The sequence below is a fragment of the Streptomyces sp. NPDC005281 genome, from assembly GCF_040607495.1.
GTDB lineage: Bacteria > Actinomycetota > Actinomycetes > Streptomycetales > Streptomycetaceae > Streptomyces.
Map to the genome: position 1 here is coordinate 228,642 of NZ_JBEXGX010000002.1, position 114,844 is coordinate 343,485.

General features: G+C 71.8%; 95 protein-coding genes, 1 tRNA gene, 3 pseudogenes and 1 riboswitch (2 of these 100 only partly in view). Of the genes and pseudogenes, 49 read left to right on the forward strand and 50 right to left on the reverse strand.

Going from position 1 to position 114,844, the window contains the following annotated elements; translation table 11 throughout:
* The 4 genes from lanKC to ABZV42_RS03740 all read left to right on the forward strand — a co-directional run.
* Positions 1-1,622, forward strand: partial view of a class III lanthionine synthetase LanKC gene (lanKC, locus tag ABZV42_RS03725; RefSeq protein WP_356050824.1) — the 3' portion only. 1,075 nt of this gene lie to the left of the window's left edge; 1,622 of the gene's 2,697 nt are visible here — the last part of the coding sequence; the start codon falls outside the window, past its left edge; the stop codon is at positions 1,620-1,622.
* A gap of 101 nt (positions 1,623-1,723) precedes the next feature.
* Complete coding sequence (locus ABZV42_RS03730) at positions 1,724-1,861, forward strand: SapB/AmfS family lanthipeptide (protein ID WP_107065889.1); 138 nt, start codon at positions 1,724-1,726, stop codon at positions 1,859-1,861.
* Between the two features lie 184 nt (positions 1,862-2,045).
* Entirely contained in the window at positions 2,046-3,797 is a 1,752-nt protein-coding gene (locus tag ABZV42_RS03735) for an ABC transporter ATP-binding protein (protein ID WP_356050825.1), read from the forward strand.
* Positions 3,798-3,858: 61 nt separating this feature from the next.
* Positions 3,859-4,491: a glyoxalase gene (locus tag ABZV42_RS03740; RefSeq protein ID WP_356050826.1), complete on the forward strand. Its 633-nt coding sequence runs from the start codon at positions 3,859-3,861 to the stop codon at positions 4,489-4,491.
* Between the two features lie 129 nt (positions 4,492-4,620).
* On the opposite strand, the gene ABZV42_RS03745 is transcribed toward ABZV42_RS03740, so the two are convergent.
* On the reverse strand, positions 4,621-5,313 hold the full coding sequence (locus ABZV42_RS03745; protein ID WP_355979592.1) for a TetR/AcrR family transcriptional regulator C-terminal domain-containing protein: 693 nt from the start codon (positions 5,311-5,313) through the stop codon (positions 4,621-4,623).
* A gap of 104 nt (positions 5,314-5,417) precedes the next feature.
* On the opposite strand from ABZV42_RS03745, the gene ABZV42_RS03750 reads away from it, so the two are divergent.
* Positions 5,418-6,794 carry a serine hydrolase domain-containing protein gene (locus ABZV42_RS03750; protein ID WP_356050827.1) on the forward strand — a complete coding sequence of 459 codons (1,377 nt, stop codon included), beginning with the start codon at positions 5,418-5,420 and terminating at the stop codon, positions 6,792-6,794.
* Here the strand turns inward: ABZV42_RS03750 and ABZV42_RS03755 are convergent.
* Both ABZV42_RS03755 and ABZV42_RS03760 read right to left on the reverse strand, forming a co-directional pair.
* Positions 6,778-7,224, reverse strand: a complete 447-nt coding sequence (locus tag ABZV42_RS03755; RefSeq protein ID WP_356050828.1) for a GNAT family N-acetyltransferase — start codon at positions 7,222-7,224, stop codon at positions 6,778-6,780. The two genes, ABZV42_RS03750 and ABZV42_RS03755, sit on opposite strands and share 17 nt — an antisense overlap.
* A 61-nt stretch (positions 7,225-7,285) precedes the next feature.
* Positions 7,286-8,500, reverse strand: coding sequence for a transposase (locus tag ABZV42_RS03760; protein ID WP_356050829.1), 1,215 nt, complete (start codon positions 8,498-8,500; stop codon positions 7,286-7,288).
* Between the two features lie 62 nt (positions 8,501-8,562).
* Here ABZV42_RS03760 and tnpA point away from each other — a divergent pair, with 62 nt between their 5' ends.
* The 3 genes from tnpA to ABZV42_RS03775 all read left to right on the forward strand — a co-directional run bounded on the left by tnpA (position 8,563) and on the right by ABZV42_RS03775 (position 10,238).
* The gene (tnpA, locus tag ABZV42_RS03765; protein ID WP_356050911.1) at positions 8,563-8,988 is read left to right on the forward strand and encodes an IS200/IS605 family transposase; all 426 of its coding nucleotides are present in this window, start codon (positions 8,563-8,565) and stop codon (positions 8,986-8,988) included.
* Between the two features lie 237 nt (positions 8,989-9,225).
* Positions 9,226-9,597, forward strand: a complete 372-nt coding sequence (locus ABZV42_RS03770; protein ID WP_356050830.1) for a hypothetical protein — start codon at positions 9,226-9,228, stop codon at positions 9,595-9,597.
* 134 nt (positions 9,598-9,731) lie between these two features.
* On the forward strand, positions 9,732-10,238 hold the full coding sequence (locus ABZV42_RS03775; RefSeq protein WP_356050831.1) for a DUF6584 family protein: 507 nt from the start codon (positions 9,732-9,734) through the stop codon (positions 10,236-10,238).
* A gap of 144 nt (positions 10,239-10,382) precedes the next feature.
* Here ABZV42_RS03775 and ABZV42_RS03780 read toward each other — a convergent pair whose 3' ends face one another.
* Both ABZV42_RS03780 and ABZV42_RS03785 read right to left on the reverse strand, forming a co-directional pair.
* The gene (locus ABZV42_RS03780; RefSeq protein WP_356050832.1) at positions 10,383-12,785 is read right to left on the reverse strand and encodes an RICIN domain-containing protein; all 2,403 of its coding nucleotides are present in this window, start codon (positions 12,783-12,785) and stop codon (positions 10,383-10,385) included.
* Between the two features lie 330 nt (positions 12,786-13,115).
* A complete protein-coding gene (locus ABZV42_RS03785; RefSeq protein WP_356050833.1) occupies positions 13,116-13,913 on the reverse strand; it encodes an inositol monophosphatase family protein in 798 nt (265 codons plus the stop codon).
* Positions 13,914-14,192: 279 nt separating this feature from the next.
* Here ABZV42_RS03785 and ABZV42_RS03790 point away from each other — a divergent pair, with 279 nt between their 5' ends.
* From ABZV42_RS03790 to ABZV42_RS03810, 5 genes are all read left to right on the forward strand, one after another.
* Entirely contained in the window at positions 14,193-15,059 is an 867-nt protein-coding gene (locus ABZV42_RS03790; protein ID WP_356050834.1) for a DUF4132 domain-containing protein, read from the forward strand.
* A complete protein-coding gene (locus ABZV42_RS03795; protein WP_356050835.1) occupies positions 15,056-19,954 on the forward strand; it encodes a DNA-binding protein in 4,899 nt (1,632 codons plus the stop codon). Before ABZV42_RS03790 ends, ABZV42_RS03795 begins: the two co-directional genes overlap by 4 nt.
* 88 nt (positions 19,955-20,042) lie before the next feature.
* Positions 20,043-21,203 (forward strand): AAA family ATPase, encoded by a 1,161-nt coding sequence (locus tag ABZV42_RS03800; RefSeq protein ID WP_356050836.1) that lies wholly within the window; start codon positions 20,043-20,045, stop codon positions 21,201-21,203.
* The gene (locus ABZV42_RS03805) at positions 21,200-24,913 is read left to right on the forward strand and encodes a DUF5682 family protein (protein WP_356050837.1); all 3,714 of its coding nucleotides are present in this window, start codon (positions 21,200-21,202) and stop codon (positions 24,911-24,913) included. The genes ABZV42_RS03800 and ABZV42_RS03805 overlap by 4 nt, the downstream gene beginning before the upstream one ends.
* Positions 24,910-26,970 carry a hypothetical protein gene (locus ABZV42_RS03810; protein WP_356050838.1) on the forward strand — a complete coding sequence of 687 codons (2,061 nt, stop codon included), beginning with the start codon at positions 24,910-24,912 and terminating at the stop codon, positions 26,968-26,970. The genes ABZV42_RS03805 and ABZV42_RS03810 overlap by 4 nt, the downstream gene beginning before the upstream one ends.
* Here the strand turns inward: ABZV42_RS03810 and ABZV42_RS03815 are convergent, their stop codons facing one another.
* From ABZV42_RS03815 to ABZV42_RS03825, 3 genes are read right to left on the reverse strand one after another with little or no spacing between them, the layout of a single operon-like run.
* Positions 26,971-27,420: a response regulator gene (locus ABZV42_RS03815; RefSeq protein ID WP_355979622.1), complete on the reverse strand. Its 450-nt coding sequence runs from the start codon at positions 27,418-27,420 to the stop codon at positions 26,971-26,973.
* Positions 27,417-29,027, reverse strand: coding sequence for a CHASE3 domain-containing protein (locus ABZV42_RS03820; protein ID WP_355979914.1), 1,611 nt, complete (start codon positions 29,025-29,027; stop codon positions 27,417-27,419). The genes ABZV42_RS03815 and ABZV42_RS03820 overlap by 4 nt, the downstream gene beginning before the upstream one ends.
* A gap of 53 nt (positions 29,028-29,080) precedes the next feature.
* The gene (locus ABZV42_RS03825) at positions 29,081-30,271 is read right to left on the reverse strand and encodes a fused response regulator/phosphatase (RefSeq protein WP_356050839.1); all 1,191 of its coding nucleotides are present in this window, start codon (positions 30,269-30,271) and stop codon (positions 29,081-29,083) included.
* A gap of 243 nt (positions 30,272-30,514) precedes the next feature.
* On the opposite strand from ABZV42_RS03825, the gene ABZV42_RS03830 reads away from it, so the two are divergent.
* The 4 genes from ABZV42_RS03830 (at position 30,515) to ABZV42_RS03845 (ending at position 34,259) form a co-directional block, all read left to right on the forward strand.
* Positions 30,515-31,147: a TOPRIM nucleotidyl transferase/hydrolase domain-containing protein gene (locus ABZV42_RS03830; protein ID WP_356050840.1), complete on the forward strand. Its 633-nt coding sequence runs from the start codon at positions 30,515-30,517 to the stop codon at positions 31,145-31,147.
* A gap of 353 nt (positions 31,148-31,500) precedes the next feature.
* Positions 31,501-32,463, forward strand: a complete 963-nt coding sequence (locus ABZV42_RS03835) for a nitronate monooxygenase (RefSeq protein ID WP_356050841.1) — start codon at positions 31,501-31,503, stop codon at positions 32,461-32,463.
* A 491-nt stretch (positions 32,464-32,954) separates the two neighbouring features.
* Positions 32,955-33,560, forward strand: a complete 606-nt coding sequence (locus tag ABZV42_RS03840) for a hypothetical protein (RefSeq protein ID WP_356050842.1) — start codon at positions 32,955-32,957, stop codon at positions 33,558-33,560.
* Between the two features lie 162 nt (positions 33,561-33,722).
* Positions 33,723-34,259 carry a 2'-5' RNA ligase family protein gene (locus tag ABZV42_RS03845; protein WP_355979633.1) on the forward strand — a complete coding sequence of 179 codons (537 nt, stop codon included), beginning with the start codon at positions 33,723-33,725 and terminating at the stop codon, positions 34,257-34,259.
* Between the two features lie 51 nt (positions 34,260-34,310).
* On the opposite strand, the gene ABZV42_RS03850 is transcribed toward ABZV42_RS03845, so the two are convergent.
* Positions 34,311-34,811 carry a GNAT family N-acetyltransferase gene (locus ABZV42_RS03850; protein ID WP_355979636.1) on the reverse strand — a complete coding sequence of 167 codons (501 nt, stop codon included), beginning with the start codon at positions 34,809-34,811 and terminating at the stop codon, positions 34,311-34,313.
* A gap of 99 nt (positions 34,812-34,910) precedes the next feature.
* On the opposite strand from ABZV42_RS03850, the gene ABZV42_RS03855 reads away from it, so the two are divergent.
* The 3 genes from ABZV42_RS03855 (at position 34,911) to ABZV42_RS03865 (ending at position 37,821) form a co-directional block, all read left to right on the forward strand.
* On the forward strand, positions 34,911-35,384 hold the full coding sequence (locus ABZV42_RS03855) for a carboxymuconolactone decarboxylase family protein (RefSeq protein ID WP_356050843.1): 474 nt from the start codon (positions 34,911-34,913) through the stop codon (positions 35,382-35,384).
* A 55-nt stretch (positions 35,385-35,439) separates the two neighbouring features.
* Positions 35,440-36,363 carry an RNA polymerase sigma-70 factor gene (locus ABZV42_RS03860; RefSeq protein WP_356050844.1) on the forward strand — a complete coding sequence of 308 codons (924 nt, stop codon included), beginning with the start codon at positions 35,440-35,442 and terminating at the stop codon, positions 36,361-36,363.
* A 171-nt stretch (positions 36,364-36,534) separates the two neighbouring features.
* Complete coding sequence (locus ABZV42_RS03865) at positions 36,535-37,821, forward strand: MFS transporter (protein ID WP_355979642.1); 1,287 nt, start codon at positions 36,535-36,537, stop codon at positions 37,819-37,821.
* Positions 37,822-37,977: 156 nt separating this feature from the next.
* Here the strand turns inward: ABZV42_RS03865 and ABZV42_RS03870 are convergent, their stop codons facing one another.
* Entirely contained in the window at positions 37,978-38,916 is a 939-nt protein-coding gene (locus tag ABZV42_RS03870; RefSeq protein ID WP_355979645.1) for an SMP-30/gluconolactonase/LRE family protein, read from the reverse strand.
* Positions 38,917-39,228: 312 nt separating this feature from the next.
* On the opposite strand from ABZV42_RS03870, the gene ABZV42_RS03875 reads away from it, so the two are divergent.
* Positions 39,229-39,486 carry a hypothetical protein gene (locus ABZV42_RS03875; RefSeq protein ID WP_355979648.1) on the forward strand — a complete coding sequence of 86 codons (258 nt, stop codon included), beginning with the start codon at positions 39,229-39,231 and terminating at the stop codon, positions 39,484-39,486.
* 141 nt (positions 39,487-39,627) lie between these two features.
* Complete coding sequence (locus ABZV42_RS03880; RefSeq protein WP_355979651.1) at positions 39,628-40,185, forward strand: pyridoxamine 5'-phosphate oxidase family protein; 558 nt, start codon at positions 39,628-39,630, stop codon at positions 40,183-40,185.
* Between the two features lie 37 nt (positions 40,186-40,222).
* Here ABZV42_RS03880 and ABZV42_RS03885 read toward each other — a convergent pair whose 3' ends face one another.
* Positions 40,223-41,122, reverse strand: a complete 900-nt coding sequence (locus ABZV42_RS03885) for a MerR family transcriptional regulator (RefSeq protein ID WP_355979919.1) — start codon at positions 41,120-41,122, stop codon at positions 40,223-40,225.
* Between the two features lie 113 nt (positions 41,123-41,235).
* Between ABZV42_RS03885 and ABZV42_RS03890 the strand changes: the two genes are divergently transcribed.
* Entirely contained in the window at positions 41,236-42,828 is a 1,593-nt protein-coding gene (locus ABZV42_RS03890) for an alpha/beta fold hydrolase (protein ID WP_356050845.1), read from the forward strand.
* Positions 42,829-42,861: 33 nt separating this feature from the next.
* Here the strand turns inward: ABZV42_RS03890 and ABZV42_RS03895 are convergent, their stop codons facing one another.
* From ABZV42_RS03895 to ABZV42_RS03915, 5 genes are all read right to left on the reverse strand, one after another.
* Complete coding sequence (locus tag ABZV42_RS03895) at positions 42,862-43,671, reverse strand: DUF427 domain-containing protein (RefSeq protein WP_356050846.1); 810 nt, start codon at positions 43,669-43,671, stop codon at positions 42,862-42,864.
* 200 nt (positions 43,672-43,871) lie between these two features.
* Positions 43,872-45,275, reverse strand: a complete 1,404-nt coding sequence (locus ABZV42_RS03900; protein WP_356050847.1) for an FAD-dependent oxidoreductase — start codon at positions 45,273-45,275, stop codon at positions 43,872-43,874.
* A 158-nt stretch (positions 45,276-45,433) separates the two neighbouring features.
* Positions 45,434-46,729 (reverse strand): hypothetical protein, encoded by a 1,296-nt coding sequence (locus tag ABZV42_RS03905; RefSeq protein ID WP_356050848.1) that lies wholly within the window; start codon positions 46,727-46,729, stop codon positions 45,434-45,436.
* 100 nt (positions 46,730-46,829) lie between these two features.
* Positions 46,830-48,008, reverse strand: coding sequence for an MAB_1171c family putative transporter (locus ABZV42_RS03910; protein ID WP_355979665.1), 1,179 nt, complete (start codon positions 48,006-48,008; stop codon positions 46,830-46,832).
* Between the two features lie 3 nt (positions 48,009-48,011).
* Complete coding sequence (locus tag ABZV42_RS03915) at positions 48,012-48,566, reverse strand: toxin-antitoxin system, toxin component (RefSeq protein WP_355979668.1); 555 nt, start codon at positions 48,564-48,566, stop codon at positions 48,012-48,014.
* Between the two features lie 377 nt (positions 48,567-48,943).
* Here ABZV42_RS03915 and ABZV42_RS03920 point away from each other — a divergent pair, with 377 nt between their 5' ends.
* From ABZV42_RS03920 to ABZV42_RS03945, 6 genes are all read left to right on the forward strand, one after another.
* Positions 48,944-49,426, forward strand: a complete 483-nt coding sequence (locus ABZV42_RS03920) for a GNAT family N-acetyltransferase (RefSeq protein WP_356050849.1) — start codon at positions 48,944-48,946, stop codon at positions 49,424-49,426.
* Between the two features lie 48 nt (positions 49,427-49,474).
* Positions 49,475-49,888, forward strand: coding sequence for a pyridoxamine 5'-phosphate oxidase family protein (locus tag ABZV42_RS03925; RefSeq protein ID WP_356050850.1), 414 nt, complete (start codon positions 49,475-49,477; stop codon positions 49,886-49,888).
* A 363-nt stretch (positions 49,889-50,251) separates the two neighbouring features.
* Positions 50,252-51,682 (forward strand): multicopper oxidase family protein, encoded by a 1,431-nt coding sequence (locus tag ABZV42_RS03930; RefSeq protein WP_356050851.1) that lies wholly within the window; start codon positions 50,252-50,254, stop codon positions 51,680-51,682.
* An 81-nt stretch (positions 51,683-51,763) separates the two neighbouring features.
* Positions 51,764-51,838 (forward strand) — tRNA-Trp (locus ABZV42_RS03935).
* A 258-nt stretch (positions 51,839-52,096) separates the two neighbouring features.
* The gene (locus ABZV42_RS03940) at positions 52,097-52,453 is read left to right on the forward strand and encodes a PRC-barrel domain-containing protein (RefSeq protein ID WP_355979922.1); all 357 of its coding nucleotides are present in this window, start codon (positions 52,097-52,099) and stop codon (positions 52,451-52,453) included.
* Between the two features lie 52 nt (positions 52,454-52,505).
* Positions 52,506-52,679 (forward strand): hypothetical protein, encoded by a 174-nt coding sequence (locus ABZV42_RS03945; RefSeq protein WP_356050852.1) that lies wholly within the window; start codon positions 52,506-52,508, stop codon positions 52,677-52,679.
* Positions 52,680-52,725: 46 nt separating this feature from the next.
* Here the strand turns inward: ABZV42_RS03945 and ABZV42_RS03950 are convergent, their stop codons facing one another.
* Genes ABZV42_RS03950 through ABZV42_RS03960 form a run of 3 tightly spaced genes read right to left on the reverse strand, consistent with a single transcriptional unit; the run spans position 52,726 to position 56,242 of the window.
* Complete coding sequence (locus tag ABZV42_RS03950; RefSeq protein WP_356050853.1) at positions 52,726-54,228, reverse strand: aspartate aminotransferase family protein; 1,503 nt, start codon at positions 54,226-54,228, stop codon at positions 52,726-52,728.
* Entirely contained in the window at positions 54,225-55,592 is a 1,368-nt protein-coding gene (locus ABZV42_RS03955; RefSeq protein ID WP_356050854.1) for an MFS transporter, read from the reverse strand. Before ABZV42_RS03955 ends, ABZV42_RS03950 begins: the two co-directional genes overlap by 4 nt.
* Positions 55,589-56,242, reverse strand: a complete 654-nt coding sequence (locus tag ABZV42_RS03960) for a TetR family transcriptional regulator (protein ID WP_355979685.1) — start codon at positions 56,240-56,242, stop codon at positions 55,589-55,591. Before ABZV42_RS03960 ends, ABZV42_RS03955 begins: the two co-directional genes overlap by 4 nt.
* A 316-nt stretch (positions 56,243-56,558) precedes the next feature.
* Here ABZV42_RS03960 and ABZV42_RS03965 point away from each other — a divergent pair, with 316 nt between their 5' ends.
* The gene (locus ABZV42_RS03965; protein WP_355979687.1) at positions 56,559-57,299 is read left to right on the forward strand and encodes a DUF4142 domain-containing protein; all 741 of its coding nucleotides are present in this window, start codon (positions 56,559-56,561) and stop codon (positions 57,297-57,299) included.
* A 9-nt stretch (positions 57,300-57,308) separates the two neighbouring features.
* Here ABZV42_RS03965 and ABZV42_RS03970 read toward each other — a convergent pair whose 3' ends face one another.
* The 7 genes from ABZV42_RS03970 to ABZV42_RS04000 all read right to left on the reverse strand — a co-directional run bounded on the left by ABZV42_RS03970 (position 57,309) and on the right by ABZV42_RS04000 (position 66,671).
* A complete protein-coding gene (locus ABZV42_RS03970) occupies positions 57,309-57,929 on the reverse strand; it encodes a nitroreductase family protein (RefSeq protein WP_355979689.1) in 621 nt (206 codons plus the stop codon).
* A gap of 29 nt (positions 57,930-57,958) precedes the next feature.
* Positions 57,959-58,867, reverse strand: a complete 909-nt coding sequence (locus ABZV42_RS03975; protein ID WP_355979691.1) for a hypothetical protein — start codon at positions 58,865-58,867, stop codon at positions 57,959-57,961.
* Between the two features lie 137 nt (positions 58,868-59,004).
* Positions 59,005-60,009, reverse strand: a complete 1,005-nt coding sequence (locus ABZV42_RS03980; protein ID WP_356050855.1) for a ScbA/BarX family gamma-butyrolactone biosynthesis protein — start codon at positions 60,007-60,009, stop codon at positions 59,005-59,007.
* A gap of 11 nt (positions 60,010-60,020) precedes the next feature.
* A complete protein-coding gene (locus ABZV42_RS03985) occupies positions 60,021-60,965 on the reverse strand; it encodes a nucleoside-diphosphate kinase (protein ID WP_355979696.1) in 945 nt (314 codons plus the stop codon).
* Positions 60,962-62,071, reverse strand: coding sequence for an SDR family oxidoreductase (locus ABZV42_RS03990; RefSeq protein ID WP_356050856.1), 1,110 nt, complete (start codon positions 62,069-62,071; stop codon positions 60,962-60,964). Before ABZV42_RS03990 ends, ABZV42_RS03985 begins: the two co-directional genes overlap by 4 nt.
* 185 nt (positions 62,072-62,256) lie before the next feature.
* Positions 62,257-63,909 (reverse strand): hypothetical protein, encoded by a 1,653-nt coding sequence (locus ABZV42_RS03995; protein ID WP_356050857.1) that lies wholly within the window; start codon positions 63,907-63,909, stop codon positions 62,257-62,259.
* Positions 63,906-66,671: a phosphoenolpyruvate synthase gene (locus ABZV42_RS04000; RefSeq protein ID WP_356050858.1), complete on the reverse strand. Its 2,766-nt coding sequence runs from the start codon at positions 66,669-66,671 to the stop codon at positions 63,906-63,908. The genes ABZV42_RS03995 and ABZV42_RS04000 overlap by 4 nt, the downstream gene beginning before the upstream one ends.
* 440 nt (positions 66,672-67,111) lie before the next feature.
* On the opposite strand from ABZV42_RS04000, the gene ABZV42_RS04005 reads away from it, so the two are divergent.
* A complete protein-coding gene (locus ABZV42_RS04005; RefSeq protein WP_356050859.1) occupies positions 67,112-69,004 on the forward strand; it encodes an arabinofuranosidase catalytic domain-containing protein in 1,893 nt (630 codons plus the stop codon).
* Between the two features lie 170 nt (positions 69,005-69,174).
* Complete coding sequence (locus tag ABZV42_RS04010; protein ID WP_355979710.1) at positions 69,175-70,032, forward strand: ribonuclease BN; 858 nt, start codon at positions 69,175-69,177, stop codon at positions 70,030-70,032.
* A gap of 39 nt (positions 70,033-70,071) precedes the next feature.
* Here ABZV42_RS04010 and ABZV42_RS04015 read toward each other — a convergent pair whose 3' ends face one another.
* The 4 genes from ABZV42_RS04015 to ABZV42_RS04030 all read right to left on the reverse strand — a co-directional run bounded on the left by ABZV42_RS04015 (position 70,072) and on the right by ABZV42_RS04030 (position 74,368).
* Entirely contained in the window at positions 70,072-70,887 is an 816-nt protein-coding gene (locus ABZV42_RS04015) for a hypothetical protein (RefSeq protein WP_356050860.1), read from the reverse strand.
* 154 nt (positions 70,888-71,041) lie between these two features.
* Positions 71,042-71,779 carry a YoaK family protein gene (locus ABZV42_RS04020; protein WP_355979715.1) on the reverse strand — a complete coding sequence of 246 codons (738 nt, stop codon included), beginning with the start codon at positions 71,777-71,779 and terminating at the stop codon, positions 71,042-71,044.
* Positions 71,780-72,173: 394 nt separating this feature from the next.
* Positions 72,174-73,772 carry a glycerol-3-phosphate dehydrogenase/oxidase gene (locus tag ABZV42_RS04025; RefSeq protein WP_355979718.1) on the reverse strand — a complete coding sequence of 533 codons (1,599 nt, stop codon included), beginning with the start codon at positions 73,770-73,772 and terminating at the stop codon, positions 72,174-72,176.
* Entirely contained in the window at positions 73,769-74,368 is a 600-nt protein-coding gene (locus ABZV42_RS04030) for a TetR/AcrR family transcriptional regulator (protein WP_355979721.1), read from the reverse strand. The genes ABZV42_RS04025 and ABZV42_RS04030 overlap by 4 nt, the downstream gene beginning before the upstream one ends.
* 74 nt (positions 74,369-74,442) lie before the next feature.
* Here ABZV42_RS04030 and ABZV42_RS04035 point away from each other — a divergent pair, with 74 nt between their 5' ends.
* Together ABZV42_RS04035 and ABZV42_RS04040 are read left to right on the forward strand one after the other, a co-directional pair.
* Entirely contained in the window at positions 74,443-76,032 is a 1,590-nt protein-coding gene (locus ABZV42_RS04035) for an FAD-binding oxidoreductase (RefSeq protein WP_356050861.1), read from the forward strand.
* A gap of 126 nt (positions 76,033-76,158) precedes the next feature.
* Complete coding sequence (locus tag ABZV42_RS04040) at positions 76,159-77,040, forward strand: diacylglycerol kinase family protein (protein ID WP_356050862.1); 882 nt, start codon at positions 76,159-76,161, stop codon at positions 77,038-77,040.
* 28 nt (positions 77,041-77,068) lie between these two features.
* Here the strand turns inward: ABZV42_RS04040 and ABZV42_RS04045 are convergent, their stop codons facing one another.
* The 3 genes from ABZV42_RS04045 to ABZV42_RS04055 all read right to left on the reverse strand — a co-directional run bounded on the left by ABZV42_RS04045 (position 77,069) and on the right by ABZV42_RS04055 (position 80,683).
* Positions 77,069-78,022: a L,D-transpeptidase gene (locus ABZV42_RS04045; RefSeq protein WP_355979727.1), complete on the reverse strand. Its 954-nt coding sequence runs from the start codon at positions 78,020-78,022 to the stop codon at positions 77,069-77,071.
* A gap of 234 nt (positions 78,023-78,256) precedes the next feature.
* On the reverse strand, positions 78,257-79,018 hold the full coding sequence (locus ABZV42_RS04050; protein WP_356050863.1) for an alpha/beta hydrolase: 762 nt from the start codon (positions 79,016-79,018) through the stop codon (positions 78,257-78,259).
* A gap of 153 nt (positions 79,019-79,171) precedes the next feature.
* Positions 79,172-80,683, reverse strand: coding sequence for an MFS transporter (locus tag ABZV42_RS04055; protein WP_355979731.1), 1,512 nt, complete (start codon positions 80,681-80,683; stop codon positions 79,172-79,174).
* A gap of 344 nt (positions 80,684-81,027) precedes the next feature.
* On the opposite strand from ABZV42_RS04055, the gene ABZV42_RS04060 reads away from it, so the two are divergent.
* Positions 81,028-81,816: an SAM-dependent methyltransferase gene (locus ABZV42_RS04060; protein ID WP_356050864.1), complete on the forward strand. Its 789-nt coding sequence runs from the start codon at positions 81,028-81,030 to the stop codon at positions 81,814-81,816.
* Between the two features lie 358 nt (positions 81,817-82,174).
* Here the strand turns inward: ABZV42_RS04060 and ABZV42_RS04065 are convergent, their stop codons facing one another.
* The 10 genes and pseudogenes from ABZV42_RS04065 to ABZV42_RS04110 all read right to left on the reverse strand — a co-directional run bounded on the left by ABZV42_RS04065 (position 82,175) and on the right by ABZV42_RS04110 (position 88,579).
* Entirely contained in the window at positions 82,175-82,702 is a 528-nt protein-coding gene (locus ABZV42_RS04065) for a DUF6328 family protein (protein ID WP_356050865.1), read from the reverse strand.
* Positions 82,703-82,760: 58 nt separating this feature from the next.
* Positions 82,761-83,086, reverse strand: a pseudogene (locus tag ABZV42_RS04070) (plasmid stabilization protein).
* 359 nt (positions 83,087-83,445) lie between these two features.
* On the reverse strand, positions 83,446-83,949 hold the full coding sequence (locus ABZV42_RS04075) for a DUF3618 domain-containing protein (protein WP_355979739.1): 504 nt from the start codon (positions 83,947-83,949) through the stop codon (positions 83,446-83,448).
* Entirely contained in the window at positions 83,946-84,317 is a 372-nt protein-coding gene (locus ABZV42_RS04080; RefSeq protein WP_355979741.1) for a phage holin family protein, read from the reverse strand. Before ABZV42_RS04080 ends, ABZV42_RS04075 begins: the two co-directional genes overlap by 4 nt.
* Before the next feature lie 321 nt (positions 84,318-84,638).
* On the reverse strand, positions 84,639-84,983 hold the full coding sequence (locus ABZV42_RS04085; RefSeq protein ID WP_355979743.1) for a hypothetical protein: 345 nt from the start codon (positions 84,981-84,983) through the stop codon (positions 84,639-84,641).
* Between the two features lie 14 nt (positions 84,984-84,997).
* Positions 84,998-85,111, reverse strand: a pseudogene (locus ABZV42_RS04090) (polysulfide reductase); the annotation flags it as partial.
* 74 nt (positions 85,112-85,185) lie between these two features.
* Positions 85,186-85,563 carry a hypothetical protein gene (locus ABZV42_RS04095; RefSeq protein WP_356050866.1) on the reverse strand — a complete coding sequence of 126 codons (378 nt, stop codon included), beginning with the start codon at positions 85,561-85,563 and terminating at the stop codon, positions 85,186-85,188.
* A gap of 373 nt (positions 85,564-85,936) precedes the next feature.
* Positions 85,937-86,950, reverse strand: a complete 1,014-nt coding sequence (locus tag ABZV42_RS04100) for an FAD-dependent monooxygenase (RefSeq protein WP_356050867.1) — start codon at positions 86,948-86,950, stop codon at positions 85,937-85,939.
* Positions 86,947-87,480 carry an isoprenylcysteine carboxyl methyltransferase family protein gene (locus ABZV42_RS04105; RefSeq protein ID WP_356050868.1) on the reverse strand — a complete coding sequence of 178 codons (534 nt, stop codon included), beginning with the start codon at positions 87,478-87,480 and terminating at the stop codon, positions 86,947-86,949. The genes ABZV42_RS04100 and ABZV42_RS04105 overlap by 4 nt, the downstream gene beginning before the upstream one ends.
* A gap of 40 nt (positions 87,481-87,520) precedes the next feature.
* Complete coding sequence (locus ABZV42_RS04110) at positions 87,521-88,579, reverse strand: 3-oxoacyl-[acyl-carrier-protein] synthase III C-terminal domain-containing protein (protein WP_356050869.1); 1,059 nt, start codon at positions 88,577-88,579, stop codon at positions 87,521-87,523.
* A gap of 142 nt (positions 88,580-88,721) precedes the next feature.
* On the opposite strand from ABZV42_RS04110, the gene ABZV42_RS04115 reads away from it, so the two are divergent.
* Entirely contained in the window at positions 88,722-89,594 is an 873-nt protein-coding gene (locus tag ABZV42_RS04115) for a UbiA family prenyltransferase (RefSeq protein WP_356050870.1), read from the forward strand.
* Positions 89,595-89,754: 160 nt separating this feature from the next.
* On the opposite strand, the gene ABZV42_RS04120 is transcribed toward ABZV42_RS04115, so the two are convergent.
* Both ABZV42_RS04120 and ABZV42_RS04125 read right to left on the reverse strand, forming a co-directional pair.
* Entirely contained in the window at positions 89,755-90,360 is a 606-nt protein-coding gene (locus ABZV42_RS04120; protein ID WP_356050871.1) for a lamin tail domain-containing protein, read from the reverse strand.
* Between the two features lie 931 nt (positions 90,361-91,291).
* Positions 91,292-91,495 carry a cold-shock protein gene (locus ABZV42_RS04125; RefSeq protein WP_037622929.1) on the reverse strand — a complete coding sequence of 68 codons (204 nt, stop codon included), beginning with the start codon at positions 91,493-91,495 and terminating at the stop codon, positions 91,292-91,294.
* Positions 91,496-92,079: 584 nt separating this feature from the next.
* Between ABZV42_RS04125 and ABZV42_RS04130 the strand changes: the two genes are divergently transcribed.
* On the forward strand, positions 92,080-93,636 hold the full coding sequence (locus ABZV42_RS04130) for a hypothetical protein (RefSeq protein ID WP_356050912.1): 1,557 nt from the start codon (positions 92,080-92,082) through the stop codon (positions 93,634-93,636).
* 197 nt (positions 93,637-93,833) lie between these two features.
* Positions 93,834-98,138, forward strand: a complete 4,305-nt coding sequence (locus ABZV42_RS04135; RefSeq protein WP_356050872.1) for a bifunctional nitrate reductase/sulfite reductase flavoprotein subunit alpha — start codon at positions 93,834-93,836, stop codon at positions 98,136-98,138.
* Between the two features lie 24 nt (positions 98,139-98,162).
* Here the strand turns inward: ABZV42_RS04135 and ABZV42_RS04140 are convergent, their stop codons facing one another.
* Positions 98,163-98,660, reverse strand: a complete 498-nt coding sequence (locus ABZV42_RS04140; protein WP_355979766.1) for an NUDIX domain-containing protein — start codon at positions 98,658-98,660, stop codon at positions 98,163-98,165.
* Between the two features lie 102 nt (positions 98,661-98,762).
* Between ABZV42_RS04140 and ABZV42_RS04145 the strand changes: the two genes are divergently transcribed.
* From ABZV42_RS04145 to ABZV42_RS04160, 4 genes are all read left to right on the forward strand, one after another.
* Positions 98,763-100,571 carry a methylmalonyl-CoA mutase family protein gene (locus ABZV42_RS04145; protein ID WP_355979769.1) on the forward strand — a complete coding sequence of 603 codons (1,809 nt, stop codon included), beginning with the start codon at positions 98,763-98,765 and terminating at the stop codon, positions 100,569-100,571.
* The gene (gene scpA / locus ABZV42_RS04150; protein ID WP_356050873.1) at positions 100,571-102,745 is read left to right on the forward strand and encodes a methylmalonyl-CoA mutase; all 2,175 of its coding nucleotides are present in this window, start codon (positions 100,571-100,573) and stop codon (positions 102,743-102,745) included. The genes ABZV42_RS04145 and scpA overlap by 1 nt, the downstream gene beginning before the upstream one ends.
* Positions 102,742-103,725: a methylmalonyl Co-A mutase-associated GTPase MeaB gene (gene meaB, locus ABZV42_RS04155; RefSeq protein WP_356050874.1), complete on the forward strand. Its 984-nt coding sequence runs from the start codon at positions 102,742-102,744 to the stop codon at positions 103,723-103,725. Before scpA ends, meaB begins: the two co-directional genes overlap by 4 nt.
* A gap of 492 nt (positions 103,726-104,217) precedes the next feature.
* On the forward strand, positions 104,218-105,069 hold the full coding sequence (locus tag ABZV42_RS04160) for a hypothetical protein (RefSeq protein ID WP_355979778.1): 852 nt from the start codon (positions 104,218-104,220) through the stop codon (positions 105,067-105,069).
* Between the two features lie 160 nt (positions 105,070-105,229).
* On the opposite strand, the gene ABZV42_RS04165 is transcribed toward ABZV42_RS04160, so the two are convergent.
* The 4 genes from ABZV42_RS04165 to ABZV42_RS04180 form a co-directional block, all read right to left on the reverse strand.
* Positions 105,230-105,988: a CbtA family protein gene (locus ABZV42_RS04165; RefSeq protein ID WP_356050875.1), complete on the reverse strand. Its 759-nt coding sequence runs from the start codon at positions 105,986-105,988 to the stop codon at positions 105,230-105,232.
* A gap of 20 nt (positions 105,989-106,008) precedes the next feature.
* Positions 106,009-106,230: a CbtB-domain containing protein gene (locus ABZV42_RS04170; RefSeq protein WP_355979784.1), complete on the reverse strand. Its 222-nt coding sequence runs from the start codon at positions 106,228-106,230 to the stop codon at positions 106,009-106,011.
* A gap of 40 nt (positions 106,231-106,270) precedes the next feature.
* Positions 106,271-106,417, reverse strand: a riboswitch (cobalamin riboswitch).
* Positions 106,418-106,482: 65 nt separating this feature from the next.
* Positions 106,483-107,556, reverse strand: a complete 1,074-nt coding sequence (locus tag ABZV42_RS04175; protein ID WP_356050876.1) for an enoyl-CoA hydratase/isomerase family protein — start codon at positions 107,554-107,556, stop codon at positions 106,483-106,485.
* Between the two features lie 134 nt (positions 107,557-107,690).
* Positions 107,691-108,200: a cupin domain-containing protein gene (locus ABZV42_RS04180; RefSeq protein WP_355979790.1), complete on the reverse strand. Its 510-nt coding sequence runs from the start codon at positions 108,198-108,200 to the stop codon at positions 107,691-107,693.
* A gap of 139 nt (positions 108,201-108,339) precedes the next feature.
* On the opposite strand from ABZV42_RS04180, the gene ABZV42_RS04185 reads away from it, so the two are divergent.
* The 7 genes and pseudogenes from ABZV42_RS04185 to ABZV42_RS04215 all read left to right on the forward strand — a co-directional run.
* Positions 108,340-108,774 (forward strand): Rrf2 family transcriptional regulator, encoded by a 435-nt coding sequence (locus tag ABZV42_RS04185; RefSeq protein WP_355979793.1) that lies wholly within the window; start codon positions 108,340-108,342, stop codon positions 108,772-108,774.
* A gap of 68 nt (positions 108,775-108,842) precedes the next feature.
* Positions 108,843-109,748, forward strand: a complete 906-nt coding sequence (locus ABZV42_RS04190) for a DsbA family protein (protein ID WP_356050913.1) — start codon at positions 108,843-108,845, stop codon at positions 109,746-109,748.
* Positions 109,749-110,334: 586 nt separating this feature from the next.
* Complete coding sequence (locus ABZV42_RS04195) at positions 110,335-111,909, forward strand: ABC transporter substrate-binding protein (protein ID WP_355979799.1); 1,575 nt, start codon at positions 110,335-110,337, stop codon at positions 111,907-111,909.
* 31 nt (positions 111,910-111,940) lie between these two features.
* Positions 111,941-112,963: pseudogene (locus ABZV42_RS04200) on the forward strand (ABC transporter permease); the annotation flags it as partial.
* A 7-nt stretch (positions 112,964-112,970) separates the two neighbouring features.
* Positions 112,971-113,861 carry an ABC transporter permease gene (locus ABZV42_RS04205; RefSeq protein WP_355979805.1) on the forward strand — a complete coding sequence of 297 codons (891 nt, stop codon included), beginning with the start codon at positions 112,971-112,973 and terminating at the stop codon, positions 113,859-113,861.
* Positions 113,858-114,769, forward strand: a complete 912-nt coding sequence (locus tag ABZV42_RS04210; RefSeq protein ID WP_356050877.1) for an ABC transporter ATP-binding protein — start codon at positions 113,858-113,860, stop codon at positions 114,767-114,769. The genes ABZV42_RS04205 and ABZV42_RS04210 overlap by 4 nt, the downstream gene beginning before the upstream one ends.
* Positions 114,766-114,844, forward strand: partial view of an ABC transporter ATP-binding protein gene (locus tag ABZV42_RS04215; protein WP_355979810.1) — the 5' portion only. The gene runs 803 nt beyond the window's last position; only the first 79 of its 882 coding nucleotides appear in the window; its start codon is at positions 114,766-114,768; its stop codon lies off the right edge, out of view. Before ABZV42_RS04210 ends, ABZV42_RS04215 begins: the two co-directional genes overlap by 4 nt.

The following is a 114,844-nucleotide window of genomic DNA, read 5'->3' on the forward strand; positions in this document are numbered from 1 at the left end:
GGGTCGTCTTCGGAGACCTCCACCCCCGCAATCTCATCATCCGGCCGGACGGCGACATCTGTTTCATCGACTTCGAACTCGCCTCTCCCGTCGACGCGTTCGTGCGTCCGGCCCTCGGCGCCGCGGGCTTCACCGCTCCGACGGGATACACGGGTCGGGAGATCGACCTGTACGGACTGGCCGCGATCCGCCTGTGGTTGTTCCTGCCGCTGGCCCAACTTCCCACCCTGGACGCCGGCAAGAGCACCGAACTCGCCGACGTCATCGAGCGCCGGTTCCCCGTGCCACCCGGATACACCGCCGAGATCCGCCGCTTGCTGGCCCCCTCCCCCTCGGACGGCCGCACGCCGAGGCCCGAACTGGGCCTGCGCAGGGCCCAGACACAGGCTCTGCTGAGCGGGCCGCGGGCCGACTGGCCGGCGATCCGCGACTCGCTCGCGGCCGGCATCCGTGCCATGGCCACCCCTCACCGCGAGGACCGGCTGTTCCCGGGCGATATCGCCCAGTTCACCCAGGGCAGTCTGGGCCTGGCCCACGGAGCGGCCGGCGTCCTCTACGCCCTCCACTCCACGGGTGCCGGCACGGACGCCGAACACATCGAGTGGCTCGTCGACGCCGCCCGTACCCGTCCGGCCCAGCCCGGTCTCTACAACGGCGGACACGGCGTGGCCTACACGCTCGACCTCCTCGGGGAACGCGAGGCCGCGCTCGACCTGCTGCGGCGGCTCACCGACTCCGCCCCGGACGGCCCCCTGGGCCCGGACCTCTGCTCGGGCCGCGCCGGCATCGCCCTGACCCTGTCGCACTTCGCCACGGCCACCGGCGACCCTCGACTGCTGGACGCCGCCCTCACCCACGCACAGACCGCGGCCGACGAGCTGGAGAAGGAGGGCCCGTCGAGCAGGCGCCGCAAGGCAGGCCTGATGGGCGGAGCGTCCGGTGCGGCCCTGGCCCTGGTCCGCCTCTACGAACGCACCGGCGATCACGCTCTCCTCGAACGGGCCCAGACACTCCTCGAACTGGACCTCGAACGGTGCGTGACCGCCGCGGACGGGACCGTCCAAGTCCTCGACGAATACCGGGTACTCCCCTACATCGAGACCGGCAGCACCGGCATCGGACTGGCTCTGGACGCCCTGCTCAGCCATCACCCCGACAGTCCGACGGCCCGCTTCCGGACCCCGATCAGCCGCGCGGCCGAACCCGAATTCATCATCCAGCCAGGCCTGTTCAACGGCCGCGCGGGACTCCTCGGCTACCTGGCCCTCACCCGGCCGCAGCCGCACCCTCCAGGCTCCGTGTACTCCCCGCGCCCGCGCACACCGGACGAAGCGGAAGCCGCCGCCCACCGCCAGACCGCGCTTGACCGTCACCGCAGGCTCCTGGCCCTCCACCAGATCTCCTACCAGGGCCACCTCGCCTTCCCCGGCGATCAGCTCCTGCGGCTCTCCGCGGACCTGGCGACCGGTTCCGCCGGGGTGCTCCTGGCCCTGGGCACCGCCCTGGCCGGCACCCCCTTCCTCCCCTGGGCCGGCCCAGTACCGCCGAGCCCGGCCGGACCGGCTCGGGCCGCAGTCGGACACCGCGCCGCCTCCGCCGGGCACACGGTCGGACACGCCTGACCGAGGCACCACAAGTCGCAACGGCACCAGTCGAGTTGCGCACCCAGACTCCCGGCCGGCCGGCCGGGTGATCCACCCGTCAGTAACCAAGGAGAACAGACATGATGATCCTCGACCTGCAGACGATGGACCTTCCCGAGACCGAGGCCACCCCGATCGACGACACGCTCGCGAGCACCAGCTCCCTGAGCGTGCTCAACTGCGGCACCAGCACCGTCAGCACGATCCTCTGCGTCTAGCGGACACCACCCCATAGGGGCACACAGCACAGCCGGCCGGGCCGCCACCAGCGGCCCGGCCGGTCGCCCACCGGGGCCCGGCCGGACCGGGCCCCGGCCCGCCCCACCCGCCCCGCCTCAGCCCCTCCCACCGCCAGGTGCGCGCCGACACGCGACGCCCCCTCGCCCACCAGAGAGGTTCCCCGTGGCCGACGAGCCCGCTCCCCGCACATCGGGCCCCCTGCGCCTGCGCCGTGAACTGACCGCCCAACCCGGCCCGTTGACCGCAGCGCTGTTGCTCGCACTCGCCGCCACCGCCGCCACCCTCGCCCTCCCCCTCTTCCTCCAGGACGTCATCACCGACTTCTCCCGCCACCGCCCGCTCGGCGAGCACATCGCCCTGATGTGTGGGGCCGCCGCGGCGGGCGCCCTCACCCAGGCGTGCTCCGGCTTCCTTCTCGCCCGCATCGGCGAACGCATGGCGTACAGGCTCCGCATCACCTTGATGGAACACGCGCTGCGGCTGCCGCTGCCCGTCGTACGGACCCAGGGCACCGGAGAACTCGCCGCCCGGATCACCTCCGACGCTCTGTTGCTGCGTCAGATCGTCGATGTGGCGAGCCAGTTGCCCCTCGCCACCGTGACCATCGCGGCGACCCTCGGCGTGATGGTGTGGATCGACTGGGTCCTCACCGTGGTCACCCTCGTCTCCCTGACCGCCCTGACACTGATGGTCATGCTGGTCCTGCGCCGCATGCGGGCCAACGTGACCGGCCAGCAGGACGCCGTCGGCCACATCGCGCAGCGCTTCACCGCGAACCTGGAAGCACTCACCACGATCAAGGCCAACCGGGCCGAGCCTCTGGCCACCCGTGCTCTCGCCGAGGACGCCGAACGGCTGCGCTCCATCTCGCTGGAGGGCGCCCGGCTGGGAACGCTGATCCCCGCCGTGCTCACCCTCGGCAACCAGCTGGCCATGATCGCCGTCATCCTCACCGGAGGCGCCCGCCTCGCCGCGGGCGACATCACGGCGGCCGCGTTCGCCGCGTTCCTCCTCTACCTGCTCCAGGCCATCCCGTCCGTCAACACCCTGGCCACCGGCCTCGGCCGGCTCCAGTCCGGCCTCGCCGCCCGCGACCGGTGCAACGACCTGCTGCTCCTGCCGCCGGAAGCCGACCCGGCCGACGACCAACAGACCGCCCCGACCCCACTGCCCGACGCGCCCGCCGTCGCCTTCGACTCCGTCTCCTACACGCACGCCGGAGCCGGCCGGCCCACCTTGCGGGGCATCTCGTTCACCACCGCCCGTACCGGCCTCACCGCCGTGGTGGGCGCCTCGGGGGCCGGCAAGACCACGACCCTCTCCCTCATCGACCGGTTCATCCGGCCCTCCTCCGGCACCATCACGGTCCTCGGCCACGACATGCGGCACTGGCCCCTGGACGGGCTGCGCACCCGCATCACGTACGTGGACCAGGCCTTCACCCTCCTGGAGGCCACCGCCCGCGAGAACCTCCAGCTCGGCCGCGCCACCCCCGCCACCGACGCCGAGCTCACCACCGCCCTCGACGCCGTCGGACTGACCGACGACATCACCCGCCTCCCCCAGGGCCTCGACACCCACCTGGGCCGCGAGACCGACCTCTCCGGCGGTCAGCGGCAGCGCATGGCGCTCGCCCGCGCCCTGCTCTCCGACGCCGACATCGTGCTGCTCGACGAACCCACCAGCCAGCTCGACGGCCTCAACGAACAGCGCTTCCGGACCATCATCGAAGAGCTGTCGAAGACCCGAGCGGTCATCGTGGTCGCCCACCGGCTCACCACCGTGCAGCACGCCGAGCACGTGATCATGCTCGACCAGGGCACCGTCACCGACACCGGCAACCACCCCACACTCCTCGAGCGCTGCGCCCCCTACCAGCGGCTCATCGCCAGCCAGGCGATCACCGGGACCTAGGACCTGGATCGAGCAGGATCGAAGAAGCCACCGCCACCGCGCCGCGTCTAGCGTGAACGGCATGACTTCCATCGCATCCATCACCCTCGAAGTGGACGACACGACCGCCGCCGAGCGGTTCTACGCCACCGCCTTCGACCTCGGCTCCCAGCCGCGTCTGCGCACCGCCGAGACGCCCACGACGGGCTTCCGCGGATTCACGCTCGCGCTCACCGTGTCCCAGCCGGCCGACGTCGTGAGCCTCGTCGACGGCGCGCTCGCGGCCGGCGCCACGTCACTGAAGCCCGTGTCGAAGTCCTTCTGGGGCTACGGCGGCGTCGTCCGGGCCCCCGACGGGACGATCTGGAAGATCGCGACCTCGGCGAAGAAGGACACCGGCCCGGCCACCGGCACCATCGACGACAGGGTGCTCCTGCTGGGCGTCGAGGACGTGAAGGCGACCAAGCGGTTCTACGTGGAGCAGGGGCTGACCGTCGCCAAGAGCTTCGGCGGCAAGTACGCGGAGTTCAAGGCGGACGAGCCCGACCAGTTCAAGCTGGCGCTGTACAAGCGTGCCGCTCTGGCCAAGGAGGCCGGCGTCGCCGACGACGGCAGCGGCTCGCACAGGCTCGCCCTCACCAGCACCACCACGGCGTTCACCGACCCCGACGGCTTCGTCTGGGAAGCCTCCACGCTGACGCCCACACAGCCCTGAACAGCCCGTGGTCTGCCGGCGTGACCGGCCGAGGAGGAGCGCCCGCCGTGGCCGCACCCCGGGGGTTCGTCCCTTGACCCAGCACGGGGGTTCGCAGCCTCACCCACCGCCGCGACTGCCCGTGACGGCCTACGACGTCTCCGCGCGGCCTGCCGCCAGCCGCGCCTCGAATCCGTCGAGCAACGACCGCAGGCCGAACTCGAAGGAGTTGTCGGGTGCCCCGGCGTACTCCGTGGCGGCTGTGGTGTCGAGGCGTTTCCGCAGGTGCGGGAACTGCATGGCGGTCTCGGTGGCGCGCGCCATGGCCTCGGCCATCAACTGCTCAGCCCCCTCACCGCTCTTGCTCAGCCTGCGGTTCAAGGACACCTGTGCGGCGGGGCCGAGCGTGCTGCCGAGCACGAAGGCGAGTGCGGCGGCGGCCGCCCGGTCCGCGTCCGCGGCGGCGAACCCGGCCCTCTCGTAGACGCCCAGGCTGAAGTCGTTGTGCCGCGCCTGGGCGGGTCCGTACAGGAGATGGCTGCCGAACGCCTGGACCAGCCACGGGTGCCGTGTGAGCATCGCGTACACACCGGTGGCATGGGCGGCGGCGGCCGTGCGCCAGTCGGTGGCCTCCGGATCGGGCAGCTCGACCTCGTCCCAGACGGCGTCGCTGGCGAGCCGGACCAGGTCGTCCTTGTTCTTGATGTGCCAGTAGACGGCCGTGGCGGCCGAACCGAGCCGTTGCGCGAGGCTGCGCATGTTCAGGCCGTCCAGCCCCTCGTCGTCGAGCAGCTCGATGGCGGCACGAACGATCCGGTCTGCGGTCAGCGTGTCTCGCGGCATGACCACCACCCTACTTGAACTTAGTTCATGGAACGTCTTGCACTTTGTTCAAGCGGCTCGTACGCTCCTACTTGTACTTAGTTCAAGGAAACCGAGGGGGAGCCATGTCGCAGGTAAAGTTGTCGGAGTTCGTCTCGTCCCAGGCCACGGAGCTCGGCGTTCCCGGTGTCTCCGTCGGGGTGCTTCTGGACGGCCAGGAGTTCTACGCGTCGCACGGTGTCACCAGCCTCGCCAACCCGTCGCCGGTGGACCGCGACACCCTCTTCCCGCTGGCCTCGGTCTCCAAGACCTTCACCGCGACCGCGCTCATGCGCCTGGTCGCCCAGGGACTGGTGGACCTGGACGCGCCGGTGCGGCGATACGTGCCCGAACTGCGGCTCGCCGACGAGCAGGCCGCGGCCGAGGTCACCGTCCTGAACCTGCTGAACCACACCGCGGGCCTGGAATGGAACCTGATCGACGACGGCAAGGGCGACCGCTCGCTCGCCGGTCTGGTGGCGAAGCTTCCCGGACTCCCGCTGATCGCACCGCCCGGGACCCGCGCGTCGTACAGCCAGGCCGGCTACAACCTGGCCGGCAGGATCGTCGAGAAGGTCACGGGCCTGCCGTTCGAGCAGGCCATGGCCTCACTCGTACTGGAACCGGTGGGCCTGACGGACACCGTGTACGGGCTGGCCGAGGCGATGGTCCGCAAGTTCGCCGTGGGCTACAACCGCGCCGAGGACGGCGAACTGCGCGTCGCCCGGCCCTGGAACGCGTTCAAGGAGGGTGCGCGGGGCGACAACCCCGGCGGCGGCCTCGCCTCCTCGGTGAGCGACCTGCTGCGCTGGGCCCGGTTCCAGCTCGGCGACGGAGACGGCCTGCTGCCCGCCGCCCAACTGCACCGGATGCGTGAGCAGACGGTCGAACTCCGCGCCAGCACGCTCGGGGACGGCTTCGGTATCTGCTGGTTCCTCCACGACTTCGACGGCCTCCACGGGATCGGCCACGGCGGTTCGGGCAACGGCCAGTTCGCCGAACTGCTCATCGTGCCCGAGCGCGGCTTCGCGGTGGTCTCCCTGGCCAACCTCGGACCGGACGGCTACCCCTTCAACCAGTCCGTCGTGCGGTGGGCGCTGGAGCACTACCTCGGCGTCACCGAGAAGCCGGCGCAACTGCTCCCGTACGACGAGGCGAGGGCCCGTCAGGTGGTCGGCCGCTACGAGATCGACGCCATGAATCTCGACATCGCCACCGACGGTTCCCGTCTCACCCTGGGAGTCGGGATCAAGCCGGAGATCCGGGAGGCGTCCGACGAGGAGATGCCGCCGGACCACCCGGCCGCGGCCATCGGTCTGCTTCCCGGCGACGGTGACGAGTACGTCGTCACCGAGGGCGGGCTCGAGGGGCAGCGCGGCTGCTTCACCCGCGACGCCGACGGAACGGTCACTGGCGTCGACATCGCGGGCCGGCTCTTCAACCGGGTCAGGCCGGCGTTCTGAAGTGGGGAGGCGCGAACGGCAGTTCGCGCCGGAAGACGGCCATGGCGCGACCGGGGCCGTCGTAGTCCTCGGTGATCTCCACATCGAAGCCGAGGCCGCGGTGGAAGGCGATCGACCCGGTGTTCCCGACGGACGTGATCGCCTTCAGCCGCCGCGCACCCTGGCGTTCGGCCGCCTCGGCGAACGCCGCGTACAGGCGGCGGCCGAGACCGGTTCCCCGCGCGTCGTCCCGGGTGGCGATCAGATGCGCGTACCCGGAGCCGTCCGGCGTGACGAAACCGAAGACGTACCCGCGGAGCCCGTCCTCGGCGCGGGCGACGAGGCAGGTGGAGCCGAACTCCCGCACCATCGCGAGAAGATGCAGCGAGCGAAGGTCCCGTTCGCCCCAGTAGCGGGAGTGATCGGCCAGGACCTGGTGAAAGTCGGCCACACCGGCCGGTGTTATGTCGATCTCCGTGACTCCTCCCTGTCCTGAAGAACGGGGCTTCTCGCTATGCCGTGTTGGCGTGGCGATGGACCAGCCCGGCCCGTAGAACGTTGGTGGCTGCGACGGTGTCGGCGTGCGCGGTGTGGCCGCACGAGAGGCAGTGGAATGTTTCCTGGCTGGGCCGGTTCTCCTTCGCGGTGTGCCCACAGTGGGGGCAGGTGCGGGAGGTGTTGCGGGGGTCCACAGCGATCACTTCCCGTCCGGCGCTCTCAGCCTTGGCGTGCAGGATCCTCAGGAACACCCCCCAACCGGCATCGGCAATCGAACGGTTCAATCCAGCCTTCGCGGTAGCCCCGTTGGGCAGGAACGCGCCGGCCCGGTCGGGGTCGGGCTTCGGGACGGGGGCCTTGCTCATGTTGCGGATCTTGAGGTCTTCGTGCGCGATGACATCATGCCTGCGGACCAGATCCAGGGCGGCCTTGTGCGCATGGTCCAGCCGCCGGCGGCGTACCTTTCCGTGCAGCAGGGCGACCTTCTCCACGGCACGTTGGTGGTTGGCGGTGCGGTCCTTGGCCTTGCAGCGCGGGAACCGGGACAAAGCCTGCTGCGCGGCCCGGAGTTTGACGGCCGCCCGACGGCCGTGGCGCGGGTTGGGCACGAAGGCGCCGCCCGAGTCGGCGAGGAAGTTCGCGATGCCCAGGTCGATCCCGACCGTGCTGTGGGTCGTCGGCAGGGGCTGTGGCTGTTCCTGTTCGGCGGTGAGCACGACGAACCACCTGCGGCCCTCGCGCTTGACCGAGATCGTCTTGACCCTGCCGAGCACCGGCCGGTGCCGGTTGGCCTTCACATGCCCGATGCCCTGCAGGCGGACGCGGGTGACCGCCTCGTGCGGGGTGGAGTCCCACCGGCAGCCGTCCCCGTCCTTCGGGAAGTCCACCGTGTCGAACCGGTTCACCCCGCGAAAACGCGGGTAGCCCGGGGCATCGCCAGACTTGACCCGTCGGAAGAACGCGGCGAACGCCCTGTCCAGACGGCGCAAGGTGGCCTGCTGTGAACTGAACGACCAGCGGCCCTGACGCTCCGGGTCGAACGCCCGGATCTCCTTGAGCTGCGCGGACTGCATCCCGTACCCGACGCTGGTCTTCGAAACGTGCCGCCAGGCATCGCGGCGTTCCTGCAACGCCCCGTTGTAGAGGGAGCAGTGATCTCGCAGCATCTCCGACAGTGCCTGCTCCTGGCGGACGGTGGGCCTCAGGAGGAACTTGTACGCACGGATCATCCAGCCCACCCCCTCCAGCCGATTTCACTCGATCCTAACTACCCATGGTCCATGTCACCACGCTGGGAACCAGATCCGGACAACAGCCGGGGACATCATGTTGTCCACTTGTCCACCACCTCCACGCACACTTGGTGTTTGTCACGAAGTCTCGGCGTGAGATCTTCAACGGCGACATGCTGACCCGCTGCGAGGAGATCATGCGGAACGTGTGCCACTCCTTCGAGGCCCATCTGCGCGAGTTCAACGGCGAAGGCGATCACGTCCACCTGCTCGTGCACTACCCGCCGAAAATCGCCCTGTCCAAGCTCGTCAACCCCCTCACGGGCGTCAGCTCCCGCTACCTGCACGCGCAGCACACCGGCCGGATCAACCGGATCGGGACCGGCTCGGTGTTCTGGTCCCCGTCATATTTCGCGGGGTCCTGCGGCGGCGCACCACTGAGCACCGTCCAGGAGTACATCGAGAACCAGAAGCGCCCAGCCTGACCCTCACCCCGAAGACGCAGAGAACTCCGGCGCTTCGCGCCTCCAGGCCGAGGATCGCATTCCCGCCCGGCCTAAAGGCCGGGATTCCCTGCGAAGAACAAAGGATGGAAGAGCGGGAATCCGTGCCCCGATGGGCCTGCCCAAGTTCCGTTGAATCCCTGCCAAGTTGACGTGTCAATATTCACCGCGCGAAACCCAAGCTTCAAAGAACCGAGCCGAGAGCAAGGTGGCGTCACCGTGGCCGTACGCGACGTCCATGGAAACGGGAGCTTCACGCAGGACAACGGGTTCGAGGTGCAGATGCGGAACATCCGTCAAGCAAACGCCTCGGAGCGGGGTGTCGCCACCTTGGAGGGGGACGCGACGACGACGGGCCTGGACGGTGCCGTGACCGGCTTCGTCGACAACCAGAGCATCACCTTCACCATCGACTGGGACCGCAGCGGCCCGGGGAAGGGCGGGCGGTACCGCGCGAACTTCTCCGTCGTCGCCCTGGACGGATCCTCGGTGCTCTCGGGCTCGACGTTCGACCTCGACCTCGACCACGGTGGATCGGGAAGCACCGCCGCCTGGCAGAGCTTCGGTAGCACGTTCCAGACCATCCCGTGAGGCTCCCCGGGCTCCGCCCGGTGCGGGACGCGGGGTGCTGAGCGCCGGGGTGCTGAGCACCAAGGTGCCGGGCACCGGGGCGCTGTGTTCAAAAGCAGTCGACGGTGCTCGCATCGGCAGTCGATCATCGGCGTATGCCACTGAGAGACACCCTTGAGCGCGTCGACGCGGACCTGGCCGCCGGCCGGGTCCCCGTCGCACGCCAGCGCCTGCGCGGGCTCGTGTCGTCGTTTCCGGACGACCTGACACTTCGGCGCCGGCTCGCCGAGACCTACCGGCTGTACGGAGAGCCGGCGGAGGCGGGCCGCTGGATGTATCTCGAGCCGGACCGGGACGCGGCCGAGACCTCTGCCTTCGAGACGAGATACGACACCGCTCCGAAGCGCATGCGCGCACTCGCCTGGCGGGGCTCCGAGTCGCTGGCCCGAACGGCCTTCGCCAAAGGGCAGTTGGAGGCTGTGCGAGCGGCCTGCTCCGAGGCCATGGGACAGCCCGTCGACTGGGACACAGTGCCGTCCGCCCCGAAGAAGGACAGCGAAAGCGGTGCCTTCACGGACCTCCTGGCAGGGGCCGGATGTCTGCTGGCGGTCGTCGCGTTCCTCGCGATCTGGGTGAACGGTCTCGTGGCCCTCTTCGACTGACCCCGGCCGCGGCGAACCATGGGACGCGCCGTCCGCCACGGGAACGGGAACCGGGGCGGCGGCGGATCGGGACCCCCGACGCCCGCCGCCGATCCGCCGGCCCACCGCCAATGCCCCGGCCCGGCCCGTCCCGGCCTCAGGCGTTCACAGAAAGCGCCACAGGTGGTCGGCCGTGCCGTTGTCGTCGTACTGGACCACCTGCGCACTGTTGCCGGTGGACATACGGTCCACACCGAGGACCTTCCCGCTGTTCTTGTTGCGGACGCGGTACCAGCCGTCGCCGTTGTCCACCAGCGTCCACAGGTGATCGTCCGTTCCGTTGTCCTCGAACTGCACGACGATCGCGCTGTTGTCCATCGACATGTGGTCCACGCCGAGCACCTTGCCGCTGTTCCCGTTGCGGATCAGATGCCAGCCGTCGCCCCTGTCGATCAGCTGCCACGCGTGGTCGCCCGTTCCCGTGTTGTCGAACTGCACCACCCGCGCACTGTTCTCGGTCGACATTCCGTCGACGGCCAGGACCTTGCCGCTGTTCTTGTTGGCGAGTCTGCGGAACGGCGGTTCCGGCGTCCAGGGCCGGCCGTCGGGAGCCGCCGTCGGGAAGGACGTGACGCGAAGTCGCGCGGCGCCCATGGGAATGAGGGTGACCGCCTCGACCGGCGCGTCGCTGCGGGCGGGGCAGTCCTGCAAGGGCGCGACGACATGTTCGTCGTCCGCCACCCACTCCTGGATCTTCCGAGCCTGCGCCGAGAGGTGTATGGGCGTGCCGGCGGCAGTGAACGGCTGGTCCGGGACGACGGGGCTGGTCTGTACCGGAGTCAGCGAGGTCTCCGGCACGAGGCCGTAGTTCCATGCGGTGGTCGCGTGAACCTCGTACGCGGGGAACCTGTCGTCGCCCGCGTAGCGGTCGTAGCGCTCGCCGATCTGCAACGAGTAGCTGAGGGGCCCCTGTTCGACGCTGACCGCGCCGTGCCGGCCGGGCCACGAGCGCAGCCGGGCCTTCTGGGGCAAGCGCAGCCGGACCACGTCACCGTCGTGCCAGGTGCGATCGATCCGCGCCCAGGACGGACCGTCCGGGGCCGTGACCGCCGTACCGTTGACGAGCAGTTGGGGACCCGTGCACCAGCCGGGCACACGCAGCCGCAACGGGAAGGTCACGGGGCGGGGCGTGTTGACGGTGAGGGTGATCGTGTCCTGGAAGGGGTATCCGGTCTCCTCGGTGACGGTGACCCTCGTTCCGCCCGCGACCGTGGCCCGGACCTGGCTCGGCGCGTAGAGCGCGGCGACCAGACCGCCGTCGGCACCGGTGAGCCAGAGTTCCTCGGTGAAGTAGGGCCAGCCCATACCGTAGTTGTGGGGGCAGCACCGGTACTGGTCGACGCCGGCCTGGAAGGCCTGCATGGCGAAGCCGTTCTGGAACTGGCCCTCGGTCTTGGGGCGGTTGTCGAGGTCGATGCTGTTGGCGCTGGTGATGTAGTGAACGGACTTGCCGTCCGGATCGAGGGAGGCGGGAAGCATGTTGAAGGCCAGGTCCTCACAGCGGTCCGCCCACACCGGGTCCCCGGTGACGCGGGTCAACAGCTCGTGGCTGGCCATGAATTCGACGATGCCGCAGGTCTCGAAGCCCTGCCGGGGGTCCGCGAACCCGGGGCGGTAGTTCTCGTCACCGGCCAGCCCGCCGCCGGGGAAACGCCCGTAGGCGCCCATCACCGCGCCATACGCCCGGTACGTGGCCCGGGTGAGATCGGCGGAGCCGGTCAACTGCCCGTACTGGGCGGGCTCCCGGAAGCCCTGAGCGATGTTCACGTTGTGCCGGCTCGGGGTGGCTCCGGTCCAGTCGACGCCGTAGCTGTGCATCTTGGCGGCGAGATCGAGGAGGAAGGCCTCGCCGGTGCGGCGATGGAGCCATACTGCGACGTCGAGGCCGTCGCCCCAACGGTAGGACACCCAGCTGGCGTTGAACGCGCCGGGCCCCTGGGCGTTCATGTAGCTGAGGAAGCGGACGAGGAAGGGCACGATTCGCTGGTCGTGGGTGTATTCCTCGTGCGTGCGCAGCGCTTGCAGCAGCGGCAGGAAGGGCCAGAAGTCCGGTCCGCCGTTGAGTGCCGTACGCAATGAGCGCGGCCCGAAGAAACCGTCGCTCTGCTGGGTCGCGAGGATCCCGTCCACCCACGCGCGCGATCGCGTGAGCGCGTGCGCGTCGCCCGTGGCGATCGCCAGCGGGATGTAGCCGCGCAGCCAGTAGGGCACTTCCTCCCAGGCGTCGCGCTCGGGATGCACCCAGCCGGTCGCGGAGAAGTCGAGGAAGTGCGAGAAGTTCTCGTACGTGCCGCACAGACCGGCGAGTTGCAGCCGGAGCTGCCCGGCGAGCCAGCCACGGGCTACCACGCTCCCGGGCGGCAGCTTCTGGAACGCGTCGGCCGGCGTCGTCGTCTGCGCTCGCGGCTGAGGCGCGGCGGCCGCGGCCCCCGTCAGCGGGCCTCCGAGTGCCGCGGCGCCCAGTGCGCCGGAGCCCATGGCGAGGATTCTCCGTCTGCTCACCGACATTGCAGGTGACCTGCCTTCCGAAAGGGGTCTGCTTGCAGTGCGACAACGTTGTCTCGCGCCTTCCGCCACGACCGGCCCCGCAAGATCATTCGGATCCGGCCCCTCCGTTCCTCGGGAACGGAAGGCGCCGCGGACTTCTACAACGTTGGAAATGATGCCGCGGACATGACAGCACGCCGGAGTCCAGCTGTCCATAAGGCCTCGCGCCACCGGCGTTGAGGCGGGCCTGCGCCTCGTCATGGGTGTCGTAGGCCTCGATGTCGATCGGCTCGGCGGGCGTGTGGGAGTGGAGCAGGTCGTACGTGGTGCCGCGGCCGTCGCCTCCGGCTGTCAGCCGCCGCCTCCGGTCATCGACATCAGCAGCTGGTGGGTCTCCGCGTCGGCGGCCACCACCAGTCCGCGGCCCGACCGCCCGACCGGGGCGCCGTCGATCCCGGTGACGACGCAACCGGCGGCCCTGCACAGTGCGATGCCGGCGGCGAAGTGCACGCTCCCGGACAGGTCACCGCCGTCCGTGACGTACGCCGCGCGCTTGCCGGCGGCGACCCAGGCCAGAGCCAGCGTCGTCGACACGACCCGGGGCCGGAAGCGTTCCACGAAGTCGGGCCGGGCCAGCAGGTCCACGGCGCGGAAACCGGGCGCGCCCGGGAACGGCGGGTCCAGATTGACGTCCACGAGGCTGGTGGCGGACGTGGGCGCCAGTCGCGTATCGGCGCCGTCCTGCCGTACCCAGGCGTTCCGGCCGTCGGTGAGGAAGACCTCGCCGCTGAACGGGTCGGCCACCGCCGCGGCACCATCGCGCAGCGCCACGTTGACGGCCACCAGCATGTTGCCGACGGCGTAGTTCAGCGTGCCGCACAGAGGGTCCACCAGCCACTGGCGCACGCTCCCCTCCGCACCCTGGCGCCCGCTCTCCTCCCCGAGCACGGCGTCATCGGGCCGGGCCTCGTGAAGAACGGCGAGGATCGTCTTCTCGGCCTCGATGTCGGCGGCGGTGGCGAAGTCGCCGCCGCCCTTGTCGACGCGCGTGAGGCGCCGTCCGTACATGGCGCGCACCACGTCGGCTCCCGCGAGTGCCGCCGCTGCCGCGACCTCGGCGTCGTCGCGTCCCGTATACGAATCGATCATGTCCCGCACGATATCCGCGGCACCGGACAGCCCGCCCCGGTATCCGCGGGAGACGCAAGTCCGGCCGCCGAGGCCGCACTTCGAGCCCGCCGGGCACCGCGCGCACCGCCTGCCGGGAGCTGCGGCTCCGGTGCGTCGGCCGGGACCTGTGGGGACTGCCGGGCCGATTGTCAGTGGCCGGCGCTAGCGTTCGCTGCATGGTCGCACTCGGCCCGGGACGGACTGACCTGGGTGAACTGTGCTCTCATCATGTGTTCCTGACGCGGAAGGCTGTGGCTCGTGGGGTGGCTGTCGGCGGGTGACGGGTATGAAGTCGCCCTTGTGGAGGGGCGGGTGGCAGTGCGTGCCACCACGGGCCGGTCGGCGGGGCGGCGGCTGAAATCGCTTCCGCGCGCGCTCAAGGACCACCCCGAGGTGGACCGGCTGCGACGGTTCGCCGAGTGGCTCGACCGGCACGCCACGGCGTGTGAGGCGCAGGTCGACGCGTGGATGGTGTCGTCGCTGCCCGTGCCCACCGGGCTGCTGGCCCGGGTGTGGCCGGATGAGGCCTGGCAGTCAGCGCTGCGCGATCTGGTCGTGGTCGGCGACGATCCGGACGACGTGGGCTTCCTGCGCGGCGCCACCGACGCGGGCGAACTGCGGCTGGTGAACCTGGACGGCGAGACCGTCCGGATCGCCCCGCGCACGGTCACGCTGCCGCATCCGGTACTGCTCCCGGACCTCGACGATCTGCGCGACTTCGCGGCCGAACTGGGCATGGTCCAGAGCGTCGAGCAGATCCACCGGGCGATATGGCGACGGCCCGATGATCTCCGTGCCAAGGCCACCGAGGTGCGGGAGTTCGCCGGGGGCTCGTTCCGTTCCCGCTTCGCACTCGCCGCACGGGCCAGTTCGCTCGGTTACGGCGTGTCGGGGGGTTACGCCACCGCCCGCGTGCGGGACGGCGTGCGCACCGTCGAGGCCTCGGTGTGGATCGGGGAGCCGTACTGGGAGGGCGACGTCGAGACCGGGGCGCTCACCTGGCAGGACCAGGACGGCCGCGCCCTGCCGCTGGGCGAGGTGGGGGCGGTCGCGTGGTCGGAGGGGATGCGCATGGCCGCGGCGCTGTACGCCGGCCGCGTCATCGAGGAGGGCAAGAACGCATGAGCGGGGGGACGCAGGTGTCGTACGAGGAACTGCTGGCGGCGGGTGCGGTGCTGCCTCCGGACACGGAGGGGGCGGACGGGCCGGGGGTTGCGCTGACGGCGCGGACGTACCGTCATCCGGGTCTGGACGACCGGGTGGTGGTGCGGCTGGTGCCGGGTGAGCTGGGGGCCGCGGAGGACCTGGCCGCCGGATTCCTCGGCCTGGAGCAGGACGCCGAGCCCGTCATGGTCGGGTTCGGGCCCCGCCAGTCGCTCGGCTTCCCGGAATGGGTGCTGGTGCACCACCCGCAGGACGGCCACCACGCCCTGCGCGTCGTGCCCGACCTGGAGCGGGCCGCGCGGCAGGTCAAGTCCCGCCCGAAGGCCTCTCTCGAGGCCTTCGTGGAACTGGGCGAGAGGCTGGCGGCCTCGGTGCCTCACTTCCTGCCGACGTTCTACGAGCAGGCCGGGCGGGTGTTCCTGGCGGAGGAGAACGCCACTTATGCGGCCCAGTTGTTCACCCGCGCCCGCAAGGCCGAGGCCGAGCACGGTCTGACGGTGCAGGAGGAGCGGCTGGACGCCGTGTTCCTGGAGTTCGCGCTGGCCGGGGCGCTCCCGGTCAAGGTGTTGTCGGCCTATGCGAGGGAGCTGGCCGCGCGTGTGCCGGCGGAGGACGCGCTGCGCCGCTTCACCCGGCTGTGCCTGCGCCGCACGGCGGGCGGGCTGCCGCCTTCGGTGCAGATGGCGAACGACCTGCGCAAGCTGGCCCGGGCCGCCGGCCGCGACGCCGGTCTCACCGAGCAGGAGTACGTCTGCGAGCTCCTCACCCTCCCGGCGACCCTGCGCGCGGCGGCCGGCTGGTGGAAGGGGCACCGCACGGCGCTGGTCGCCCTCGCGACGCGCGAAGCGCGGGTGCGGGGCACCTTGCTCGATCTGATGCCCGCCGGTGGCGACAGTGACATGTCGACGATGTGGCTGGAGCTGCTGGAGGACTCCGGCGCCACCGCGGGGCTGTGGGACGCCACCCTGCCCGACGAGCAGCGGCCGCAGGACGGTGCCGCGGGCTGGCTGGAGCGGTTCCTGACCTTCTGGCAGCGGGCCCGGTCGTGGCGCGACCCCAGTCGCATGGCCGAGCTGTATCCGCTGGTGGAGCGGACCGCGGACCGGTTGCGGACCGAACTCGCCCCGTCCGGTGGAGCGTTGAGGGTCATCCACGATCTGGATCTGATCGACCTGCTGTTGTCGCTTGACGTTCCGGTGGCCGCACCGCGCGAGGGCGACGCGCTCCTGCTGTCGCAGTGGGCCCTGGGCGAGGGCCGCCGCGACCTGGTGTCGCTGGCCGCGGACAGCCGCTTCCACGGGGCCTTCCACCGGGGCGCGGACCGTTTCGGCAACGACGACCAGTCGCTGCGGTCGATCACGCTCCTCGCGGCGTCACCGGGCGGCCGTCCCCTGCTCGCGGACTGGGTGCTCGGGGTCGTACGGCGGTTCACCGCCGTGGGCCTGCCCCAGCTGCCCGAGGCACTGGCCCGCCTGAAGTGGCTGCCCGCCGAGGCACTGGCGCTGGCCGAGGACGAGGTCCGTGACGCCGCCGGCACGGACCTCGCACCGGTGCTGGCGCGCACGCTGCGGGCCGGGCTCTTCGACGAACTCGGCTGGCCCGCATGGGAGGACGCGGTCGCCGACCTCGTTCCCAAGGCCGACGTCGAGGACGTGGTCGTCGCCGACGCCTGGCCCCATCTCATCGTGGCCGGAGCCTCCCAGGCGCGGGTCATCGGCGCCGAGGGCACGCTCCTCACCCACGACCTGCGGATTCCGGCGAACAACGGCTGGGGCGATCCGGGCTTCCACCATGTGGACGGGGAGCTTCTCGTCTACTGGAACGACCGCACCGAGGGACTGCGCGGCTACTGGCACACCCGCCCCGACCGCCCGCAGTCCCTGGAGGGCGCCCGGAACACCAGGGGTACCCGGATGGACTGGTACCGGGGGAACGGGCCGATCACCCTGCCTCTGCCCGGCGGCGGCCGCACGACGGGCGGCGGCATCCTGCACGCCGGCGACACCACCCTGCCCGAGGAGCGTCAACTGCTCTGCGACGGCGTCTCGTACTGGGTGTGGAGCGCGGAGGACGGGGTGCACGACTGGCACGAGTACGACCCTGCGACGGGTGAGCGGGGCCGGGTGAGCAGGCCCGCCTTCCTCACCGACGCCCTGCGGGACGCCCCCGAGGGAAGTACGTTCGGCGGTGGCCGGCTGAGCCCCTCACCGACCGTCGGAACGACACCCGCCTCCGCGCCCGTGGACGGCCTGGTCGGTCTGCGCGTGGTGAAGCTGCCCGACGGCTCCGTGCGCGCCGAGGACCGGGCCGGTCACACCGTCACCCTGCCCGCGGACGTCGGCCGGCCCTCGACGCTCGTGGTCTTCCCCGGTGCCGAGGAGGCGCGGGCCGTCGTCCACCAGAGCTGGCGTCTCGCCATCGTGGACGCGGACGGCGTCACCACCTCGGTGGCCAAGACCGACCGCGCGCCCGGCGCCTTCGGCGAGGGCTCTCTGCTGCTGCCCCCGGTGCAGTACTGGGAGTGCCTGACGGCCCGCGATCCCGAGGGCTCCGAGTCGCTGCGGCGCATCGGGCGCGACACGGCCGCGGCTCTGCTGGCCGCCGCCGGTGACGAGGACAAGGAAGTCCTGCCGGAGGCCATCCGTTCGCTCCTCCAGGTCACGCACACCGCCCTGGTCGCGGGAATCGCCGGTGTCGTACGGCACGCGGCCGGTCAGCAGGCCGTCCTGGACGCGGTGGCCGTCCGGCTCACCCACGCCCTCGACGACGGCCCGCAGGAGGAGGGCCCCGCCGGACCGCCGGACACCGTCCTCATCGACGCGACGAACGGTCTCTGCGGAACCACCCGCTCCTGGTGGAACCGTGACAACGAGGCCGACACCGTCTTCCGTACCCTGCGCGAGCTGAAGCGGGCGGCCGGGCTTCCTGACGCCCCCGTGACGGAGGGAGCGACAGCGCTCCTCCACCTCGACGGACGACGGGTACCCGTGGGACAGCCGAGCCTGGAGACACTGCTCGACCGTGTGCCCGCTCTGGCCTACCGGACGGCGGCCCACACCACTCCCGACGACCACAGGGAGGCCCTGCACGCGCTGCTCGCCGAGTTCGACGCCCTGGATCTGGCGCCGGCCGCCGGACTCTCGCCCTGGCGCAAGGTGGAGCTGCACCTGGCGGTGGACACGGTGCGCACCCCGTCGGGCGAGTGGCGTGAGGGCGCGTGGAACGGGGTGCTTCCCCTGGGGGACGGTTCCTTCATCGCCGTGGTGGGGGGCGTGTCGCAGGGGGAGGACGGCTGTGTCTTCACCGGGTTCTTCCACGATCCGGCCGGGCGCTTCGACACCCCGGAGCCCTACACGCTCCGGGCGTCCGCCCCGTTGAGCGAGGACGGTCACGCGGGCCGGCTCGGCGCGTTCCTCGAGGAGTTGTCGGCACGCGGACCGGCTCCCTGGTTCCCGCAGGCCGCCGAGGAGTTCGCGCGTCTGACCGGCGTCACCGACACCATGGCCCGGCTGATCGTGGCCGGGATGCCCCAGGTCATCAATGAGCGCTCGTACCTGACCGCGCAGACATGCGCGGCCATCGGAGTGAAGCCCGGTCCCGCGGGCGTCGCCAAGGAGGAACTGCGCCAACTGGGCGAGGCGATCCGTGCCGAGGTCGTGGCAGCGCTACTGCCCGCCGACCCCGCCCGCCTGTGGACCGAGGGACCGGACTGGGCCGCCGCGGCCGAGGTCTGGAACAGCAGGCTGGGCCGACGGGCCGCCGTACCCGAGGAGTTGCTCAGCGACGCGGTGCGCGCCTTCAAGCACGGACAGTGGAATGCCCGCCAGGCGCTGCCCGCGATCCTCGACCCGGCCCAGGAGCCCCGGCTCACCCGTGACCACGAGTGGGTGGTCGACGGCGACCGGGTCAAGTCCCTCGACAAGGAGACGCCCGGATTCGCCGGACCGATCCTGATCGGCTTCGTCGGACTCGCCGCCTGGCTCGCCCACCGGCTCCCCGCCGGGGACCCGATCCGCGCCGCGCTGCCCGCCGCGCTCGACGCCGTGCGCGACCGGCTGTCCCACCCCGGGCTGATGCTCGACCTCGGGCGGTACGTCAGCATCAGCGACTTCCGGAAGACGGCGGGCGCGCCCACCGAGGTCGGCAAGGGGTTCGAGCGGTACGGCGCCGTCGTCCTCGCCACGCACGACGACCAGCCGTCCCCCGCCCTGCGGGTCTCCCTGCTCGACGAGGCGGGCCAGGACCCGTACCTGCCCGCGCTGCGTGTCGACGGCCAGCGCCCCTACCACGTGGAGGTGGCCCTGCGGCTGGCCCGCTCCGCCCGCTTCGAGGCACTGCTCGCCGATCCGGGCGACCCGCAGGCGGGCGAGCGCGGCAAGGACGGCACCTGGTGGCCGCAGGACCCGACCCGCTCGGTGCCGGATCTCGTCACGGAGGCCGCCAAGGAGTACGGCCTAGGGGAGGACGCGGCGGCGCTCTATCTGATGCTGCTCGCCATGCCCGACCCGACGGACCGGATGACGGCCCGGTGGACGGGGTGGAAGCCGGCCCGTCTCAAGGCGGCCCGTGCCGAACTGGCCGCCACCGAGCTGGTGTTGGAGGCCAACCGCACCCGGGCCGGGCGTTCGCTGTTCCTGCCCGGCGGCTGGGTGGTGCCGAAGGCCCCGCGCGTTCCGCTGGAGCAGTGGAAGCGGCCGCTGTACGACGACCTGCTGTGGCGGGATGAGGCTCTGCTCGCCGTGATCGTGCCGGCCGAACCGGTCGCGGATCTGTACCGAAGGGCCTGGCAGCTGGTCCAGGAGGGCGGCGGGCCCCGGTTCGAGGAGTTCGAGGTACGACCGGGCCGCCGCCGCTGACGCACCGCCGGGGCTCCGGTGATCTCCGGCCGGGCCCCGGCACCTTCCGCCACTGACGACACACGTACCCACCGAACAAGGAACACGCATGCCCCCGACCGACACAGCGACGGCACTTCCGGCACGGCAGACCCTGCCCGCCGAGGAACGCCACGCCACCGAACTCGCCTTCCTCGCCGCCCACGACACCGGCCCCCGCCCGCCCGGCTGGTGGCTGACCCCCCGCGCCGTCATCACCTTCGCCTGCGGCAGCGGCGGCGAGTCGCTGGCACTCCCCGAGCGCCACGACACGCTGCCGGACAAGCTTGTGATCACCCCCAAGTTCGTCGGCGAACGCGCCATGGTGGAGCGGTGTGTGGTCACGCTCGCCGGGGAGCGCGGTCTCCTGCTGGTCGGTGAGCCCGGCACGGCCAAGTCGATGCTCTCCGAGCTGCTGTCCGCCGCCGTCTGCGGCACCAGCGCGCTGACCGTGCAGGGCACCGCGGGTACCACCGAGGACGCGATGCGCTACGGGTGGAACTACGCCCTGCTGCTCGCCCAGGGCCCGACGCCGACGGCTCTGGTCGACTCCCCCGTGCTGGCCGCCATGCGCGCCGGGCGGGTGGCCCGCGTCGAGGAGATCACCCGCTGTCTGCCCGAGGTCCAGGACGCTCTGGTGTCGATCCTGTCCGACCGGCGGATGAGCGTGCCCGAACTGGCCGGCACGGACGACGCCCAGGTCGCGGCCGCCCCCGGCTTCACCGTCATCGCGACCGCCAACCTGCGCGACCGGGGTGTCTCGGAGATGTCCGCCGCGCTCAAGCGCCGCTTCAACTTCGAGACCGTGCACCCGATCGCCGACGTCGAGGCCGAGACCGCGCTCGTACGGCGCCAGGCGGTCGCGGCCGTCGAGCGGGCGGGGGCCGGCTTCGGTGTCGACGACGCGGTCCTCGACGTGCTGGTCACCGTCTTCCGTGACCTCAGGGCAGGACGGTCCGCCGAGGGCTGGGACGTGGAGCGGCCCGGCACGGTCATGTCGACGGCCGAGGCGGTGCAGGTCGCGGTCTCCCTCGGGGTGGCCGCCGCCTACCTTCCCGGGGCCGACTCCCTGGACCTGGTCCCCGGTCATCTGCTGGGCGTCGTCCGCAAGGACGACCCCGCCGACCACGCGCGTCTGCTCGGCTACTGGGACGGTCCCGTGCGACGCCGCGCCGAGGACGGTTCCGCGCTCTGGCGCAGGCTCTGGGACCTGCGGGAGAACCTCCGATGACGTACACCCAGGATCCACGGGCTGCCGTCACTGCCCTCGCCGGCTCCGTCGCCCCGTACCTGCTGGGCGTACGGCACCACAGCCCGGCGCTCGCCTCGGCGGTGCCCGCCCTGCTCGACGCCTGCGGGGCGGAGGTCGTGTGCGTGGAACTGCCGGCCGACTTCCAGGCGTGGCTGCCCCATCTGTCCGCGCCGGGCACTCTCGCGCCGGTCGCGCTCGCCGGGGCCGGTGAGAACGGCCGGCTCGGCTTCTACCCGTTCGCCGACTTCTCCCCGGAACTGGCCGCGGTCCGCTGGGCAGCGGCGCGTGGAGCCGACGTCGTGTGCTGCGATCTGCCGATGTCCGATCCGCGGTGGACCGAGGCCGGCCCCCTCCCATCGGGTGACACGCGGACGGCGGTCGCCGAGGAGACGGCCGTGTCCTTCTCCTTCGGGAACGCGCTGGCCGCGTCCGGGACCGGCCGTGACGGTGACGATCTGTGGGACCGCTGCGTGGAGGTCCTCGCCCCGGGATCGGCCCCCGAGGCGATCCGCCGCGCCGCGCTCGGTGTCGGCTGGGCATTGCGCAGCGACGCCGAGGCCGCGGGCGGCGCACCGGCGCTCGACCTCGCCCGTGAGGCCCATATGCGCGAGACGATCGCCCGTGCCGCGGACGACGGGCGCCGGGTCGCGGCCGTCATCGGCGCGTTCCACGCCCCGGCGCTGACGGCGACCGCCCTGGCATCCGACACGAGCACGGCTCCGAGTCCCGGCGGCACAGTGTCGACGGGGGTCGGCCACGGCGTCGGCGCCGAGCACCCGGAGGTCGTCACCTCCCTCGTTCCCTACGCCTTCGATCTGCTGGACTCGCGTTCCGGCTACCCCGCAGGCATCCGGGATCCGCGCTGGCAGCAGGCGGTGTTTCGCGCCGGGGGCGACCCCGAGCAGGTTCGGGACGCGGCCGCGCGGGCGGTCACCGACGTGTGCCGGGAACTCCGTGCGTCCGGGCATCCCGCCGGAACGGGCGAGGCCGCCGAGACCTTGCGGATGGCAGGCGACCTCGCACGGGTCCGCGGACTCACGGCGCCGGGGCGGGGTGAGCTCGTCGAGGCGCTCACGAGCGTGATGGGCCAGGGCGAACCGCTGGGCCGGGGCCGGGCCCTCGCCCAGGCGCTCGAAGTGGTCATGGTCGGCACCGACCGCGGCCGGATCGCGCCGGGCACACCGCGCTCCGGGCTCGGCCCGTACGTGGAGGCGGAGGTCGCCGCGCTGCGGCTGCCGGGACCCGAGGACCCCACGGCGCGCGAGGTGCGCCTCGACCCGCTCCGCTCCGCTCTCGACGGCCGCCGCGAAGTGCTGCTCCAGCGCCTCGCCGTGTGCGGCGCGGGCTACGGGGAGGCCGTGGCGGTGGCCGGTACGGGCGACGGATCCGCCCTGACCACCAGGTGGCGGGTGTCATGGACGCCGGCGGTCCCCGTACGGCTGGACCTGGCGGGTATGCGGGGTGTGACCCCGGCCCTGGCCGCCGAGGGCACCCTTCGGGAGACATTCCGCAGAGAGTCCGCCGACGGCGGGCCCACCTGCGCCCATGTCCTCGCGGCACTCGGTGCCGCCGCCCGCTGCGATCTGCCGGCGCTCGTGTCGGAGCGGCTCGCCGATGCCGCCGAGCTCTTCCCCACCGCCGCCACACTGCCCGAACTCCTCGCCGCACTCGACCTGTTGGAGGCCCTGTGCCGGGGCCATCTGCCCGGAACAGGACCGGACACCCGACAGGCCGCCGCCGAACTGGCCGCCGATCTGCTGGAGTCGGCGGTCCGCACCCTGCCCGGACTGGCGGGCAGTGACCGGCCGGAGGACACGGCCGCCCTCGTCGAACTGGCCTCACGGGCCGGTGAACACCGCCTCGGACTAAGGATGGACGACGCTCTCGCCGCCCTCGCCCGCACGGGCTCCCCCCTCGTCCAGGGCGCAGCGCTGGCCGCCCGGCTGCTGCTCGATCTCGACGACGCCACCGTCCTCGGCGCGCGCACGGCGGGTTGGATCGACACGGCCACCGGACCGGAGGCCCGGCATGCGCTGAGCCGCCGGCTCGGGGGGCTGCTCAGTGGCGCGGCCGCGTTGCTCCAGTCGGCGCCCACCGCGCTCGACCTGCTCCTCGACCGCGTCGACACGCTCACCGACCAGGGCTTCCTCGACCGGCTCCCCGCCCTGCGCGGGGGCTTCGACACACTCACTCCCGCAGGCCGTGACCGCCTCCTCCAGACCGTGACCGAGCGGCTCGGTGACCGTCCCGACCTGTCGCTCACCGCGTCGCCGCGACTCCTCGCTCTGTGGACGGCCGCGGACGCGGCGGGACTCGCCTGTCTCCAAGCGCTGGGTCTGCCCGCCGGGACGGACACCGCACCTGCGGCGGACACCGGGCTCCGCGCGAATGGCGGACGAGACGGGCACCCCGCGCCCGCGCTGCCCGCCGGGACGGACTCCACGCCGACGGCGGACACCGGGCTCCGCGCGCACACCGGGCGAGCCGGGCACGCCACGTCCGCGCCGCCCACCCCGCCGCGCTCCGCGACGACAGTCGCCGTCACGGCGGCCTCCGCCGCCCTCCGCATCACACCCACCGACCGCTGGCGGCTGCTCCTCGGCCGGGAGACCGACAAGCTCCCGCAGAGCGCCCGCCGGTACGCGCACGCGCTCGACGAGCTGTACGGCGCCGGGCGCGGCGAGGGCTCCTCCGACCTCGGCCGGGAAGGTTCCCCGGGGCGGGGCGGCGGCCGCGAGGCGTCCTTCCCCACAGCCCGCGACTGGGCCGACGAACTGCGGGCGCTGTTCGGGGATCAGGTCCGGGAGGAGGTGCTGGCCCGCGCGGCCGACCAGGGCCGCAGCGACGTACTGGCCGAACTCGACCCCGCCTCGGTGCGCCCGTCGGTCGATCTGCTGACCTCCGTGCTGTCTCTCGCGGGCGGAATGCCGGAGAAACAACTGGCCACCCTGCGCCCCCTCGTACGCCGGCTGGTCGACGAACTGGCCAAGGAACTCGCGACCCGGATGCGGCCCGCCCTCACCGGGCTCGCGACGCCCCGGCCCACCAGACGCCCCGGCGGCCGGCTCGACCTGCCGCGCACGCTTCGGGCCAACCTCGCCCACGCCCGCCGCGATGCCGACGGGCGCACCGTGGTGGTGCCGGAGCGGCCGGTGTTCAGCACCCGTTCGCGCAAGGAGGCGGACTGGCGTCTGATCCTCGTGGTCGACGTGTCCGGGTCGATGGAGGCCTCCGTCATCTGGTCGGCCCTGACCGCGGCCGTCCTCGGCGGCGTACCCACCCTGTCCACGCACTTCCTCGCGTTCTCGACGGACGTGATCGACCTGACGGACCGGGTCGAGGACCCGCTGTCGCTGCTCCTGGAAGTACGGGTCGGCGGCGGCACCCACATCGCGGCCGGGCTCAGCCACGCCCGCTCCCTGGTCACCGTGCCCAGCCGGACCCTCGTGGTCGTGGTGAGCGACTTCGAGGAGGGCTACCCGCTCGGCGGACTCCTGGGCGAGGTACGGGCCCTGGCGAGCTCCGGGGCGCACCTGATGGGATGCGCCGCTCTGGACGACACCGGCAACCCTCGCTACTCGGTACCCGTCGCGCAGCAGCTCGTCGCGGCCGGCATGCCCGTCGCCGCGCTCAGTCCCCTCGCCCTCGCCCGCTGGGTGGGCGACCGTCTCCGCGGAGAGACCCGATGAACGCCGAACTGCCCCCGGTGGCTCCCGATGTGGCCGCCTCCGCCGTCGAGGGCCTGACCACCAGGCTGCGCAAGAAGCTGGACGCCGCGATCGACTCGTACGCGACCCTGCCGGTCGTCACCGACGGCATGGCCCGGCGCGTGCGGTGCGGTGAGGACGCGGAGGTCGTTCTCACCCCCGGACCGTCCGGCCGCGTCACGGACGCGGGCCAGGTGGTGTGCAGTTGTCTGCTCGCCCCCCGGTGTCTGCACCGGGCCGCCGTCCTGGGCGTCTGCCCGCTGGCCGGCACGGAGGCCGAAGGGGAGGCCGAGAGCGACAGCGCGTCGCCGGAGGGCTCCGCCACGGTTGTCGACGCGGCCCCCGACTCCGCGACCGACACCGTCGACGACAGCGCCCCCGACTCCGTGACATACGCCGTTGCCGACGCGGCCCTCGGCTCCGCGACCGGCGCCGTTGCCGACCTGGCAGCCCTCGGCTCCGCGGCCACCGGGATTCCCACACCGGAGTCCACGGCTGCTCCCACCCTGTCGCCCACCGCCGAGCAGCCGGTCACGGAGACCGGGGAGGTCGTCCCCCTCACTCCGGCCCAGCTGGCCGCCGCGTCCCAACTGTGGACGGCGGCAGCGGCGTTGCTCACGGCCGGGGTGCCCGCCGCGGGCGCGGTACCCCAGGCCGAGTTGCTGCGGGCCGCGCACACGGCCCGGCTGGCCGGGCTGCACCGCGCCGAGGCGGCCGCGCTGCGGGTCGTACGGGGGCTGCGGGGCGCGCGTGCCCGCCATGACGGTCACCGGCTGGCCGACCTCGTCGCGCAGATACGGGAACTGCTGCTCACCACAGCCCTGTTGGGCACGGGAACCTCGGATCCGGCGCTGATCGGCACCGCCCGCCGCGCCTACCGGCCGGGCGGCAGTCTGCGGGTCCACGGAGTCTGCAGTGAGCCGGTGATCGCCGCCACCGGGTACGGCGGTGTCGTCACCCATGTCATCTCGGAGGACGGACGCTGGTTCTCGGTCGCCGACGTCAAGCCCGGCGGACCGGCTCGCGCCCAGGGCGCGGCCAACGCCACCGTGGCGCTCGGCTCGGGCAACCTCGATCACGCCCAGCTGTCCCGGGGCGGACTGCTCATCTCCGGTGCGACGGTGTCCTCCGACGGACGCCTCGGCTCCGGCAAGGGGGTACGGGCGACGCCGTTGACCGGTGTTTCGTGGACATCGGGCCCGCTCGCCGCGCTGTTCGCGCGCCCGCTCGCCGACGTCGTCGCCGAACGGCTCGCAGTGGCCCCGGACGCCGATCCGGAGCGGGCCGAGCAGACGGCACGCGAGCTGGTGGGCTGCGACCTGGTCCTCGTCGGGGCGGCAGGGGACCACCTGATCGCCCGGGAGCTGCCTTCCGGACGGCCGGAGGCGGAGGGTCTGCTGATGCGGCTGACCCCGGCCGGGGAGCACACCGGCCTCGCCCACACGGCCAACTTCCGTCGGCTCGCCTCCCGGCCGGGACTGCGGCTGCGTGTCGTCGGCCGGCTGGACCCGGACCGCGCCGCCACGCTCCGCCCGCTCGCCGTCGCCCCGCTGCCGGGAACCGAGGCCACGCTGCGGCTGCCCGCGGAGTGGCAGGGTCACGCCGATCTGGGCTACAACCGCCTGGAGGGCGCGCACCTTCCGCCGCCGGATGCCGTGTCCGCCACCTCCATGACTCCCGTCGACGGTGTGCGCGTCGAAGCGCAGGACCCGCTGGCGCAGGCCCCGCTGTGGCGGCTGCGGCAGCTGGTCGAGGTCGCCGTGTCGGGCGGCCGCAGAGCCGTGGCGGAACCCGCTCGCGACGGTGATCTGCGCGGGGACGGGGCGGCACTGCGACGGGGCGGTTTCGCCACCGCCGCCGACCTGGCGGCCGGCCTCACCGCGGAGGCCGACCGGCGCACCCGTGATGTCTTCGGCCGCACCGGCGAGGCCGACCCGGACAGCTACGCACGGGCATGGCTCGCCGCGGCCGTCTATCTGGCGGGCGTCGAACGGTCCTTGGTGCAGGCCACCTGGCAGCCGGAGGCCGCCGGTCACTGATCAGCCGTACTGCCGGGGCAGGCGCACCACCTGGACGAAGAAGTCGTCGATCTGGCGGACGGCCGCGATGAACTGGTCCAGATCGACCGGCTTGGTCACATAGGCGTTGGCGTGCAGTTTGTAGCTGCGCAGGATGTCCTCCTCCGCCGCCGAGGTGGTGAGCACCACGACCGGGATGTGGGACAGGGCCGGGTCCGACTTGATCTTCTCCAGGACCTGCCGGCCGTCGTACTTGGGCAGGTTGAGGTCGAGGAGGATCAGGTCGGGCTGCGGGGCGTCGACGTGGTCTCCGCGCCGGTAGAGGAAGTCGAGCGCCTCCTCGCCGTCCCGCACGACGTGCAGGGTGTTGCCGATCTTGTTGTCCTCGAACGCCTCCCGGGTCATCAGCTCGTCGCCCGGGTCGTCCTCGACGAGGAGGACGTCGATGGGGGCTCCGGCGGGAGTGGTCATATCAGGGCCTTGTCCTCGGTGCTGTCGTGAAGGGTGTCCGCCGCGTCGGCGGACGGGATGGTGAAGCAGAACCGCGTGCCGTCGGTGTACGTGGTGTCGATCCAGATGCGGCCGCCGTGGTACTCGACGATCTTCTTGCACAGCGCGAGGCCGATGCCGGTTCCACCGTAGGCATCACGACTGTGCAGCCGCTGGAAGATGACGAAGACCTTCTCCTCGAACTCCCCCGGGATTCCGATGCCGTTGTCGGTGACGCAGAAGCGCCAGGCGCCGGAGTCCTCCGGGTCGCGCTCGCAGGTGATGCCGATGTGCGGCGGGCGGTCCGGGTGACGGAACTTGACGGCGTTGCCGACCAGGTTCTGCCAGAGCATGGTGACCAGGGTCGGGTCCCCGACGACCCGGGGCAGTTCGTCGGGCAGGTCGATGCGCGCGCCGCTGTCGGCGACCGAACTGTCCAAGTTGGCCAGCGCCTTGCCGAGCGTCTGGTCCAGATCGACCGGCAGGCGGGCATCGTTGACGCGGCCCACGCGCGAGAAGGTGAGCAGGTCGTTGATGAGGATCTGCATGCGTTTGGCGCCGTCGACGGCGAAGTCGATGTACTGCCGTGCGCGGTCGTCCAGTTGGTCGCTGTAGCGCTTCTCCAGCAGCTGGCAGAACGAGGCCACCTTGCGCAGCGGTTCCTGAAGATCATGGGAGGCCACGTAGGCGAACTGTTCGAGCTCGGCGTTGGAGCGGCGCAGCTCCACGGCCTGTGCGTCCAGGTCGGCGGTCTGCCGGGCCAGGATCTCCCGCTGCTCGCGGGAGAAGCCCAGTTCGGCGACGATCCGCTGCCGCATGTTCTCGACGTCGCCCGCCACGGCGGTGAGGTCGGCGGGACCGCCACCGGTGATGACGTGGTCGAAGTCGCCCTGGGCGACCCGGCGCGTGGCGATGCGCAGTTGGTCGAGCGGCCGGGTCACCAGCACGCGGACGAGTACCGTCAGCACCACGCCGGTCAGCAGGAACACCAGGACCATCCCGGTGAGAACCGCGTCGCGGAGTTTCCGTGCGGATGCCAGCTGGTCCTGGCCGTGGTCGACAGCCGCCGCCAGTCCGGCGATCTGCTCGGCGGACGCGCTGCGGATGCGGTCGAAGGACGTCTTGCCGCGTTCCGCGGTCACCGGGTCGATCGTGCGCGGTGTACCGGGTGTGATGTCGTTCACCAGCGGTTCGGCGTAGGTGCGCCGCCAGTCGGCGGCCCGCTTCTCGACCGTCTCCAGTTCGTGGAGCAGTTCGGGACGGTCGCCGATGAGGGCGCGCATCCTGGCGACGGAATGCACCTCGTCGCTCCGGCCCTGAGCGTAGGGCGCCAGGAACTGACGGTCGGCCGCGATGGTGTAGCCGCGGACCCCGGTCTCCTGGTTCACCAGGGCCGACTGGAGCCGGTAGGCCTCCCGCTGCGCGGGCTCGACGTCCAGGAGCAGCTGGTCGGTGACCGATGTGGTCCGCGCGAGCAGTTCGGCGCCGACCCCGGCGCCGACGATCACCACCAGTGCCATCAGCGCCAGCACCAGCCTGATCCAGCCCTGCACCGTCAGCCGGCGTCCGGCCCACCGCTCGCCGGTCATGTTCCCTGTCCCGTCATCGAAGTCTTTGTTCTTCCGCACGCTCTTCACATGCATCAGCCCCAGCACAGATGGAGCACGGCGACGTCGTCGGCGAGACCGCCCTGCGTCTCGGCGAGCGCCTCGGCCCCGTCGATCAGTCCGTCGACGAACGCGGCCGGGGGCAGACCGGCCAGTTCACGGGCCATCGCCAGCAGTCCCTCCTCGCCCAGCCGCTCGGTGCCGCGCCCGACGCGCCCCTCGAAGAGGCCGTCGGTGAACAGCACCAACGCCGCGCCCTCCGGGAGCGCCAGTTCCTCGACGGGCCAGCGTGCCCCGCCCGGAATGATCCCGAGCGCGGGGCCGCCCCTGACCTCCACCCACTCGACGCTCCCGGCCCCGCACAGCAGCACTCCGTGATGACCTGCCCGGACCATCCGGAGACGCCGGCGGCCGGGCCCGACGCTGAGGATGACCAGGGTGGCGAAGACTCCGTTCGTGGCCCGCTCGGCCATGAGGATCTCCTCGAGCCGGCCCACCTGGTCGGCACCGGTGACTCCGCTGAGCACCAGGGTGCGCCAGGCTATGCGCAGCGCGACCCCGAGGGCGGCCTCGTCCGGTCCGTGCCCGGAGACGTCACCGATCATGGCGTGCACGGTGCCGTCGGCGCTCTGCACGATGTCGTAGAAGTCCCCGCCCAGCAGGGCGTGCGCACGGCCGGGGCGGTACCGGGTCACGACCTCCACACCGTCCCCGCGCAGCAACGGGCGCGGGAGCAGCCCTCGTTCCAGACGGGCGTTCTCCCTGGCCTGCATCTGGCTGGCCTGCAACGCCGCGGCGTCGCGTTCGGCCTGCTTGCGCTGGATCGCGTAGCGGACCGCCCGCCCGAACAGTTCCGGCTCGACCCGGCCCTTGACCAGATAGTCCTGCGCTCCGGCGGCCACGGCCGCAAGTCCGGTCCCCTCCTCGGCCAGGCCGGTGAGCACCACGACGGCGACGTGTTCGGCGCGCTCACGCACCCTCGACACCGCTTCCAGGCCCTGGGCGTCCGGGAGGTGCAGGTCCAGCAGGACACAGTCCGGGACCTCGGACGCGAGCACGTCACAGGCCTCGGCCATCGAACGCACCCAGCGCAGACGCATACCGAGCGCGCTGTCGGCGACCATCTCCTCCACGAGCAGCGCGTCGCCCGGGTCGTCCTCGACCAGGAGCACCGACGGCTCCTCCGTCCCCCAGGCCGCGGCGCGGTCCAGAGCGGGCGAAGCCACGCCGGTAGCCCCGGGCTGCGACGTCATCATCGAATGAACCCCCACACCCGCCACCACTCCGCCGCTTCATGACGGACAACTCCGCGAGCATACTCACGCTCGCATCCATGCACGTGAAGTGGACTTCTGTTCGTTATGCCGCGCCAGGGACAGGCGGCGGCAGCGACCGGAAATCCCGGCCCGAGAAGGTCCACCAGCGGAAACTCGTTGTCGTCATGGACGGGAATCGATCAGACTCGGCTCATGACCGACATGGTGGCTTTCCGGGAGACGGTCACCGCCTGGGCGGCCGGCGGCCCCGGCGACCTCGCGAGCGAGCCGGCCGTACGACTCGCCGTGCGGACGGTCGTTCTGCTCGAAGGGCCCAGCGATCTCGCGGCGGTCGACGCGCTCGCGGAGAGCCGCGGCCGGGACCTGGAGGCCGAGGGCGTCTGTGTCCTGGCGATGAACGGCGCCATGAACGTGGGGCGCTACGCCCGTCTTCTCGGGCCGCGAGGGCTGGGCCTCCGCCTCACGGGACTGTGCGACGAGGCCGAACGCGGCTACTACGCCCGCGCCTTGGGGCAGTACGGTCCGGAGGCGGACCTTGGGCGCAAGCCGGTGTTCTTCGTGTGCGCGGCGGACCTGGAGGACGAGCTCATCCGTGCGCTCGGCGTATCGCGGGTGGAGGAGCTCATCAGGGCGGAGGGCGATCTGCGGGCCCTGCAAACTTTTCTGCGCCAGCCGGCACAGCGGGGCCGCACCCCACAGCAGCAGTTGAGGCGCTTCCTCGGCACGAAGAAGGGGCGCAAGATCCGCTACGGCCGCGTCCTCGTCGAGGCACTCACTCCCGAGCGGATACCCGCGCCGCTCGCCGGCCTGCTCGACAGTCTGTGACCCGTCCGCGCCGGACGCCTCGACGACTCCCGACGGCGCCGGACGGCCCCGGACAGCGCCAGTTGGGCACGGCTCTCGCTGCCCGGCTTGCGCCGACTCCCCAACTGCCAGCATCCGGCGGCGCCATGGAGCCGGCCCACGAACTCAGGTGAGTCGCCCCTTCATGGGCCGAGGATCCGGGTGTTGGGCACAGAACCACAACGAGCGGTCACCGACAGGTCGTGTCGGGCGCCGGACCCGTACCGCTGCTTCCCGCCGTAGCCGTACGCGGCGGCGCCCGTAGACACCCTCGGTGAGGTGGCGGCCCGGCGGCCCCATAGGCACGGTCCGTCAAAAAGGCGATGATTGCCGTCATGCCCTTGTCGACCGCGTTCACGAGGTTGTTCGGTGTGGAGCACCCCATCGCCCTGGCTCCGATGGGCGGGTCGGCCGGCGGCGAGCTGGCGGCGGCCGTCTCGTGCGGTGGAGGACTCGGCCTGCTGGGCGCCGGCGGAGGCGACCCGGACTGGCTGGCGCGCGAGCTGCCGATCGTGGCGGGGGCCGGGAAACCGTGGGGCGCCGGGTTCCAGACCTGGGCGGCCGGCGCGGCCGTGATCGACCAGACGCTGGAGTACGGACCGGCGGCGGTGATGTTCTCCTTCGGCGATCCGAGCCCTTACACCGAACGGGTCCGTGAGGCGGGCGCGGCTGTGATCATCCAGGTCACCGATCTCGACGAAGCGAGGCGGGCCGTGGACCTCGGCGCCGACGTCATCGTGGCCCAGGGCACGGAGAGCGGCGGGCACGGCGCCCGGCTCGGGCGGTCCACGCTCCCCTTCGTACCCGTCGTCGTGGACCTGGCCGAAGGAGTCCCGGTGCTGGCGGCGGGCGGGATCGCGGACGGGCGGGGTGTGGCGGCGGTCCTGGCTCTGGGTGCCGCCGGGGCGCTCATCGGCACGCGCTTCCAGGCCACGGCCGAGGCCCTGGTCGACGCCTCGACCGCACAGGCCCTCGTCGACGGACGGGGGCAGGACACGGAGCGCAACCGCATCCTCGACATCGCCCGGGGCTCCCGGTGGCCGTCGACGTACACGGCCCGCACTCTGGGCCACCCGTATCTCGGCCGGTGGAGGGGCCGGGAGACGGAACTCGCGGCCGATCCAGCGGCGGCACGCGTCGCGTATCAGGCCGATGTGGCGAGCGGGGAGGTGCCCGCACTGCCGGTCTGGGCGGGCGAGGGCGTCGATCTCGTCACCGACCTGCCACCCGCGGCCGAGCTTGTCGCCACCCTCGCCTCCGAGGCGGGCCGGGCACTGGCACGAGCGGGACGCGGCTGACCGGATCACGGCCCTCACACCGCGATGTCCACCAGCACCGCCGGGGACGCCCCCGCCACCCCGCGCACCACACCAGGCACGACCTCACGAAAGACGGGAAGTCACCCTGACGGAATGTCACCATTGCCCGGAACTATCCGAGCCCGCCTTCGCGCTTCGCCCTGCCCCGCCCGCCCCGCCCCGCCCCGCCCCGGCATCGCGCCCCCGCCGGAACCCGGCACGTCACCACCACTGAACCGTGAGCCCCCGAGCCCCTGATCAACCGAACCGCTGATCAGCCGAACCCCTCAGCGCTGCACCGCTGCACCACTCCACCGCTCACCCATTCCGATTCAACTCACCGGCCGTGGAAACCCGTTCCTCGAGTTCCTCGAAACCCGCCTCCACTCCCTCGTTCGCACACGACCGGCCGAGCCTCGGCAGCACGACCGCGGCACCTCGCTCGGCTCGACCGGTCCGGTCCACGGCATCGCCGGAACAGGAGCACACCCATGCGCCTTTACGCCCAGACCCCAGCGCGTCGGAGCCGTCAGGTGGTCGCCGACCTGATCGCCGTGGCACTGATCGCGGCCGCGGTGAAGTTCGCCCTGGTGGTCCACCACGCGATCATGCTGCTCGCCGAGCCCGGGCGACAGGCCCAGGACGCGGGCGACAGCCTCGCCGGCGGTCTGAACGACGCCGGCAACGCGGCGTCGAAGGTGCCGCTCGTCGGGAGTTCGCTGAAGAAGCCGCTCCGGTCCGCCGCCGACGCAGCCACCGGTCTCTCCGACGCCGGACAGTCGCTGGAGGACCTGGTGGGCCGCGTGGCCCTGCTGGCCACGATCGCCCTGATCTTCCTCTCGGTGGCGTTCGTCCTGGTGCTGTGGCTTCCGCCGCGCGTGCGCTGGATCCGGCGCAGCGCCACCACGAGCCGCCTCCTGGACGCCCCCGGTGGCGCCGACCTGCTCGCCCTGCGGGCCCTGACCGGACCGCAGCGCGACCTCGCCGCGATCCCCGTCCCGCCGGGCGGCCTCGCCGACGCCTGGCGCCGCGGCGACCAGCAGGTGATCACCGACCTGTCCCGACTGACACTCAGGCAGGCGGGCCTGCGCCCGTGACGGGTTCGGCAACACCCGCCCCATGACGGCGGGGAGGTCGCTTCCAGGTGAGTGACGGGCAGTGAGTACAGGGAGGGTGGCATCGAGGCCCCGCCCCGAAAAGCCGACGCCCCATCTCGAAAATCGGTCGCGGCTCCCCTTGCGCGCGGATAGACAGGGACGATGACAGGCGGCGACTCCAGCGGAAATCAAGCAGTTCGGTCGGGACTCGTGGTGAGGATCCCCGAGGCGGAACCCGTCGTCCAAGCGTGGCGGGAACGGCTGGACCCGGCTGTCCGTGAGGGCATGCCGGCACATGTCACCGTGCTCTTCCCGTTTCTCCACGAAAGCCAGATCGACGGCGGCATCCTGGCCGCCCTCGATGGCGTGATCGGGCGTCACGAGCCCTTTGAGGTCCGGTTCCGGCGCTGCGGACGGTTTCCCGGGATTCTGTATCTCGCCCCGGAACCGGACACCGCGTTTCGCGGGCTCACCGAGGCCATCGTGGATCGCTGGCCCGAAACCCCGCCGTTCGGTGGGCAGTTCGCCGAGATCGTGCCGCACCTGACCATCGCGCAGGGCCAGGACGAGGCCGTCCTGGACGAGGCCGAGGCCGGCCTTCGCGGCCAACTCCCCGTCGTCGCCCGCGTGGCGTCCGTGGATCTCATGGTGCATGACGGATCGCGGTGGCGGCAGCGGGCGTCGTTCGTGCTTCGGTGAGTTGGTTGTCGGCCCGGCGCACGGCTGTGACGCGAGTGCGGCCGTGAAGGATCAGGTCAGTTGCTTGTGCATGACGACGCACGGGCGGCCGTACTGGCGGTCGGTGCGGCGGTCGATCTCCTGCCAGCCCTGGGAGTTCCAGAAGGCCAGCGATTCCGGCCGGTTCTCCAGGACCGCCAGTCTGATGCCGTCCCTGCCCTCGCGCCGGTACCGTTCTTCCACCAGCCCGGCCAGCCGGCTCCCGATCCGCTGCCGGCGCAGCCCCCCGTGCACCAGCAGCAGCCCGATCCACGGGTGCCCGTCGGTGGGATGACGGTCGAGCAGACACACCAGGCCCACGATCCGGTCCGGCTCGTCACGGGCGAGCAGGACCTCGCAGCCCTCGGTGCCCGCCTCTTCCCGTAGATCCGCCTCGACCTTGTCGGCCGGAATGTTCTCGGGGTCGTACTCGCCTGCGGCGCGGCAGTACTCCGGATTGCTCGCGTAGAGGCCGACCACCTCGGCGATCTCCTCCGGGGTGAAGCGGAGCGGTGTGAGCGTCAGCTGTGCCATCCGGGCAGGTTAACCGGCCACGCCGGACCGCCCGTGTCACAGGAAGCCGGGCTGTCTCGTCTCGGGGTCGTGACCACTGACGAACACGAGGAGCCGACCATGGAAGCGCGCCTGAACTACTTCGCCGACCCGACCGCGGGCAGGGCTCTCAAGCACATCATGACGGCCGGAAAGACGCTGAAGGGATCGGCGCTGCCGGCCGCGACACAGGAGCTGGTGGCCTTGCGGGTCAGCCAGATCAACGGATGCGCCGCCTGTGTCGACATGCACACCAAGGAGGCCGCGGCCGCCGGTGAGACTCCGGTACGGCTGAACCTGGTCGCGGTGTGGCGGGAGGCCACCGTCTTCACCGAGGCCGAGCGCTCCGCGCTGGCACTGGCGGAGGAGGGCACCAGGGTCGCGGACGCGGCCCGAGGAGTCGGCGACGAGGTCTGGGCGAACGCCCTCAAGCACTACGACGAGGAACAGCTCACGGCCCTGGTGATGCTGGTGTCCTTCATGAACCTGGTGAACCGGCTGAACGTCATCACCCGGCAGCCGGCCGGAAGCTACGAGCCCGGACAGTTTCACTGACCGACGTCGTCCACCGCTGTGAGGCAGCGCGAGAGCCACGGGAAGGGCAGTCACTGTGAACAAGGCCGAGGAGTTCGAGGAGCTGCGGGCGCTGCTGTTCTCGATCGCCTACCGGATTCTGGGCAGCGTGAGCGAGGCCGAGGACGCGGTGCAGGAGACCTGGCTCCGCTTCGACCGCTCCCCGACCCTGCCCACCTCGACCAAGGCGTTCCTGTCGGCCACGGTGACCCGCGTGTCGATCGACGTACTGCGCTCCGCGCGCGTACGGCGGGAGCGGTACGCGGGTCCGTGGCTGCCCGAGCCGCTGCTGAGTGATCCGTACGAGGATCCGGAACGGTCGGCGGAACTGGCCGACTCCGTTTCCATGGCGGCGCTGCTGTTGCTGGAACGGCTCAGCCCCCTGGAGCGGTCGGTCTTCGTGCTGCGGGAGGTGTTCGCCTTCGGGTTCGACGAGATCGCCACGGCGGTGGGACGGTCGGAGGCGGCGTGCCGGCAATTGCTGGTGCGGGCACGCCGGCACATGAAGGGCGGCCGGCCGCGGTTCGAAGCGGACCGCCGTCAGCGGCAGGAACTGGCGGCGCGGTTCTTCGACGCGCTGAAGGACGGTGATGTGGACGCGCTGCGGAGTCTGCTGGCGGCCGACGTCCAGATGGTCGGGGACGGCGGCGGCAACGCCCCGCGGCTGGCCAGGGCCGTGGTCGGCGCGGGGAACGTGGCCCGGCTGCTCGCCTCCGCCTTCCCCGCGATGGCCCGGATCGACGTGACGTTCGAGCAGCACGAGGTCAACGGCCAGCCCGGCGCGGTGTTCCGCGCGCCGGACGGCAAGATCCTGAACATCCTGGCCCTCGACGTGCTCGACGGGCGGATCCAGGCCATCCGCGCGGTGCTCAATCCGGACAAGCTGGGCCACCTGGGTCCGGTCGCCGACGCCTGGGCCGTCGACCGCGACGTCAGGCGGGCCCGCCGTCGCATGAATTGAAGCGGGTGGTCCGCCGGAAGCGGGTGGTCCGCCGGACTGGACAGGCCCACAGGGGATTCGACCGAGCCCTGCGAGAAGGGCGGCGGCCGGGGGCTAAAGGATTCGCGCCCGCCGAAAGGCGCCCGTTACCCTGCGCGACGTGAACCACGCCCGCGCGTCCCGCCGCCCCTCATGAGCCTGGCCCGAACCCTGATCGATGTCCGGCCACTGCGTACGTCCCCGGTCTTCAGGCGCCTTCTGATCGGCCGGACCGTGTCCTTGCTGGGCAGCTTCATGACCATGGTGACCGTCATGTACCAGGTCTGGGACATGACGGACAGCACGGTCTGGACCGGCGCGGTGGGGCTGGCGCAGGCACTGCCGATGGTGGTGTTCGGCCTGTTCGCCGGTTCCTGGGCGGACCGTGGCGACCGTCGGCGGATCTACCTGTACGCCACCGTCGGTCAGGCTGTCGTCTCGTCGCTGCTCGCGGTGCAGGGCTTCACCGGGCATGTTCCGGTCGCGGGTGTGCTCGCGTTGGTCGCCGCGCAGTCCTGCTGCTCGGCGGTCGGCGGTCCCGCGGCGGGCGTGTTCGTCCCGAGGCTCCTGCCCAAGGACCAGGTGGCAGCCGGGCTCGCACTCCAACAGGTCGCCGGTCAGGCCACGATGCTCGTCGGCCCGGCGCTCGGCGGCATCCTGCTCGGCTGGGCCGGCATCGGTCCCTGCTACCTCGTCGACGCCCTGTCCTTCGGGGTGTCCTTCTACGGCACGTTCGGACTCCCCGCCCTGCCGCCCGCCGGTGAGCCGTCCCGGTCGGGGCTGCACGGCGTGCTGGACGGTCTCCGCTTCCTGGCCGGGCACCGGGCGATCCGCGGGGCCCTGATCACCGACCTGGCCGCCACCGTGCTCTCGATGCCGACGAGCCTGTTCCCGCTGGTCAACGCCGAACGATTCGGCGGCAGTCCCCGTACCCTCGGTCTGTTCCTGTCCGTGCTCGCCGTCGGAGGCATCGCCGCCTCCGCGCTGTCCGGAACGATCACGCGGCTGGGCCGTCCCGGCCCGGTGATGCTCTGCGGGGCGGGACTGTGGGGCGCGGCTCTCGCAGCCTTCGGTCTGGTGCGTGATCCATGGGTGGGGCTCGGGCTCCTGGTCCTCGCCGGGGCCGGTGACGCCGTCTCGGTGATCTCGCGCAGCACCATCGTCCAGACCCGTACACCGGACGCCCTGCTGGGCCGGGTGACGGCGGCCGAGCAGATCGTCGGCCAGGCGGGCCCCAACCTCGGCAATCTGCGCGGCGGTGTCGTCGCCGGCTGGACCTCGGGGGCGGCCGCCCTGTTCAGCGGCGGGCTCCTGTGCCTGTTCGCGGTCCTCTGGGTCGGCGCGAAGACCCCGGAACTGCGCGGAGGAACCGCCCCCGAGCCGGGTACCGGCACCCCGCCGCTCAAGCCCGTGGACATCCCCGTACCGGACGGATCGTGACGGGCGGGGCCGCGCCGCCCCACCAGGTCTACACGGCGGCGCGCCACCCTGCCTCCACCGCGGCGCGCCGGGCCGGGCGCGCGAGGCACCTACCGGCCCGGCCGTGCCAGGCCGGGCCGCGCCGGAAGGCACGGCTGCCGTTCGTGGTCCTCGATGTCACCTCGACCGCTTCTCGTCCGGCGGGAACGCGAGACCGGTCGGGGTGTTGAGGCCGGAAGCCGGAAGCGTGACCTGACCACCACCGGTCTCCGCGACCCGTACCACCCTGTTGTTGAAGCCGTCGGCCACGTAGAGGCCGCCGCGGCCGTCGAGGGCGAGGCCCAGGGGGTCGCTGAGGCCGGTGGTGGGCACCGTGCTCTGCTTGCCGTCGCGCGCGGACACCTTCACGACGCGGTTGTTGCCGCTGTCCGAGATATAGAGGTCCCCGCGGGCGTTCAGGGCGAGCCCGGTCGGCTGGGACAGGCCGGCCGTGGGGACCGTGGTCTGGCCGCCGCCGTTCGCGGCGACTTTGACCACCCGGTCGTTGACGAAATCGGAGATGTACAGGTCCCCGCGGGCTCCCAGGGCCAGGCCCCAGGGATGGAGCAGTCCCGTGGTGGGAACGGTCGTCTGCCCGCTGCCGTCGGAGGGGACCTTCACGACGCGGTCGTTGAAGCTGTCGGCGATGTAGAGGCTGCCGCGGGGGTCGACGGCGAGACCCAGCGGGCGTGACAGGCCGACGGTGGGAACGGTGGTCTGCTCCCCGCCCTTCGCCTCCAGCTTCACCACTCTGTTGTTGCCGGTGTCGGAGACGAAGAGGTCGCGGGCGGCGTCCCAGGCCAGACCGGTCGGGCGGACGACGCCGTTGAGGGGAACCGTCGTCTGGCCACCGCCGGTCGCCGGCAGCCGCACCACACGGTTGTTGCCGTAGTCCGATACGAACAGAGGCGATCTGGCCGGTGAGGGACCGTTCTCCTGTGCCGCGCCCGCCGCTCCTGTGGGCAGTGCGCAGAGCACGAGGACCCCCGTGACGGCCGCCAGCCGCCGGGCCCATCCCGCACGGCGGTCGGCCGGTGCGGACGTCTGTGTTCGTGCTTCCGTCGTCCTGTGCTTCACGATTGGCCCATCTGTTCTCGACGGCCGGCGCTTCGCCGGACCGTCTGCGGAAACGGTTGCCGCCGCTCGGGCGTCGGGCCGCGCCGACAGCCGTACCGCCGGTTCGCGAGCCTTCGCCGGTACGACGAGCCGCCGCGGGAAGGCGGGGACGCCGTGGTCTCGGGCGGCCACCGGGTCGACGGCATGATCGATGCCTTCCCCCATCGGGCGGCGCATCCCACCGCCGTCGCCCGCTCGGCCGACCACCGGCGTGCGGGGAACCACCGTGCGCCTGCGCGACGGGCGCCGGGAGAGGGACTTAAATACCGGAGCGTGACTACCGAATCTCAGCGTTTCACCGTCCTGCTGGTCCCCGAGTACGTCGAGAACAAGGACACCGCCTCCGCGCGCGACGCCGCCGTGCGGTCGGCGGTCGTCGAAGCGACCGGTGAGACCGGCGAAACGGGATACCCGCGCTACGCGGGCGACGGGATCGTGGCCGACATCGACCCGCGTACGCGCACGGTCGAGGCGTTGCTCGTCGACGGCTCGGAGCTGGACTACGGGCTGAGTGCCTTGGTCGCCCGCTGATCCGGCCTCGGGCGCGCCTCACGTTCCCGGTCGCCGGATCGGGCCCGGATTCAGGTGCGGGCGGCCGGACGTGGTCGGGGAAAGGACAGGACAGTCCGGGACGGATGCCGTTGTCAGGGAGAGCGAGGGAGGAGATCCGCCATGGCGACGCAGGAACCCTTGAAGGAACCCACCGCCGAGCTCGACGCCCGGTACAGCTCCGCGCTCAATCCGCGCCCGGGCGCCACGGACGTCACCGCCACCGACTGGGCCGAGGCCCTGCGGCGGCTGGAGGCCGCCGAGATCTTCTGGCTGTCCACGGTGCGGCCCGACGGCCGGCTGCATGTCACCCCCGTGATCGCCGCCTGGCACGAAGGGGTCCTCCACTTCTCCACCGGGCCCGGCGAGCAGAAGGCGAAGAACCTCGCCCATGACGGCCACTGCGCGCTGACCACCGGAGGGAACTCGCTCACGGAAGGACTCGACCTGGTGGTCGAGGGCCGGGCCGAGCCCGTTTCCGATCCGGCGACGCTGGAGGCCGTGATCACGGCGTACGAGGCGAAGTACGGGCCTCACATCACCTCGCCCGAGGGCACCTTCCACGGCATCGGGGACGCGTTCCGGAACGGCCACGTGACGGTGTTCGCGGTGCCCCCGGCCACGGCGTACGGCTTCGGTCGCGACGACGGGGTCTACACGCACACCCGCTGGTCGTTCTGAGCGACGAGGCCTGTCCGACCCCTGGGCCGGCGCGGTGTCAGCCGTCCCCGCCCTCGATCTGGTCGTCCAGGGCGGCGCACAGCCAGTCGTGGGTGACGCCCGGGGTCGGGTCCGGGGAGGCGGTGACCTCCGCCGTGAGACTCCAGTAGTGGTCGATGCGGGGGTCCGCGGCCAGCTGCCCGCCGAGTCCGCGCCGGAAGGCGGGTGTGTCCCGCGTGTCGCGTGAGCGGGCGTAGGCGGAGACGAAGCAGTCGAGGGCCTCGCCCGCTCGCGGTGTCCGCCCCGCGCGCAGGTGCGGCGACGCCAGCGCGTACGCCTCGACGAGCCCGTCGTAGAGCACGGCCGGGCTGCCCCCTTCGGGCCGGTGTGCCGCGGGCTGGCCATTGCCCGTGCCGGGGCAAGGGGCGGTCACGAAGGCGTGGAGCCGGGTGAAGGCCAACACCTGCGCCGGTGTCGGGCTTTCGGGAAGCTGCGGAACGGAGTGTTCGACGATCGCGGAGGCGAGCCTGGCCGGGAGCCGCGGTGGCAGCCAGCGGCGCCAGAAGCGCGCCAGCGGTGCGGTGTTCGGCGGGACGGGCACGGCGCCGATCAGCCGCAGGCGTGCGGCGCGTTCCTCGGGGGCACAGTCCTGGAGGAGTTGGAGGGCCGCCTCCTGCCACCGCAGGGCGGTGAGCCGCGAGCCGATCCGCCGCAACTGCCCCGCGACGACGTCCTCCAGCGTGTCGTCCCGGTCGAGGATCCGCTCCACGTCGGGAACCGGCAGGTCGAGGGTGCGCAGCGAGCGGATCAGGTGCAGCCGGTCGAGGGCGTCGGGACCGTAGCGGCGGTGGCCGCCGGTGCTGCGGGCTCCCTCGGGCAGGAGGCCACGGTCCGAGTAGAAGCGGACGGTCTTGACGGTGACGCCGGCGCGCTCGGCGAGCTCTCCGATGCTCCACATGGTGTCGAAGGACACGGACTTGAACCTCCCTCAGGGGGAGTTCCTACCGTACCGGCGAGCGCGGAGCGCCGGTACGTCCGGCCCTGCGGACCACAATGTGCGAGGAGGCAGTGATGACGGCGTTCATCCTGGTGGCGGGTGCTCACACCGGCGGCTGGATCTGGCGGGAAGTGGCGGCCCGGCTGCGGGAGTCGGGGGCGCGGGTGGATCCGGTGACGCTCACCGGCATGGGTGACCCCGACCGTCCTGCGGACCCCGGTACGGACCTGGAGACCCATATCGACGATGTGCTGCGGCTGATCGACGCGGCGGACGAGGCGCAGGTCGTGCTGGTCGGTCACTGCTACGGCATCCATCCGGTGCTCGGCGCGGCCGACCGGCGTCCCGAACGGGTCGCCCGGATCGTCTACTTGGACGCGGGCATGCCCCAACGCGGCGATCAGGCACTGACATTGGTCCCGGACGAGGCGGTACGCGAGCGGTTGTCGCGCCGGGCCGACACGGACGAGGACGACTGGCTGACCCCTCCGCCGGCGCTCGAGGAGTGGCAGCGCTGGGGCAGTGTCGCCGGGATCCCGCCGACCGCCTTGGCGCTGCTGGCGGAGAACGCCGTCCCGCAGCCCGTGCGCACGCTCACCCAGCCGCTGCGGCTGACGGGTGCGGTCTCCGCGCTGCCGTCGACCGGCGTCCTGTGCACCGGCAACGGTTCGAGCATCGCGATGGTCGAGGGCCTGGTGGGGTTGGGGGATCCCCGGTTCCAGGCACTCACCGAGCCCCGCGTGACCTTCTTCGAACTCGACACCGGGCACTGGCCGATGCTCTCCCGCGCGGACGAGGTGGCCGCCACGCTGCTCCGGGCCGCCGCCGGGGAGGGCCACCGGGTCGCCGCCGCGAAGAACCAACTGCCGGGCCACCTGCGCCCGTTCCTGCTGGACGTGCCGGAGCGGCGCCGGGAACGGATCGGGCGCGTCGACCTCCACTTCCCGGGCGGCCTTCCCCGCGATCGCCCCGACGCGCCTTCCGCCGACGTTTCGGATGGCCTTTCGGCCGTCCTCCCCGACGCGGTCCCGGAGGCCGAAGGCCCTTGGCCGGCGGTGGTGTTCGTCCACGGCGGTCCGGTCCACCCCGACACGCGGCCCACCCCACGCGACTGGCCGGGGTTCGTCGGCTACGCACGTTCCGTGGCGGGTATGGGGGCGGTCGGCGTCACGCTGGACCATCGGCTGCACGATCTGGCCGACTACGGGCGGGCCGCCGAGGACATCGCCGAAGCGGTCGACCTCGTACGGGCCCATCCGCTTGTCGACGCGGACCGAGTGGCGCTGTGGTTCTTCTCCGCCGGCGGGCTGCTGTCGGCGGACTGGCTCGCGGCGCCCCCGCCGTGGCTGCGGTGTGTCGCGGCGACCTATCCGATTCTCGCGCCGATGCCGAACTGGAGGCTCGTCGCTTCGCGGTTCCGCCCGGCGGTGGCCCTGCGAAGCGCGGGCGGGCTGCCGGTCGTGCTGACCCGGGTGGGGCAGGAGCGCGGCGAGATCGCGGTGACGGTCGAGGAGTTCCTGGCCGCCGCGAAGGATTGTGACGCCGACGTCGAGGTGATCGACGTACCGGACGGCCACCACGGTTTCGAGACCACCGACCGTTCCGGGCAGGCACGCCGTGCCGTGGAAGGCGCGCTGCGGTCGGTGCTGGGGCACCTTCTCAGCTGATCGACAACCGCCTGTGCCGGGGCGGTTGTCCGTTCACGTCCGTTCCGAGAGCGCCCGGCTGAAGGGAGTGACGGGGCGCGCCTGGATCTCGCCGTCCACGGTGATGTCCACCGCCTCGTTGTAGAAGGCCAGGAAACCCCTGATCGGGCCCACCGCGGCCAGTGGATCCGGGTAGCTCCAGGCGATGTTCGGCGGGACGGCGGCCCCGTCCCGCCACGACCAGTACTCGGCCGTGCCCTTGTAGGGGCAGCCGGTGTGGTGGCCGGTGGGGAGCAACAGGTCCAGGCGGATGTCCTCGCGCGGGATGTAGAACCGCGTCGGCAGTGACGTTTCGAAGAGCAGGACAGGGCGGACGGTGTCGGCGACGAGGGTGCCGTCGATCTCGACCGTCACCCGGCGGCTGCTCGCCAGGGCGTCCACCCGTTTGTGCGGGTCGCGCGGGTGGATGAAGATCTCTTCCTCCTCCTCGTACCAGTGGTCCGGGCCCCGGCCCACGCGCCCGAACCACTCGAAGGCGATGTGTCCTGCCAGGTCGGGAGCGGGGAACGTCCAGGCCGCGTTCTCCTCGACCTCGCCGCCGACCTCGAGGTCGTAGAAGATCCGCGATCCGGTGTGCGTGCCCGTGGCGGGGTTCTTCGCGGGGCGGAGCAGGTCCTCGCGGACGTCCTCGCGCGGGAAGGCGTACAGCGGCACCGGCACGTCCGGCTCCCACACGAGCACGGGGCGCCTGCTGTCCACGACGGTCACCTCGCCGCGACGGCCGCGCACCCAGCGTGCGCCGGGCTCCCACAGGAGGCCCTCCGGGGTGGTCCGGACGGCTCGCTCGGTGGGGAATGTGGTCATGGCCGGCCCTCCTTCGACTCGCTCGTCCCGCGACCCCTGCGGCCTCGGCGCAACGGGATCGCCAGTGTTCCGACGGCCCACGGGCGGCCCGGAACGACCGGACACTCCCGGGCGCTCATCGCGTCTCACCCGCCCGACTCCACACTGACACGGCCGGGCGAGGCCCGCCGTCGGCATCGGGGACTGCGATGTCGCCACGTTCAGGCGGTGACGGCCGCGCGCTCGGCCTCGGTCAGTGGCGGGCCCTCCAGATTCGGCTTCTTACGGCCGAGACAGACCAGGGCGAGCATGTCGGGCATGAGCAGCCGGGCAGGAGGGCTCTCCATGCTCATCACGTCCAGCAGGATGCGCAGGGCGCGCGGGTTACGCGAACCCGCTTCCACGGCCTTGTCGACGAACGCGGCGAGACTCTTCTCCAGACGGGTCGGCGGCTGGTCACTGGCACCGGGGTAGAAGACGTCCTGCCCCACGGCCAGATTCCACGCGTTCTCGACGGGGCGCGCCACGGCCCTCTGGACGCGCCGGGCCGTACCCGGTGCGCGAAGATCTTGCCGCCGCAGGACACGGCGCAGGGCGATCACACTCTGCGCTGCGACGCTCAGCCCGTGGCCGTAGACGGGGTTGTAGCCAGCCACGGCGTCGCCGAGCACGGCGAAACCGTCGGGCCAACGGGCGGCCTTCTCGTAGTAGCGCCGCTTGTTGGCAGTGCTGTGACTGGTGACGACGTCGGTTTCGGGTTCGGCGCCCTCGAGCAGTTCACCGATGACGGGGTGGGGCAGACTGAGGGCGAAGGGCAGGAAGGCGCCGTTGTCACCGGTGGGCTGCCCACCGTGGGATCCGGACAACGTCACGAGCCATCGGCCGCCTTCGATGGGCGTGATGATGCCGCCACGGCCGGGGACATGACGGGGATCGGCCTGGACGTTCACGATGGGAAAGCCGTCCGCCGTGCTGCCGGGTGCGCGGTATGTCCGGCTGGCGTAGCCGATGCGGGCGTCGACGACACGCTCGCGGACCGGCGGCAGTCCGAGGTTCCGCAGCCAGGAGGGAGCGCGGCTGGCACGTCCGCTCGCGTCGATCACCAGGTCGGCCGGGACGGACCGTTCGGTCCCTTCCGACCGGATGGCGACGCCCGTGACACGATCCGCGTCTCCCTGGAGGGCGAGCACGTCGGCCTGCTGAAGGAGGGTGATGCGTTGGTCCAGGAGCACTCTGGCGCGGATCACGGCGTCGAGGAGATCGCGGCTGCACAGGAGATTGGTATGGCGGGCATGGCTGAATCTGCGGAACCACTGGCCCGACGGCGCCTTGGACACCAGGTCGGTCATGATGCGCGGGGTGTGGGCGCCATGGTCGACGAGCTGCTCCACGATGCCGGGCAGGAGGTCCTCGATCGCCTTCACACCGCCGGACCACAGCACATGGGCGTGGCGGGCCTGCGGCAGTCCCTTGCGGGGCTGCGGACCGCCCGGCAGCACATCACGCTCGATCACCACGACGTCCGCGAAGTCGGCGAGCACGGTCGCGGCCAGCATGCCCGTCATACCCCCTCCGATGACCAGGGCGGTACGGCGGGAGGCAGTTCTGGCAGACGACGATGGCATAGGGGCACTCTCTTATCTCGCGGGGGCGGGCGCCGGACTGTGATCAGCCGTACGCGACGGTGCGGCAGGTCGGGCGGGTCGGCAGAGTGACCCACCGGTGGGCGGGCAGCCGGCCGCCGTCCGGACAGGGACACCAACGGGCGCGGCCGGGCCGGGCTCTACTCATGGCGAGTGGCCCGGGCGACGGCCTGACGCCGCGCCTTGGCCACGATGGACGACGACAACGCACGCGAGAGACGCACCATCAACTGCGGTTTCGCGACCGACACCAGCGTTCCCGCTCGCGCCGGCACCTCGTCGCCACCGTTGTGGGAGACCTGTACGCGGGCCGCGGCCAGCATGGCCGCCTCGGCCACCAGGGCGGCCTGGTGGGCGACATGCTGCGACAGGCCTTCGTCTCCCGGCACCGACGGCGTTGTCGGTGCCGACCGCGAGGACTGGGTGACTGTCCCCTCTGTCGACCGCAGGAGCGTGCGCGCACCGGAGCGGCGATCGGCGGCGAGGGACGCGACGGCTTCGGCGTACGCGGTCGTGCGCACCTGGTCGTCGAGATAGGGCGAGCAGGCCAGAACGCCGTCCCAGATCGCGATCTCCTGCCGCGCCAGGCGCACGACGGGCGGATCCCACCAGCGGATGATGCCCCGTGCGGGCGAACACAGCATCTGCACCTCCGCGAACAAGGGCTTCAGCAGCCGGTAGCGCCGCCAGGCACGGAGATTGTCGACCGCTGGCGGTCCGATCCTGGGCAGTGCGAAGCCGCAGGCGGTGGTGACGCCGGCGAGCATGACCAGCGGAGGGGAGACGTCGGTGGAGAGCACGTCCCAGTCGAGACCCTCCCAACGAGCCACGATGGCGGCGTACTTGGCGACCTGGTAGCCGACGTCGAAGGTCAGGCCGGCGACGAGCAGGACCAGGCCGCCTCGGGTCACGCCGCGCACCTCTCGCAGCCAGGTCACGCTCATGACGGCGAGCGCGAGGGTGGCGGCTGTGTGCGCCACCATGTACAGCACGATCATTTCCCGCATGTAGGGCGTGCCGGCGTAGTACGTGTCCAGGTCCTGGTCCCGTTCCACGGGGACGTCGGCCAGGGCGAACAGGATCCAGATACCGACGATCACCAGCCCGTACACGACCAGTACGAGGCGGGCGGCATGCTGCCGGAGGTCCGGCGGCCCGCCCCTCCAGCTGACCATCAGCATGAGGTAGCCCGCGCTGAGGGCGGTCATGCCGGCGTAGACCAGCGGGGCGCTGAAGTTCGCCACGCCGGTGACGTCGTTCACGAACCGGATGGTGGGAGGGGCCGACAGGAAGCACACGCACGAGCCGACCAGGAGAATCGCGTTGCTCGACGCGATGAGGGGGTCCCGCCAGACGTCCCTGCCCGCGGCCAGCTTCGGTCCGGCGGCAAGCAACAGGAGAACGCCCGGGATGTAGAAGACGAGGCCGCCGCCCACTACGCCGCCTCTCCGCCGACCGGTCGCGGAAACGGCCACGACGGCGGTCCGCCGGGGAGAGCGGGACAGCCGCGCGACTCGGCGCGGGGAGCGGGGCACCTCATGTCCGGATTCCTTCGTCGACGGCGGCCTCGGCACGAGCGGTCGCGACGATGCCGGAGGTACGCAGCGCACGGGCCACACCCACGAGAGTGGCCCGCGCCGAGAGGCCGGCCGCGTGGTCGTACACGTCCGCGTGCGTGGGGGCGCTGTCGGACCGGGTGTGGACAGCGGCGGCGATCATCGCCGCGAGGCCGATGCTTGCGGCATCCTCGTCACCGTGGCCCGCGGCACGGGCCGCCGCCCGCGCGAGCGAGCGGACCCGGTCGTCGAGATGCGGGCGGACGAGATTCAGCCCGTCCTGGATACCGGCCTCGCGCCGGGTGAGTCGCATGGAGTACGACGAATACCAGGGGATGGGGGTGGCGAGCGGGCCACGGGGGCAGGCCGCGCCGAGCTCGTGCCACAGCGGGCCGAGCCGCCACCAGGTCACCGCGGCGTGCCAGATCCCGGCCGACCGCGGCCCCAGGAAGGGGACCGTGAATCCGGCGGTGGCCACCGTGGCGGCCAGGCCCACGAGGCCGGGCGCCACGACGGTGCTCAGGACGTCCCAGTCGTAGCCGTTCCACCGTGCCGCCACCGCGATGAGTTTCAGTGTGCTGAACGAGAGGTTCAGCAGCCATGCGGCGACGAGGAGCCACAGACCGGCCCGCAGCCATCCACGGACCTGGAGTGCCCAGTGCCAGCACAGTGTCGTGGTCGCCACCGCCGCGGTCATGTGGCCGATCAGGTAGAGCGCGATCATCTGCCCCGTCCAGGGCGTGGTCGCGTAATAGGTGTCGAGATCGGTACGCCGCTCGACGGGAGCGTTTCCCATCAGGAAGAGGACGACCAGAAGCGTGATCAGGACGGTGTAGCCGATCTGCCAGCAGCGGACCAGGCGGCGGACGCGGTCGGGCGGCCCCCCGCGCCAGCGAAGGATCAACAGGAGGCAGGAGGCGCTGTAGGCGCTGACGATCGCGTAGTCGAGCGGCGCGGCGAGGTTCGGGACACCGCTGGCATGGTTCACGGCGGCGACGGTGGGCGGGGCGGCGAAGAGGAATCCGGCGCCGCCGAGAAAGATCACCCAGCAGACCGACCTGACCAAGGGGTCGCGCCAGGTTCTTCTGAGATCGGGCAGTTTCGCTCCGAGGCCGGCCCACAGGGCCAGCGCGGGTATGTAGTAGGGCGAGGCGTCCACGGGTCAGACCTTGAACCGGCGGTGTCCCAGTGAGGCCCCGATCCGGTCGGCGATCTCTGTCCGGTCTCCGGACGGGCTGCCGGGGTCTCCTTCCAGCCAGACTCGCAGTTGCGTCACGGCGCGCAGCGCGAACGTCTCGGCGTCCTGCTCGGCGCGCGCGTGAAACTCCGTACGCGCGGCCACGGTTCGCGCCGCCTGCTGAAAATCGGCCCGGTCGCTCAGGGTTCGCGCGGCCGCTGGGACACCGTCGGCGTGGTGGCCGCAGTCTCCCTTGATCATGTGCCAGATCTCGTGGCAGATGATCGCCAGTTTATGGACAGGCGCCGCCCGTCTGTCGACGAGGATGATGTCGTGCTCCGGCATGTCGAGCCACAGGCCCGTAGCCGTCCGGTGGGGGAACTCCTCCTTGAGCAGGATGACTTGACGGCCCCTGATGACGGAGGCCCTGTCGATCAGCGCGGCGAACAGCGCGTCCGGGTCGGCGGGGACGGGAAGGACCAGCCCGTCGGTCAGCTGGCCGATCAGCTTCCGCATCTCCTTGGCTTTGCGTGTACGCACAGCTCTCCCCGCGAACCTCAGCACGGGTCGCCGTCGCACGACACCGCCGCTCCCACCCTGCAAGAAACACCGCCGGACGCGTTCGGAACCCGTGCCGATGGGCCGGTTCCGACGCAACCCCCCACAGCCAAACACCGACAGGGCCCGAGCACACCCAACTCGGCCCACAAATATGTCAAACAAGATCCCCCGTCTCCACACCCGGCTGCGTGCGGAGCATAGGCCGATGGGTCCAAAATACCGATCGGGCAGGGTATGGACACTTCCGAATTTGGCTCATTCGATGCGGTCGTAAGGCTCTTCAGCCGGCCGCGGGACGTCGCCCGGCCACCGCACCGCGCCACACCCTCGCCCTCCCTCGCGATAACGTGATCGTCATGGCGGACTGGGATCTTCGGCCCGCGTCACTCGGCGACGTCGAAGCGGTGGCCGACCTGCGTGCCGTGGTGCTGCGGGCCGATCTGGAACGTCTCGGACGATACGACCCGCAGCGCGTACGGCAACGGCTGCGCGACGGTTTCGACCCGACGCACACCTGGGTGATCGAGGTCGCGCGCGCCTTCGCCGGCTGCGTGGCCCTGCGACCGGCCGACGGCGTCCGGTGGCTAGAGCACTTCTATCTGGCCCCGCACCTTCAGGGGTCCGGCATCGGCTCGGCAGTGCTGGGCGAACTGCTGGAGCGGTGCGACCGCACCGGTGTCCCGGTCCGGCTGAACGTGCTGCGCGGCAGTCCGGCCCGGCGGCTTTACGAGCGGCACGGGTTCACGGCCGAGTCGGAGGACCCGGTGGACGTGTTCATGGTCCGCGAGCCCCTGCCCGTGGCCGGACCGAGGACCTGCCGTTCGACTCCCCCTCACTAGGGCCGACCGGCCCTACACGGTCCCGGCGCGGGGAGGGACCATGGCTGGATGTCCCAGGAAGACACCTTTCACGAACTCGGCCGGCGGGAGTGCCTGCGCCTTCTGGCGAAGGTTCCGGTCGGCCGTGTCGTGTACACGCGGCAGGCGCTGCCCGCGGTCCTTCCGGTCAACTTCTGCCTGGACGCGGACGACTCCGTTCTGCTGCGCACCTCGTCCGACTCGGAACTCGTCCGCGCGATCGACGGCGTCGTGGTCGCCTTCGAGGCGGACGAGTTCGATGCGGAGAGCCGGTCCGGCTGGAGTGTGGTCGTCACCGGACGGGCCACCGTCGTGACCGACCCCGTCGAGCACGAACGGCTGTCGCAGGCCGGTCCGGCCTCCTGGATGCCCTTGCGGAGCGTGGTGTTCGTCCGGATCGAGTCGGAGATGGTCACCGGACGCGACCTCAGGGCACACGCGTGACCCCGTGACCGCCGCTCACGTCCCGCCCCGCACGGGGTCCCACACCGCGTCGGCCCCGCCCCCGCGAACTTCCTCGCCGACCGGGTCCTGCGGGAAGCCACCCCCAACTGGCGGAACAGCCAAGGGGCACGGCGCAGGATCCGGGTCTCCTTGGCCGAGTTGGTCTAGATTGCGCTGGCTATGGCAGAACATGGTGGAATCAGCCGTCGGTCGGTGTTGAGGGCCATCCCCGTCGGGAGTCTCGCAGCGATGCCGGGCGGAAACCCGGCGGTCCGGCGGCCTGCCGCGACGGCGACGGCGACGCCATTCCCGCAGCCTGCGGTATCGGCTTCGCGACCGGTGCCCGGCTTCCCCTCACCGGTGGTGCTGCAGAAGCTCGACGTCCGGTTCACAGACGTATTCGTACCAGGTTTCGGCCGGGTCACCACGCGTACCTACAACGGGACGATTCCCGGTCCGACGCTGCGCCTGCGCGGCGGGCACACGCTGCGGCTGACGCAGGTCAACGGCTTGCCGCCCAACCCGCCCCACACAAGCGGTCACAACACACCGCACCGCCCGAACAGTTTCAATCTGCACACCCACGGGATGCACGTCTCCCCGTCCGGGCACGCCGACAACGTCCTGCGCGAGTTCGCCCCGCGCACCGCGGACGAGGTCGCCGCCGACGCCACGGAGCCGCGGTACGTGACGACTATCCACGTCCCGGCCGACCACCCCGCCGGTACCTACTGGTACCACCCGCACCTGCACGGAGCCACCGCCGAGCAGGTGGTCGGCGGCATGACCGGGGTGATCATTGTCGAGGGCGACGTCGACGAAGTCCCCGAGATCGCGGCGGCCGCGGACATCGTCGTGTGCGTCAACGAACTCAAGCTCGAAGACGGCCGGGTTCCGCCGTTCACCTCGGGTGGCTGGGTCACCGGCGTCCCCTCCACCTTCACCGTCAACGGCGCGGTCAATCCCACCCTGCGGCTGCGCCCCGGCGAGGTCCAGCGATGGCGGCTCGTCGCCGCGACCGCCTTCACCGCTCTGCGACTCCAGGTCACCGGAGACCGCGGACGCCTGCCGCTGCACCAGATCGCGCAGGACGGTGTCACCTTCGCCCGGCCCGTGGTCCTGAACCTGCTGGACCTGGCCATGGGCAACCGCGCCGACGTCCTGATCCGGGGCGGCGCACCCGGCCTGTACCAGCTGCGCGCCGACGGCGTACACGGACCCCTGATGACGATCGAGGTCGCCGGAGAACGCGTCGAACCACGGATGGCACTGCCGAACTCGCTGCCGCCGGGCAGACCCTTCCTCGACGAGAGCGACATCGCCAACCCCGACGCCGACCGTGAAGTGGTCTTCCACGCCGACACAGGGGTCTTCACCGGAGCCTTCCCCAACGCTTTCCGTGTCCTCGGCCCCCACGCGACCCCCGCTGCCGATCCCGACGGCGACCTCACCCGCGACCCCTCCTACGGCCTGTTCGACCCGGACTACACCAACCACACTCTGCGACTCGGCACCGTCGAACGGTGGACGGTCCGCACCGACGAGACGATCCCGGCGCACAGCCACCCCTTCCACCTGCACACCAACCAGCTCCTGCTCACCCACCGCGACGGCAGACGGCTCGACCCGCCGATCTGGCACGACACCATCGGCCTGTCCGGTGGAACCCCCGCACGTTCCGTCACCTTCCTCGCCAGGTACGAGGACTTCACCGGCCGGACCATGGCCCACTGCCACCAGCTCCACCACGAGGACCTCGGCATGATGCAGGCCGTCGACTACGTCGAACCGTGACGCCCTGTCGCGTATCCAAGGTGTCGCGAAGGCGTAGACCATGCCCGTGCATGGCCCGCCGAACTAGGATTCCGGCTGGGCGAAGTCGTAGCGCAGAGGTAGTCGCGCGCGGTCTCCAAAATCGCGAGGACGCCGGTTCGAATCCGGCCGGCTTCGTCCGCTCTCTCGCGGCGTCCATGTGTACGCCCCAAGGGCACCGAAGGTCCTGTCGGAGGCACGACTCGTGCGCGGCCCGGGGATGAGCGGAGTGCCGCGACTCGGCGGTGCGGGACCGCGTGACGCCTGGTACGGGGTGATCGCGCTGCTCGTCCTGCCCCGCTTCCGGCCGTACTGGAGCAGCCTGTGCTGTGAGCATGGCGGCGGCCGGCGCATCAGACCCGGGATCGGGGGTACCTCGCACTGTGGAGGTACATGATGTTCGAGGCAGGTGACATCCGCGAATGGCGTGGTCACGACGTGGTGGACCCCGCCGGTCACAAGATCGGCACCCTGGAGTCCGTCTACGTCGACACGGCCACCGACGACCCTTGGTTCGCGACCGTGACCGTGGGCCTGCCCACGCGACGGCGCCTGGTGTTCGTGCCCCTGGACCGCGCGACCGTCGGGCCGGGCTATCTGAGGGTCGCTCACGAGAGGAACCTCGTGCGCAAAGCCCCCTCCATCGACACGGACGGCGTGCTGCCCGCAACGGACGAGCCGGAGGTCTTCGCCCACTACGACCTCGAGTACGCACCGGGCGGCAAGGGCGAGCGCCGTCTCGCCCGTCGCTGATCCGCGCCGATCGCCGCCGGAAGAACCGAGCCGAGAGCCGCCGGGAGAGCCGATGAGCCTGTTCCTGTTCCTGATCCTCGTGGCGGTCGTGCTGGGCATCGTCGGATTCGCCGCCCACGGCCTGTTCTACCTGCTGGTCATCGGCGTCGTCGTCCTCCTCGCCGATCTCGTCTACGCCGGCGTGCGCCTGCGCCGCGGCGGCCGGAGACAACGCATCGCGCGATGAGCGCGGTGCCCGCCCCTGCCGCCGCGGACCGCTCGTCGCGGCCCGGTCACCCGCCCAGGTACGGGCTGTAGAGCGCGGACAGGAAGCGGGTGACGATGACCTCGCGGGTCGCGGCCGGGAGGGCGTCCAGCAGCCGGTTGACCGGGGCCATCCTGGCCGCGCCCTCGCCGCTCAGGTCGACGCCCGCGGCCGGGAGCAGGGCCGCGAAGGACGCGTTGTCCAGTTGGGTCAGGTCGACCTGTGTGAGCAGGTCGACGATGTCCGCGGGCGGCGTCGGCGGGCCCAGCGGGCGCACGACGTCGACGCACTCGCGCAGGACGGCGAGGAGTTCCTCGACTCCGCGCTCGCTGACCCCGGTGAGGGTCAGGTGCAGGTTGGCCGGAAGGCCGTCGAGGCTGAGCTGTGGCTGGAGGAAGAAGCCCCGGGCCCGCGTCTCGTCCGCGAGGGCGAACAGGTCGATCGGGGGCCCGGCCGCCGGGTCGGTGCCTATGGCGACCAGGGTGGCCTCGGGGGTGCCGAGGACGGTGAGGCCGTCGATCTCCTCGACGCCGCCGATCAGCCGACGGGTCGCGGACAGGGCGGCACGGCCCAGTTCGCGGTATCCGTCAGCGCCGAGGGCCTGGAGCGTGGCCCACGCCCCGGCGAGCGGTCCCGCTCCCTTGCTGCTCTGGATCGTGGAGTTGACGACGCTGTAGCCGGGCCAGGTCGCGCACGCGTAGTAGGCGTTGATGCGCAGTGCCTCGTCGCGGAACAGCAGGACGGAGGCGCCCTTGGGGGCGTAGCCGAACTTGTGCAGGTCGCACGAGAGGGAGGTGACGCCGGGGACGGACAGGTCGAAGGCCGGGACGGGCGCTCCGGCCTCGGCGAGCCAGGGCAGCAGCCAGCCTCCGACACACGCGTCGACGTGGCAGGGGATGCCGCGGGCGGCGGCGTCGGCGGCGATCTCCGCGACGGGGTCGATGACGCCGTGCGCGTAGGACGGGGCGGAGGCGACGACGAGGATCGTGTTCTCGTTGCAGAGCGCGGCCGTCACGGCCGGGTCGGCCCGGTAGGTCACGGGGTCGACGGGCGCGGTGCGCACGGTGACCCGCAGATAGCTGCCGGCCTTGTGGAAGGCGGCGTGGGCGGTGACGGGTACGACGATCTCCGGGGCGAGGACGTCCGGGCGGGCGTCGCGGGCGGCCTTCACCGCGAGGATGATCGACTCGGTTCCGCCGCTGGTGAAGATGCCCGGGGTGCTGTCGTCGCCGCCGAGACGGGCGGCGGTCGCGCCGACGACCTGGCGTTCGAGCGCGACGATACTGGGGAACGCGGTCGGGTCGAGACCGTTGACCTCCATCATCGTCAGGTAGGCGCGTTCGGCGGCTTCGCGTACTTCGGGACGGCCGCTGTCGTAGACGTAGGCGGTGGTGTGCCCGCCCCGGGTGGGCAGGTCCGCGGCGGTGAGGACGGCGAGTTCGGCGAGGAGGTCGGCGCCGGAGCGGCCGGTCTCGGGCAGGCCGGGGTGGGCGGCCGGAGCGTGGTCGGCGGTCTGCTGAGGAGTCGTCATCGGGTGGTTTCCGTTTCTCGCACGGCGCGGCGGCGGCCGTAGGCGCGCAGGGCGGGCAGGGAGAGCAGCATGAGCAGGGCGGGTACGAGGCTGAAGCCGAGGAGGATGCCCGTTCGCGCGGTCGCGGTCTGGGCGACCGGATGGTCCAGGGTCGAGGAGACGAAGCCGGTGGCGGCCAGGGCGATCGAGTACGCGCCTGGTCCGACCGCGAGGCCGACCGTCTCGCCGGCCGTCCACAGTCCGGTGAACGCGCCGGACTGGACCTGTCCGGTCCGTGCCGTGTCCGCGTGGACCGTGTCGGGCAGCAGGGCGAGCGGGAGGACCTGGAGGGCCGCGTAGCAGACGCCGAGCAGCCCGCAGATCACCAGTGTCAGGGCGACCGCCGTGGTGCCGGCGCCACTTCCGGCGGCCGGGAGGAGGGCCACCGAGCAAAGGGCGTAGCCACAGGTGGCGACCGTGAGACAGCGCAGCCGTCCCCATCGTCCGGCGGCCTTGGCCCAGAGCGGTACGGCGACGGCGCTGGGTGCGACGAGGCAGACGAAGAGCACCGAGGTCAGGCCGTAGCCGCCGAGGCGGTAGGTGGCGACGTACGGTGCGGCGGCGAGCATGATCGCGACGGCGGCGGCCTGGAGCACGAAGGAGAGCAGCAGCGCGAAGAAGGCGCGGTTGCCGCGTGCGGTACGGAAGGCCGCGACGAGTCCGAGGGGTTCGGGTCCGGGCCGTGAGCGCACCCATCGGGTACCGAACGCGGGGATCAGCAGGACCGCCGCGATGACGAGGCCGATGGCCAGCCCCATCGTTCCGTATCCCCTGCGGCCCCCGCCCGCGATGTCGACCACGAGGGGTGCCGCGCCGCCCGCGACGAGGATGCCCAGGGTCAGGAACACGATCCGCCAGACCATGATGCGGGTGCGGACCGACGGCAGGTGCGACATCTCGGCGGGCAGGGCCACGTACGGCACCTGGAACAGCGAGAAGGCGCTCGCGGCCAGGACGAAGGTGACGGTCACCCACACCGCCGCGCCCGTGCCGGTCATCGGGGACAGGAACATCGCCGCGAACGCGGCGGGCAGCGCGAGCCCGCCGGCGACGAGCAGCCGGGTCCGGCGGCCGGTGCGGACGGCCTCGCGGTCGCTGGCGGCCCCGACCAGGGGGTTGAACACGGCGTCCCAGGCCTTGGGCAGGGCGACCACGAGTCCGGCGAGGCCGGCGGGGACGCCCTGCGCGTCGGTCATGAAGTAGAGCAGCAGCAGGCCGGGAACGGTGGAGAAGAGGCCGGTGCCCACCGAGCCGAGTCCGTAGACGAACAGGCGGCGCCGGGTGAGTTCGCCGACGGCGGCCGGGGGGACCAGGGCGGTCGTCATCCCTGCTCCCGCTCGTCCGGCTGAGTGGCGCCGAGCCCCAGCTCCCGCAGGACGAGTGCCCGCAGGTGGGCGCGGAAGCGCGGGACCTCGGCGCGGATGCCAGAGCGGCAGAAGCCGTGGGTGCTCCACAGCACCGTCCAGACGGTCATCTCGACGTCGGCGGATCCGGCGGCCGGCCCGGCCGGGACGACCTCGCGCACCGTGTCGCGGACCGACTCGATGAGCGGCCGGGCGTAGGCGGCCTCCAGGTCCGCGAACTCGGCGGCGTCCGAGAGCCAGCGGCGCATCCACAGGGCCGGGATGTGCGGCTGGTCGAGACAGAAGTCGAGGTAGCGGTCGACGAGGCCAGTGACCGCCGCGACCGGGTCGGTGGGGGCGAGCTCCCGGAACGCGGCGAGCGCGTCGGTGAGCACCCGCTGCTCGGCGAGGTGGGCGCGGAGCATGACCTCCCGGTAGAGGTCGGGCTTGCCGCCGACGTGGTAGGCGACGGTGGCCATGTTCAGCCCTGCCTCGGCGGCGATCCGGCGGGTGCTCGTGCCGTCGTAGCCGTGGTCGGCGAAGAGGGAGGTGGCGGCCGCGATGATGCGCTCACGGCTGGCGTCGGCGGGTGGTGGGGCGGGGGCCGAGGCGGCGGGTGGAGAGTCGGACATGGCGGGGAGGATATGCGGCCGACAGGCCCCGATCAATCGATTGATGGAGAGAATTTGACGAACTCCGCCGAGCGTCTCGCGACAATGCCGGACACTCCCGCCGAACACGCCCTCGGAAGCCCTCCGCCGGGCTTCGGACCGCGGCGTCGCGGCCCGGCACACCGGCGTACGCGCGGGCGGGCACCGCGTCGGCGACCTGTGCGCCGACTGTGACGCACAACACAGAGGGGAAGTCAGATTTTACCCAGCAAAATGATCAATGGGGCCGCGGCGTCCGTACCCCCTGTGAAATCTGATCAATACGTCAGGAGGCACCATGCCCATCTCACGCAACTTGGCAGGAACGGTCTTCGTGGGCGGCGCGGTGGCTCTGACCCTCGCCGCACTGGTCTACCCGACCATGCTCGGCTACCAGACCACGTCCAGCGCGCAGACCCGAGTCATCGCGAACACCCAGTGGGGCCCGCTCACCGAAGGGGACCGCGACTTCGTCGTCAAGGTCCGCGCGGCCGGGCTGTGGGAGTACCCCCTCGGCGAGATCGCGCTGAAGAAGGGCTCGACGCCGGCGATGCGGGAGGCCGGCAAGCACCTGATAGTGGGTCACGCCCGCCTCGACGACCTGGACCGCAAGGTCGCCGCCCAGCTGAACATCACGCTGCCCAACCAGGCCTCCCCGCAGCAGCAGCAGTTCGTGGCGACCTCCGTCGCCCAGAACGGGAAGGCGTTCGACTCCACCGCCGCCAACATCCTGCGCGTCACGCACGGTTCCATCTTCACGGTGATCGCCAAGGTGCGCGCCACCACCGACAACTCCCTCGTACGGGAGCTCGCGAACCTCGCCAACGACACGGTCCTCGACCACATCACCATCATGGAGAAGACCGGCACCATCAACTTCGACCAGGTCCTCGCCCTCCAGAGCGCGCCTCCGACGCTCCCCAAGGACCAGCTCACGCCGCCCCCTCCGCAGCCGGGCGCCCCGCTCGTCGTCCTGACCGCCCGCCCCGACCTGAACGTGCACACGGACACCCCGACGCCCAGCCCGGCGGTCGGCTGACCGGCGGCTTCAGGCCTGCCGGGTGCCCTGCCAGGTGTTGTGGTGCAGGACCTGGTCCAGGAGGAGCCGCGGGCCTGGACCGAACGTGGTGCGGAGCGGGTGGGCTGTCGGCAGCAGGGCGCCCTGGCGGACCGTCGCCGGCAGACCCAGGAGGTCGGCCACCTCCCGCTCGCGGTCCAGGTGGACGCTCGTCCAGGCGGTGACCAGGCCGCGGCTGCGCGCGGCCAGCGCATAGCTCCAGGCCGCCGGCAGCAACGACCCCCAAAGGCCTGCCTGATTGCCGGTGGGCAGTCGTCCGCCGGGCACTTCGATGCACGGGATGACCAGGACGGGTACCCGGTGCATCCGGTCGGCCAGCGTGCGCGCGGCGGTGATGATCGAGCGGGAGGCCGCGGGCAGCTCCGCCGGTCGTTCGAGAGCGGCGGCGTTGCGTTCGTAGAAAGCGGCCCGGTACACCTCGGCGACGTCCGCGCGGACGCGCGGGTCGGTGAGCAGGAGCCAGCGCCAGTTCTGCCGGTTGCTGCCGTTGGGCGCCTGAAGCGCGATGCGCAGACAGTCCTCGACCAGGGCCGGGTCCACCGCTCGCTCCAGGTCGAGACCGCGCCGCACGGATCGCGTACTGGTCAGCAACTCCTCGCAGGATAAAGCGAGTTCGCCGTTCACGGCAGCAGCGCCGACCGGACGGCCAGCGTGAGGTGGGTGACGGCGACGAAGGCGATCGCCGTGGGCATCGGCCACCCGCCGCGGCCCGCGGCCAGGAACCTCCGGGTGCCGTGGGCGGGAAATACGGCCGCGAGGCAGGGCAGCAGTGCGTGCGGGCCCCGGGGCGCGAACAGCAGGACCTCGCAGACGACGGCGCCGGCCGCGAAGCCCGCGGTGACCGCGGCCGCTCGCCTCGGGCCGAGGTCCGCCGAGTACAGCCCGGCGCCCGGTGGTGCCGCCCAGGCGGTCTTGCGCGCGAACTCGAAGTGCAGGAAGACACAGGCGCACAGGGCGAGCAGCGCGGCACCGCGCCAGTCGGCCGTCACCGTTCCCCCGGCGACGAGCGACCCGTACACATAGCCGCCGAGCAGCAGCTGCACCGGGTAGGCGACCGCCAGGCCGAGAAGGGGCCGCTCGCGCACCGCGGGAGACAGCCGTTCCAGCAGGACGAGGAACAGCCCGTATCCGAGAGCCGCGAGGATCAGCAGGACGTCGGCCGCCGACAGGGCCGCGTTCAGTCCGGTCACCACCGCGGTGATCGCCGCCATCGCGCCGCGCAGTTCGGCCGAGGTGATCGCGCCGGTGACGAGCGGCCGGTCCGGGTGGTGGACCCGGTCGTGGGCGAGGTCCTTCTGCTCGTCCAGCATCCGCAGGAACAGCAGCGCCAGTACGACGCTGACGACCCGGATCCAGGTGGCGCCGGAGGGCCGCCAGGCCGTGCCGGTCACGGCCACCGCCGAGCCTTCCAGCGCGAGGACCCACAGCAGTCCGTAGGCGACGTAGAGGTGCGGCGGGAACCTGCGCAGCACGAATCGGCAGAGTCTGGCGGGTACGTGCGGGGCGGCGACGACGGTGGTGGTGGTCATGGCGTCCCTCCGGTCATGGCGTCCCCTTGTCGGGACGGCCCTGTGGTCGGGGCGTCCCTTTTGGGCGGGGCGTCTCGGGCGGCGGGTGCGGGGCGGCGCGGCTCCGGGCGGTGCGTCTCGGGGCGTTGGGGCCGAACTCACGCGGCCCTGCGGGCGGTCGGCGTCGCGAGCGCACGCTCCGGGCCCGGGCCCGGGCCCGGGCCCGCGTCGGCGTCCGCGTCCGCGAGTCTGATCCGGGCCTCGGCGGCCAGGGCTCCGGGCTGGCTCAGGGTGCACTCGATGTCGGCGCCCGGTACGGCCGGAGTGGTCCTGCACTCCAGTGGCAGGTCCATCTCGGCGAAACGGCGGAACCGCGCGGCCAGGGCGACCGGCAGCGGGCTCGGTGTGCGGACGGCGCCGGCGGACACCGAGGCGCGCAGGGCGAGTTGGCGGAAGCACTCGAGCTCCAGCATGCCGGGGACGTGGTCCACCCAGTGGTCGTAGAGGGTGGGGTGCGTGGTCTCCGCGTACAGGTGGGCCGTGTGCGTGCCGTCGTCCGCGGCGCGCGGCGGGGAGATGACCGTGTTGGCCGGGGTGCGCCTGCCGACGAGCGCGGGATCGACACGTGGTCCGCGCAGCGCGACGGGCACGGCGGGCAGGCCGAGCGCGCCGCGCTGTCCTGACCGCAGGTTCGTCCAGTCCTCGGGCGGCATCCAGGAGTAGTCGATGCGGGCCAGCAGTGCCTCGCGGGCGCCGACGGCGAGGGTGAAGCGAAGTTTGAGGCCCCGCACTCCGGCCCGGGTGCGGAACCGCTTCTCGATCCGGGTGGTGATGACCGCCTCGGTGGGCCGGTCGTCCCGGTTGAGGGCGGCCGGGTCAGGCACCACGAACTCGACGGTCCGCAGCAGGAACTTGTGCCCCAGGCGGACGCCGAGGTGGCGGTGGGCCACCACGAAGATGCCCTGCCGGCACGCCTCGAGGAGCAGGAAGGGGTCGAGCCGGTCGCCGGGGCCGAGCGTGTCGTCGTAGAAGGCGTGACGGCGGGGGAACCGCGCGGCCAGGAGCATCTCGTCGTCGCCGTGACGCTCGGCGTCGGTCAGGAAGACCTCCGCGGCGGCGGAGCGGTGCACCAGTTCCTTGGGGAGTGTCCGGGTGAACTGCATGGGGAGCTCCCTCAGTTCGCGGTGGCGCGGACGGTGTCCAGGTGGCGGCGCCAGGTGTCGGCGTCGGCTCCGTCGAGCACGGGCGCCCGGCCCGGCTGCCGCATGGGAAGCACCTTCGAGCCGACGATGACGGCGTCCCACGGGTCGAGGCCGATCCCCCGCCGCCAGGCGGTCTCCAGCAGCGTGCGCGGGGTGGCGATGGGCTCGGCGCCCCGGTGCCGGGACACGGTGTCGCGCAGCCGTGCGAGGGCGGGCTCGAAGTCGAGGTTCTTGGGCCGGGTGGCGGCGTACAGCCGGCCGGTCAGTTCCAGGGCGTGCGCGGTGCGGTCCTCGTCGGCGAGGGCGGAGCGGAAGAGGAGATCGCGTTCGCCGTCGTCGAAGTGGACGGCCAGCTCGCGCAGGACGTCGGCGGGTTCGTCGGGGGTGTGCACCAGATTCAGCAAGTAGCTGTAGCGGCCCAGGAGATGGCGCAGCTGGCCGGGCCGGCGGGCGTCCGGGTCCGTGGGTCCCTTGAGCCGGGTGAGTTCGACGGAGGCGGGTACGTCCAGGTCGTGATCGGGACGTACGAGCAGGACGAGGGCGTCGGCGTCCTCCAGGAAGAGCGCGGCCAGCCGCCTGCGGTAGGGGGTGGCGAGATTCCACTGGAAGTACCACAGGGAGCGAATCATGGTGCGGGTCAGCCGGGTGACGGCCGCGCCGACGATCCTGAAGCCCTGCCCTGCCAGCCAGTCCGCGGCCGCGTCGAGCCTGCGGGCCACGACGGCGTCGGGCTTGAGCAGGAGCAGCGCGTGCCGGTGGGCGAAGCCGGTGATGTCACCTGTGAGAGCGGCGAGTTGGTCGTGGCTCTCCTGGAAGTAGGTGTCCGCGCCGTACAGCCGTTGCTTGGCGGGGTGGCAGGTCAGCAGTGGCGAGACGGGTATGCCGTACGAGGGCTCGGCGAGGTGGGCGGAGGTCATCGGTGGGTGCTCCCGTCGGGTCGGGCGGCGGCCGGCTCCTCGCGCGGGGGCGGGCCGAGATAGCCGGTCGCGAGGCAGTGGTCGAGGAGACGGCGCAGATAGGAATGCGCGCCCGTAGTGGGCGGACGGTGGCCGAAGGCCTCCGCGTGGGTGGCGTCGAAGCGGACACGGCGCCGGAAGTAGGGGGCGTACAGGGAGACGACGCGGTCGTAGTACGGGCGTTCGCGGCCGGGCAGCGCCGTGGCGGCGAACGCGGACGGGGGGACGAACCGCGGCACGTGGAGGGACGGGTACTCGGCGAGAACGTCGGACATGCCGCGCAGGGTCAGTTCGTGGCCGACGGCGTGCAGGGTGCGTCCCTCGGCGTCCTGGAACCGGGTGGCGGCCTCGGTCACCAGGTCGGCGACCTTGTCGACCGGGACCAGGTCGAGGACGGCGTCCTGGTGGCCGGGCACGGTGCGGACCAGGCCCCTGGTCAGGACCTTGAGCACGGGATAGATGGTCTTGAGGTCGCGGACGCGGCCGGTGCGGGTGGCGCCGGTGACGATGCTCGGACGGATCACGGCCACGGGCAGGCCGTCCGCCGCCGCCTTGCGGACCAGTGTCTCGGCGGCCAGCTTGCTCTTCTCGTAGTCGTTGCCGGGGCGTTGGCCGAGGTCGAGTTCGTCCTCGTACGCGATGCCGTCGCGTTCCCCGCACACATAGGCGGTGCTGACGTGCACCAGGGGGGTACGGGCTGCCAGGGCGAGGTCCAGGACGTGCCGGGTGCCCTCGACGTTGACACGCTCGTACCGGCCCGGCGCCAGTCCGAAGTCGGTGACGGCGGCACTGTGCACGATCCGGTCGGCAGTGGCGGCGAGCCGCCGGTCGTCGTCGCTCAGTCCGAGGCCGGGGCGGGTGATGTCACCGGTGATCCGGGTGAGGGTGCCCGGACCTGCGGCGAGTTTTCTGCCGTTGTTGCGGACGAGGTCGCCGTTGCGGTGCAGTACGGCCAGCACCGTGTGGCCCGCGGCGGTCAGCCGGGCCGTCACCTCGACGCCCACGAAGCCGCTGGCGCCGGTCACCAGCACGGTCATCGGGTCGGACGCCACCGTGCCGGACGTCATCGGATCGGCTTTCGTGCGACCGGATTTCGGCAGGTCGGCTTTCCTCCGGTCGGCATTCGTCGGACCGGCTCTCGTGCGATCGGGTTTCGACAGGTCGGCATTCGTCCGGTCGGCATTCGTAGGGTCGGACATCGGTGAATCCTCCGAGCGGGACGTCGGGTGGAATGCTCGCGAGCCCGGCGCCGTCACGGGGCCCGATGGGGCTGGGCCCCGTTGCCGGCCAGCAGGTCGCGAGCCTCTTCGACGGGCAGCTCCGCGCCGAGGTGGGCGCCCATGCGCAGCCAGTCGTGGCCCAGTTGCAGCGTCGCCCGCCAGGTGTGGGCGGAGTCGAAGGAGAGCGGGAAGGCGTCGGCGCCCACGGCGGCACGCACCAGGGCGATGAAGCGGCGCAGCTCCGCGCGGAGCGCGTCACCGTCCTCCGCCGATTCCACACCCCGTCCCAGGAGTTCGCATGCGCGCACACCGATCGGCCCGGTGGCGGCGGGGAGGAGGTCCATGCGGCGTACGAGGTCGGCGTCCCCGGGCAGCGGGTTGACGCCGTGGGCGCTGAACAGTCCGCGGAGCGCGGCGTGCACGGCGCGGCGCGCGGTGAGTTCGGCCACCCGCCGCTGGCCCCGTTGCAGGGCTCCGGTCAGATCCTCGACGGCGTTCTCGACGACCACGTTGGACCACACGAGAGCCATGGCCGCGGCGGCGAACCGGTCGGCGGGCAGGGGCATCAGGTCGACGGAGCGGGCTCCGGTGACGGCCGCGCCGCGTACCGACAGGAGGGGCTGCTCGGTGGAGGGCGGCGGGGTCAGGGGGCCGGACGGGGCGGCGAGGGGAAGCGCGGGGGTGACGTTTCCGCCGCCCTTCCAGGCGAGGCGGACCAGTCCGTAGCGCAGGAAGGCGGCGATCAGCCTGCCGGGGTCGGTGACGCCGGTGGCGGCGCTGTCGGCCAGCACGCGGGGCAGCGGCCGGCCCAGGACGAGGGAGCGCCAGACGGTTCCGGCGTCGGCGCCGAGGGCGAACACGTCGCGCCGGCCGCGGACGACGTGGACCCGTTCGCCGGTCTGCCAGGTGGTCACCCGGGCCACGCGTCCGACGGTGAGGCGTTCGGGCCGCCGGGGGACATCGGTGAGACCGAGGGCTTCGGCGAAGTCGAGGCAGGCGGTCAGACGTCGGTGTGCGGCGTCGGCGTCGCCGGGTGGGACGGCGGCCGATTCCAGTACCCAGTAGCGGTCGCGCACGTCCGCCCGTCCTGCCCGGTCCAGTTGCAAGGACAGCCACTTGGGTTCGAGATAGGTCTCGCCGAGGCCGGCCGCCCAGGACTTGACGCTCTGCACGAGAGCGGCGCGGGTCCAGTCGGACGCCTCGTCGCTCTCGCCGAGACACTGGAGTGCCAGCGCGTGCCGCAGGGACTGCCGGGCGCGGTGCGCCCACCAGTCGGCGGTGATCCGGCGGAACCGCTCCACGGGCAGCAGCGCTTTGACCTCCTCGATGAGGGCGTGGCCGCGCAGCGGGTGGCTGTGCAGGACGCGCTGGCAGCGGTTGAGGAGATCCTCGGAGAGCCGGGCCGGCCGTCCGGCCGCGTGCTCCACCGCCCGGAACTGATCGGCGAGTTGACGCACCGACCGGGTGCGGATCTCCACCCGCCTGCCGTCCACGAACAGCAGCGACGGCATCGTGGGCAGGTCGTCGTCGTGGCGGCTCACGAGGAGGAAGTCGATGTCGGAGGAGGGGTTGCCGAACCCCTCGGCTATGGAGCCCTCCAGGGTCACGGCCCATTCGGTGTCGGAGGGGAGTTCCGCGAGGGACTTGTCGAGCAGGTCCTGGAGCCGTTCCTCGGTGAGGATCACTGATGTGTCTCCCTTCGGGGGCTGTCCGCAGCGGCGGCCGTGCTGTCGTGGGGCGGGTCGGCGAGTACGGTGACCGTCCCGGCGGCGCCGTCGACCCGCAGCCGGGCGCCGGTGCGGACCTCGGTGGTGGCGCCCTTCACCTGGACCACGGTCGGAATTCCCAACTCCCGCGCCACAACGGCCACATGGGTCAGTGGGCTGCCGCGTTCGATGACCAGGGCGGCGGCCGAGGACAGCGCGGTCACCCATCCCGGGTCGGTGCGGTAGGTGAGCAGGATGCCGCCGCCGATGTCGCGCGGGGTGTCGGTGACCACGGCGGGACCTTCCGCGACCCCGGGGCAGCAGGGGACGCCGGTCAGTTCGCGGGCGCCGCTGGGGGCCGCAGGGCCACTGTTCCAGCCGGCCCGTTCGAGGTTGCCCGACCAGTACGGCGCGCCGCGGGTGGTGAAGCGGGAGGGTGCGTGCAGCGCGGTGTCGGCCGTCTGTTGCCCGCGCCGCAGCACGACCAGGTCCCGCAGTTCGGTGTGGGCGATCATGCCCTCGTAGGCACCCCGGATCTCCTCCAGGCGGAGGAGGAAGACATCGTCCCACGCGTCGATGGCACCGGCGCGGGCCAGGTCGCGACCCAGGGCGCGCAGCATGCGTTTGGCCGCTCCGAAGGCGCGGGTGCGGCAGAACCTGAGCCGTTCCCGGTCGGCGAGCGCGGTCCGGGCCTTGCCGCGCACCCGTTCGTACACCAGCCGGCGCGGGCGGCTCAGCTGTTCGTCGAGGTAGGCGTCGGCCTCGCCGCCCCGGTCGGGTGCCCCCTCCTCGCTGCTCTCCGGCAGTGCCGCGCGCAGCAGTGTGAAGACGCCCGCCGGATTCTCGCGCAGGTCGGGGACCTCCAGCTTGAGTTCGTCGGGGCTGCGGTAGCCGTAGTCGGCGATGTACGCGTCGACGGCCCGCAGGAAACCGGTGTGACCGGCGTCGCGCAACGCCCGGTGGGCCTCGGAGTCGGGAGTGTCTTCCAGCAGCGCCAGGACCTCGGTGTCGGCACGCGCCAGGCCGGCCAGCTCACGCAGCGCCCATACGGGTTCCACGGACTCGACGGCACCGCCGGGGGCCGCCGCGGCCCAGGTGAACCACTCGGGCGCGTTCGGCAGCCATCTGCGGGTGAGCAGGGCCAGAAGTCCGACGGAGAGCAGGATCGTCGCGTCGAGGGTCTGCATCGGGCCCCATTTCTCGATGAGTTCCCGCTGAAGCCGCCGGAAACGGCGGTAGGTCTCGTCGCCCGGCAGTGCGTCGTAGTCGACATTGTTGAATACCGCGTACGCGCGATAGAAATCTCGATGAAACGTGTTCACCGATTTTCGGATGGTGAGGAATCTCGTGGTGAACACGACCGTACGTGCAAGGCGGGAGACATGGCCGAGCGGTCCGGGCCGGGGAGTGAACGGATGCAGCGTGTCGGCGAGTTCATCGGAAATGCTCTCGGCGACACCCAGGGATTTCTCCAGAACGCGCCGGTTGAGCGGGTACAGCGGGGCGAGGCGCACCATGCGGTACCAGTGGAACAGGTTGTAGTAGACCCGTCCGTGGACGTAGCCGAGCAGGTGCGGGGTCCACTCCTGCACCTCGCGCAGCGCCTCCCCGCGGACCCCGAGGGCGCGGGCGTAGCTGTCGTACACCTTCGCGTACGTGTCGGCGGCGAAGCTGTAGGTGAGCGGGGACACGACACCGCTGAAGCTCTCGACGATGTTGGAGTTGTCCCAGATCCGCAGGTCCAGGCCCGGCTCCGGCGCGGGGTCGGCGGCCTGGGCGAGGGCCGTGACCGGCCGGCTCTGGAGGATCCACAGACCGTCCTCGGCGATCGCCCACTCGATGTCCTGGGGGGTGCCGTAGCAGGCGGTGACGCGGGCTCCCGCCGCGTGCAGCCGGACCAGCCGGTCGGCGGTCAGGGACAGTTCGGCGCGGTCCCCGTCGGCGACGGGCGACACCTGGCAGCCGGGTCCCGAACCGGCGTCGTAGCGCTCCCGCTTGTCGCCGATCACCGTGGTCAGCGGCTCGCCGGTGACGGCGTCCAGGACGACGGTGTCGGCGTCGACGGCGCCCGAGACCAGCCCCTCACCGAGCCCGTGGACGGCGCTGACGACATACCGGTCGGTGCGTCCGCTCGCCGGGTCGGCGGTGAACAGCACACCGCTCAGCTCGGCGGCAACCATGCGCTGCACGATGACGGCGACACCGCCGATGTCGATCGGAAGGCGGTGCTGAGCGCGGTAGCGCAGGGAGCGTTCACAGAAGGCTGAGGCCCAGCAGCGGCGGACGTGGGCGACGACCTCGTCGAGGCCGCGAACGTTGAGGAAGCTGTCGAACTGCCCGGCGAACGAATGGCGTTCCCCGTCCTCCTGCGCGCCGGACGAGCGGACGGCGACGGCACCTCCCCCGGCCAGCCCGTAGGCCAGCCCGATGGCGTCGGTGAGGCGGTCGTCGAGCGGCGCCGCCTCGATCAGGCCGGCGATCTCCGCGGCGATCCGGCCGGCCTTGGGCTCCCAGTCGTCGGCGAACAGCCGCTTCAGGTGTCCGTCCAGTCCCGTTCCGCGGCTGAATTCCGCGAATATGTCCAGGCCGATGACCGACCATCTCGGTACTTGAAATCCGGACGCGGTCAGGGTGTGCAGGTTCTTCCCTTTTCCACCGGCCCATTCGGTGATGAGGGATGCGTCGCTGGACGGTGTGAGGACATGCAGGGACCGGTGTTCGGGTCCCGTGGTGGGCGACAATGCGTTTCCCCTCCGAGGGTGTTGCTCGACCTCGCCCGAATGTTGCACAGCAGGGCCGGTCGAAAAAACTCCGACGGCTCTCAGTAGGCGCTTTTCGGTCGTCGTAGGCTTTTCAAATTCCGGGTCCGGGCCGCTGTCCAGGGCGAACGCCGGGGCCCCGCCGGGTAACGGGACGATCCGGCCGAAGTGGGTCGACCCGGCGCCCGCGGCACACCGGGACACGGAGGGCGAGGGCGGCCGGGTTCGGGAGATATCGGGTGGACCACTGGGCGCCACAAAGCCACACGTTCGGACACCTTCGAGGGTTCGACCAGAAAGGAAAGCAACAAATATTGACGCAATCGACCAGCGCTTGTAACTTCCGACGCAGTCGCCAGGCAGCCTGAACTCGGCTGTCCCAAGGCCGAGTTGTAGCTCCGCCCTCCACCTCGGGAGCACACATGCGCAGAAGAAGATCCGCCCCCTCGCGTCTCGTCCCCTCCCCAGCTGCCGGACCGGCGGCCAGGCTCCGCCGCGCCCTGCTGTCCGTCGCCGCGACCCTCGGCCTCCTGGTGACCGTCCTGGTCGGCATGCCCGGCGTCGCGCAGGCCGCCGCGTCCCAGCCCTGCGACATCTACGCCGGCGCGGGCACCCCGTGCGTCGCCGCCCACAGCACGACACGTGCGCTGTTCGCCGCGTACAACGGCCCGCTGTACCAGGTCACCCGCGCCTCCGACGGCGCGAGCGCCGACATCGGGCTGCTCGCGGCCGGCGGCTACGCGAACGCCGCGCAGCAGGACAGCTTCTGCGCGAACACCACGTGCAGCATCTCGAAGGTGTACGACCAGACGTCCCGCCACAACGATCTGTTCCCCGGCCCCGCGGGCACGGCCGGAATGGGCGCCGACCGGGGAGCCGACGCCGCTGAACTGTCCGTCACGGCGGGCGGCCACAAGGTGTACGGGATCTGGATCTCCCCCGGCGTCGGCTACCGCTCGCACGGCGCCGCGTCGGGCGTCGCGGTGAACGGCCGGGCGGAGGGCGCCTACATGGTCGCCAGCGGCACCCACGTCGGCTCGGCCTGCTGCTTCGACTACGGCAACGCGGAATCGACTCCCGCCGACACCGGCAACGGCCACATGGACGCGGTGTCCATCGCCACCACCTGCTACTTCGCTCCGTGCAGCGGCTCGGGCCCCTGGATCGAGGCCGACCTGGAGAACGGCATGTTCCAGGGCGACAACGGCTCCAACACCGCGAACAAGGGCAACAGCAGTACGTACGTGACGGCCGTCCTCAAGAACAACGGGCAGACCACGTACGCGCTGAAGGGCGGCAACTCGCAGTCGGGCGGCCTGACGACCTGGTGGGACGGGGCGCTGCCCACGCGGGGCGGCTACCGGCCGATGCAGCAGGAGGGCGGCATCATCCTGGGCACGGGCGGCGACAACAGCAACTGGAACATGGGCACGTTCTTCGAGGGCGTCATGGTCGCGGGCTATCCGACCGACGCGGCCGAGAACGCCGTCCAGGCGAACATCGTCTCCGTGGGCTACTCGGGCCAGACCAACGTCCCCAACGGCCCGCAGGGCACCGTCGGCGGCCCCGGCGGCGAGTGCGTCGACGTCGCCGCGGACGACACCGGCGTGAACGGCGCGGCCGTACAGCTGTGGAACTGCCAGTCGTACGCCGAGGACCAGTACTGGACGCACAACGCCAACGGCTCGCTCGGCACCATCGGCCGCTGCCTGGACATCATCGGCAACGGCACCGCCAACGGCACCCAGGTCGAACTGTGGGACTGCAACGGGATCGGGGGCCAGAAGTGGGTGCAGCGCGCCGACGGCTCGCTGTTCAACCCGCAGTCGGGCCGCTGCCTGGACTCCCCCAACGGCGCCACGGCCAACGGCACCCGGCTGCGGATCTGGGACTGCAACGGGTCGGCCGCGCAGAAGTTCGCCGTCAACGCGGGCGCGCCCGTCGTCGGGCCCGGCGGCACCTGTGCCGATGTGGCCGGTGACGACAACGGCTCCAACGCGACGGCGGTCCAGCTGTGGAGCTGCCAGTCGTACGCGGTCGACCAGCACTGGTTCCACAGCTCGGACGGCCGGCTGCACACGCTGGGCCGCTGCCTCGACATCAACGGCAACAGCACCGCCAACGGCACCCAGGTCGAACTGTGGGACTGCAACGGGGCCGGCGGTCAGATCTGGCAGCAGCAGGCCGACGGCTCGCTGCTCAACCCGCAGTCGGGCCGCTGCCTGAACTCCCCCGACGGCGCCACGGCCAACGGCACCCGGCTCCAGATCTGGGACTGCAACGGAGCCGCCGCCCAGAAGTTCGCACTGGGCTGACCGGTCTCGACTCTCCTCGGCCCGGCCGGATTGTCCGGCCGGGCCCGCCCGTGTCCGGGAGGCGGAGGCCTGCGACGAGCGCCCGCGCCGTTTCGCCGGAAGGAGCCCCGCACCCGACCCGTCTGTCCAGATGGTGTCGGCACCGACGGCGTCTGTGGTAATCGACCTGCATGCCGAAAAAGGATCCCCCGGCCGCCGCCCACCAGGACCGGCCCGCCCCTCGGGCACGGCTGTACGCGGCGCTGCGCGACTCCCCGGCCGGCCGGGGATGGCGGCACAGCAGGAGCATCGAACTCGGGCAGAGGTCGCTGGGTTTCGCGGCCCTCGGTTTCCTCACGCTGGTGCCGCTCCTGATCGTCGTCTCCGCCGCCGATCCGGCGCACGGGCGGGGGTTCGCGCAGTGGCTGGGCGACGGGCTCGGAGTGTCGAGGGCCGCCAGGAACGAGGTCGCGCGGCTGTTCGCGGGGCCCGCGCAGGTACGGCAGACCACGACGGCCTTCGGTCTCGCCGCCCTCGCCGTCTTCGGCCTGAGTTTCGGCGCGGCCGTGCAGACCGGCTACGAGAAGGTCTGGGGCCTGCCCCCGGCCCGCTGGTACGCGCGATGGCGCCAGGTCCTCTGGCTCGCCGTGCTCATCGGTTCCCTCTACGTGACCGCGACGACCACGCTGTGGCGCCACTCGGCCGCCGGAACGCTGGCGGCCGAGGCGAGCGCCGTCCTGTTCTTCTGGTGGTCCCAGTGGATGCTGCTCGGCGGAAGGACCGCCGGGAAGGCCCTCCTGCCCGGCGCGGTCCTGACCTCTCTCGGCCTGCTCGGCCTACGGTTCTTCTCGCGTCGCGTCTTCTCACCCCTGATCGCATCGAGCGCCGTCACCTACGGTCCTTTCGGCACCGTCCTGGTGGTCCAGTCCTGGCTGGTCGGCGTCGGCGTCGTCGTCTTCGGCGGCGCGTTGCTGGGGCGACTGACACACGAGGAACTCGCCACCGGGACGAGAGCTCTCCGGCGGCGAATCCGACGACGTGAGCGCTGAGTCCGTGCCGTCGCGCCCTGAGCTCTGTCTCCCGTCGGATCAGTCGGACACGGTGAGCGGGGCGTCGACCCGGTGGTCCGGCGAGGGCGTCGAGGACGGCTCCCGGTCCCAGCGCAGCGCGAGGATCGTGACGGGGACCGCTGCAAAGGCCCCGATGACCACAGCCATGACCACAGCCGTCCAGGTGTCCCAGAAATGACCGGCGGTGAAGGCCGCGATGAGCGGCACAGCCACCACGGCCACAGGTTTCGCCCCCATCGGGACCCGGGGGACGACGGGGCGGCCGGTGGCGAGGCAGCGGGCCCGCCGGGCGCTGCCGAAGGCGGCGATGAACGCCAGGACCGCCGACCACACACCGACCAGGGCGGCTCCGGTGAACAGGGCGGGCGCCTCGTCCGGCAGTCCCGAAAGCCGCTCGCTGACCCCGCCCTGGCTGACGGCGACCACGTCGTTCCGCCACGTGGTGACGTCCACCCGCTCGCCCGGCTCGATGAGTTCCGACAGGTCGCCGTGCCAGTCGAGGTCGATCGACTGGTCGGCGGGAGCCGGAACCGGCGGCCTCAACCTGACACGGAAGACCGTCGACTTGCCGCTCTTTGCGTTCTCGGCGGACAGGACTGTCCCGCGGATCGTACGCAGGCAGCTCCCGCCGCCGTCCCGTACCGCCCCTTCACCGGCGCACGGCCGGGCGTTCCGGAAGGCCGCCTCCGTGGCGACCCGTCCCGGGACGTAGGAGGCCGGGCCCACGGCCACCGCCGACAGAGCCAGTCCGAGCAGGATCCAGGCGACCGCATGCCACCACTCCCGCCGGATCCGCCGCGACACCGGCCGCTGGTCCACCGTCCGCACAACCACTCCCGTGTCTCTTCCGTTCCGGGAGCATTAGGTCACACGCGGCCGACCAGCCGACACGTCGGGTCCCGGAAGCGTCGGACCCCGGCACGACTGCCGGTTTCCGGCAACTTCGAGGACGACACCTCCCGCACGCGGGGAGGTCGATCGCACCTGTTCAGCCGATGAGTTCGGGCGAGAGCAGGTGGTATCGCGCCAGGAGCACGTTGAGGGCGGCGACGATCAGGACCGCGGCCGCGATGGCGAGCAGCGCGCGGCCCGTTCCCCACGGTGTGATGAGAGTGCCGAGGACGCCGCCCGCGAAGATGCCCACGACGGTCGCGACGAGCCTGACCCGGGCCGCGGTCCGCTGCCCGGTGGGCGCGGTGGGTCCGGTGAGGCCGTCGATGAGACGGACCAGGGACACCTGCACCAGCAGGGTCGGCATACCGGGAACGGCCGCGCGCAGGGCCGTGTCCGCGCGCAGGCCCATGGCGAAGCCGACCATGGCGATGACCAGGTTGTCCGGGTGATCGGTGAGTGAGCCGGAACCGTGCCGCCACAGCGCTACGGCACCCGCGAGGGCCAGGAGCACGCCCTCCACGGCCAGTGCGGCCGCGAACCAGTGCCGGTGCCTGGCGAGGAGACCGCTGGTGGCGAGGGCCCCGGCCGCGGCCCCCAGGACGAAGGCCAGGAGGGCGATCGCGGGGCGGGCCACCGGCAGTTCTCCCTCACCCGCGACGGCGAAGGAGAGGAAGAGCAGGTTCCCGGTGGCCAGAGCGGTGAAGACGTGGCCCATGGTCAGAAAGCTGACCGCGTCGACCGCGCCCGCCAGGACGGTGAGAGTCGCCATGACGACGGTCTGCTGGCGATCGCGCCGCGCGGCCGACGCCGGCGATCCGGCTTCATCAGTCATGGGGTCAGTCTCGGGAACGGGGGCTGCGGGACAGCGGTGGCCGGGCCGACACGCGACAGCCGTGCCGCCAATGGACGGTGCGGCGCGCCCCACGCCGGTCCACCAGATCTCAAGCACCCGGCGGCCGTGCGGGCGCGGGCCCGGTGCAGAGCCGAACCGCCGGCGGCCGTGCGCGTGCGGGACCGCGCAGAGCCGATCCGCGGGGCGGTCGACCGCCCGGCGGATCGGCCGCGTCGCCCGCCTCGTAGCCGCTGCTCGCGTCCGTGTGTCGGGGCGACCGGCGGCGACCCAACGCCCGCGGTCGGCGCGACCGGCGGCCGAACCCCCGCCACGTCGTCCGCGCCCGAACCCTCCGGCGCGCCACCCGGCCCGCTGAGGCCTGCCCGGTCGTCTGTCAGGTCAGCCGGGCTGCGGCCGTGTCGAGGGCTTCCTGGGCGGCGGCCGCAGCATCGGACCTGTCCTGGGGCACCAGGCCGATGCGGGTGCGCCGGTCCAGGAGGTCGGCCTCGTCGAGGGCGCCTTCGTGCAGCACGGCCCACAGCAGCGCGGCCCGCGTGACCGGGTGTCCCGGCACCACGGGCTCGCCGAGGCGGGGGTCATCGGCGGCGAGGGCGTGGACGGCGGGGGCCTCGGCGCCGTAGCGGCGGATCAGATGGCCGGGAGCGGCGAGCGACCCGAGCCGGTGCGGGGCCGCCGCCCCGACCAGCGGCAGGGAGGCGGTCGTCGAGGGACCGGCGCGCAGACCCCGGGCCACGACCGCCGCGTCCACGGCGTCCTGGGCCATACGCCGATAGGTGGTGAGCTTGCCGCCGACCACCGTGGTCACCCCGTCGTCGGAGGTGAGGACGGCGTGCCGGCGCGAGATGTCGGAGGTGCGGGCGGCCCCTCCCGAGCGAGCGGGCACGGTGTCGAGCAGGGGGCGCAGCCCCGCGAAGGCGCCGACGACGTCCTGGCGCCTCACCGGGGTGTCCAGGGCGGAGCCGACGACGTCGAGCAGGAAGCCGATGTCCGACTCGGGCGCCTCGGGCACGTCCGGCAGGTCCCCGTCGACGGGTTCGTCGGTCAGGCCGACGTACACACGGCCGTCGTCCTGCGGCAGGACGAGGACGAACCTGTTGCTCTCGCCCGGTATCGGGATGTGCAGTCCCGCGGGCAGCGGTCCGAACAGGTCGGCGCGCAGCACCAGATGGGTTCCGCGCGAGGGACGGATACGGATGCCCTCGACCAGGTCGCCCGCCCACACGCCGGAGGCGTTGACGACCGCGCGGGCCCTGATCTCGCCCTGCTCTCCCGTCAGTTCGTCGCGGACGCGGACGACGGTCCCGCCGAGCTCCAGCGCCCTGACCCGGGTGAGGATCTTCGCGCCGTGGACGGCGGCGGTGCGGGCGAGCGCGGTGACGAGCCGGGCGTCGTCGGTCACCTTGCCGTCCCAGGAGAGCAGTCCGCCGCGCAGCCCGGCGGGGCGTACCGAGGGCGCGAGGTGACGGGCCTCCACCGCGGAGAGGCGGCGCGGCGCGGGCAGGGTGGCGCGCGAGGTGCGGGCCGCCAGCCGCAGGGTGTCCCCGGCCCGGAACCCGGCCCAGGCCAGAGAGGCCTGGCCGCGTGACACCAACGGGGTCAGGGGCAGCACGAAGGGCTGGGCGCGCACCAGGTGGGGGGCCGTGCGCTCCATGAGGACACCGCGTTCGACGGCGCTCTCGTGGGCGACGTCGAGCTGCCCGGAGGCCAGATAGCGCAGGCCGCCGTGGATGAGCTTGGAACTCCAGCGCGATGTGCCGAAGGCGAGGTCGTGGGCGTCGACGGCGACGACGCTCAGGCCGCGCGCGGCCGCGTCCAGGGCGACCCCCGCGCCGGTGGCGCCGAGTCCGACGACCAGGACGTCCACGGTGTCGCCGCCCACGGCCTCGGCCAGTTCACGGCGGCGGCGGGCGGCGGAGAGCGACGATCCCGGCGCCGGGGCGGCCGGGCCGTTCGGACTGCTTGCGGGACTCATGGCGTGAGGGTCCTCTCCAGAAGGATGCGCAGCTCGTCGAGAAAGGCGGTGCTGGTGAGTTCGGGGTCGCCCTCGTCGGTCATGGTCCGCAGCGACAGGGTGAAGGACTGGACCACCAGCAGCACGGAACGGGCCTGCCGTCTCGTGGGGGCGAGCCGCACCGAGCCGTCGGTGTGCCCCTGTTCCAGGGCGTCGCCGAGGAGCTCCAGGAGAGCTTCCTGGCTGGCTCCGCGGCGGTCCAGTACGTAGGGGAGCAGGAGTTCGGGGTCGACGTCGATGATCTTGCGGAAGAGCGGGTGGGCCCGGAAGCCCTCCACTCCGGCGACGAGCCCGTCCACGATCAGGGTCCGCGTGTGCCCGTCCGGCTCCGGTTCCGGCATGGCGCGCGTCGCCACGTCGATCCACTCACGGGTCATCAGGTCGCCGACCAGCGACCGTACGTCGGGCCAGCGCCGGTAGAGCGTCATGCGCGAGACGCCGGCGCGGCGGGCCACGTCGGTCAGGGTGGTACGCCGGACCCCGACCGCCAGGACGCAGTCGCGAACGGCGTCGAGGACGGGGTCGCCGTCCGAGTGGTTGTGACGAATAGGCGTCATGTGTCACAGTGTAACGCCTTGAGCGACCGTGCGGCAGACGGCCCGTCGCGAACCGACCGATGAGGACTACGTTCATGGACATGCTGTGGAGTGGCTGGGGCGACCCGGCGAAGGCGGCACCGCTGCCCGACTCGGTGACCGGGCTGCTGCGCGATCTGCTCGGCGTGAAGCCGAGCGAGACCGCCCCGCCCGCCCTTGACGAGATCCCCCTCCCCGAGACCCCGGCGGCCCCGGCCCTGCGCGCGCTCGCGGACGCCGTCGGCGGCGCCGAGCACGTACGCACCGACGCGGAGAGCCGGATCCGGCACACCCGCGGGAAGTCCACGCCCGATCTGCTGAAGATCCGGGCGGGCGACGCCGTGGACGCCCCCGCGGCCGTCGCCCTGCCCGCCACCCACGACGAGGTCCTCGCCGTCCTGCGCGCCTGCGCCGAACACGGCCTCGCCGTCGTGCCGTTCGGCGGCGGCACCTCCGTCGTCGGCGGCCTCGCCCCGGAGCGCGGCGCCTTCGTCGCGCTCGACCTGCGCCGGATGAACGGCCTGCTCGCCATCGACCCCGTCTCCCGGACCGCGACCCTCCAGCCGGGGCTGCGCGCACCCGACGCGGAGGCCCTCCTGGCCGAATACGGGTTCACCCTCGGGCACTTCCCGCAGTCCTACGAATGGGCCACCATCGGCGGATTCGCCGCAGCCCGTTCCAGCGGCCAGGCCTCCGCCGGATACGGCCGCTTCGACGAGATGGTCCTCGGCCTCACCCTCGCGACCCCGCAGGGCACCCTGGACACGGGCCGCGCCCCCCGCTCGGCGGCCGGCCCCGACCTGCGTCAGCTGATCCTCGGCTCCGAGGGCGCCTTCGGGGTCATCACCTCCGTCACCGTACGGATCAGGCCGCTCCCGCGGACCCGTGTCTACGAGGGGTGGCGGTTCGCCTCGTTCGAGGAGGGCACCACCGCTCTGCGCCGGCTCGCCCAGGACGGCCCGCGCCCCACCGTGCTGCGGCTGTCCGACGAGACCGAGACGTTCATCGGCCTCGCCCAGCCCGACGCCATCGGATCGGACGAGGCGTCGGCCACCGCCGGATGCACGGCGATCGCCGGGTACGAGGGGACCGAGGAGGAGACCTCGCGTCGCCGCGAGGAGGCCGCGGAGGTCCTGCGCGCCGCCGGGGGCACCTACCTGGGCGCCGAGCCCGGCGACCGCTGGGCGCACGGCCGCTACTCGGCGCCGTATCTGCGCGACGCGCTGCTCGACGCCGGGGCCTTCGTCGAGACCCTGGAGACGGCGACCTTCTGGTCACGGGTTCCCGAGCTCTACGCCGCCGTGCGCACCGCGCTCACCGAGACGCTCACCGCCGCGGGCACCCCGCCCCTGGTCATGTGCCACATCTCGCACGTCTACGAGAACGGCGCCTCGCTCTACTTCACCGTGGTCTCCGCGCAGGGCGACGACGCCGTGGCTCACTGGGCACCGGCCAAGGAAGCCGCCAACGAGGCCGTGCTCGGCGCGGGCGGGACCATCAGCCACCACCACGGCGTGGGCACGGACCACCGTGACTGGTATCTCCGCGAGGCGGGACCCCTGGGCGTCGAGGCCCTGCGAGCCGTCAAGCGGCGGCTGGACCCCGACGGCGCTCTCAGCCCCGGGATCCTGCTGCCCCTCGACTGACGCCCGCCGCGAACGTCCCGCGGCAGCCGCGGCCCCGGTGCCGTCCGCCGTACCGACATACCGACGTACCCAGGTTCCGCCCCAGCCCCGCTCCCCTCCCACCCGTCACTGCCCGGAGGCACATCGATGCGACAGTTCACCGCCGTCGTCAATCCCACCGCGGGCGGCTCCACCGGGGCGGCCGCGCTGCTCCCGGTCGCCCGCCTGCTGCGGGAGGCCGGAGCCGGACTGGAGACCGAGTACAGCCGTAGCCTGGCCCACGCGCAGGAGCTCGCACGGCGCGCCGGGGAGCGGGGCCGGATCGTCCTGGCCGTGGGCGGCGACGGGATCGCGGGCGGGATCGGCGGTGCCCTCAGCGGTACGGACACCGTGCTGGGCCTGATACCGGCCGGCCGCGGCAACGACTTCGCCCGCGCGCTCCGGCTGCCCACCGCCGCCGCGGACCTGACCCGCGTCCTGCTGCGCCACGAGCCGCGCCGCGTCGACACCATCGAGGTGGAGTCGGCGGTTCACCCGCGCACGGTGGTACTCGGCAGCGTGTACGCGGGAGTCGACGCGCTCGCCAATCAGCACGCCAACCAGGCGCGCGTACTGCGCGGGGCCGCCTCGTACTACGCGGGAGGTCTGCGCGCGGTCACCGGCTGGCGTCCGGTGTCGTACCGCGTCACCGTCGACGGGGAGGAACACTTCCACCGCGGCTACACCGTCGTGGCCGCCAACTCCGCCTACTACGGCTCCGGGCGGATCATCGCACCGGCGGCCCTGACGGACGACGGCCTGCTGGACATCGTCATGATCCGCCAAGCCCCGCGCCGACTGTTCTTCACCCTCATGAACGAGCTGAAGACCGGCGCGCACATCGCCCGGCCCGAAGTGGTGATCCTGCGGGGCCGGGAGATCCGCATCGAGGCCGACCGGCCCGTGCCCTACGGCGCCGACGGGGAGGTAGAGGCCACCCTCCCCGTCACGGCCCGAGTACGGCCGGGCGATCTGGCCATGCTGTTCTGATCACCCGGCCGGGCCGCGCCGCCGTACGTCAGCCCGCGGTGGTCTCGCCGCTCGCGCTGCCCGCCAGCCACTGGTCCCAGCTCAGGTTGAAGGAGGCGAAACCGTTGTCGGGCGAGGCCTTCGCGCGCGGGGAGCCGGTGACGGACACCGGGTCGCCCTGCTTGACCTGGCCGTAGAACCACTTGGCGTCGGACATCGACAGGTGGACACAGCCGTGTGAGCCCCGGGCACTGCCACTGCCGGGGTTGGGGTCACCGGTCGAGTAGTGGACGTAGGTCCCGGACTGCGTCAGGTGGACGTCCCAAGGAAGGGTCAGGTCGTAGTAGTTGGGGGCGCCCTTGGTGCAGCTGATGCCGACGCTGCACGAGGTCATGTGGACCTTCTCCTGCTTGTCGATCACCGCCATCACGCCGTTCCACGTGGGGTACTCGGCGCTCCCGGCGTTGATCGACAGCGTCCGTACGGGCGCGCCGTTCTTCGTGACCTTCATCGTGTGACCCGTGACGGACACATCCGCGCGGACGTCGTCGCCGACGGTGAAGTCGTGCACGTAGGACCGCGTACCGTAACGGCCGTTGCCGTTGGCGACACCCTTCAGGTCGGCGGTGACCTTCACCTTGGTCCCGGTCGCCCAGTACGACTTGGGCCGCCAGTCGGCGCGCCGGTCGCCGAACCAGTGCCACGCGCCCGTCATCGGCTGGGAACTGGTGACCTTCATGTGCTTCTCGACGCCGGCCCGGGCCTTCTGGCCCACCGGGTTGGTGAAGATCACCGAGATCGGCATCGCGACGCCGACCGTGGCGCCGGTCTGCGGCGTGATCGTCTCCAGCAGCATCGGCGGCCCGGCGGGCTTCGATGGAGACGGCTTCGCGCTGGCGGCCGGCTTGCCGGGACCGCCCTTTCCGTCGTCTGAACTCGCCTTCGGTGTACCCCCGCCACAGGCGCTGGCCCCCGCCAGCACCGCAACCATGACGAGTGACATCGATATCCCGCTACGTCGCTTCACATTTACCCCGGCTCACAAATCGTGCCTGCCTCACTGTCCTCTTGGACTGCGGACGCCGGTCCGCGGTTGCAGTTGATGTGTAAAGCGCGGTTCAAAACACGACTCGGGAGGCCCTCGCCCGCGCCGGCGCGACGCGAAACACGTGCGGTGCCGCCGCCGTCCGGCCGTCGGCCGGGCGCCGACGGCCGGTCGCTCCGGGCTGGTTCAGACCTACGAGCCGGCGGCGGGGCGGCTCAGGTGCCGGGCGAGGAACCGGGCCGCGCTGTCGGCCTCGAACCGGGGCAGTTCCTTGTGCCTGCCGGAGTTGGCGTGCAGCGTCTTCTCCTTCGAGGCGAAGGCGTCGAACAGGGCGAGCGCGGCCTCGCGGGGGATGTGCTCGTCGTCCCACTGCATGTCGAACTCGACCGGGACGTTGATCTCCTTCGCCTTCTCGGCCAGGACGTCGGGCCAGTGCTGGCCGAAGACCGCGGCCGTGATCCTGGGTTCGGCCGCCACGAGCGGGACGCCGATCGCGGTCCCCATGTTGATGCCGAAGTAGCCGACCGGCCCGTCCGCGCCGATCTCCGGAAGTTCCTGGAGCGCGTCGAGGGTCGCCCGCCACTCGGGCACGGCGAGCCGCGCCAGATGGTCGTTGTAGCGGACGACGACGGGGCCTTCCGGTTCGCCCGCCGCCCTCGCCCGGTACAGCTCCGCGATCTCCCGCTCGTCGTGCTCCGAGCGGGGGCGGTCTCCGTGGCCTGGAGCGTCGATGACGGCTACGTGGAAACCGCAGCCGGTCACGAGGAGACGCGCCCGGCCCGCCATGGCAGGCGACTTCTTGTGCGTACCGCCGCCGTGCCCCATCAGCACCAGGGGCGCCCGGTCGGCGGCGGAGGGCGGCGACCAGAGGACACCGGGAACCCCGCCCACGACGAAGTCGCGCTCGGTCATTCCGTTCGACGACGACCGGGATGTGAACTGCAAAGCATGCATGAGGTGTTGCCCTTCGGGAGTGCCTGGTTGTCGAGGCGCTCCCGGCGACACCTATGTCGGTCGTCCGGCCGTGGGGAAAAGGGGGAGCACCCACTTCGATACAGCGTTCATGGGTCTCACCTCCTCGGCGGTGTCACGGTCGCAGGGAACCTATCAGCCGCGCGGTCGCCCCGCCCGCCCTTTTCCCGCCCCGCCGCCGGCGAGGTTCCCGGAGCGCGTACGCGCGGCCCCGTCCGCCCCGCCGGGAGCCGCCACCGGCTCTCCGGCGGGTCTCCCCGCGTCGGAACGGACGAGCGGTACCAGCACGGCCGCACCGGCCACGGCGAGCAGGGCGACCACCCGCAGCACCCCGTCGATCGCCGAACCGTCGGACGCCGCCACACCGGCGGATCCGCTGACCTCCTCCAGCACGGTCGCGGCCACCGTCACGGCGATCGCGCCCCACAGCACCAGCGAGGTGAGCACCAGTCCCGAGGCCGCCGCCAGCCGCCCCGCGGGCACATACGACTGGGTCGCCGCGTTGGTCAGTGCCCAGCCGAGACCGACGCCCGCTCCCACCACCGCGAACACGGCGGCGTAGAGGGGCAGCGGACGCACCCAGGTCAGCGCCGCGAGCGCCAGCCCGCTCAGCAGCAGCCCCACCGCCATCAGCACCTCAGCCCGCCACCGGTGCGTCAGATGACCCGACCAGTAGCTCGCCGCGCCCACGCCGGCCGACAGCGCCAGGAAGACCACTCCCGAGTCCAGTGGGGAGAGTCCGCGCGCCTGTTGCAGATACAGCGCCGCCAGCACCGCGACGAGGCAGTACACGATGTTCGACACCGTCCCGGCCACCGTCACGGTCACGAACGGCCGGTTGTGCAGCAGTGAGAGGTCGATCAGCGGTTCCTTCGTCCGCCGCTCGATCACCACGAACAGGCCCAGCACGAGAGCACCCACGACGAAACACGCCACGGTGGCCGCGGAGCCCCAGCCCCAGCTCGATCCCTGGTCGACGGCGAGCATGACGGCTGTCAGACCTCCGGCCAGGGTGACGGCACCGGGCAGGTCCATCCCCCGGGCGGCACCCTCGTCCCGCGATTCCGTCACGTACCGCAGCATCAGCAGCACCGCCAGCAAACAGAACGGCACGTTCAGCAGGAAGACCGCACGCCAGCTGACGAGTTCGGCGAAGGTTCCGCCGACGAAGGGCCCCAGCGCGGTACCGATGGCGCTGAAGGCGAGCACCGTGCCGACGGCCCGGCCCTGACGGGCGTCGCGAAAGTGCGCGGTCACCACCGCCACGGCGATCGGCAGGACCAGGGCCGCCGTCATTCCCTGGACCACTCGTCCCGCGGTCAGCCACGCGGTGTTCCGGGCCGTGCTGCACACCACCGACATCACGGCGAAGCCCGTCAGCCCGATGACGATGACCCGTCTTCGGCCGTAGAGGTCGGCGGCCCGTCCACCGACGATCATCAACGCGCCGAGGGTGAGCATGTAGCCGCTCACCAGCCACTGGAGGTTCGTGGACGGCGTCCCGAAGTCGCGGGCGATCACGGGCAGCATCAGATTCAGAGCGAACCAGTCCAGCTCGACGAGCAGCATCGCGATCGAGGCGGCGGCGATGACCGCGCGGTCCCGGCGGGAGAACAGTCGTGTCGTCCGGCCTGCGGATCCGCTCACGACGACCATCCCCTGACAGGTCACTCCTCCAGCCAGCCTGCGTGCGCTCGAGGAGCCCCGCAACCGGAACCCGTCCCGGCTCCGCAGCCGGAGCCCGTCCCGGCCTCCCTCGCGGCCCCGAGGCTGGAACCCGTCCCGGCCTGCCTCGCGACTCCGCGGTCGGAGCCCGTCCTGGCCGCCCGCACCGCTCCGGGACCCCGAACGGGGCGGCAGGTCCGTCCCGTTCCCCGTGGGTGTCCCCGCGGTCCGCTCAACTCCCTTATCGCGCCGACCACATGACCGTTCCGAGTAGGATGATCGAACACTTGGCCTGCCGCGTTTCCGTGGTGCGATGGGAGCTAGCAATGACGATCGACCGACAGTCGTTTCCGCCGCTCGACACCAGCAAGGCGCATCCCGCGCGGGTCTACGACTGGTTGTTGGGCGGCAAGGACAACTACCCGGTCGACGAGGCGGTGGCGGAGAAGCTGCCGCCCGAGGCGCGGGACGCGGCCCGGCAGAACCGCGAATTCATGCACCGGGCGTCCGCCTGGCTCGCCGAGCAGGGCATCGACCAGTTCCTGGACATCGGCACCGGGATTCCCACGCAGCCTAACCTGCACCAGATCGTCCAGGACATCACTCCGGCGGCGAAGGTCGTCTACACCGACAACGACCCGATCGTGCTGCGTCACGCCGAGGCACTCCTGGTCAGCCGGCCCGAGGGGATCACGGACTACATCCAGGCCGACGTCCGCCAGCCGCAGGAGATCGTCCAACACGCCCGGCACGTCCTGGACTTCAGCCGCCCGATCGCACTGTCACTGATCGCGCTGATGCACTTCATCCCCGACGAGCAGGACGCGCATTCCATCGTCCGCAACCTGGTCGAAACGCTCCCCTCGGGCAGTTACCTGGTGCTCTCGCACGCCTCCTCCGACGTGTTCCCGGAGCTCTCCGCCCAGGTCACCGCCGAGTACGCGAAGGGCGGCATACAGCTCGGCTTCCGTACCCGGGCGGAGGTGGAGCGCTTCTTCGAGGGCCTCGACCTCGTCTCCCCCGGCCTGGTGACGGCGACGGAGTGGTTCACGTCGGATCAGGCGCCCGCGGCGGAGGGCAGCGGCATCTACGCGGCGGTGGCACGCGTTCGCTGACCTCCACGGGCACCGGCGGACGCGCCGCGCCCCCGGCGATCCGGGCCGGGCGGCCCGGCATCGCGTCCATGCGGGTGGCGTATGGGGCGGCGGCGAGCCCCCGACGGCCTGACCGGCGTTGTGCAGGGTGCCAACTCACGATCAGTCAGAGAGGACGTCCTGTGCGTCGAACCATGCTGTTTTCTGTCTGTGCTCTCGTCGCCGCCGCCGCCACCGGATTCTTCACCACCAGCGCCATCCGCAACCGCTGACGGCGAGACGCCCCGCACGTTCGCGGACCATGCGCGAACCGGGCTGCCACCGGGGGTGGGACGGCGGGAGGGCCGTCCCACCCCCGACCTGTGCCCCGGACCCGGGTTCAGTCCGCTTCACCGTCGTCCAGGCCGGACGGGTGGGCTGTACGGCCGGTCATGCGCAGCCGCAGAGCGGCGGGGATGACGAACCACAACAGGATGTACAGCCCGGCCACACCCGCGACGATCCACGGCACGTACCCGTCGTCATGGGTGGCCGTCCGCAGCACCAGCAGGAGCGAGGAGGTCATGGTGAGCAGCAGGAGCAGCAGGCCGAGCAGGGTCAGCCTGGATGCCCACACGACGGCCTCCGGCTTGATGAAGCGGCCCGTGACGACGCGGTGGAAAGCCACCGGGGCGATCAGCGCGCCGATGGCCGAGGCCCCGAGGACGATCGTGACCATGTAGAGCGTCTGGTCCGCGTCGGACAGCCGCCGGTAGGACGGCTGGAAGACCACGGTCAGCAGGAAGCCGAACAGGATCTGCACGCCGGTCTGGGCCACACGGATCTCCTGGAGCAGGTCACCCCATTTACGGTCGGCCCGCTCCTCGGGCGACTCATCGCGTCCGTCGGCCCGTCCGTCGCCCCGCATCGGCAGTCCCTCTCCTGGCGGCACCACTCGCGAAGCCGCACTCGTGTTCCGGCGTCACTCAGCGGCCCAGCGCGTTCTTCAGCTGCTGCTTGCTCATCGACGAGCGGCCATGGACGTCGCGCTTCCTGGCCTCTTCGTACAGCTGGTCCCTGGTGGGACCCCGCGCCCCGGAGTGCGAACGCTCGCCGCCGCGCCGGGGCGCCGACTTGGGGTCGCGCAGCGAAGCCTTGCTCGCCGTCTCGGACTCGCCCGACCCGCCCGTTCCTTGTTCACCGTGCGTGCCGCGATCTCCTTGGCACGGCTCGCGGACTCCCCGCGGTCCTGAGCGCTCTCCTTGATGTGTTCGTACTGCCGCTCGCGCTTCTTGTTCGATCCTGCGGGCATGGGCTGCTTCCTCCCTGGACGTGGCCGTACGTGGACATCGAGTACCCCCGATGCCCCGCGGGCTCACGGCCGGCCCGGAATTGCCTCCCTAAGTGTTCAGCTGTGGCCGTCGGGGTGGAGGACGACCTTGGTCCATCCGTCGTCGCGGCGGTCGAAGCGCTCGCTCCGGAACGGAGGAAGTCTCCGCGCCACGGTGGCGGGGCACTTCCCTGCGGCGGTGGCTGCCGGTGGACGGCGCCACCCCGGCCGGACCGAGCGGGCCCGACCCCGTTCGCCGCGGGGCCGGCCGTTCACCGCCTGACGGCACTTGCCGTACGGGCAGCACCTCACCGCCCGACGGCACTCCGCGCAGAGGCCGTTCAGCCCTTCCGGTGGCGGACCGCCAGCCAGATGACGACTGCGGCGCCCGCCGCGGCCAGAACCAGGGTGCGGTTCTCGCGTGCCAGGCGCGCTCCCTGGGCCGCCTGCCGCCGCAGTGGTTCCGGTGCCTTCTCCTGCCACACGCCGCCGGCCTGCGCGGCCCTGTCCCGCACCTGGTCCGCGGCCTGCGCCGCCCTGTCCCTGACCGGGTCGGGCACCTTGTCCTGGACCGAGTGCGCGGCCTTGGCCGCCCTCGCCTTCAGCTCCGCCGCCTTGGCCGCGGCCTGCTCGGCGACCTCGGTGGTCTTCTCCTTGGCCTGCCCGGCCACCTCCACGGTCTTCTCCTTGACCTCGGCGCCCTTCTCCTTGGCGCGGGTTTTGACATCGGCCTTGTCGGCCAGTGCCTGGACGGTCGCTCCCAGCTCGGCGCGGGTCCGCTCGACCTCTTCACGCATCTCGCCAGGGGTCGTGACCCCATGCTTGCCGTCGGACGGTTCGCTCATCGGTGGGCACTCCTCTTGATCTCGGCGACATCGGCCTTCACGTTCTCGATCGCCTGCTCCGGCCTGGGCGGTGCCGCGCGGCCGGCCTGCCTCTTCCCCGTCAGCGCCATGACCGCGGCGACGACGGCCAGCACCACGGTGACGATCAGCGCCGCGGCCCACACCGGCAGTGGTACGGCCAGCGCGGCGATCGCGGTCGCCACGAGCGCCTGAAGCATCAGGAAGCCGACCACTCCCGCGCCGCCGAACAGACCGCCGCTCTTCCCGTAGCGCCTGCCCTTCTCCTTCATCTCCGCCTGTGCCAGACGGAGTTCGCCCCGCACCAGCTCGGTGAGCTGCTGCGAGGCCCGCTGGACCAGCTCACCCACCTGATCCGGCCCTGTCCCCCGTGTCCGCTCGGCCGGTCCGTCGGACCGCGTCCGCACATCCGACACGGTGATCACCTCCTGCCCGTATACCGATCCGGGCCGGGCACTTCGGGCGTGCTCCGGCCGTCGCTGAGAAACCGGGTACCCCGAACCCGGCGGTCCAGGGCGGTTCGCGTCATTCGAAGTCGGCGACGACTCTGGTGTCGAGGTGTTCGAGGAGGTCAGCGGTGTCCCAAGCGGTGAGCCGGCATGCGGTCGTGCCGCTCCGGCGTGGAAAACGGTGAGCCGGCGTGCTGCCCTGCCCCTCCGGCATCCGTCCGGCTACGGCTTGGTCCCGAGCCGCAGGTCGACCTCCTTCTCCTGGTCCCCCGACGCCGTGCCCCGCTCCTGCACGGCGAACGCGCCGTTGAGGGCTTCGCGAAGGAGGTCCACGGCGAGGTAGCCGCCCTGAAGCGTCGCGCTGACCGGACCTTCCAGCGGGGCCGGGCCGGTCGGGATGCGTTCGTCGGCCGGTGCGAAATCCGCGGTCCACACCGAGGGCCGGGCCCCCGGCACCTCCTCGGGTACGTCGTCGAAGGGCGGGTCGGTGGGAAACGCCGTTCGCAGGACGTCGAAGACGGCGGCGGCGTCCTGACTGGACGTGCCGGTGAGGGACACGGTGACCATGGTCTCTCTCCATTCCGCTGGGGTACGACGGTGTATACGGGGTCTTGCGCGGAGGCGATTCCCGGCGCGAAGATCCCGAAGCGAGTGCAGCCCGACCCGCCGAGCAGGGCGAGGCCGCCCAGCACGGCGACCGGCCGCCTGCGTCCGCCGACGCCGTTCCGGAGGCTGCCGGGTCGAGGACGTCGTGCGACGCGCGAGGGTGTCAGGCGGACGACTCGTCCGGCACCGCGTGCCCGGGGCGGGAACTGCCGGAGTGCGGGACACCCGTGCGGCCGGTGCCCGCCTCGTCCGTGTCGGGGATACCCGGGTCGGGGATCTCCGGATCGAAGATCTCCGTGTCGGGCGTCCGCGGATCCGGGATCTCGTGACCGGCGTTCCGCCCGGCCGGAGCCTCGGCACCGCCCTCGGTGCCGGGACTCTCCGCCGTCGGCCGCTCACCCGTGGTCGCCGGCCGGGGCACGCCGACGATGTCCAGCGGATCCTCGCCGGGTGCGGCCTGCTGATCGGGCGGATCCCTCGGTACGGGCTTCCGTACCGGCCTCCCACCGTCTCCAGGGCTTTCCGGGCGGCGCTCGTTCACGGCGTCCTCATTCCGTCGCGCGGGTGTGGCGTGACGCGCAAGTACCCCTCTCGTTCGTGATGATGCAGGTGATCGCAGGACCGGGCCGGTTCGGCCTGCGGCGCGGAGGACTCTCCGGACCCGTCGCACCGGGCCTCCCCGCTCCTGTCGGCGCGAGGGCGGACGGGTCCCCGCGGCGCCGTCGCGAGACGGCCGCACCGGCGATCCCGTGCCCGGCCCGCCCCGACGCCGGCTCTCCGCGAGGCGCTCACATCCAGCGCGGTGCATGCCCGCAGCCCCGCAGGGCACCGGATGAGCTCCCGGCTCACGTACGACGACCCGACGACGCGGAGGCCCGAACCCCCGTCACCGTTCCCGCCACTCCGCTGCCGGGCTACTGCAACGCGCGGACCGCGGCCGTGAACACCGGGGACAGCCGGGACGCCGCGGGGACGACCAGGCGGGCGGTGCCGGGACGACGGCTCGCGGCCAGCAGCGCGCCGGTCAGGAGCCGGTGACGCCTGGTCAGCAGGGTCCAGGCACGCTCGTACTCCCCCGCCCGCCCCGCCGCGAGGCACCGGACGGCGGCACCGGCCGTCGCCAGGCCGAGTGCGATCCCCTCTCCGGTGAGGGCGTCGACGTAGCCCGCCGCGTCACCGACGAGCAGGACGCGTCCGGCGACCCTGCGGCGCGCCCGCTGGAGCAGCGGGCCCGCGCCGCGCACGTCCGTGGCCCCGGCCCCGCGCAAGGAGGCGGTGAGGTCCGGGAAGTCGGCCAGGTGCTCCTCGTATCCGCGACGCACCCGGCTCAGGACAGCGACACCGACCAGGTCGTCGGCGACCGGCGTCACATAGGCCTCGCCCAGGCCGGACCAGTGGACCTCGACGAAGTCCGTCCAGGGCTCGACACGGTAGTGCCGGCGCAGTCCGTAGCGCCGGTGCGTGCCGCCGGGCAGTTCCAGCCCGAGGCCCCGGCGGACGGCGGAGTGCAGGCCGTCGGCGGCGATCAGCCAGCGGGCCTTGAGCCCGGCGGCGGTGACCGAGTCCGCGCTCTGGCGCACCTCGCCCACCCTGCCCGGCACGATCCGCACACCGAGCCCGAGTGCGCGCTCGTGCAGTGCGCGGTGCAGCTCGGTCCGGCGGATTCCCAGGCCGCGGAGGCCGCGGAAGGGCGCCTCGGCGCGGGCGGTGCCGTCCACGTACCGGATGCCGCGCAGTTCCTTTCCCGGGGCCTTGACGCCCAGCGCCCGCAGCCCGGCGACGCCGCTGGGCATGACACCTTCTCCGCAGGCCTTGTCCACCGGCGCGGTCCGCGGCTCGACGACCACCGCCTCCAGGCCGGCCAGTGCGCTGTGGATCGCGGCGGCCAGACCGGCCGGGCCGCCGCCCGCCACCAGGACGTCGATCACGCCGGCACGGACCCGAGCGCGGGGGCCACACCGTCCAGTGCCCGGTTCTCGCACCGGATGCGTACGGTGAGCACGACGGCATCGGCCAGCGTGAAGAGCAGCGCCGTGACCCAGGCGGTGTGCACCAGCGGGAGGGCCACTCCCTCCGCGACGACCGCCACGTAGTTCGGATGCCGCAGCACCCGGTAGGGGCCGCGGGCCACGAGCGGCAGACCGGGCACGACGATCACCCGGGTGTTCCAGCGGGACCCGAGGGTGGCGATGCACCACCAGCGCAGCGCCTGGGCGCCCCCGAGCACGGCCAGCATGGGCCAGGCGAGTGCCGGGACGAAGGGGCGGCCGGTCAGCCACACCTCGGTGAGGCAGCCGAGCAGCAGGGCGGCGTGCAGGGCGACCATCGCCGGGTAGTGGCCCCGGCCCGCCTCGATCGCGCCGCGCGCCCGGCTCCAGCGCTCGTTGCGGCGGGCGACGACGAGTTCGCCCACCCGTTCGGCGGCGACGGCCGCCACCAGCAGTCCGTACCAGTCCATGTGTCCGTGTCCCACCGTTCCATGTCGTGCGCCGGGCGGCCTACCAGCGCAGCAGCACCAGTTCGCAGGCGAAGCCCGGCCCCATCGCCAGCAGCACACCCGGGGTACCGGCGGGCGGGCGGCGGCCGGCCAGGGTGTCGCGCAGTACGTGCAGCACGGACGACGAGGAGAGGTTGCCCACGTCGGCCAGATGACGCCGGCTCACATCGAGGGCCCCGTCGGGCAGGTCGAGTGCCTCGCCGACGGCGTCCAGGATCTGGGGCCCGCCGGGGTGGCACACCCAGGCGCTCACGTCCTTCGGCTTCAGTCCGTGGTCGCCGAGGAACCCCTCGACGTCGTCGGCGAGGTGACGGCGCACCACATCGGGGATTCCGGGGTCCAGAACGACCTGGAAGCCCGAGTCCTTGATCTCCCAGCCCAGGATCCGGCCGGAGTCGGGATACAGCCGGCTGCGGGTGTCGACGATCGTGGGGCCGGCGGCTTCGCCCGTACGACGGGATCCGCAGGCCACCACGGCGGCGGCGCCGTCGCCGAACAGGCCGGTCGCGACCAGGTTGGCCGGGGAGGGATCGTCGCGCTGGAAGGTGAGCGAGCACAGCTCCACCGACAGCAGTACCGCCACCTCGTCGGGCCGGCCGAGCAGATAGTCGTGCATACGGGAGAGGCCCGCGGCGCCCCCGGCACAGCCGAGGCCGAACATCGGCATGCGTCTGACATCCGGCCGCAGCCCGAGGCGGCCCGCCAGTCTGGCGTCGACGGAGGGCGCGGCGATGCCGGTGACGGAGGTGAAGACCAGCAGGTCGACATCGGCGGGGGACAGACCGGCCAGGCGCAGGGCTTCCCGTACCGCCTTGGCTCCCATGTCCGTCGCGGCCCGGATGAAGACGTTGTTCGCGGCGCCGAACCCTTCCAGGGCCTCGTACTGTTCGAGCGGCAGTGTCATGTGGCGGCCGCGGACGTTCGCGGCCCGGTGCAGCCGATCGAGCGCCCGGCGGTCGGCGCCGTCGCGCAGGCATCTGCGGGCCACCATGTCCGTGATCTCGGACTGGTCGTAGCGGTGCGGGGCGAGGGTTCCGTGAACGGCGGCGATCCGCGTCATTGGGCTCCCGTCCGAACCGACTGGGGTGGGCTGCTCAACAGGCCTTCCCCGGAGCGGCGCCTCGCCACCAGGGATCGCCCGTCCGGCCGTTCCTCCCGTGGCGCGCCCGAACCGCGTGGACGAGTCCTCCTACCATCGCCGGGTGGGTACTCCCGAGCAGACGACGGCCGGTGACACCGCGGGACGTGGGAGCGGCCTGGCGGGAGGTCTGGGCCGGGCGTGCCATCCCGGGCCCGTCGTGGCCGTGACGACCCTGACGGCGGCGCTCGCCCTGATCGCGGGCCGTGGACCCGGGGGTTGTGTCCTGGCCTGGGCCGCCGTGCTCGCGGGGCAGTTGTCCGTCGGCTGGTGCAACGACGCGTTCGATGCCCGGCGGGACACGGCGGCGGGCCGGCGTGGCAAGCCCGTCGCGGACGGCGCGGTCGGGGCGGGTCAGGTGTGGACCGCCGCGTACGCGGCGCTGGCCCTGTGTGTACCGCTCTCGCTGGTCTACGGTCTCTGGGCCGGCGCCGTGCACCTGGCCGCGGTGGCCGCTGGATGGGCGTACAACCTGCGGCTCAAGGCCACCCGTTGGTCGTGGGCGCCCTACGCGCTGGGGTTCGCCGCGCTCCCCGCCTTCGTGACGCTCGGGCTGCCCGGTCATCCGTGGCCGGCCTGGTGGGTCCTGGGGGCAGGGGCGCTTCTGGGAGTCGGAGCCCATCTGGGCGACGTGCTTCCGGACATCCGTGACGATCTGGCGACGGGTGTACGAGGGTGGCCGCAGCGGCTGGGGCCGGACCGTGCGCGGCTGCTGCTTCCGGTGCCCCTGGTGATCGCGTCCGCGCTGCTGGCCCTGGGGCCCCCGGGACCGCCGCGACGGCGCGAGGTGGTGGCGCTGGCCCTGGTCCTCCTGGTCGCGGTGACGGGGACGGTACTGGGACGCCGCCGGGAGCGGCTGGCGTTCGCGACGGCGGTCGTCGTCGCCGCCGTGGATGTGACCATGCTGCTCGGCGGCACCGGGATGGGGCCCGCCTGACGAGTACGCACACGACGCGGAAGACCCGCACCGTGCGGTGCGGGTCTTCCTCAGCGAGGCCGTCCGGCGAGCCGAGTGATCACGGGGTCTGGCGGTGCCCGGCCCTCGGCCGGACATCTGCCATCATCCGGCTCCGAACGGGCGTGCCGTCAGGGACGGTTCAGTGACCGCCGTGACCGCGGTGGTCGCCGGGCCCACGGTGGTCGTCACGGCCGTGGTTGTCGCGGCCGTGGTCGTCACGGCCGTGGTTGTCGCGGCCGTGGTCGTCACGGCCGCGGTTGTCGTCACGGCCGTGGTCACCGTCGTGGCGCCGGCCCCAGGAGACGCTGTCGACGAAGCGGCCGCGCTCGGTGCGCAGCGTGGCGACGTCGGAGTGGTTGTCCCACACCTCGTTGCGGCGGTCCTGGTAGAGGTCGCGGCTGGTGTCGCGGCCGAAGCCGGTGTGGACGCGGACGGTGGCGCGTCCGCCGAGCCGGTAGTGGTTGAACGTGTAGCGGTTGCCGGTACGGTCCGACAGCGTCCAGCCGTCCAGGTTCACGCCGTGGCGGCTCGAGTTGGTGACTTCCACCCACTCGGCGTTCAGGGAGCGGGCGGAGCGGTCGTCAAAGCCCGGCGCGTCGGCCTGCACCCTGGTGATCGCGACGTGCGTGCGCTCGAAGCGGGGCTCCGCGGCCGAGGCCGACACGGAGGCCGAGCCGACAAGAGCGCCGGCGGCCAGAGCGGCGGCCACCATCCGGCGGGCAGTGACAGACGTGGAAACGGACATGAGAGCTCCTCAAGGTTCGAGAGCCGGCACACCCCTTGCGGGCACCCCTTGCGGGGAACCTGCATGGTGCGACCCTGTGCGAGTCCCGGCCCGGTGGCCGAGGACTCATAATTTGCTGCACATCCCCACCCAAGAGGGGCGACACCCGACCGCTGTTACCAATTACGGACATGTCGGTTACAGATACTTGTATCGGCCCTTTAACCGCTGAAAGATGATGAGTGACGGCTTGTCATCGCCAACTCCCGTACTCCTGAAGCCTCCAGGCGACAAGCCTGCATCTTCCGCATCTCCGCTCCCCGCCCGGTGATCACTCGAAAGTGAGTAACACCCTTCCGGTCCACCGCGACCACACGACCGGCCCGTCCGGAGGGTTCACCGGGCGGACACAGCGTCAACGCGCCCGCAGGGCACGGAATTCGAGGAGGGAAGCAGTACGAGAGAAGGTCAGCAGCAAAGATACGAGCGGCGGCGGCCGGTCGTCGGCGACATCCGCGGGCCGGAGATCTCGGGCGTCCCGGGAGGACCCTGCGCGAGGGTGCCGGGCACGGACGAGAGGAGACGGCGCTGATCGACCGTCGGAGACACGAAAGGACGGTGCTGATCGTCCCGTCGGAGACACCTGGGGACGGAACAGTTCGGCCGTCGAGAGCGAGACGCGACGGCACGGATCGATCGTCGGAGACGAGATGTGACGGAACTGATCGACCGTCGGAGACAAGAAAAGACGGCGCCGGTTTCGGGCCGTCGGAGCATCGGCGCCCGTGGCGCCGGAATGGCGGTGCGTGCCCTCCGTGGGCGTGCCGCACGCTGCCGAGGTTTCAACACACGTCCTGGCGGCCCCTCTTGAGAGGCCGGCAGGCTTTGCCGTCCCGCACGGCGCCTCGATCGTTGATGTGCGACGAGGCGCCGTGCCGGCGTGGCGCGAAGGTCAGGCGGGGGTGATGTTCTCCGCCTGCGGGCCCTTCTGGCCCTGGGTGATGTCGAACGTCACGGCCTGGCCCTCCTGGAGCTCACGGAAGCCAGTGGCGTTGATGTTGGAGTAGTGGGCGAAGACGTCGGGGCCGCCGCCGTCCTGCGCGATGAAACCGAAGCCCTTTTCGGCGTTGAACCACTTGACAGTTCCGCTGGCCATGCCAGTGCCTCTCATTCGTTGACGGGTCCGCACCGCGCGAACCCGGAGGTAGTCGTCCTGGTCCTCGGGCACTGCACAGCAAAACGCCCGCACCACGGCGCGGGCAGGTACTGCGAACCACGACATCTGCCAGCGACGTTACACGGCGAGAGCGCCTCTCACCAGAGAGCAAGGGCTGTCAGGTGGAGCGACACTCGAGACACACATGCCCCACGGCGGCTCCACGTCATTGCGCGGAGCGCCGTCCAACACGGTCGGCACATGACACACCGCCACGAACCACCCATCGGGACGGCACCGGAAGGGACCATGGTGCGCTGTCGTGGCATGGTCCGCCGGGCCGCCGGTGACGTGACAGGAGCGACCGGCGGGAGGAGGACCAGGAGTGCCATGGACCAGCAGCCAGTTCAGCGTGCCGCATGTCGCATGTCGCACCGGCCACCTCTCATGTTGCGCGCGGGGCGGACGCCTTCCGGTGTGACCTGCGGGTCGCAGAGGCTCGACACCCGCTCTGTCGCGGGCCGCTGACTGTCCGTACGCTGACAAGTCAAGGAACTTCAGGCGTGATCGACGGGGGGACCGTCATGTCCTGGGATCATCAAGGTGCTCGTGACGGCTTCGTCGTACCGCCGATGCCGACCGCGCCACCGCCCGCTCCCGCCAGCCCCTGGCGGGCCCTCGCGGTGGCGTTGCTGAACCTCAGCGGGCTCGGGCTCGGATATGCCGTGGTGCGCCGCTGGTGGCTCATGGCCGTGTGCTGGGCCGCCACCGCGATCCTGCTCCTGGTGGCCCTGCCGGCAGACCCCGACGGGGTCCCCGGTACCGCGCTCGTGCTGTACCTGGCCTTCCTGGCACTGGCCGCCGCGCACGGCGCGTCCGTGGGCCTGCGGACCCGGACCGCGTTGCTGCCGAGCGCCTTGATCGCGGCCGTGCTCGGCGTCGTCCTGCTGGCCGTGCCCGCCGCGGGAGTCGTCCTGTACGACGGCGCTCGCGACGAGGCCACGGAGCGGATGCTCCTCGACCGGCTCGACCGGGCCGACAGACTGGTCACGCAATCCGGGAAGCAGGACTTCGCGACGGGCGAGGCAGGCTATCGCCGCGCTCTGACCGCCTACGCCGCGCTCGGCGAGGACCACCCGGGTTCACGCGCGGCCCGGCGTGTGCCCGACCGGCTCAAGACGTACTACGAAACCGTCGCCACCCCGTACGCGCGCAAGGACTACTGCTCCGCCGTACCGCCCCTGAAATACCTGCGTACGGTGCCGCGCACGATGGACAGGAAGGACCTGGGAGACCTCGCCGGCTGGCCCGACGACCGGCTGGCCACGTCGCTCTACGAATGCGCGGCGGCTTCTCTGAGCGGCGGAGACGAGGGCTGGACCGCGCAGTTCGGCGAGCTTCTGTCCACCTTCCCCAGGTCCGCACAGGCCGGGAAGGTCGAGCCGGCCGTGAAGAGCGCGGTCGACGCGGCGGTCAAGTCGGTGGGCGGCGACGACCCCTGTTCCGCCGTGCAGCGGCTCGGCGGCCTCGACACCAAGGTCCGCGGACTGCCCGGGGAGCAGGCCGGTGTGGCCGACGCCCTCGGCAAGGACGCCGACCGGGCCTCGCTGAGCGCGCGTTCGGGCACGTACGCCTGCGGCGTGGACCAGTACAAGGACGGGAAGTTCAGTGACGCCGTCACCACCATGAACGACTTCGCCAAGAACAACCCGCACCACAAGAACCGGGCGCGTGCCCAGAAGATAGCCATCGCCGCCGAGGTCGCGCAGACGGTGCCCGCGGCCGGCAAGCGTCTGCCGACCACGGCATCCGGCGGCAGCATCGCCGTCACGGTCAAGAACGACAGTCCCGACGACATCACGGTCCTGTACACGGGACCGGTGACCGGCAGCTTCACCCTCAAGGCCTGCGGGAGCTGCACCTCGTACCCGCTCGGCAGCACGCTGGGCATCGGCTTCAAACCGTGCAGCAACAGCGGCAGACACTACCCGCAGCGGACCATCCAACTGCCCGTCGGTACCACCTACTTCGTGCACAAGTCCCGCAGCGGCACCGGGAAGTCCCCGGCCTCGGACACGGCCAAACTGTCACCCGGCTATGTCTACACGGAGTGCGCGTACACGACGGGCCTCGGCTACTGAGGCGGCGGTGGGGCGCCCGATCCGGGACCGGGCGCCCGCCGTCGCCGCAGGCCATGCCCCGCGGGCCACACCTCACAGGCCTCCGAGCGGCGGTGTGTGGAGCGTGTAACCCCCCGTGATCGGGCGGTGTGACAGCCGCGTAATGGGTCCTTCGTAGCGTCGGTGGAGAAAGGTACCGATCACACGGAGGGCCGCTCGTGACCACGACCACCCAGCAGGTGCGGACGGTCTGCTCGTACTGCGGTGTCGGCTGCGGGATGGTCCTCGACATCGGGACGGGCCCCGACGGACGGCGTACGGTCCTGAAGGCGTCCGGTGACAAGGCGCACCCCGCCAACTTCGGGCGTCTGTGCACCAAGGGCGCGACCACGGCCGACATGCTCGCCGCCCCGGGACGGCTGGCCTCGGCCCTGGTGCGGGCCGAACGGGGCGCGGAGGCCGAGCCCGCCCCGGTGGACACCGCGATCGCCGAGACGGCCCGGCGGCTCCGGGCGGTGATCGACGAACACGGCCCGGACGCCTTCGCGTTGTACGTCTCCGGGCAGATGAGCCTGGAGGCCCAGTATCTGGCGAACAAGCTGGCCAAGGGCTTCGTCGGGACCAACCAGATCGAGTCGAACTCCCGGCTGTGCATGGCCAGTGCGGGCACCGGATACAAGCTGTCGCTGGGAGCGGACGGCCCGCCCGGCTCGTACCAGGACTTCGAGCACGCCGACGTCTTCCTCGTGATCGGCTCCAACATGGCCGACTGCCATCCCATCCTCTTCCTGCGGATGATGGAACGGGTCAAGTCGGGCGCGGCCAAGCTGATCGTCGTCGACCCCCGGCGCACCGCGACCGCCGACAAGGCGGACCTGTTCCTGCCGGTCCGGCCCGGCACCGACCTCGCACTGCTCAACGGGCTGCTGCACCTGCTGTACGAGAACGGGCACACCGACCCCGCGTTCATCGCCGCGCACACCGAGGGGTGGGAGGCGATGCCGGAGTTCCTGGCGGACTACCCGCCCGCCACGGTCGCCGGCATCACGGGCGTCCCGGAGGACCACCTCCGTGAGGCGGCCCGGCTCATCGGCGAAGCCGGCCGGTGGATGAGCTGCTGGACCATGGGCCTCAACCAGTCCACGCACGGCACCTGGAACACGAACGCCCTGGTCAATCTGCATCTGGCGACAGGGGCGATATGCCGGCCCGGCAGCGGTCCGTTCTCGCTGACCGGCCAGCCCAACGCCATGGGTGGCCGGGAGATGGGGTACATGGGTCCGGGACTGCCAGGCCAGCGGTCGGTTCTCGTCGAGGAGGACCGTGCCTTCGTCGAGGACCTGTGGGAGCTGGCCCCCGGCACGCTGCGCGAGGACGGGGTCGGCCGGGGCACGGTCGAGATGTTCCGCCGGATGGCCGACGGGGAGATCAAGGCCTGCTGGATCATCTGCACGAACCCGGTCGCCTCCGTGGCCAACCGCAGGACGGTGATCGAGGGCCTGGAGCGCGCCGAGTTCGTCGTCGTCCAGGACGTGTTCGCCGAGACGGAGACCAACGCGTACGCGGATGTCGTCCTGCCGGGAGCGCTGTGGACCGAGACCGAGGGCGTCCTCGTCAACAGCGAGCGCAACGTGACCCTCGCGCGGCCCGCGGTGGAGCCGCCCGGGGAGGCGATGGCGGACTGGCGGATCATCGCCGCCGTCGCCCGGGCGATGGGCTACGAGCGTGGCTTCTCGTACGCCGGCGCGGAAGAGGTCTTCGAGGAGATCAAGCGCGCCCACAACCCGAAGACCGGGTACGACCTGCGGGGCGTCAGCTACGACCGGCTGCGGACCACTCCGGTGCAGTGGCCGTCGGCGCGCGAGGACGGGCCCGACCGCAACCCGATCCGCTACGTGGACGAGCACGGCGGGGGTCCCGTGTTCCCGACGGCGAGCGGGCGAGCGGTGTTCCACGCCCGCCCGCACCTCCCTCCCGCCGAGCTGCCGGACGACGACTACCCGTACGTCCTGAACACCGGCCGGGTGCAGCACCAGTGGCACACCCTCACCAAGACGGGCAGGGTCGCCAAGCTCAACAGGCTCAATCCCGGGCCCTTCGTGGAACTGCACCCCGACGACGCCGCCGCGCTCGGTGTCGCCGACGGCGACTCGGTGGAGGTCGCCTCCCGGCGCGGCCGGGCGGTGCTGCCCGCGGTGGTGACCGACCGGGTCCGGCCGGGCTGCTGTTTCGCGCCCTTCCACTGGAACGACCTGTTCGGTGAGTATCTGAGCGTCAACGCCGTGACCAACGACGCCGTCGACCCGCTCTCCTTCCAGCCGGAGTTCAAGGTATGCGCGGTGTCCCTGACGAAGGTGGCGGCCGCGGTGTCCGTGGCGGCACCCGGTACGGCCGGGACAGGGGTGGGGACGGCGGCAGGGGCAGGAGTGGTAGCAGGGGCGGGGGTGGTGGCGGGGTCCGGACCGGGGGTCGGGATCGGGTCCGGGGTCGGGATCGGTTCGAGGGTCGGGTCCGGAGTCGGAGTCGGGGTCGGGGTCGACTTCGGAGTCGGGGTCGGATTCACGTCCGGCTCTCCGGCCGAGGCGGGGTCCGTCGCCTCCGTGGCCGCCTTGTCCGCAGTGCCCGCCACGACGGCCGGCCCTCGCGCGGATGCCGCGGGTGCCGCGCGCGTCTTCGGGCTCGCACCCGCTCCGCCACCGGTCCTCGCCGAGCACGAGCGCCAGTACCTGATCGGCTTCCTCTCCGGGATCGAACCCGGCGCCCCGGGCGTTCCGGTGCTGCCGCCGGGCGCGCCCTTCAGCGCCGAGCACGCCCTGTGGGTGAACGGTGTGCTCGGCGGTATGTACTCCCGGGCCGCTCCGGGAACGCCGCCCCCGGCTCCGGCACAGTCCGGTCCCGTCCGGGAGGTCGTCGTCCTGTGGGCCTCGCAGACCGGCAACGCCGAGGAGTTCGCCACGGCCGCCGCCGACCGGCTCACCACCACCGGTCACAAGGCCACTCTGGTCGGCATGCACGACGCCCACCCGGGGGAGCTGCCCGCCGGAGCCGACGTCCTCCTGATCACCAGCACCTTCGGCGACGGTGACGCCCCCGACAACGGCTCCGGGTTCTGGGACGCCCTGGCCGCACCCGACACACCCCGCCTGGACGGCCTGCGCTACGCGGTCCTCGCGTTCGGCGACTCCGCGTACGACGACTTCTGCGGCCACGGCCGACGTCTCGACCAGCGCCTCGGCGAACTCGGCGCCGTACAGCTCGCCCCGCGCACCGACTGCGAACCCGACTACGCGCCCTCGGCCACGGCCTGGCTCGACCAGGTCCTCGCCTCCCTGACCGACGGCACCGAAGCGGCCGCACCGCGTCCGCCCGCTCCCCCGGCACCACCATCCGCCGCGCCGCCGAAGCGGCCGGCCCCCGTCACCGCCCGCCTGGCCGGAAACCAGCTGCTCAGTCTGCCCGGAGCGGGCAAGGAGGTCCGCCGCTTCACCTTCGACACCTGCGACAGCGAGACCCCGCTCGTCTACCGGGCCGGCGACGCTCTCGGCGTACGCCCCGTCAACTCCCCGGAGCTCGTCGCGGAATGGCTGGCCACCACCGGCCTCGCGCCGGACGGCGCCGTGCGCCTGGAAGGAAGCGGGGAGGTCCCCTTCCACGAGGCCCTGCTGCGGCATCTGGACATCGCCCGGATCACTCCCGCACTGCTGCGCTTCGTCGCCGAACGCACCCACGACCGGGTGCTGAAGAAGCTCCTGCGCCCCGACAACAAGGACGAACTGGCCCGGTGGTCCTGGGGCCGCCAAGCGGTCGACGTCATCGCCGCACACCCGGTCCGGGCCGACGCCCAGGAGTGGGCCGAGGTGCTCAAGCCGCTCCAGCCCCGGCTGTACTCCATCTCCTCCAGCCCGTTGACCGACCCCGGACTCGTCTCGCTGACGGTCTCCGTCGTCCGCTACGAGAACCCCGCCGGACGACCGCGCCAGGGCGTCTGCTCGCCCTTCCTCGCCGACGCCGCCCTCGGCACACCGGTACCGGTGTTCGTCCAGTCGTCCCCGAGGTTCCGGCCACCGGCCGACCCGGCCGCCCCCATGGTGATGGTGGGCCCCGGCACCGGGATCGCGCCCTTCATCGGGTTCCTGCACGAGCGGCGCTCCCTCGGCCACGGCGCGCCCAACTGGCTGTTCTTCGGCGAGCAGCACCGGGCCACCGACTTCTACTACGAGGACGAGCTGGCCGCGTTCGTCGCCGACGGCACCCTCGACCGCCTGGACACGGCCTTCTCCCGCGACCAGCGGGCCAAGGTCTACGTCCAGGACCGGATGCGCGAGCACGGTCCCCTGCTGTGGTCCTGGCTGCGGGAGGGAGCGCACTTCTATGTGTGCGGCGACGCCTCCCGCATGGCCAAGGACGTCGACCAGGCCCTGCGGGACATCGCCGTCACCCACGGCGGCCACAGCGCGGAAGGCGCCGCCGCGTTCGTCAAACAACTCGCGGCCGAGAAGCGGTACGTCCGCGACGTGTACTGACAGGGGCGGGCGGCTGCTCCCGGCTCAGGGCGCGAGTCCGCCGTTCGGGGTGAAACCGAGGTCGACGGGTGTCGTGGGCGGACCGTCCCGTCGTACGCCGGCCAGCACTTGCGGAAGCCGGGGCGGCCACAACGGCTCCGCCGGGTCCGACAGGTCCGTCGGCGACCACCATCTGCCGCCGAGAATGCCTTCCGCCGCCTGGAACGCCCCCAATTCGCTTCCCGGCAGCCTGCGCGGCCCGTACGCGAGGAAGATGTGCTCGTACTGCCGCACGGGGACCCCGGCGCGGGTGAAGTCGTGTTCCCAGAAGCACAGCGCCGTACCGCCGGGTTCGATGTCCGTCCAGCCGGTCTCCTCCCGCACCTCGCGCAAGGCCGCCTGGTGCGGGGTCTCCCCCGGGTCCAGGCCGCCGCCGGGCAGAGCCCAGTGGACACCGACCTCGTCGTTGTCGTACCGGAACATGAAGACGGCGCCTTCCGGGTCCAGCACCGCGACTCTGGCTGCCTGCCTGGGTATCCGCATCGGTCCACCCTGACAGAGAGATCTGGATCACCAAAACCGAGAGGTCAAGGTCACAGGCTCGGCCTCTGCTGTCGCACTAGCACTCTGACCTAGCATCCGAGCATGACAGTCCTGCCCAATGACGGGCTCGCGCTGGCCGCCGAGTTCCCTTCCGCGACCCATGACCAGTGGCAGCTCCTGGTAGAAGGCGTGCTGCGCAAATCGGGCAAGGAGGCCTCGGGCCCGGCAGCCGAAGACGCGCTGTCCACACAGCTCGAGGACGGGCTCGCCACCAGGCCCCTCTACACGGCGCGCGACTCGGCCGCCGACGCCGGTTTCCCCGGCTTCGCCCCCTTCGTCCGGGGAAGCAGGCCCGAGGGCAACACCGCGGGCGGCTGGGACGTACGGCAGCGGCACACGGCGGCGGACAACGCCCTGGTCCTCGGTGACCTGGAGAACGGCGTCACCTCGCTGTGGCTCACGGTCGGCGAGGGCGGCATTCCGGTCACCTCGCTCGAAGCGGTCCTGGACGGGGTGTACCTCGATCTGGCGCCCGTCGTCCTCGACGCGGGAGGCGATGTCGAAGCGGCGGCCGAGGAGTTGCTGCGGCTGTACGCGGCACGAGGCGTCGCACCGGGCGCCGTACGCGGCAGCCTCGGCGCGGACCCGCTCGGCCACGAGGCCCGTACGGGCACGGCGATGGACTTCGCCACGGTCGTCCCGCTCGCGCTGCGGTGCGCCGACGAATACCCGGGGCTGCGGGCGCTGACCGTCGACGCGCTTCCGTACCACGAGGCCGGCGGTTCGGCCGCGCAGGAGCTGGGTGCCTCGCTGGCGACCGGTGTCACCTATCTGCGCGAGCTGACCGAAGCCGGGCTGTCCGTCGAACAGGCCTGTGCGCAGCTGGAGTTCCGGTACTCCGCGACCGCCGACCAGTTCATGACGATCGCCAAGCTGCGGGCGGCGCGCAGGCTGTGGGCGCGGGTCGCCGAGGTGTGCGGGGCGCCGGGCGCGGGTGCGCAGGCGCAGCACGCCGTGACCTCGCCGGTGATGATGTCGTGCCGCGACCCGTGGGTGAACATGCTGCGCGCGACCATCGCGACGCTCGCGGCCGGAGTGGGCGGCGCCGACTCCGTCACCGTCCTGCCCTTCGACCACGCTCTCGGGCTGCCGGACGCGTTCGCGCGGCGTATCGCCCGGAACACCTCGACCATCCTCATCGAGGAGTCGCACCTGTCCCGGGTGATCGACCCGGCGGGCGGCTCCTGGTACGTGGAGAAGCTGACGGACGAACTCGCCCACGCGGGCTGGGAGTTCTTCCAGGGCATCGAGCGGGACGGCGGCCAGGCCGCGGTCCTGCGCTCGGGCCGCCTCGGCCAGGACCTCGCGGACACCTGGGCGGCCCGTTCGGTCAAGCTCGCCAAGCGGCGCGAACCCATCACCGGCGTCAGCGAGTTCCCGCACCTGGCGGAGCGCCCGGTGGAGCGACTGCCCGCTCCCGAGGGGCCGTCCGGCGGTCTGCCGCGGGTACGGCGCGACGAGGCGTACGAGGAGCTGCGGGCCCGCTCCGACGCGCACCTCGCCGCCACCGGGGCCCGCCCCCGGATCTACCTGGCCGCGATCGGCCCCGCCGCCGCGCACACCGCACGGTCGACGTTCGTCGCGAACCTGTTCCAGGCCGGCGGCATCGAGCCGGTCACGGAGGGCTCGTTCGAGGACAGCGGCGCCACCGAGGCCGTCCTGTGCTCCAGCGACGCGCTGTACGAGGAGCAGGCCGTGAGCACGGCCGAAGCCCTCAGAGCGGCGGGCGCCCGGCATGTCTTCCTGGCCGGCCGGCCCGCGCAGTACAGCAGCGTCGACTCCTACGTCTTCGCGGGCTGCGACGCCGTCGCCGTCCTCTCCGCCACCCTCGACCGCATGGGAGTGTCCTGATGGGAATCCCCGACTTCTCCGGAATCGACCTGGGGACGCCCACCACCGAAGGCGGCGCCGACGAGTGGAAGGCCGCCGCCGGGAAGGCCACGGGCGCCGGCGACGCGTTCTGGGAGACCCCGGAGGGCATCGCGGTCAAGCCGCTGTACACCGGCCGTGACACGGAAGGCCTGGACTTCCTGGACACGTACCCGGGTGTGGCGCCGTATCTGCGCGGTCCGTACCCGACGATGTACGTCAACCAGCCCTGGACGATCCGCCAGTACGCGGGCTTCTCCACCGCCCAGGAGTCCAACGCCTTCTACCGCCGCAACCTCGCCGCGGGCCAGAAGGGCCTGTCGATCGCCTTCGACCTGCCCACGCACCGGGGTTACGACAGCGACCATCCCCGGGTGACGGGCGATGTCGGCATGGCGGGTGTGGCCATCGACTCCATCTACGACATGCGGCAGCTCTTCGACGGCATCCCGCTGGACAAGATGACCGTGTCGATGACGATGAACGGCGCCGTGCTGCCCGTTCTCGCGCTGTACATCGTGGCGGCGGAGGAACAGGGCGTACCGCCCGAGAAGCTGGCCGGAACCATTCAGAACGACATTCTGAAGGAGTTCATGGTCCGCAACACCTACATCTATCCGCCGAAGCCGTCAATGCGGATCATCTCCGACATCTTCGCTTACACCTCGCAGCGGATGCCGCGCTACAACTCCATCTCCATCTCCGGGTACCACATCCAGGAGGCGGGCGCGACGGCCGACCTCGAGCTGGCGTACACCCTCGCGGACGGTGTGGAGTACATCAGGGCGGGCCGCGAGGCGGGCCTGGACGTGGACGCGTTCGCGCCGCGGCTCTCGTTCTTCTGGGCGATCGGCATGAACTTCTTCATGGAGATCGCCAAGATGCGGGCGGCGCGCCTGCTGTGGGCGAAGATGGTCCGCCAGTTCGACCCGAAGAACGCCAAGTCCCTTTCCCTGCGCACCCATTCACAGACGTCGGGCTGGTCGCTGACGGCGCAGGACGTGTTCAACAACGTGACGCGTACGTGTGTGGAGGCCATGGCCGCCACCCAGGGCCACACCCAGTCGCTGCACACCAACGCGCTGGACGAGGCGCTCGCCCTGCCCACCGACTTCTCCGCTCGGATCGCCCGCAACACGCAGCTACTGATCCAGCAGGAGTCCGGTACGACCCGGGTCATCGACCCGTGGGGCGGCAGCGCCTACCTGGAGAAGCTGACGTACGACCTCGCCCGGCGTGCCTGGCAGCACATCGAGGAGGTCGAGGCGGCCGGCGGCATGGCGCAGGCCATCGACGCCGGTATCCCCAAGCTCCGGATCGAGGAGGCGGCGGCCCGCACCCAGGCCCGCATCGACTCGGGCCGCCAGCCGGTCATCGGGGTCAACAAGTACCGCGTGGAGTCCGACGAGCAGATCGACGTGCTCAAGGTCGACAACTCCTCCGTGCGCGCGCAGCAGATCGAGAAGCTGCGCCGGCTGCGGGCCGAGCGGGACGAGCGGGCGTGCCAGGACTCCCTGGAGGACCTGACGCGGGCGGCCGGCGGTGAGGGCAACCTGCTGGAGCTCGCGGTACGCGCGGCCCGCGCGAAGGCCACCGTCGGTGAGATCTCCGACGCCCTGGAGAAGGTGTACGGGCGCCACTCGGGCCAGATCCGTACGATCTCCGGGGTGTACCGCAACGAGGCAGGGGAGTCCCCGTCCGTGGACCGCACCCGCACACTGGTGGACGCGTTCGAGGAGGCCGAGGGCCGGCGCCCGCGCATCCTGGTGGCCAAGATGGGCCAGGACGGTCACGACCGCGGCCAGAAGGTGATCGCGACCGCCTTCGCCGACCTCGGCTTCGACGTCGACGTCGGCCCGCTGTTCCAGACGCCGGGCGAGGTGGCCCGGCAGGCGGTCGAGGCGGACGTGCACATCGTGGGCGTCTCGTCGCTGGCCGCCGGACACCTCACCCTCGTACCGGCGCTGCGCGAGGAGCTCGCGACGGAGGGGCGTGAGGACATCATGATCGTGGTCGGCGGGGTGATCCCGCCGCAGGACGTACCGACGCTGCTGGAGATGGGCGCGGCGGCGGTCTTCCCGCCCGGGACGGTGATCCCGGACGCGGCGTACGACCTCGTCGAGCGGCTCTCTGCCGACCTCGGGCACGACCTGTGATCGAACTCGACACCTATGTCAAGGGTGTTCTCGACGGAAAGCGGGCGCTGGTCGCCCGCGCCATCACGCTCGTCGAGTCCACCCGGCCCCAGCACCGGGCGCTGGCGCAGGAGTTGCTGACCGAACTGCTGCCGTACAGCGGGAAGGCGCGGCGGATCGGCGTCAGCGGGGTGCCGGGCGTGGGCAAGTCGACGTTCATCGACGCGTTCGGCACGATGCTGACCTCGCTCGGGTACCGGGTCGCGGTGCTCGCCGTCGACCCGTCCTCCACCCGTACCGGCGGCTCGATCCTCGGGGACAAGACCCGTATGGAGCGCCTCGCCGTGGACCCGGCCGCGTTCATCCGCCCCTCCCCCACCGCCGGCACGCTCGGCGGGGTGGCGAAGGCGACCCGCGAGTCGATCGTGGTGATGGAGGCGGCCGGCTACGACGTGGTGCTGGTGGAGACGGTCGGCGTCGGCCAGTCGGAGACCGCGGTCGCGAACATGGTCGACTCCTTCCTGCTGTTGACGCTGGCCCGCACCGGGGACCAGTTGCAGGGCATCAAGAAGGGCGTCCTGGAGCTGGCCGACGTGATCGCCGTGAACAAGGCGGACGGCCCGCACGCGCGTGACGCCCAGTCCGCCGCGCGTGAACTGGCGGGCGCCCTGCGGCTGATGCACGGCAGGGACACGGCCTGGACGCCGCCGGTACTCAGTTGCAGCGCCCGCGAGGTGGCCGGCCTGGACACCGTCTGGGACCGTCTGGAACAGCACCGCACACTGCTCGACTCGACCGGCCGGCTCGCGGAGAAGCGCCGTGACCAGCAGGTGGACTGGACCTGGAACATGGTCCGGGACGAACTTCTCGGCCGCCTGAACGCGGACCGCGCGGTACGGGCCGTCGCCCCGGACCTCGAACGGCAGGTACGCGAGGGCGGGTTGACCGCCACGCTGGCGGCGGAACGCATTCTCGAGGTCTTCGGCGGCGAAAGCCGCTGAGCCGAACGGGGTGGTGGCGGGGCAGGTCGGAGCCCGGCCACCACCCATAGGCACATCGACGGCCGGCACCACCCATGGGCATGTCGACGGCCGACCACCCCTCATCGGCATGTCGACGGCCGGCCACCCCCCATCGGCACGTTGACGGCCGGCCACGCCACCGGCACTCGCCCCGCGCGCCTCTGGCCGCACGCCTCTGGCCGCACGTCATGAACACCCGGCGCCCCGCCGCCGTACATCGTGGAACCGGAAGTGATCCGGTGCGCCCACGGCTCCTTCGCCCTTCGCCCTCCCCCATGGGGGCGTTGCGCCCGGAGCGGCGGTCGCCGCTGCGCGAGGTGGAGACGATGCCGAGACTCAGAGCGGAAGTACCGCGGCGCGGTACGTCAATATTCATGCCGCGCATGTTCAGGACGCGTTCAGGTTGGTCTTGTCAAGGTTCGACAGAGATCAAATCCCCCATATCCCCCCACACCGCCGGAGTACCATTCGATGACGACGCCCGTGATGAAAAAGCTGCCGGAAGTGACTCTGGCGTTCTGGGTCATGAAGATCGCCGCGACGACCCTGGGTGAGACCGCGGGCGACCTCTTCGCCCAGACCCTCAAGCTCGGCTACTTCGTGACCACGATCGCGCTTTTCCTGCTCTTCGTGGTGACACTGGTCGTCCAGCTCAGGTCACGCAGGTACAACCCGTTCTTCTACTGGACGGTGATCCTGTCCACCAGCATGGCCGGCACCACGATGTCCGACTTCATGAACCGCGACGCCAGCGACAAGTACCTCTCGGGCGGCGCCACATCGCTCGGCTGGGGCCCTCAGGGCCTCGGTCTCGGCTACCCCGAGGGCGCCGCCATCCTGGTCTCGCTCCTCCTCGCGATCTTCCTCGCCTGGAAACTGAGCGGAATGACGTTCCAGATCCGGGACATCGTCACCTTCCGTGGTGAGTCGCTGTTCTGGTCGGCGATCCTCGTCTCCAACACGCTCGGCACGTCGATGGGCGACTTCCTCTCCGACAGCTCCGGCCTCGGCTACCTGGGCGGGGCGCTGCTCGTCACGGGACTGCTGGCAGTGCTCGTCGCGCTGATGAAGGTTCCGTCGGTGTCGAACGTCCTGCTGTTCTGGATCGCCTTCGTCCTCACCCGCCCGCTCGGCGCCACGGCCGGCGACTTTCTCACCAAGCCGCTCGCCAAGGGGGGACTCGACCTCGGTACCGCGGGCTCGTCGGCCGTGCTGCTCATCGTTCTGTTCGGCCTCATGGCATACGCCCACGTCAAGGAGCGCCGCGCGTCCGAGCCCGGCCCGGAGGCGCAAGCGGTCCGAGTGGAGGCCGACAGCCGGTGAGCCCGGCCCGGCAACTTCAGGGCAACCCGGGCGACTTCCGCCGTTCCTGACGGGTGATCCACCCGTCACCGAAGCAGTCGCCCCATGGCACCGGGTGTCCCCCCGGTACGCGAGAGGCCCCCCGGATGCTTCCGAGGGGCTCTCTTGTGTGCCGGAGGGGTCAGTTCGCGGCCGGGACCGACCGGCCCGAAGTGACGGTCGCGGGGCGGGGGTTCAGCAGACGCTCGGCCAACTCGCCGAAGGCCAGGCCGAATCCGGCCCACAGGACGGTCTGGATGGCAAGCGCCGAGAGCCTGAACCGCCACAGGAGGGTGGCCGGGAAGTCCCGCGGCACCTCGTTGATCACGGGCAGGAACTCGTAGGCCAGTCCGATCACTACGGCGAAGGCGGCGACCGCGATGACGGTGGCGTACCAGGTGCCGAGACTCGGCGCGAGGCGCTTGCCGAGGATGGTGGCACCCACCGCGAGCAGCACGCTGAGGACCATCATCAGGAAGTACAGGGCGGTCCGCTTGCCGATGGTGTCGGGGTCGCCGACCGACGGCGGGTTGGCCGGGTACTTCAGGAACGGCACGACGTACACGGCGAGGAGCGCGGTCCCGGACAGCAGGAGCGCGGTCGCGCGCGGGCCGAAGCGGCCCACACGGCCGAGGGCGAAGCAGTAGGCGAGCGCGGCGATGCCGCCGAAGGAGACGCCGTAGACCAGGACACCGGTGGCGAGGCCCGCGGTGGACTGGAGGCTGCGCGAGACGAGTTCGACCTCGTGCCCGTGTGCGTGGGAGTGGGCCTCCTCGAAGCCGATGGCGCTGTCGACGGTCGGTTCACCGAGCAAGTAGGCGACGACCAGGGCGAGTACACCGGCCGCGAGACCGGCCAGCATGCCGCGTACGAGGAGGTTTCTTACCGTTGCGGAGTTCATCGTGGGTGCTCTCCGTCGCGTCAGTGGCAGGGGAAACCGAGCAGGTGGCGGGCGTCGTGCACCCACTCGTGAACGTCCTCGCCGGAGACGACGGAGGTGGCGCCCTGTTCGGCGCCGACGAAGTACAGCAGGACCAGCATGAGAATGCCGAAGAAGACCGCCCAGGGGACGATCGCACCGATCGGCAGCTTGGCGGGGAGAGCGGGGGTGGTGGCTGTCGGCGGAGCGACGGTCTGCGCCATGGCAGGACCTCCTCGGGAGTTCGCGTCCCATCTCGGTGGTGCACAGGATGACGCCTACGGGTCTGACTCACGCGGCGCCCAGCGTGGCTGGGGCGTCTCGCTCACAGTGGCGCGACCGTGCCGGATTTCCGCCGGCTTCCGTCTTGACGTCATCGATATCGGACCGACCGTACCGTGTGCCGGGTGCCTGGCCAAGACCGCGCCGCCCGGGGTGATCTTCCTCTCGCCCCAGGTGGCAGGTCCCGCCGGCCGTCAGAAGACGTCGTCGGACAGCCCGAGTTCACGCTCGCCGAGAGGGGCGAAGAAGCGCTCGACGTCGGCGTCGGTGACCTCGGCGAGCGTGGCCGGGGACCAGCGCGGTTCACGGTCCTTGTCGATGATCTGGGCCCGGACACCCTCGACCAGGTCCAGTGCGGACAGGGCGGCGCAGGACACCCGGTACTCCTGGTCCAGGACCCGCTCCAGCGAACCGAGCCGCCGGGCCCGGCGCAGGGCGGCCAGCGTGACCTTCAGCGCGGTGGGCGAGTTGCCGAGCAGGACCTCCGCCGCCTCCTTGGCGGCCGGGTCTCCGACCGCGAGCAGTCGCCGGATGATCTCCTCGACCGTGTCGGCGCCGTAGCAGGCGTCGATCCACTCGCGCCGCTCCGCGAGCTCGGCCGGCGGCGCGGGCCGCACATGGGCGGCCAGCACCTGGGCCACGGGCCGGTGGGCGAGCTCGGACACGAACCGCGGGAGCGAGGAGGACGGCACGTAGTGGTCGGCGAGACCGCACAGCAGCGCGTCTCCAGCGCCGATCGAGACGCCCGTCAGAGCGAGATGGGTGCCGAGTTCGCCCGGAGCGAGGCCGAGCAGATGGGTGCCGCCGACATCGGGGACGAAACCGATGCCGGTCTCGGGCATGGCGATGCGCGAACGTTCGGTGACGATCCGGACGCTGCCGTGCGCGGAGATCCCGACGCCGCCGCCCATGACGATGCCGTCCATGACCGCCACGTACGGCTTGGGACAGCGGGCGATACGGGCGTTGAGGTGATACTCGTCGCGCCAGAACGCGGCGGACGCGGTGCCGTCCCCGTCACGCGCGTCGTCGTGGACGACCCGGATGTCGCCGCCCGCGCACAGTCCGCGTTCTCCGGCGCCGGTGACGACGACGGTCTCGACGCCGGGGTCCTGCTCCCAGGCGGTGAGGGCCTGGTCGATCCGGCGCACCATCGCGTGGTTCAGGGCGTTCAGCGCCCTGGGCCGGTTGAGGGTGAGGTGGGCTGCCCGTCCCTCGGTACGCAGCAGGACGGACTCCCCGGCGCCGGGCGCCTCGGTGCCGTTCACTTCGGCGCCCGGGTCAGACGGCGGGCCACGATGACGCGCATGATCTCGGTGGTTCCTTCCACGGTCCGGTGGGTTCGCCGGTCACGGCGATCTCCCCGCTACCGTACTCACCGAGCGGCCCGGCCCTGGTTCCGTCAGGCCTCCTCCCCCGGCTCCAGCGCGTACAGCCGCGGCAGGTTGACCACGATCGCCTCCTGGGTGCTGCGGGCGATGACGACCACGGCCTCTTCGTCGGGGTCCGGGTTCTCCTCGCGGTGCGGCACGAAGGGGGGCACGAAGATGTAGTCACCGGGTGAGGTGCGCAGGCGCACCTCCTCGGGACCGTCCCCCGAGTCGTCGACGAAGACGAACTCGGGGTGCCCGCTCACCACATGGATGGCGGTCTCGGACTCTCCGTGGTGATGGTCCGAGGAGGCGGTGGAGGGGGCGACGTGGGTCTGGCCCATCCACAGTTTCTCGGAGCCGACCGTGGTGCCGCTGACGGCGGCGAATCTGCGCATGCCACCGGTCTGCGCCGTGTCACCGTCGAGGGCGTCCGCGCGGATGTGGTGCAGGCGGGTGCGCAGCGGGCGTCCGGACCGCGCTGCGGCGTCCGGGAGATGGGGGTGGAAACCTTCGCCGGGGGTCGTCAACGGCTCGCTCATGGAGGGGGACGCTAGAGCGGCCCGGAAAAGGATGTCAAGAGGTGTCCATTGCCGTTCACCTGCGGCAATGTTCCCGCAATGTATGCGGGGAAGCGGTGGAAACCCAGCCGGCGGACGGCGTGTCGGGCATCATGTGCGCATGCATATCTCCGCGAAGGCGGACTACGCCACGCGGGCCCTGCTGGAGCTCGCCCGCGAACCCGCCCGCCCGCTCACCTGTGAGGCCATGGCCTCCTCGCAGCACGTTCCGTTCCGGTTCCTGAAGTCCGTGGTGGGCGAGTTGCGCCGGGCCGGTCTGGTACGCAGCCAGCGAGGCTGCGAGGGCGGGTACTGGCTCGGCCGGCCCGCCGACGAGATAACCCTGCTGGACGTCGTACGCGCCGTGGACGGTGAGCTGATCACCTTGCGGGGCGAGCCGCTGGCCGGACTCGACTACCCGGGGCCCGCCTCCGGGCTCCCCGGGATCTGGCGCCGCATAGAGGCGGACGCCGCGGCGGTTCTGGGCGGTACGACGCTGGCCACGCTGTTGCCGGCCGGGGCCGCCGGGCAGCCTGCCCGCAAGGGCGCCGCGTGACCGCGCCCGACCGGCCGAAGGCGGAGGCGGAGGCGGAGGACGTGGGGGTGGAGGCGGAGGCGGAGGACGTGGGGGTGGAGGACGTGGGGGTGGAGGTGGTCGAGTACACCGACCCGCTGTGTCCCTGGGCCTGGGGGTCGGAGCCGGTGTTCCGGCGGCTCCACGCCGCGCTGGCCGGCCGGGTCCACTGGCGGCGCGTGTACTGCGTCCTGTTCGACGACGAGGAGCCCGCGCCCGATCCGGCGGCCGAGACCGCTTGGTACGCGCGCTACGTCGAGGACATCAGCGCCCACACGGGCGCCCCGCGGGCGCGGCGGCTCAGTCGCGTCGCGGCGAGTTCGTGGCCGTCCTCGCTGGTCGCCAAGGCGGCGGAGCGACAGGGTGACGAGGTGGCCGAGCGGGTTCTGCGGCGGCTGCGCGAGAGCGTGTTCGTGCTCGGTGAACCGGCGGACACGCCGGCTCTGGCGCTCGCCGCGGTACGAGGTGTGCCCGGCCTCGATCTCGCGCGGCTGACCGCCGACGCGGCCTCCGCCGCGGTGTCCGAAGCGGTGTACGCCGACCGTGCCGAGGCGCGCCGGCCGGTCCGTGAGGTGCTGTCGGTGCGCGGCGGGTCGCCGCATCCCGGCACCGCCAAGGAGACCTCCGACGGCGGACACCGCTATGCGCTGCCGACGCTGCTGGTCCGCACTCACGCGGGGCGTCGCGTCGTACCCGGCTGGCGGCCGTACGAGGAGTACGCGTCGGCGTTCGACGAGCTGAGTCCCGGACTGCTGAAGGAACCCGTAAGCCAGGGTCCCTCGGACGCGCTCGCGCGGTACCGGAGTCTGACCGGCCCGGAGCATGTGGCGTTGACCCACGGCCCCTGGCCATCGGACGACGCCGTGCGCGTCGAGACCGGCAACGGCCCCCTCTGGCTGCATCCGGAGGAGGCCGCAGCGCGTCCGGCCACCGACAGCCCACCTGCCTTTCCCTGAAAGGTTTCTGAGGGGTCGTCACCGGGAGGGAGTGGCGCCCGCGTGATTCCCGTGCGTCCCGACGGGCTCTGATCGATTGTCAGTCGGGCGCCGGCGAGAGGGCCCTCCGGTCGTCAGCCATGATCCGTCCCGCCCAATGAGACACCAATTGGTGTCCATTGACAGTCGCCGAGAACCGGCCCCAGGATGTGCACCATGCTCACGACGCACCCCGGCGTGGTGTGCCGCTACGTGGACCTGCGGCGCACCTCCAGCGCTCTCTGTCGCTGACCGCCTGCCGACCACGGCACCCAGGCGCCTGACTCCACTTCCGCCGGCATCGGCCACGCGCCGCATCACCGCCCGGCCCCCGTCATCGCGCGCCGCCTTCTCAGCGTTCCGTCGCTGCCTCTCCCCCAGCCTCCCGGCCCTCCCCGCGGTCCGCGGACGCCTCCTGCCCTGAACACCGGCATGCCCACGTGTGCTCCGCAGCTCACACAGGCATGCCCGTTCCCGGGCTGCGCGTCCCCCGCCGCCGGGGTGTGCCGTCCTTCGCTCCCCAACTGCCGCCCCGGCACGGGCGGGAGCCTTCGCAGAGAGAAAACCCATGCCCGGACGACTCACGCCCCGCACCCCCGCAGCCGCGTTCCGCTCCGCCCGGCGACCCGGCCGGCTCCGCGCGGCCGCCCTGGGAACCGCCCTCGCCACCGTGCTCGTTCCCGCGCTCAGCGCCTGCGGCGGCGAGGCCGCTTCGGCCACCGGCTCCGCGACGCTGAAGTGGACCTCCTCCTACTTCCCCGCCCACTGGGACCCCGTCGTCAGCGGCAGCGGCGCCCAGTTCCGTGAACTCGCCCTGGTCTACTCCTCGTTGACGCGTACGGACGAGACCGGAAAGGCCGTCCCGGATCTGGCCGAGAGCTGGGACTACAACGCCGGGGGTGACGTGATCACCTTCCATCTGCGTCCCCACCTGAAGTTCAGCGACGGCACGCCGGTGGACGGCTCCGCCGTCAAGGCCGCGATCGAACGGGCCAAGAAGCAGAAGAACTCGGCCCTCTTCGGCGACCTGACCTCCATCACGTCGGTGGACGCCAAGGGTCTCGACACGGTCGTCCACCTCAGCCAGGTCGACTACCAGATCCCCCAACTGCTGGGCGAGCGCGTCCTCCAGATCGCCAGCCCCAAGGCGGCGGCCTCCCCCGGCAAGCTGGACCAGAGCCCGGTCGGTGCCGGCCCGTTCGTCGTCAGCCAGCTCGTCCCGGGCACCAAGGCCGTCCTGAAGAAGAACCCGGACTACTGGGACGCCAAGAACATCCACATCGACCATGTCGAGCTGAGCTCCGCCCCCGACGCCTCCACCGTCGTCTCCGGACTCCAGACCGGCGTCTACAACTTCGCCGACATAGCCCCCAGTCAGGCCGACGCGGCCAAGAAGGCCGGACTCGACGTCTTCGTTCAGCCCGGCTTCAACGCCTCCAACCTCAGCCTCAACACCAACAAGGCGCCCTTCGACAACGACAAGGTCGTCGACGCGGTCCGCTACGCGATCAACCGTCAGGAGTTCGTCGACAAGCTGACGTTCGGCTACGGCTCGGTGACCAACCAGCCGTTCCCCAAGGGGTACGTGGCCTTCGACCCGCAGTCGCAGAACGCGTACGCCTACGACCCGGCGAAGGCCAAGAAGTTGCTGAGCCAGGCCGGTTACAAGGCGGGCGCCCTGAAGCTGAACCTGGTCATACCGGCCGAGGACCCTCAGGCCGAGATCGTCCAGGCGCAGTTGGCGAAGGTCGGCATCACGGTCACGATCAAGATCGACAAGAACTGGGCCACACCGTTCTTCGCCAAGGACCTGGCGTTCTCGCTGTACGGCACCACGGGCCGTGACTCGGCGGCACAGACCCTGACCGCGCACTTCGGCCCGAACGGTCCGCTCAACCTCAGCTCCCCCTACGAGCCTTCCGGCTTCGAGGCGGCCATCGCCAAGGTCCGCCGGACCCCGCTGGACTCGCCCGACTACGCGAAGGTCCTCCAGGCGGCGACCCGGGCCGGACTGAAGAGCAAGGCGCTGGTCTTCACGTACTCCTCGCCCAACCTCATCGCCAAGAGCAAGTCCATCTCCGCCCTGCCGAAGAACCCCGCCCACATCGCCTGGACCGGCGTGACCATCGCCGGCGGCAACTGACAACCCGCCCACGACAGAGAGGGGGCAACCCATGACGACGACGGAGGCACCGGCCCCGTCCGGCGTCCGTCTCCCGGCCGCCGCGGCCAGAATCCGGCAGACCCTGGGCCGTGTACCGGCCGTCCTCGCCCGGTCGGTCGCGATCTTCGTGCCCGTCTTCCTGGTGGCGACGTTCGTGACGTTCGCGCTGCGGTCACTGAGCGGGCTGAGCCCCGCGCGCATCCAGCTGGGCGAGGAGGCGACTCCCGAAGCCGTCGCCCGTGTCGAGGCCCACTGGGGCCTCGACCGGCCCTTCCTCGTGCAGTACGGGGACTGGTTCGGCGGCGTCCTGCACGGACGGCTCGGTACGAGCTGGACCAACGGCGCGGACATCTCCACCCTCATCGGCCTCGGCCTGGGCGTGAGCCTGTCGGTGGCGACCTTCGCGCTGGTCATCGGCGTCGTCGCGGGTTTCGCCCTCGGCACGATCGCGGCCGTGCGCCGCACCACCTGGATCGACCGGGCGATCACCGGTTTCGTCACGGCGATCTCGGTGATGCCGGCCTTCGTCGTCGGCATCGTGCTGGTCGCGGTCTTCTCCGTGGGACTGCACCTGTTCCCGTCCGCCGGATACGTCCCGGCGGAGCAGGGGTTCGGGCCGTGGCTCGCCCACATCACGCTCCCCGCCGTCGCGCTCAGCTTCGACGTGGTCGCCGATGTCGCCCGCCAGCTGCGCGGCAGCCTTGTCGGGGCCTACCGCGAGAACTATGTGACGGGCGCGGTGGTCCGGGGGCTGAGTCCGCGCCGGATCTTCTTCGGCCATGTGCTGCGCAACGGCCTCGGGCCGGCGCTCGCCACTCTCGGGCTGAAGTTCCCCGCCCTGGTGGGCGCCTCCGTCGTCACCGAGTGGATCTTCGGGCTCCAGGGGTTCGGCCGGTTCGCCAACGACTCCGCGCAGGCCGGCGACGTACCGGCGGTGCAGGGCGTCCTCGTGGTGTCGATCGTCCTGGTCGTCGTCTTCAATCTGCTCGTCAACCTGGTGCTGGCGCGCGTCACACCGGCCGCGCAGCGGGGGTGTGACCATGGTGCGCCGCGTTCTCACCCTGGCTTCCGGCCGGATCGCCCTCGGCGTCCTCGCCGCGATCGCCGTACTCGCCCTGTTCGGGCCCCTGCTCGCTCCGCAGGACCCCCTGGCCACCAGCGACCACACCCTCGCCGCCGCCTCCGGCGCCCACTGGCTGGGGACGGACTACCTCGGCCGCGATGTGCTGAGCCGGCTCCTCGCCGGCTCCCGCGTCAGCGTCCTCGGCTCGCTGGAGGTCGCGTTCACGGCCCTGGCCATCGGCGCCGTCCCTGGCATCCTGTCGGTCCACCTCGGCCGGGTCTTCGAATGGGTCACCCTCCGGCTCGCCGACACACTGGTCGCCCTGCCGTTCCTGCTGTTCGCCGTCGCCGTCGTCGCACTCCTCGGCAACGGTCTCACCCAGGCGATGCTCGTCACGGGCGCGCTGGTGTCACCGCTGTTCTACCGCGTGGCCCGCGCCGCCACCCTGGCCGTCGCCCGCTCGCCCTACGTGGAGGCAGCGATCGTCGCGGGCGCCTCGACCGGCTGGATCGTACGCCGTCATGTGTGGGCCAAGGTGCTCCCGCCGATCGCGGTGGCGCTCGCCCAGACCGTCGGCGTCGGCTTCGTCATCGTGTCCAGCCTGACCTTCCTCGGGATCGGGGTGCAGCCTCCCGCTCCCACCTGGGGCGGCCTGCTCGCCTCGGATCTGGGCTACCTCAGCCACCAGCCGTGGGCACCGCTCGCCCCCGCCCTGCTGATCATGGTCACCGTCTGGGCCTGCAACCTCCTCGCCGACGCCGTCCGTGACGTCTCCGGCGAGCCCGGCCGCACGCCGGCCGGCCGTCGCAGGACACGCCCCGACCGCCGCTCCCCGGCCGGTCCCGCTCCCGCCGGAGGTGCCCGATGACGACCCTGTCCGAGAAACTCTCCACCGAGACCGTTGAGGCGCAGGAGTCCCCGGGGGCCGAGGGGCCCGGCCCGGCGGCGCCGTCCGAACCGCCGTCCCCGGTACTGGCCGTACGCGATGTGCGCATCGGCGAAGGGGCCGGCGGCCGGGAGATCGTCCACGGCGTGAGCTTCACGCTCACACCCGGCAGCGCCGTCGGCATCGTCGGCGAGTCAGGCAGCGGAAAGACCCTCACCTGCCGTGCCGCCCTGGGGATCCTGCCCGCCCCCTTCGAGATCACCGGCGGCTCGGTGGAGATCGACGGCCACGACATCTCCGGCCTGTCCCCCGCACGGTGGACGGACCTGCGCGGTACCACGATCAGCGCGGTCTTCCAGGACCCGGCGTCCTATCTCAACCCCTCGATCCGGGTGGGGGCCCAGATCGCCGAGGTCGTCCGGGTCAAGACGGGCCTGAAGCGGCGCGCGGCGCGGCGGCGGACGATCGAACTGCTGCGCTCGGTGCACCTGCGGGACCCGGAGCTCGTCTCCTCCCAGTACCCCCACGAACTGTCCGGCGGCATGCTCCAGCGTGTCCTCATCGCCGTGGCCATCGCCGCCGGCCCGCGCATCCTCGTCGCCGACGAGGCCACCACCGCGCTCGACGTCACCGTCCAGGCCGAGATCCTGGACCTGCTGGCCGATCTGCGCGAGCGGACCGGACTGGCCCTGGTCGTGGTCTCCCACGACCTGGCCGTGGTCGCCCAGCTGTGCGACGAGGTCCTCGTCATGCGCCACGGCGAGGTGGTCGAACAGGGCCCGGCCAGGGACGTACTCCACCGTCCGCGGCACGAGTACACCCGGCTGCTGATCGCCGAACACGAGCAGTACGGCCTGGAGAAGTTCCTCACGCCCGAGGGAGAGTCATGAGCACCGACACCACGAAGACCGGTCCGGCTCCGCGGTCCACCGCCTCGGGGGAGACGAAGCGGCCCGTCCTGGAGA

Bases quoted from the DNA above. Each gene is read 5' to 3' on its own strand.
- ABZV42_RS03730 (WP_107065889.1), top strand. From the start codon at position 1,724: ATGATGATCCTCGACCTGCAGACGATGGACCTTCCCGAGACCGAGGCC.
- ABZV42_RS03740 (WP_356050826.1), top strand. From the start codon at position 3,859: ATGACTTCCATCGCATCCATCACCCTCGAAGTGGACGACACGACCGCC.
- ABZV42_RS03745 (WP_355979592.1), bottom strand. From the start codon at position 5,313: ATGCCGCGAGACACGCTGACCGCAGACCGGATCGTTCGTGCCGCCATC.
- ABZV42_RS03750 (WP_356050827.1), top strand. From the start codon at position 5,418: ATGTCGCAGGTAAAGTTGTCGGAGTTCGTCTCGTCCCAGGCCACGGAG.
- ABZV42_RS03760 (WP_356050829.1), bottom strand. From the start codon at position 8,500: ATGATCCGTGCGTACAAGTTCCTCCTGAGGCCCACCGTCCGCCAGGAG.
- ABZV42_RS03775 (WP_356050831.1), top strand. From the start codon at position 9,732: ATGCCACTGAGAGACACCCTTGAGCGCGTCGACGCGGACCTGGCCGCC.
- ABZV42_RS03780 (WP_356050832.1), bottom strand. From the start codon at position 12,785: ATGTCGGTGAGCAGACGGAGAATCCTCGCCATGGGCTCCGGCGCACTG.
- ABZV42_RS03785 (WP_356050833.1), bottom strand. From the start codon at position 13,913: ATGATCGATTCGTATACGGGACGCGACGACGCCGAGGTCGCGGCAGCG.
- ABZV42_RS03795 (WP_356050835.1), top strand. From the start codon at position 15,056: ATGAGCGGGGGGACGCAGGTGTCGTACGAGGAACTGCTGGCGGCGGGT.
- ABZV42_RS03800 (WP_356050836.1), top strand. From the start codon at position 20,043: ATGCCCCCGACCGACACAGCGACGGCACTTCCGGCACGGCAGACCCTG.
- ABZV42_RS03805 (WP_356050837.1), top strand. From the start codon at position 21,200: ATGACGTACACCCAGGATCCACGGGCTGCCGTCACTGCCCTCGCCGGC.
- ABZV42_RS03810 (WP_356050838.1), top strand. From the start codon at position 24,910: ATGAACGCCGAACTGCCCCCGGTGGCTCCCGATGTGGCCGCCTCCGCC.
- ABZV42_RS03815 (WP_355979622.1), bottom strand. From the start codon at position 27,420: ATGACCACTCCCGCCGGAGCCCCCATCGACGTCCTCCTCGTCGAGGAC.
- ABZV42_RS03820 (WP_355979914.1), bottom strand. From the start codon at position 29,027: ATGACCGGCGAGCGGTGGGCCGGACGCCGGCTGACGGTGCAGGGCTGG.
- ABZV42_RS03830 (WP_356050840.1), top strand. From the start codon at position 30,515: ATGACCGACATGGTGGCTTTCCGGGAGACGGTCACCGCCTGGGCGGCC.
- ABZV42_RS03835 (WP_356050841.1), top strand. From the start codon at position 31,501: ATGCCCTTGTCGACCGCGTTCACGAGGTTGTTCGGTGTGGAGCACCCC.
- ABZV42_RS03840 (WP_356050842.1), top strand. From the start codon at position 32,955: ATGCGCCTTTACGCCCAGACCCCAGCGCGTCGGAGCCGTCAGGTGGTC.
- ABZV42_RS03845 (WP_355979633.1), top strand. From the start codon at position 33,723: ATGACAGGCGGCGACTCCAGCGGAAATCAAGCAGTTCGGTCGGGACTC.
- ABZV42_RS03850 (WP_355979636.1), bottom strand. From the start codon at position 34,811: ATGGCACAGCTGACGCTCACACCGCTCCGCTTCACCCCGGAGGAGATC.
- ABZV42_RS03855 (WP_356050843.1), top strand. From the start codon at position 34,911: ATGGAAGCGCGCCTGAACTACTTCGCCGACCCGACCGCGGGCAGGGCT.
- ABZV42_RS03865 (WP_355979642.1), top strand. From the start codon at position 36,535: ATGAGCCTGGCCCGAACCCTGATCGATGTCCGGCCACTGCGTACGTCC.
- ABZV42_RS03880 (WP_355979651.1), top strand. From the start codon at position 39,628: ATGGCGACGCAGGAACCCTTGAAGGAACCCACCGCCGAGCTCGACGCC.
- ABZV42_RS03885 (WP_355979919.1), bottom strand. From the start codon at position 41,122: ATGTGGAGCATCGGAGAGCTCGCCGAGCGCGCCGGCGTCACCGTCAAG.
- ABZV42_RS03890 (WP_356050845.1), top strand. From the start codon at position 41,236: ATGACGGCGTTCATCCTGGTGGCGGGTGCTCACACCGGCGGCTGGATC.
- ABZV42_RS03895 (WP_356050846.1), bottom strand. From the start codon at position 43,671: ATGACCACATTCCCCACCGAGCGAGCCGTCCGGACCACCCCGGAGGGC.
- ABZV42_RS03900 (WP_356050847.1), bottom strand. From the start codon at position 45,275: ATGCCATCGTCGTCTGCCAGAACTGCCTCCCGCCGTACCGCCCTGGTC.
- ABZV42_RS03920 (WP_356050849.1), top strand. From the start codon at position 48,944: ATGGCGGACTGGGATCTTCGGCCCGCGTCACTCGGCGACGTCGAAGCG.
- ABZV42_RS03925 (WP_356050850.1), top strand. From the start codon at position 49,475: ATGTCCCAGGAAGACACCTTTCACGAACTCGGCCGGCGGGAGTGCCTG.
- ABZV42_RS03940 (WP_355979922.1), top strand. From the start codon at position 52,097: ATGTTCGAGGCAGGTGACATCCGCGAATGGCGTGGTCACGACGTGGTG.
- ABZV42_RS03945 (WP_356050852.1), top strand. From the start codon at position 52,506: ATGAGCCTGTTCCTGTTCCTGATCCTCGTGGCGGTCGTGCTGGGCATC.
- ABZV42_RS03950 (WP_356050853.1), bottom strand. From the start codon at position 54,228: ATGACGACTCCTCAGCAGACCGCCGACCACGCTCCGGCCGCCCACCCC.
- ABZV42_RS03955 (WP_356050854.1), bottom strand. From the start codon at position 55,592: ATGACGACCGCCCTGGTCCCCCCGGCCGCCGTCGGCGAACTCACCCGG.
- ABZV42_RS03960 (WP_355979685.1), bottom strand. From the start codon at position 56,242: ATGTCCGACTCTCCACCCGCCGCCTCGGCCCCCGCCCCACCACCCGCC.
- ABZV42_RS03965 (WP_355979687.1), top strand. From the start codon at position 56,559: ATGCCCATCTCACGCAACTTGGCAGGAACGGTCTTCGTGGGCGGCGCG.
- ABZV42_RS03975 (WP_355979691.1), bottom strand. From the start codon at position 58,867: ATGACCACCACCACCGTCGTCGCCGCCCCGCACGTACCCGCCAGACTC.
- ABZV42_RS03980 (WP_356050855.1), bottom strand. From the start codon at position 60,009: ATGCAGTTCACCCGGACACTCCCCAAGGAACTGGTGCACCGCTCCGCC.
- ABZV42_RS03985 (WP_355979696.1), bottom strand. From the start codon at position 60,965: ATGACCTCCGCCCACCTCGCCGAGCCCTCGTACGGCATACCCGTCTCG.
- ABZV42_RS03990 (WP_356050856.1), bottom strand. From the start codon at position 62,071: ATGACGTCCGGCACGGTGGCGTCCGACCCGATGACCGTGCTGGTGACC.
- ABZV42_RS04005 (WP_356050859.1), top strand. From the start codon at position 67,112: ATGCGCAGAAGAAGATCCGCCCCCTCGCGTCTCGTCCCCTCCCCAGCT.
- ABZV42_RS04010 (WP_355979710.1), top strand. From the start codon at position 69,175: ATGCCGAAAAAGGATCCCCCGGCCGCCGCCCACCAGGACCGGCCCGCC.
- ABZV42_RS04020 (WP_355979715.1), bottom strand. From the start codon at position 71,779: ATGACTGATGAAGCCGGATCGCCGGCGTCGGCCGCGCGGCGCGATCGC.
- ABZV42_RS04025 (WP_355979718.1), bottom strand. From the start codon at position 73,772: ATGAGTCCCGCAAGCAGTCCGAACGGCCCGGCCGCCCCGGCGCCGGGA.
- ABZV42_RS04030 (WP_355979721.1), bottom strand. From the start codon at position 74,368: ATGACGCCTATTCGTCACAACCACTCGGACGGCGACCCCGTCCTCGAC.
- ABZV42_RS04035 (WP_356050861.1), top strand. From the start codon at position 74,443: ATGGACATGCTGTGGAGTGGCTGGGGCGACCCGGCGAAGGCGGCACCG.
- ABZV42_RS04040 (WP_356050862.1), top strand. From the start codon at position 76,159: ATGCGACAGTTCACCGCCGTCGTCAATCCCACCGCGGGCGGCTCCACC.
- ABZV42_RS04045 (WP_355979727.1), bottom strand. From the start codon at position 78,022: ATGTCACTCGTCATGGTTGCGGTGCTGGCGGGGGCCAGCGCCTGTGGC.
- ABZV42_RS04050 (WP_356050863.1), bottom strand. From the start codon at position 79,018: ATGCATGCTTTGCAGTTCACATCCCGGTCGTCGTCGAACGGAATGACC.
- ABZV42_RS04060 (WP_356050864.1), top strand. From the start codon at position 81,028: ATGACGATCGACCGACAGTCGTTTCCGCCGCTCGACACCAGCAAGGCG.
- ABZV42_RS04065 (WP_356050865.1), bottom strand. From the start codon at position 82,702: ATGCGGGGCGACGGACGGGCCGACGGACGCGATGAGTCGCCCGAGGAG.
- ABZV42_RS04075 (WP_355979739.1), bottom strand. From the start codon at position 83,949: ATGAGCGAACCGTCCGACGGCAAGCATGGGGTCACGACCCCTGGCGAG.
- ABZV42_RS04085 (WP_355979743.1), bottom strand. From the start codon at position 84,983: ATGGTCACCGTGTCCCTCACCGGCACGTCCAGTCAGGACGCCGCCGCC.
- ABZV42_RS04105 (WP_356050868.1), bottom strand. From the start codon at position 87,480: ATGGACTGGTACGGACTGCTGGTGGCGGCCGTCGCCGCCGAACGGGTG.
- ABZV42_RS04110 (WP_356050869.1), bottom strand. From the start codon at position 88,579: ATGACGCGGATCGCCGCCGTTCACGGAACCCTCGCCCCGCACCGCTAC.
- ABZV42_RS04120 (WP_356050871.1), bottom strand. From the start codon at position 90,360: ATGTCCGTTTCCACGTCTGTCACTGCCCGCCGGATGGTGGCCGCCGCT.
- ABZV42_RS04125 (WP_037622929.1), bottom strand. From the start codon at position 91,495: ATGGCCAGCGGAACTGTCAAGTGGTTCAACGCCGAAAAGGGCTTCGGT.
- ABZV42_RS04130 (WP_356050912.1), top strand. From the start codon at position 92,080: ATGTCCTGGGATCATCAAGGTGCTCGTGACGGCTTCGTCGTACCGCCG.
- ABZV42_RS04140 (WP_355979766.1), bottom strand. From the start codon at position 98,660: ATGCGGATACCCAGGCAGGCAGCCAGAGTCGCGGTGCTGGACCCGGAA.
- ABZV42_RS04145 (WP_355979769.1), top strand. From the start codon at position 98,763: ATGACAGTCCTGCCCAATGACGGGCTCGCGCTGGCCGCCGAGTTCCCT.
- scpA (WP_356050873.1), top strand. From the start codon at position 100,571: ATGGGAATCCCCGACTTCTCCGGAATCGACCTGGGGACGCCCACCACC.
- ABZV42_RS04160 (WP_355979778.1), top strand. From the start codon at position 104,218: ATGACGACGCCCGTGATGAAAAAGCTGCCGGAAGTGACTCTGGCGTTC.
- ABZV42_RS04165 (WP_356050875.1), bottom strand. From the start codon at position 105,988: ATGAACTCCGCAACGGTAAGAAACCTCCTCGTACGCGGCATGCTGGCC.
- ABZV42_RS04170 (WP_355979784.1), bottom strand. From the start codon at position 106,230: ATGGCGCAGACCGTCGCTCCGCCGACAGCCACCACCCCCGCTCTCCCC.
- ABZV42_RS04180 (WP_355979790.1), bottom strand. From the start codon at position 108,200: ATGAGCGAGCCGTTGACGACCCCCGGCGAAGGTTTCCACCCCCATCTC.
- ABZV42_RS04185 (WP_355979793.1), top strand. From the start codon at position 108,340: ATGCATATCTCCGCGAAGGCGGACTACGCCACGCGGGCCCTGCTGGAG.
- ABZV42_RS04195 (WP_355979799.1), top strand. From the start codon at position 110,335: ATGCCCGGACGACTCACGCCCCGCACCCCCGCAGCCGCGTTCCGCTCC.
- ABZV42_RS04205 (WP_355979805.1), top strand. From the start codon at position 112,971: ATGGTGCGCCGCGTTCTCACCCTGGCTTCCGGCCGGATCGCCCTCGGC.
- ABZV42_RS04210 (WP_356050877.1), top strand. From the start codon at position 113,858: ATGACGACCCTGTCCGAGAAACTCTCCACCGAGACCGTTGAGGCGCAG.